General features: G+C 63.4%; 65 protein-coding genes, 5 pseudogenes and 1 riboswitch (1 of these 71 running past the window's edge). Of the genes and pseudogenes, 46 read left to right on the top strand and 24 right to left on the bottom strand.

Translation table 11 applies throughout. The features are described 5' to 3' along the window. Both J7302_RS20770 and gntR read right to left on the bottom strand, forming a co-directional pair. Positions 1–319, bottom strand: a pseudogene (locus J7302_RS20770) (phosphogluconate dehydratase); the annotation flags it as partial. 169 nt (positions 320–488) lie between these two features. Further along, entirely contained in the window at positions 489–1,520 is a 1,032-nt protein-coding gene (gene gntR, locus J7302_RS20765) for an HTH-type transcriptional regulator GntR (RefSeq protein WP_215378988.1), read from the bottom strand. A gap of 203 nt (positions 1,521–1,723) precedes the next feature. Between gntR and J7302_RS20760 the strand changes: the two genes are divergently transcribed. Together J7302_RS20760 and J7302_RS20755 are read left to right on the top strand one after the other, a co-directional pair. Next, positions 1,724–2,245, top strand: coding sequence for a gluconokinase (locus J7302_RS20760; protein WP_215378986.1), 522 nt, complete (start codon positions 1,724–1,726; stop codon positions 2,243–2,245). A 77-nt stretch (positions 2,246–2,322) separates the two neighbouring features. Further along, positions 2,323–3,675: a GntP family permease gene (locus J7302_RS20755; RefSeq protein ID WP_215378984.1), complete on the top strand. Its 1,353-nt coding sequence runs from the start codon at positions 2,323–2,325 to the stop codon at positions 3,673–3,675. Positions 3,676–3,810: 135 nt separating this feature from the next. On the opposite strand, the gene arsJ is transcribed toward J7302_RS20755, so the two are convergent. The 5 genes and pseudogenes from arsJ to J7302_RS20735 all read right to left on the bottom strand — a co-directional run bounded on the left by arsJ (position 3,811) and on the right by J7302_RS20735 (position 6,863). Continuing rightward, positions 3,811–5,043 (bottom strand): organoarsenical effux MFS transporter ArsJ, encoded by a 1,233-nt coding sequence (arsJ, locus tag J7302_RS20750; protein WP_215378981.1) that lies wholly within the window; start codon positions 5,041–5,043, stop codon positions 3,811–3,813. 18 nt (positions 5,044–5,061) lie between these two features. Continuing rightward, positions 5,062–6,066, bottom strand: coding sequence for an ArsJ-associated glyceraldehyde-3-phosphate dehydrogenase (locus tag J7302_RS20745; RefSeq protein WP_215378978.1), 1,005 nt, complete (start codon positions 6,064–6,066; stop codon positions 5,062–5,064). Between the two features lie 27 nt (positions 6,067–6,093). Beyond that, entirely contained in the window at positions 6,094–6,378 is a 285-nt protein-coding gene (locus tag J7302_RS26655) for an NADPH-dependent FMN reductase (protein WP_349814468.1), read from the bottom strand. After that, positions 6,364–6,462, bottom strand: a pseudogene (locus tag J7302_RS26885) (arsenate reductase/protein-tyrosine-phosphatase family protein); the annotation flags it as partial. The pseudogene J7302_RS26885 and the gene J7302_RS26655, both read right to left, overlap by 15 nt. 44 nt (positions 6,463–6,506) lie before the next feature. Beyond that, entirely contained in the window at positions 6,507–6,863 is a 357-nt protein-coding gene (locus J7302_RS20735; RefSeq protein WP_215378972.1) for a metalloregulator ArsR/SmtB family transcription factor, read from the bottom strand. 345 nt (positions 6,864–7,208) lie between these two features. Here J7302_RS20735 and J7302_RS20730 point away from each other — a divergent pair, with 345 nt between their 5' ends. Further along, on the top strand, positions 7,209–9,248 hold the full coding sequence (locus J7302_RS20730; RefSeq protein ID WP_215378970.1) for an NAD(+) synthase: 2,040 nt from the start codon (positions 7,209–7,211) through the stop codon (positions 9,246–9,248). Between the two features lie 173 nt (positions 9,249–9,421). Then, a complete protein-coding gene (gene pncA / locus J7302_RS20725) occupies positions 9,422–10,042 on the top strand; it encodes a bifunctional nicotinamidase/pyrazinamidase (protein ID WP_215378968.1) in 621 nt (206 codons plus the stop codon). A gap of 165 nt (positions 10,043–10,207) precedes the next feature. On the opposite strand, the gene J7302_RS20720 is transcribed toward pncA, so the two are convergent. The 4 genes from J7302_RS20720 to rfaH all read right to left on the bottom strand — a co-directional run bounded on the left by J7302_RS20720 (position 10,208) and on the right by rfaH (position 15,038). Then, on the bottom strand, positions 10,208–11,587 hold the full coding sequence (locus J7302_RS20720) for a nicotinate phosphoribosyltransferase (protein ID WP_215378967.1): 1,380 nt from the start codon (positions 11,585–11,587) through the stop codon (positions 10,208–10,210). 334 nt (positions 11,588–11,921) lie between these two features. After that, on the bottom strand, positions 11,922–13,493 hold the full coding sequence (locus tag J7302_RS20715) for an esterase/lipase family protein (RefSeq protein WP_215378966.1): 1,572 nt from the start codon (positions 13,491–13,493) through the stop codon (positions 11,922–11,924). Between the two features lie 30 nt (positions 13,494–13,523). After that, positions 13,524–14,456 (bottom strand): peptidoglycan-binding protein, encoded by a 933-nt coding sequence (locus J7302_RS20710; protein ID WP_215378963.1) that lies wholly within the window; start codon positions 14,454–14,456, stop codon positions 13,524–13,526. Between the two features lie 78 nt (positions 14,457–14,534). Beyond that, complete coding sequence (rfaH, locus tag J7302_RS20705) at positions 14,535–15,038, bottom strand: transcription/translation regulatory transformer protein RfaH (RefSeq protein WP_215378961.1); 504 nt, start codon at positions 15,036–15,038, stop codon at positions 14,535–14,537. Positions 15,039–15,830: 792 nt separating this feature from the next. Between rfaH and J7302_RS20700 the strand changes: the two genes are divergently transcribed. The 23 genes from J7302_RS20700 (at position 15,831) to J7302_RS20590 (ending at position 49,319) form a co-directional block, all read left to right on the top strand. After that, positions 15,831–17,717 (top strand): phage tail sheath C-terminal domain-containing protein, encoded by a 1,887-nt coding sequence (locus J7302_RS20700; RefSeq protein ID WP_215378959.1) that lies wholly within the window; start codon positions 15,831–15,833, stop codon positions 17,715–17,717. Between the two features lie 12 nt (positions 17,718–17,729). Further along, positions 17,730–18,251: a phage tail protein gene (locus J7302_RS20695; RefSeq protein WP_215378957.1), complete on the top strand. Its 522-nt coding sequence runs from the start codon at positions 17,730–17,732 to the stop codon at positions 18,249–18,251. Positions 18,252–18,257: 6 nt separating this feature from the next. Beyond that, positions 18,258–18,992, top strand: coding sequence for a hypothetical protein (locus tag J7302_RS20690; protein WP_215378955.1), 735 nt, complete (start codon positions 18,258–18,260; stop codon positions 18,990–18,992). After that, positions 18,989–19,843: a hypothetical protein gene (locus J7302_RS20685; protein WP_215378954.1), complete on the top strand. Its 855-nt coding sequence runs from the start codon at positions 18,989–18,991 to the stop codon at positions 19,841–19,843. The genes J7302_RS20690 and J7302_RS20685 overlap by 4 nt, the downstream gene beginning before the upstream one ends. 2 nt (positions 19,844–19,845) lie before the next feature. Further along, a complete protein-coding gene (locus J7302_RS20680; RefSeq protein ID WP_215378953.1) occupies positions 19,846–21,015 on the top strand; it encodes a Pvc16 family protein in 1,170 nt (389 codons plus the stop codon). After that, complete coding sequence (locus J7302_RS20675) at positions 21,012–23,165, top strand: ATP-binding protein (protein WP_215378952.1); 2,154 nt, start codon at positions 21,012–21,014, stop codon at positions 23,163–23,165. Before J7302_RS20680 ends, J7302_RS20675 begins: the two co-directional genes overlap by 4 nt. Further along, on the top strand, positions 23,162–23,431 hold the full coding sequence (locus J7302_RS20670; RefSeq protein ID WP_215378951.1) for a hypothetical protein: 270 nt from the start codon (positions 23,162–23,164) through the stop codon (positions 23,429–23,431). Before J7302_RS20675 ends, J7302_RS20670 begins: the two co-directional genes overlap by 4 nt. After that, positions 23,428–24,096, top strand: a complete 669-nt coding sequence (locus J7302_RS20665) for a hypothetical protein (RefSeq protein ID WP_215378950.1) — start codon at positions 23,428–23,430, stop codon at positions 24,094–24,096. The genes J7302_RS20670 and J7302_RS20665 overlap by 4 nt, the downstream gene beginning before the upstream one ends. Positions 24,097–24,124: 28 nt before the next feature. Further along, complete coding sequence (locus tag J7302_RS20660) at positions 24,125–24,397, top strand: hypothetical protein (protein ID WP_215378949.1); 273 nt, start codon at positions 24,125–24,127, stop codon at positions 24,395–24,397. 63 nt (positions 24,398–24,460) lie between these two features. After that, positions 24,461–25,606 carry a hypothetical protein gene (locus J7302_RS20655; protein WP_215378948.1) on the top strand — a complete coding sequence of 382 codons (1,146 nt, stop codon included), beginning with the start codon at positions 24,461–24,463 and terminating at the stop codon, positions 25,604–25,606. Then, a complete protein-coding gene (locus J7302_RS20650) occupies positions 25,606–26,190 on the top strand; it encodes a phage baseplate assembly protein V (protein WP_215378947.1) in 585 nt (194 codons plus the stop codon). The genes J7302_RS20655 and J7302_RS20650 overlap by 1 nt, the downstream gene beginning before the upstream one ends. Further along, positions 26,187–26,513, top strand: a complete 327-nt coding sequence (locus J7302_RS20645; RefSeq protein WP_215378946.1) for a hypothetical protein — start codon at positions 26,187–26,189, stop codon at positions 26,511–26,513. Before J7302_RS20650 ends, J7302_RS20645 begins: the two co-directional genes overlap by 4 nt. 2 nt (positions 26,514–26,515) lie before the next feature. Continuing rightward, complete coding sequence (locus tag J7302_RS20640; protein ID WP_215378945.1) at positions 26,516–26,902, top strand: GPW/gp25 family protein; 387 nt, start codon at positions 26,516–26,518, stop codon at positions 26,900–26,902. 12 nt (positions 26,903–26,914) lie between these two features. Further along, on the top strand, positions 26,915–29,476 hold the full coding sequence (locus J7302_RS20635) for a baseplate J/gp47 family protein (protein ID WP_215378943.1): 2,562 nt from the start codon (positions 26,915–26,917) through the stop codon (positions 29,474–29,476). Continuing rightward, on the top strand, positions 29,476–32,139 hold the full coding sequence (locus tag J7302_RS20630) for a baseplate J/gp47 family protein (RefSeq protein WP_215378941.1): 2,664 nt from the start codon (positions 29,476–29,478) through the stop codon (positions 32,137–32,139). The genes J7302_RS20635 and J7302_RS20630 overlap by 1 nt, the downstream gene beginning before the upstream one ends. After that, complete coding sequence (locus tag J7302_RS20625) at positions 32,136–34,499, top strand: phage tail protein (protein ID WP_215378940.1); 2,364 nt, start codon at positions 32,136–32,138, stop codon at positions 34,497–34,499. The genes J7302_RS20630 and J7302_RS20625 overlap by 4 nt, the downstream gene beginning before the upstream one ends. A gap of 13 nt (positions 34,500–34,512) precedes the next feature. Then, on the top strand, positions 34,513–39,240 hold the full coding sequence (locus J7302_RS20620; protein ID WP_215378939.1) for a hypothetical protein: 4,728 nt from the start codon (positions 34,513–34,515) through the stop codon (positions 39,238–39,240). 122 nt (positions 39,241–39,362) lie between these two features. Then, positions 39,363–40,130, top strand: a complete 768-nt coding sequence (locus J7302_RS20615; RefSeq protein WP_215378938.1) for a M35 family metallopeptidase — start codon at positions 39,363–39,365, stop codon at positions 40,128–40,130. 329 nt (positions 40,131–40,459) lie between these two features. After that, on the top strand, positions 40,460–41,542 hold the full coding sequence (locus tag J7302_RS20610) for an eCIS core domain-containing protein (RefSeq protein ID WP_215378937.1): 1,083 nt from the start codon (positions 40,460–40,462) through the stop codon (positions 41,540–41,542). A 779-nt stretch (positions 41,543–42,321) separates the two neighbouring features. Then, positions 42,322–44,502: an ornithine decarboxylase SpeF gene (gene speF, locus J7302_RS20605; RefSeq protein ID WP_215378936.1), complete on the top strand. Its 2,181-nt coding sequence runs from the start codon at positions 42,322–42,324 to the stop codon at positions 44,500–44,502. A gap of 144 nt (positions 44,503–44,646) precedes the next feature. Beyond that, positions 44,647–46,947: an Orn/Lys/Arg family decarboxylase gene (locus J7302_RS20600; RefSeq protein WP_215378934.1), complete on the top strand. Its 2,301-nt coding sequence runs from the start codon at positions 44,647–44,649 to the stop codon at positions 46,945–46,947. Positions 46,948–47,025: 78 nt separating this feature from the next. Then, positions 47,026–48,366 carry a putrescine-ornithine antiporter gene (gene potE, locus J7302_RS20595; RefSeq protein ID WP_215378931.1) on the top strand — a complete coding sequence of 447 codons (1,341 nt, stop codon included), beginning with the start codon at positions 47,026–47,028 and terminating at the stop codon, positions 48,364–48,366. Positions 48,367–48,413: 47 nt separating this feature from the next. Continuing rightward, complete coding sequence (locus J7302_RS20590) at positions 48,414–49,319, top strand: amino acid ABC transporter substrate-binding protein (protein ID WP_215378929.1); 906 nt, start codon at positions 48,414–48,416, stop codon at positions 49,317–49,319. Positions 49,320–49,415: 96 nt separating this feature from the next. On the opposite strand, the pseudogene J7302_RS26645 reads toward J7302_RS20590, so the two are convergent. Further along, positions 49,416–49,662 (bottom strand): annotated as a pseudogene (locus J7302_RS26645) (short-chain dehydrogenase/reductase); the annotation flags it as partial. Between the two features lie 2 nt (positions 49,663–49,664). On the opposite strand from J7302_RS26645, the pseudogene J7302_RS20585 reads away from it, so the two are divergent. The 3 genes and pseudogenes from J7302_RS20585 to J7302_RS20575 form a co-directional block, all read left to right on the top strand. Beyond that, positions 49,665–50,210 (top strand): annotated as a pseudogene (locus tag J7302_RS20585) (LysR substrate-binding domain-containing protein); the annotation flags it as partial. Between the two features lie 183 nt (positions 50,211–50,393). Continuing rightward, the gene (locus tag J7302_RS20580) at positions 50,394–51,491 is read left to right on the top strand and encodes an efflux RND transporter periplasmic adaptor subunit (RefSeq protein WP_215378927.1); all 1,098 of its coding nucleotides are present in this window, start codon (positions 50,394–50,396) and stop codon (positions 51,489–51,491) included. A 1-nt stretch (position 51,492) separates the two neighbouring features. Further along, the gene (locus tag J7302_RS20575; protein WP_251702180.1) at positions 51,493–54,609 is read left to right on the top strand and encodes an efflux RND transporter permease subunit; all 3,117 of its coding nucleotides are present in this window, start codon (positions 51,493–51,495) and stop codon (positions 54,607–54,609) included. A 90-nt stretch (positions 54,610–54,699) separates the two neighbouring features. Here the strand turns inward: J7302_RS20575 and J7302_RS20570 are convergent, their stop codons facing one another. Then, positions 54,700–55,362: a VIT1/CCC1 transporter family protein gene (locus tag J7302_RS20570; RefSeq protein WP_215378925.1), complete on the bottom strand. Its 663-nt coding sequence runs from the start codon at positions 55,360–55,362 to the stop codon at positions 54,700–54,702. Between the two features lie 321 nt (positions 55,363–55,683). On the opposite strand from J7302_RS20570, the gene J7302_RS20565 reads away from it, so the two are divergent. From J7302_RS20565 to J7302_RS20550, 4 genes are all read left to right on the top strand, one after another. Next, positions 55,684–56,112: a MarR family winged helix-turn-helix transcriptional regulator gene (locus tag J7302_RS20565; RefSeq protein ID WP_215378923.1), complete on the top strand. Its 429-nt coding sequence runs from the start codon at positions 55,684–55,686 to the stop codon at positions 56,110–56,112. A 22-nt stretch (positions 56,113–56,134) separates the two neighbouring features. Further along, the gene (locus tag J7302_RS20560; protein WP_349814467.1) at positions 56,135–57,208 is read left to right on the top strand and encodes an HlyD family secretion protein; all 1,074 of its coding nucleotides are present in this window, start codon (positions 56,135–56,137) and stop codon (positions 57,206–57,208) included. Between the two features lie 12 nt (positions 57,209–57,220). Further along, a complete protein-coding gene (locus J7302_RS20555; protein ID WP_215378921.1) occupies positions 57,221–58,762 on the top strand; it encodes a DHA2 family efflux MFS transporter permease subunit in 1,542 nt (513 codons plus the stop codon). Positions 58,763–59,240: 478 nt separating this feature from the next. Next, positions 59,241–59,846: a hypothetical protein gene (locus J7302_RS20550; RefSeq protein WP_215378919.1), complete on the top strand. Its 606-nt coding sequence runs from the start codon at positions 59,241–59,243 to the stop codon at positions 59,844–59,846. A 46-nt stretch (positions 59,847–59,892) separates the two neighbouring features. Here J7302_RS20550 and J7302_RS20545 read toward each other — a convergent pair whose 3' ends face one another. The 7 genes from J7302_RS20545 to J7302_RS20515 form a co-directional block, all read right to left on the bottom strand. After that, positions 59,893–60,132, bottom strand: coding sequence for a hypothetical protein (locus J7302_RS20545; protein WP_215378916.1), 240 nt, complete (start codon positions 60,130–60,132; stop codon positions 59,893–59,895). Beyond that, entirely contained in the window at positions 60,129–62,576 is a 2,448-nt protein-coding gene (locus J7302_RS20540; RefSeq protein ID WP_215378914.1) for a heavy metal translocating P-type ATPase, read from the bottom strand. The genes J7302_RS20545 and J7302_RS20540 overlap by 4 nt, the downstream gene beginning before the upstream one ends. Positions 62,577–62,587: 11 nt before the next feature. Continuing rightward, the gene (locus tag J7302_RS20535; RefSeq protein ID WP_215378912.1) at positions 62,588–62,860 is read right to left on the bottom strand and encodes a DUF5676 family membrane protein; all 273 of its coding nucleotides are present in this window, start codon (positions 62,858–62,860) and stop codon (positions 62,588–62,590) included. Then, complete coding sequence (locus J7302_RS20530; RefSeq protein WP_215378910.1) at positions 62,857–63,528, bottom strand: methyltransferase family protein; 672 nt, start codon at positions 63,526–63,528, stop codon at positions 62,857–62,859. Before J7302_RS20530 ends, J7302_RS20535 begins: the two co-directional genes overlap by 4 nt. Next, positions 63,525–63,761: a DUF2933 domain-containing protein gene (locus J7302_RS20525; RefSeq protein WP_349814466.1), complete on the bottom strand. Its 237-nt coding sequence runs from the start codon at positions 63,759–63,761 to the stop codon at positions 63,525–63,527. The genes J7302_RS20530 and J7302_RS20525 overlap by 4 nt, the downstream gene beginning before the upstream one ends. A 941-nt stretch (positions 63,762–64,702) precedes the next feature. Continuing rightward, on the bottom strand, positions 64,703–65,335 hold the full coding sequence (locus J7302_RS20520) for a response regulator (protein ID WP_215378905.1): 633 nt from the start codon (positions 65,333–65,335) through the stop codon (positions 64,703–64,705). Between the two features lie 33 nt (positions 65,336–65,368). Continuing rightward, positions 65,369–66,715, bottom strand: a complete 1,347-nt coding sequence (locus J7302_RS20515; RefSeq protein WP_215378903.1) for a cache domain-containing protein — start codon at positions 66,713–66,715, stop codon at positions 65,369–65,371. A 248-nt stretch (positions 66,716–66,963) separates the two neighbouring features. Between J7302_RS20515 and J7302_RS20510 the strand changes: the two genes are divergently transcribed. Then, the gene (locus J7302_RS20510; protein WP_215378901.1) at positions 66,964–67,119 is read left to right on the top strand and encodes a hypothetical protein; all 156 of its coding nucleotides are present in this window, start codon (positions 66,964–66,966) and stop codon (positions 67,117–67,119) included. A gap of 26 nt (positions 67,120–67,145) precedes the next feature. Here J7302_RS20510 and J7302_RS20505 read toward each other — a convergent pair. The 3 genes and pseudogenes from J7302_RS20505 to J7302_RS20495 all read right to left on the bottom strand — a co-directional run. Continuing rightward, positions 67,146–67,255: pseudogene (locus J7302_RS20505) on the bottom strand (GTP-binding protein); the annotation flags it as partial. Positions 67,256–67,415: 160 nt separating this feature from the next. Continuing rightward, on the bottom strand, positions 67,416–67,619 hold the full coding sequence (locus J7302_RS20500) for a YbdD/YjiX family protein (RefSeq protein WP_215378899.1): 204 nt from the start codon (positions 67,617–67,619) through the stop codon (positions 67,416–67,418). A 13-nt stretch (positions 67,620–67,632) separates the two neighbouring features. Beyond that, on the bottom strand, positions 67,633–69,690 hold the full coding sequence (locus J7302_RS20495) for a carbon starvation CstA family protein (protein WP_215378897.1): 2,058 nt from the start codon (positions 69,688–69,690) through the stop codon (positions 67,633–67,635). A 346-nt stretch (positions 69,691–70,036) separates the two neighbouring features. Then, positions 70,037–70,135, top strand: a riboswitch (guanidine-I (ykkC/yxkD leader). A gap of 58 nt (positions 70,136–70,193) precedes the next feature. Between J7302_RS20495 and J7302_RS20490 the strand changes: the two genes are divergently transcribed. The 7 genes from J7302_RS20490 (at position 70,194) to atzF (ending at position 80,119) form a co-directional block, all read left to right on the top strand. Beyond that, a complete protein-coding gene (locus J7302_RS20490; RefSeq protein WP_215378894.1) occupies positions 70,194–71,258 on the top strand; it encodes a putative urea ABC transporter substrate-binding protein in 1,065 nt (354 codons plus the stop codon). Positions 71,259–71,334: 76 nt separating this feature from the next. Beyond that, on the top strand, positions 71,335–72,150 hold the full coding sequence (locus J7302_RS20485) for an ABC transporter permease (protein ID WP_215378892.1): 816 nt from the start codon (positions 71,335–71,337) through the stop codon (positions 72,148–72,150). Further along, positions 72,147–72,947: an ABC transporter ATP-binding protein gene (locus J7302_RS20480; protein WP_215378890.1), complete on the top strand. Its 801-nt coding sequence runs from the start codon at positions 72,147–72,149 to the stop codon at positions 72,945–72,947. The genes J7302_RS20485 and J7302_RS20480 overlap by 4 nt, the downstream gene beginning before the upstream one ends. 14 nt (positions 72,948–72,961) lie before the next feature. Continuing rightward, positions 72,962–73,690 (top strand): urea amidolyase associated protein UAAP1, encoded by a 729-nt coding sequence (locus tag J7302_RS20475; RefSeq protein ID WP_215378888.1) that lies wholly within the window; start codon positions 72,962–72,964, stop codon positions 73,688–73,690. 11 nt (positions 73,691–73,701) lie between these two features. Further along, on the top strand, positions 73,702–74,337 hold the full coding sequence (locus tag J7302_RS20470) for an urea amidolyase associated protein UAAP2 (RefSeq protein WP_215378886.1): 636 nt from the start codon (positions 73,702–73,704) through the stop codon (positions 74,335–74,337). Between the two features lie 165 nt (positions 74,338–74,502). Beyond that, a complete protein-coding gene (uca, locus tag J7302_RS20465; protein WP_215378884.1) occupies positions 74,503–78,129 on the top strand; it encodes an urea carboxylase in 3,627 nt (1,208 codons plus the stop codon). 181 nt (positions 78,130–78,310) lie between these two features. Further along, the gene (gene atzF / locus J7302_RS20460) at positions 78,311–80,119 is read left to right on the top strand and encodes an allophanate hydrolase (RefSeq protein WP_215378881.1); all 1,809 of its coding nucleotides are present in this window, start codon (positions 78,311–78,313) and stop codon (positions 80,117–80,119) included. Between the two features lie 105 nt (positions 80,120–80,224). Here atzF and norR read toward each other — a convergent pair whose 3' ends face one another. Beyond that, positions 80,225–81,781 carry a nitric oxide reductase transcriptional regulator NorR gene (gene norR, locus J7302_RS20455; protein ID WP_215378879.1) on the bottom strand — a complete coding sequence of 519 codons (1,557 nt, stop codon included), beginning with the start codon at positions 81,779–81,781 and terminating at the stop codon, positions 80,225–80,227. 148 nt (positions 81,782–81,929) lie between these two features. Between norR and J7302_RS20450 the strand changes: the two genes are divergently transcribed. The 4 genes in view from J7302_RS20450 to J7302_RS20435 are tightly spaced (at most 37 nt apart) and all read left to right on the top strand, a layout consistent with a single transcriptional unit that may run on beyond the window. After that, positions 81,930–82,277, top strand: coding sequence for a hypothetical protein (locus J7302_RS20450; protein WP_215378878.1), 348 nt, complete (start codon positions 81,930–81,932; stop codon positions 82,275–82,277). 22 nt (positions 82,278–82,299) lie between these two features. Further along, positions 82,300–83,475, top strand: a complete 1,176-nt coding sequence (hmpA, locus tag J7302_RS20445; RefSeq protein ID WP_215378877.1) for an NO-inducible flavohemoprotein — start codon at positions 82,300–82,302, stop codon at positions 83,473–83,475. 37 nt (positions 83,476–83,512) lie between these two features. Continuing rightward, positions 83,513–83,770 (top strand): transmembrane sensor/regulator PpyR, encoded by a 258-nt coding sequence (locus J7302_RS20440; protein WP_215378876.1) that lies wholly within the window; start codon positions 83,513–83,515, stop codon positions 83,768–83,770. Continuing rightward, a protein-coding gene (locus tag J7302_RS20435; protein ID WP_215378875.1) for an NnrS family protein crosses the window boundary here: on the top strand, positions 83,757–83,980 show its start. 964 nt of this gene lie beyond the right edge of the window; the window shows 224 of its 1,188 coding nt (coding positions 1–224); it begins with the start codon at positions 83,757–83,759; its stop codon lies off the right edge, out of view. The genes J7302_RS20440 and J7302_RS20435 overlap by 14 nt, the downstream gene beginning before the upstream one ends.

The raw sequence follows: 83,980 nt of genomic DNA, 5'->3' as shown, positions 1-83,980 counted from the left end.
CACCCGCCACCTGGCCCACCGAGCCGATATCGCGCAGCGCCTGCCTGATCCGTTCCGGGTAGTGCTCGTAGGGCTGGTGCGCCGAGAGCATGTCGTTGTAGGCGGTGACAATGGCCACGTTGGCCGCATCCATCAGGCGCAGGCGCTGCTTGTCGCCCCCACCGCAACCGGCCACGCCGTGGGCGAAGTTGGCGCATTGCAGCTTGCCGCGTTGCGGCCCCTCGCTGGCCGCCTGATGGATCATCGCCAGATAGCGCTCGCGGGTCGCGCGACTGCGCTCGATCAAGCGCTCGGTTACCTCAAGGACGCGGGGATGCATGGTTCGACTCCAGGCACTGAACGGGTTTGGCGTCAAACACAACATTCCTGTCGCGATTGAGGCCGTAGGAGAAAAAACAATCTGGATTGCTGTACGGGGTGCCCGCGTCAAAGGCGGCCAAAGGTGCGCCGCCAGCGAGCTGAAGTCCTGAACGGATAGCTGCAGTCAGTCAGCTGCTCTCTCGAATCACCAACTCGAAGCCCATGTCCTGAACTGGCTCCTCGACCACCTTGCCGGCGATCAAGGTGAGCATCTGCTCGGCCGCCCGGCGACCGATGGCCTCACGCGGAGTGCGAATACTGCTGAGGCGCGGCACCATAAAGGCCGAGCTGGGCAGGTCGTTGAAACCAAGTACCGCGACCTGCTCGGGAATCTTCACACCACGACGCATGGCCTCCAGCAAGGCGCCTTGGGCCAGGTCGTCGTTACAGAAGAAGATGCCGTCGATCTGCGGGTGACTGGTCAGCAACTGAGTGAACAACTCCCCACCCAAACCAACGGAAGACGGCCGCGGCGTCAGTACTTCCAGACCCGGATCATAGAGCCCGGCCTTCTGCAGGGCGCGACGGAACCCTTCACCGCGCAGCAGGGTGCGCTGATCGAGCTGCGCGCCGACAAATGCCAGACGGCGCCTCCCGCGCGACATCAAATGTTCGGCGGCTGTCGCACCGGCCTGCAACTGCGAGAAACCCACGCAGTTCAGCCCGGAGCCTGAGTCCAGGTCCATCATGTAGACGCATGGCACACCGCTGGCCTCAATCATCCTGCGCGCGCTTTCGGTTCGTTCGAAACCCGTGAGCAACAGACCGCGCGGCTGGTAAGCGAGGTAATTGCGAATCAGGTCTTCCTCTTCGTCGCGCGAGTAGTGGAAGTTGCCGATCAGCACTTCCAGCCCCTTGGGTCGCAATACCGCATGGATAGCCTCAAGGGTATCGACGAACAGTTGGTTCGCCAGCGAGGGAACCAGCACCACCACGGCCTGGCTCTGGGCTGACGCCAGGGCACGTGCCGCGGGGTTGACCACATAGCCCAACTCGCGGGCGGCCTCCCGGACTTTCTGCGCCAGATCCTCCGCAACAGTGGTGATGCCGCGCAACGCCCTGGAGGCGGTAATCGGACTGACGCCAGCACGCCGCGCCACTTCGTTGAGGGTCGGGCGTCCCGTGGTACGGGTATTCTTGTCGCTGTTGGCAGAAGTCATGGGCCTGCTTGTCAAACAAAAACTTCGGCATTAAGGTAGCGCTGTCTCGACGGTTCGGCAATTGCCTGAACACATTTCCTGACCCGGCCTGCTCGAGATTGCCCCAGCGGCCATCCACAAAAATGACAAAATGCGGCGCCAGAGCCTGATTTTCGTGTGATTCAAGTCGAAAAGACAGCGCTGTCTCCGTGCTGAGGTGTCACATGGTTCAACCTATCAATGCGCTCGTGATCATGGGCGTTTGCGGCTGCGGCAAGTCCAGCGTCAGCCAGGCGTTATGCCAGCGCAGCGGCGCCGTCCCCATCGAGGGCGACGCATTCCACCCCCCGGAAAACATCCGCAAGATGAGCGAAGGAGTCCCCCTCTCCGACGACGACCGGGATGGCTGGCTGAACCTGCTATGCGACGAGTTGCGTCGCGCCTTCGAGGCTGGACAGCGCCCGGTGCTGACGTGCTCCGCCCTGAAGCTGCGCTATCGGGAGCGCCTGCGCAACGCCGTCCCCGGCGTCGGCTTCGTGTTCCTTGAGCTGACGCCTGAGGTCGCCACCCGACGTGTAGCCCACCGTCCTGGCCACTTCATGCCGGCAACATTGATCGATAGCCAGTTCGAAGCCCTGGAGCCGCCTTTGGACGAGCCTTTGACCCTGGTTCTCGACGCCACCCAGGACGTCGAGCAACTGGCCGAGGCCACCCATACTTGGTGGCTTGAGCATCCAGCGAGCTGACCGATTGAGTTCTGCCCGACAAAGACAGCGCTATCTCACATGCTCCTGTCCACAACAATGACAATAGAGACATACCTATGCTTGCCATTTCCCATGACACCTTCCTGCTCCTGGATGCAGTGGTCACCATCATTGGCCTGATCGTCCTGATTACCCGCTTCAAGTTTCACCCGTTCATTGCCCTGATCATCGCCGCGATCTTCCTTGGCCTGACGTCTGGAATGCCGGTGGAGAAGATCGTCAAATCCTTCCAGGAAGGTTTCGGCGGCGTCCTCGGCTTCGTCGGCGTGATCCTAGCCCTGGGCACCATGCTCGGCAAATTGATGGCCGAGTCCGGCGGCGCCGACCAGATCGCCCGCACGCTGATCCAGGCGTTCGGAAAAGAGCGCGTCCAGTGGTCGATGATGCTCGCAGCCTTCCTGGTCGGCATTCCGTTGTTTTTCGAGATAGGCTTCGTCCTGCTGATTCCCCTGGTGTTCATAGTCGCGCGGCGCACCGGGGTATCGCTGATCAAGATCGGCATCCCACTCCTCGCCGGCCTCTCGGTGGTCCATGGCCTGGTTCCGCCCCACCCCGGCCCCCTGCTGGCGATCGGCGTATTTGGTGCGGATATCGGCAAGACCATCCTCTATGGACTGATCGTTGCACTCCCGACCGCGGTGATTGCCGGTCCACTGTTCGGTAGCTTCATTGCTCGTCGCATCCCTGGAAGCCCATCACCGGAACTGGTCGAGCAACTCGCCCACGAACCTGAGGCCAGCGATCTGCCCAGCTTCGGCGTGACCTTGGTCACCGTCCTGATGCCGGTATTCCTGATGCTGCTGAAAACCTTCGCTGATGTAGTCCTGCCCGACGGGCATATGATTCGCGCCTGGCTGGACATGATCGGTCACCCCATCAGCGCCCTGCTCCTGGCCTTGCTGCTGGCGCTCTATACCTTCGGTCATGCGCGTGGATTCAACTCGAAGCGAATCCTCAAACTGCTGGATGAAAGTCTCGCCCCTACCGCAGCGATCGTCCTGATCATCGGCGCAGGCGGTGGTTTCAAGCAAATGCTGGTTTCCAGTGGCGTGGGCGACGTGATCGGCCACCTGGCGGTGAACGCTCAGATCTCGCCGATTCTGCTCGCCTGGCTGGTGGCAGCGGTAATTCGTATCGCCACCGGTTCGGCGACGGTGGCCACCATTACAGGCGCAGGCATCGTGGTGCCGGTGATCGAACTGATTCCCGGGGTCAACCGGGAACTGCTGGTGCTCGCGACCGGTGCAGGCTCGCTGATTCTCTCGCACGTCAATGACGCCGGCTTCTGGCTCGTGAAGCAGTACTTCAACATGAGCGTCAGCGAGACCTTCAAGACCTGGACCGCCATGGAGACGATCCTCTCTGTCGTTGGCCTGGTGTTCATCCTGCTGCTCTCGTTGGTGGTCTGACGGAGCGGTTGCAAGACAGCACGCCGATCCAGCCCATAAGGGCTGGATCGGCGCGGAGTGCCGTTACCAAGCAGAGTCCTTAGGCGGCTTGCAGGCGCAAGGCCTGAGCATGCCAGGTAGATTGAAGGCACCCTGTCAGATGGACGGACTCGTTGCCTCGGCGTGCCTGGGCAGGCCAATAGAAATCAAGGCGGCCGACAGCACGAAAGCCGTAGACACCCAGAGGCAAGCTTGCAGCCCATAAGCCTGGAATATCCATCCGGACAGGAGTGTGCCGATCAGGCGCCCCAAAGCGTTGGACATGTAGTAGAAGCCCACATCCAATGACACGCCGTCCTCCTTGGCATAGGAGACGATCAGGTAGCTGTGCAGCGAGGAGTTCACCGCGAACAGCGCTCCGAACAGCATCAGACCACCCAGCAGTACAACCTGGGCCGACCAACCTGCCGAAAGGCCAAGTGCGATGCCTGCCGGCCAAACCGCCAACATGCTGGCCCAGACGAACGCCGCGCGACCATCCGGAACATGCCCGCGGCGCTTGCCCGTGATCGCGGGCGCGAAGGACTGGACGATACCGTAGCCGATAATCCAGGTCGCAAGAAAACCACCCACTAGCCAGAAATCCCAGCCGAAGACGGTGCTCAGATAGACCGGCAAGGCCACCACGAACCAGACGTCGCGTGCGCCAAACAGGAACAGCCGCGCCGCAGAGAGAATGTTGATCGCTCGACTCTTGGAGAGAATGTCGCGAAATTTCGGCTTCGCTTTGGCTTTGCCCAGATCCCTCTTCAACGTCAGCAAGCTGCCTAGCCAGATCAGAGCCAGCACAGAAGCCATGGCCAGCACGGCCCCCTTGAAGCCCAGCAGGGCCAGCAAGGCGCCGCCAAGAAAGAAGCCTACGCCCTTGAGCGCATTCTTCGAGCCGGTGAGGATGGCCACCCATTTGTAGAGCGTGCCCTGCTGGCTGTCGGGCACCAGGAGCTTGATCGAGCTCTTGGCGCTCATCTTGTTCAAGTCCTTGGCGATGCCGGACAGCGCCTGCGCGCCCATCACCCAGGGGATGGTCAGCCAGGCGGCGGGCACCGTGAGCATCAGCAAGGCCAGCACCTGCATGCCGAGGCCGATGTTCATGGTGCGGTTCAGACCCAGGCGAGCGCCCAGGTAGCCCCCGACAAGGTTGGTGATGACGCCGAAGATCTCGTAGAACAGGAACAGCGCAGCGATCTCTAGCGGCGTATAGCCCAGGGTGTGGAAGTGCAGCACCACCAGCATGCGCAGTGCGCCATCGGTGAGCGTGAAGGCCCAGTAGTTGCCGGTCACCAGCAGATACTGGCGCACTTCCGGGGCGAGGGCTGACAACGCATTCATGATCGCTTCCTGCCCCTATCAGCCGGCCAGACCAACCAGCTTCGCCAGTTCCACGGTGCGATTGGCGTAACCCCACTCGTTGTCATACCAGGCGTAAAGCTTCACTTGGGTACCGTTGACGACCATGGTCGACAAGGCATCGATGATCGACGAGCGCGGGTCGGTGCGGTAGTCGATGGACACCAGCGGCCGCTCCTCGTAGCCGAGGATGCCTTTGAGTTCGTTCGCGGCGGCAGCCTTGAGCAGCGCATTGACTTCCTCCACCGTGGTGGCGCGCTCCACCTCGAACACGCAGTCGGTCAGCGAGGCGTTCGCCAGCGGCACGCGCACGGCATGGCCGTTCAGGCGGCCACGCAACTCGGGGAAGATCTCCGCAATGGCCGTTGCCGAGCCGGTGGTCGTGGGGATCAGGCTCATGCCTGAAGCACGAGCTCGACGCAGATCCTTGTGCGGCTGGTCAAGGATGCTCTGGGTGTTGGTCAGGTCATGGATGGTGGTAATCGAGCCGTGGCGGATGCCCAGATTCTCGTGGATCACCTTGACCACCGGGGCCAGGCAATTGGTGGTGCAGGACGCAGCGGTAACGATGCGGTGCTCAACGGCATTGAACAGGTGCTGGTTGACGCCCATGACTACGTTCAGTGCGCCCTCCTCCTTGACCGGCGCGCTGACCACTACGCGCTTCACGCCCTGATCCAGGTAAGCCTGGAGCATAGCGACCGTCTTCATCTTGCCGCTGGCCTCGATCACCAGATCGCAATCCGACCAGTCCGTGTCAGCAATGGCCTTGTTGGCAGTGACGCGGATGCGCTTGCCGCCGATCAACACGTCATCGCCTTCACTTGAGACCTCGTGGTGCCAGCGTCCATGCACCGAGTCGAAGTTGATCAGGTGGGCATGGGTGGCGGCGTCACCCGCCGGGTCATTGATCTGCACGAACTCGAACTCTGGCCATTCCCAGGCGGCGCGCAGCGCCAGACGACCGATACGACCGAATCCGTTGATACCGACTTTGATTGTCATACTCGTGCTCTCGAATGAATGCGTGGGTCAGTGGGCAGCGTCGAACTGGTTGATCCAGTTGACGTGCGCCGGGTGATGAATGGCTTTGGGACGCAGGGCCTGTACCTTGGGATGGCTGTCCGACGCGTCACCTGGAAGCGGCAGCCCGGATGGATCGAAGATGCGCGTCTCAGCGCCGAAGCGCTCAATCAGCCGCACGGTTTCCTCCGTCAGCAAGCGACTGAATGAGCGCATGCGGGTCGATCCGCAAAGCAGCAGGATGCGCGGCTTGTGCGTGGCCGACAGCAGGCTGCCGGCGCTATAAGCCTTCATTCCAGGGGGAGCCAGGTGGTTGAACATGGCTTCATAAAGGATGCTGCGGCAGCTGTTAGCGGTGCAGAGAAACAAGACTTTCATCGGACTATCCATTTTCGATAGAGCGGAAACCCGAGTGGTCTACCTCAACAGCAGGCAGCAACGCGTTCAGGACGGTCGCCCATGCCTTCCAGGCGCTTCGAGTCAGGGGTGAGCCAATACTTGTTGGCTTCCAGAACAGTCGTCAGCACGTTGTGCACCCAACCAGGCAGATTGGGGTGCAGACTGTAGTAGACCCACTGGCCCTGACGGCGATCGGCCAGCAGACCGCAGGTCCGCAATTGCGCCAGGTGGCGGGAAATTTTCGGCTGGCTCTCATCCAATGCACAGGTGAGTTCGCAGACGCACAGCTCCTCTTCGCGGGTGATGAGCAGCATCAGGCGAACGCGGGTTTCGTCCGCCAGGCATTTGAAGACGGTGGTAGGAGTCAGAGGGTCGGCCATAGCGGTCTCAGCGTAATGTTGCGCCTGTTTATATGTGGAGAATCGAATATACGTATGGGCATATATTCTGTAAACCAAATATCCTGCTTTCCCATCAAAGAAGATCTGAATATTCAACTATCCAGATCCGCTATCACACTTTAATCACGGTCGACCGGCGCCTCCAAGGGCCAACAGCCGGCAGAACCTTGCATTGAAAAACGGCAGAGGCGCGCAAGGACCGCCCTGCCTGGTGGCCCCGGTGGCGCCTCTCGATTCCCCCATGTGTCGTCCCCAGTCACCAGAATCTACACTCAGCCAGGGTGTGTCCCGGCGAATGGTCGAGCCCCCAGGGAGAGCCGTCTGATGCCGTCGATCCAGTCCCCGTACACTCATGGTTTCTTTCGAGTCGCTGCGTGTACCCCGCGCGTGGAGCTGGCCGACCCGCGCGCAAACCTGGCGGCGACGCAGGAGCTCGCCCAGCAGGCAGACCTGCGGCAGGTCGGGTTGGCGGTATTTCCTGAGTTGGGATTGTCCGCCTATGCCATCGACGACCTGCTGTTGCAGGATGCGCTCCTGGATGAGGTCCAGGAGGTGCTGGCCGAGCTGTGCTGCACCACTCGGGATTTGAGCCCGATCCTGGTGGTCGGCGCTCCCTTGAAGGCTGAGGGCGCCCTGTTCAATTGCGCTTTGGCGATCCATCGCGGGCGCATCCTCTGCGCCGTGCCCAAGACCTACCTGCCGAACTACCGGGAGTTCTACGAAAAACGCCACTTCGTCTCTGCCCGCGACGCACTGTGCACGAATCTGAACATCGCCGGACAGGAAGCCCCGTTCGGCACCGATGTGCTCCTTGAGGTTACGCAGGTACCCGGATTGGCGATTCACCTGGAGATCTGCGAGGACCTGTGGGTGCCGCTACCGCCCAGCAGCTACGCAGCGCTGGCCGGAGCCACGGTGCTGGTTAACCTGTCAGCCAGCAATGCCACCATCGGCAAGGCCGAGTACCGCCGATTGCTTGGCGCCATGCAGTCCGGCCGCTGCATAGCGGCATACGTTTACAGCGCGGCCGGCTACGGCGAGTCGACCACCGACCTGGCGTGGGACGGGCACGCGATGATCCACGAGAATGGAGAGCTGCTCGCCGAGAGCCAGCGCTTCACCACCGCTGGGGGCATGATCCTGGCCGATATCGACCTGGACCGGCTGCGTCAGGACCGCCAGCGCACCACCAGCTTCACCGATTGCGCCAGCCTGCACCGCGACCGGCTGGACCACTTCCGTCGGGTCGCCGTGGCATTCCAACCACCCGAGGGCGACCTGCCATTGCAGCGCAAGGTGGAGCGGTTCCCCTTCGTGCCTTCCGACCCACTCAGCCTCGACCAACGCTGTGCTGAGGTTTATGCGATCCAGCAACAGGGTCTGGCCAGGCGTCTACAGGCATGCGGTCTGGAACACGCGGTGATTGGCATTTCCGGTGGCGTCGACTCCGCCCAGGCCGCGCTGATCACCGCAGGAGCCTTCGACCTGCTCGGACTGCCCCGCTGCCAGATATTCGGCTATAGCCTCCCTGGCCTTGCCACCGGCAAACACACTCGCAGCAATGCGATGGCACTGATGAAGCAGTTAGGCTTCAGTGCGAGCGAGATCGACATACGACCCGCCTGCCTACAGATGCTGCGCGACATCGGGCACCCCTATGCACGCGGTGAGCCGCTTTACGACATCACGTTCGAGAACGTCCAGGCCGGAGAACGCACCTCACACCTGTTCCGCCTGGCCAACTTCCATCGGGGCCTGGTCGTCGGCACCGGAGACCTGTCCGAACTAGCGCTTGGCTACACCACCTACGGTGTCGGCGACCAGATGTCCCACTACGGGGTCAACGCCTCCCTGCCCAAGACGCTGATTCGCCACCTGCTGCATTGGCAGCTCGAGCGCCAGCCTGCGCCTGTCCGCCAGGTCCTGCGCAAGATTCTCGCCACCGCCAGCTCCCCGGAACTGGTTCCCACAGGAGACGAAACCCAGCTACAGCGTGCAGAGGACACGGTGGGCCCCTACGCCTTGCAGGACTTCTTCCTCTATTACATCAGTCGATTCGGCTATCGGCCGGCGAAGGTCGCCTACCTGGCCGAACAGGCATGGGGGGATGCCGCCCGCGGCAACTGGCCAAGCAACCTGCCCGATTCCGAGCGCGTCGCCTATTCGGAGGAAGTTATCCGCCACTGGCTCGCGGTATTCCTCCAACGCTTCTTCGCCGGCAGCCAGTTCAAGCGTTCGGCACTGCCGAACGGGCCCAAGGTCGGTTCGGGCGGTTCGCTCTCACCGCGGAGCGACTGGCGTGCACCCAGTGATTCGCACGCAACGGTCTGGCTGGATGCACTGAACCGTCCGAGGCGCCGGTGAATGGCCACGCCGAGGTGATTGCGCGACTGAAGACGAGATCCGCTGAGTTTCAGTGGTGCAGCCGGTGCCACGCACATAGGTGCGGCCCAGTGCTTGATCAGTCCTTGCCCCTTCGCTTCTGCGGCAGCACGATTGACCGAGGAACACGACCTCAAACAGAGGCATAGACCACCATGAACGCAGCGCTGGTTTCACTGGAGCATGACGTGCTGCTGGTCGTCGATGTGCAGAACGACTTCTGCAGCAGCGGGGCCTTGGCGGTCCCTCAGGGTGAGGCTGTCGTGCCACTGGTCAACCAACTGGCACAGCGCTTCGCTCACGTGGTGCTTACCCAGGATTGGCATCCGCCGAGGCACATGAGTTTTGCCAGCAGCCATCCGGGACGTCAGCCATTCGACAGCGTGGAAATGCCGTACGGCACGCAGACACTTTGGCCCGACCACTGCATCCAGGACAGTTGGGGTGCGGCATTTCACCCGGATCTCCAGATACCCCACGCCGAGCTGATCCTGCGCAAGGGTTACCGCCGTCAGATCGATTCCTACTCGGTCTTCTACGAGAACGACCGAAGCACGCCAACCGGTCTGGGCGGCTACTTGCGGGAGCGCAGTTTCAGACGGCTATTCCTGGCGGGGCTCGCCACGGACTATTGCGTACTGTATTCGGCACTGGATGCCCGCCGGGAAGGCTTCGAAGTGGTGGTGGTGCAGGAGGCCTGCCGCGCGATCGACCTCGACGGCTCGCTGGCGTCCGCGCTGGCGGCCATGCACGCGGCTGGCGTGGAGTTCGCATAGCTTCCGTACGAAAAATGCGGATGCACGATGTAGGTTGGCGCCGAGCCTGCGAGGCCCAACATGTGGCCCGAAGGGCCACCCAACGCTGCTTTGGGCGAGGCAAGCGCCGCCTTGTTGGGCCTGGCGGTGTTCCGCTTCACTCCTCTCAGCGCCAATCTACAGAACCTAGGGCGCCGCTTCCTGCGAGCCCAGTCCGACCAGACGGTCGGCCTCCCTGGCGAGCGCCTCGAGGGCAGGTGCCACCTGCACCGGATAGGCAGTGCCAGCCAGCACACCGCGCAGCGTGACGGGCAATGTCGCGAGTTGGGCTCGCGTCCGCGCCCTCACCTCCTCCAACGTCGGCGACGGCTGCAGACGCTTGCCCTGGCGCATGACTGGCATGATCAGCGGCGTCCCGCCAGCGTTATCGCCTTCCAAGGTCAAGGTGTCGCCGCAACACAGGCCTTGCGCATCGAAGCGCCGAAACACCTGCTTGCGCCCTGGCCAGGTCGCCTTGCCTTCAGAGTGCTTTCGCCGGGGTTTGCCGGCATATTCCTGCAGCTTGTAGGCGCAATCCAGGGCTGGCGCATCAGCCGAAGTATCCAGGTGCGTACCCACCCCATAGCCATCGATCGGCGCGCCCTCCTCGACCAGCCGGGCGATCAGGTACTCGTCGACATTGCCACTGGCGAAGATGGTGGCATCGCCCAACCCGCCATCGTCGAGGATCTTGCGCACCTTGCGCGCGTGGGCGCCGAGGTCGCCGCTGTCCAAGCGTACGCCACGTATCCGGATGCCACTGGCGGCCAGCCGCGGGGCCAGGGCCACCACCTTGTGCGCTGCCACTTCCGTGTCGTAGGTGTCGATCAGCAATACAACCGAGCCGGGCAGGCTATGGGCGAAGTGTTCGAACGCCTTGTCTTCGCTGTCATGTGCCTGGATGAATGAGTGAGCCATCGTTCCGTACAGGGGAACACCGAACTGGGCACCCGTCAGCACCGTGGCCGTGCCATCGAAACCGGCCAGGTAGGCGGCACGACCGGCATAGACGCCAGCTTCGGCGCCGTGTGAGCGGCGCAGTCCGAAATCCACCAGCAACCGCCCAGCCGCGACCAGCACGACACGCGCTGCCTTGCTGGCAATCAAGCTCTGGAAGTGCAGCAGGTTGATCAACCGCGACTCCACCAGTTGCGCCTCCGGCAGAGGAGCAGTAACCCGGAGGATCGGCTCGTCGGCAAAGAACGGAGTGCCTTCGGCCATGGCGTGGACCTCGCCGGTGAATCGCAGCCCGGCCAGGTAGTCGATGAATGGCGCCTTGAACTGCCCCTGGCCCCTCAGCCATTCCAGCTCGGCCTGGGAGAATCTCAGGCCTTCCAGGAAATCCAGGGCCATCTCCAAGCCCGCCGCCAGATAGAAATTGCGGCAAGGTGGCAGCTTGCGGGCAAAAAACTCGAACACTGCCATATCGAACATCCCTCGCTCGAAATAGCCTTGCAGCATGGTCAGCTGGTAGAGATCGGTCAGCAACGTGCCGGGCGGGTCGATCCGGAGCGGATGAGTGGCCATAAGGCGTTCTCCTGAACCACGCGTATTACCATGATGCTCGCCTCCCGGATGTCGACGTAGCGCTAACGGAGCCGATCGAAGCGAAACCCAACGCATTTCGAGCATCTGCCCAAATTTGACCGCCAATCACCTTTTTCACCTTGAGCCTCGGCGGCCGGATTTTCTTGATCCATATCAAGCAGGTTGCGCATCGCCAGCCTCCCCGCCGCCGAAGGTATCCAAATGCCACGGCACTCTTTGCCCTTAACACCTCAGGCTTTGTTTGAGTGAGGGCGCAGGCCACCCGCACCAGACGTACGGAAGCCTGGGTGACGGGATACCCCAAGGGCCATTGTCAACTCCAGGGCCGCGCCTCTATGCGCAAGGCCCCTTTCACACCTGGACGCACCTTCTGTTCGATGGGAATGCTGAAACACACACCAGGCCCATCGGCCAGGGGCTTGCTGTCAGCGACGATGCCCGGCTTGCCGGGGTTGGTTTCCTGAAAACCGTACTTCAGGCTCCAGCCACCGATCGCACTCGGGCCGGGAAAAGCCTCGACGATGATCTGCCGCTGCAGGATGTAACCACCTTCGTAGTGCCTGTCGAGGAACAGCAGCCCATCCACTTCATAGTCCGGAACCAGGATCCTCAACTCGAAGGCAAGGCTGACCGAGCCGGACGCCTTGACGCTCTTCGTCGGATCGAGAAACACCGAGAACAGATGCGGGCTCTGGCTGCGATCGGGCGCGCGCACCGTGCCATCGGCACCGGGGAAGAGTTGAGCATAGGTGCGAAAAATCGCCGAGTTCTCTCGCAATTCGCGGCGGGTGATCTGCCATTGGCAGGCACGAATACTCACTGCCACTTCGAACTGGTAGGACGCCCTCACGGTTTTGCCAGTATCCAGCGCCTTCTGCACCTCGATAGGCAGGCTGATGTCATCGATGTCGAGCACGCCATCCATGCGCAACTGGCCGAACAAAAAACGGGTGAGATTCTGGTATCCCTCCTCCGAGTTGACGATGCCGTAGTAGCCGGAGTGGCTTCGGTGCACGAAGGCGCGCGGCGAAGCGATGTTCGTGCCGCCAGGACCGGGTCCATGGGTGGTGGCATTGCTGATGCGCACCAGGCCATCGCTGGCTTCCCCCGCCGCCCAGGCCGAGGCTCCAGCCGCGACCCGGTAATCCTTGGGATTGGTGCCGACCAGGTTGAATATTCGCTGCGGCGCAAAGCCCTGGACGATCGACACGTCATCGCCTTTGGGCAGCGCCAGGTAAGCAGCCATGCGTTCGCGGTTGAAATTGTCAACGTCACCGAAGGTGAGCCAGCCCGGCACATTGCGCACGATGCGCATGTCGATGCCGTTGTGCGGAGTGGCATAGGTGAAGACCTTGTCCACGGCCGCGCGGGCTTCGCTCGATCCGAGCGCAGGGTTCTGCAGGAAGGCACGGCAAATCAGCCCGCCCATGGAGTGAGCGACCAGGTACACGCGAAAGTCGGCGGGCACCAGGTGGTTGGCTGGGTTCTCCAGGAGCTTTGCCTTGAGCTTGAGAATCAACTCGCTGAGGCGCTTGGCGAAATGCTCCATGGGCGGCGTATCGCCGGAGCCGAACACCTCGGAAGCTTCGTCGTAATAGCGGTAGACAACCACACAGCGATAGGGCAGCAGCGCGCCGGGAGTGTCGAGCTGGTCCTGCCCGTTGTCGAACAGATCGTTGTAGCCGTGCTCGCTCATCAATCGCACGAGTGGCGACTCGAAGAAGAAGCGATGGGTATCACCACCCCAGGCTTGGCGTGCCCGCGTCGAGCCGAGGTTGAAGCCCATGTAGGGATCGGAAACAGCGTCCTCGATCTCGATGGTAGTGGCGGCAAAACCGCGCACGTAGATGATCGGATGGTAAGGATGCAGGCTCGGGTTGGCCATGGCGTAAGCTCCTTGCATGTTCAGGCAGGACTACGCCACCAGCTGTGCGATCAGCGCTGCGTCCACGACGCCGGTCGCCGGCAGTCCGTGCGCCTGCTGGAAGTCCTTGATCCGCGCCGCACTGGTTTGCCCGTAAACACCGTCGGCCTTGATGTCGGAACCCGCAAGGGACAGGCCCAATTGCACCAGCCTCACATCCAGCCCACGCGCCAGCGGGGTTTGCAGTGTCAGCACACGGCTGCCTGGTTGCGGTCCGTCGTAGCAGCCCGGGGGCGTCCCGTTCAGGGTGGCCGTGGAAATCTCCAACCCGCGCACCACCAGCGGCAGATCAAGCCCCCAGTGGTTCTGTTCGATAAGGCGCCTGAAGGCCTCCATTCGGTAAACCGTAGGATGCAACGCCTCGTTATCGTGGTTGGCCAGCCAGGATTCGCGGGTCTCGATGTAAGCCTTGATCCACGCCTGCTCACCCAGCGTGTCGAAGCTCCCGGATTCGGCCTGGACGCGATCACGAATACGCTCCCAGGAGCCGTGCACGGTGCTGTCGTAGACCACCGCCATGCCTAGCGGTGTGGTGATGCCCAGCTCGCCGGCTGCGCGCTCGGCTTTCTGCCAATACACCTGGTCGAAGAAGGCATCCTGGGTTTCCCGCATCACCGGATCATCAGCGCTGGCGCGCAGGATGTTGTGAAGATGCCGGTCCTGGTCGAGCGCGACATCACGCGCTTTGCAGCGTCCGAGAAAAGGATTCAGCCGCGTGGCAAATCGAGCACCAGGATTCTGGCAGTAGCGCTGGAGCAACTCATGCAGGTTGCCGGACCCGAGCGTGGTCTGTGATCGGCCGAAGGTCAGGTGGCCTGTATCGCCTCTGATCAGAGTGACGTTGCCGTAGTCACCCAGCACGCTGCCGGTTTCGAAGATGTTGACGATCGCCTGGGCGGTCTTCTTTTGCGTAAGCGTAAGCATGATGGTTCTCCCACATTGCTGATGGGCTCGGTGCACGGTTCACTGCACCGTGCCATCCGGGCAACTGGACGCAGCTGCTCAAGCCACCAGGTGGGATAACGGCACTCGCACCTGCTGTTCCCGATTGAGAATATTCAGCAGCAACATCACCCGCTCCTCGCCGTCGATGGAGAGGAAGATCGCATCCATCTCGGCATAGGGGCCTACCTTGACGTGGACCTTGTCTCCGGGACTGAGCACCGCGGTTTCAGCCGCCGTGGCGCAACGCTGCATGAGGTGTCGGATGATCTCATCGGAAACACGGCAAGGTTGCCCGGCAAAACTGACGATCCTGCTCACACCTCGGGTGGAGCGCAGTGCCGTCCAGTTGTCCTGGGCATGCAGGTGGATAAAAAGGTAACCGGGGAACATCGGTTGACAGAGCCGCCTGAGCTTGCCCCGTTTGATCGTTTCTACGTCCATGGTCGGGCAAAAGCAGCCAAAGCCCTGGCGCAGGAGATGCTCGCGCGCCCGCTCATCCTGCCGTGTCTTGCACTGCACGAGGTACCATGCAAATTCCGGTATTTTCATTTTCGAGTTCATATGCCGTCCCTAGCGAGAGCCAACTTTGACCTGACGTTAGTTCTTCTCTGATCACACTGCAGGCGTGCAGCACCAGCCGGCCGACTAACGGTCAAACAGGCAGCAAGTTCGGCTCAATATACTTCCCAGGATGTCCGCTTGTCGGAAACTCCCTACTTCACCTGGCGGAAGAATTGTTGGTCTTCATAGCCGAACTATCCTGAAATTCACTTTCCCAGATGCCCATATATGAGGGCACTTTGCCATCAACTACAGCAGACGGAATTGTGTCAGTTTGGTGTGAACATGTTTCAGCTCGGAAAACCTGGCCGCCACCACGAATCGCGGCTGGCGGTAGCCTTGCCCTACTTCAGCTTTTCGCTAACTCCTTGAGAGAATGATGCTTTTCTGACCGCAGCGCGGATGCAGAAGATCGTCATGAGATTGCCTTGGCAATGCTCGCGAAGTGCCATTACTCCAAAAGATCAGCCATAAACAGCCCTCACCACTTTTATTGAGTGCGTTAATTTCTAGCTGGCCGCTTACTTCTAACCAGACTGGATTGAACTACGTCAAAAAAAGAACTTCAGAAACCCTGAAAACAAATTCACTCGATAACTTCAGGTGTAAGCGACATTAAAGTGTCGACTTACTTGCCTGGCCAACAGTGTTGCCGCTGAACAAAGAAACAACTGTACGCACTCATATGTCCGCCCTCGATCAAGTGAACTGATCTCTACACACAATCCACCAGGAAAGTCCCTGCCGGACAGTCCCTGGGTGGGTCCTCTGCACAGCACAGGAGTCGGCGCCATGGCCCAAGTCAGCTATCCCGGTGTCTACATTGTCGAAAAAGCCAGCGGGGTACGCACCATCACCGGTGTTGCGACCTCGATCGCAGCGTTCGTCGGCTATACGCGCAAGGGTGTGCCTGACAAAGCCGTGGCCATCACCAGCTTCGCCGATTTCGAGCGCAGTTACGGCGGGCTGGATCGCGACAGTCCGCTGTCCTACGCCGTACGCCAGTTCTTCATGAATGGCGGCACACAAGCCTTGATCGTGCGCGTGGCAATCAACCACGCGACCGCCTCCTGGGTGCTGGAAGATGGAACTCCGGACGACGTGCTCGACGTGACAGCGGCAAGCCCCGGCACTTGGGGCAACGGCCTGCGCCTCACGGTTCAGCATACGGGCGTGCGCAATCCCGATGCAGATTTCAACCTGGTCGTCTCGCAGTTGCAGCCAGATGGCACCACGCTCGTCCCGGTCGAGACGCACCGCAACCTGACCCTCGATCCGAACTCGCCGCAGTACGCTGAAGCGGTGATCAACAACGCCTCTGCGCTGGTCCGCGTGACGCGCCATGCCGGCCTGGTATTCGCCGAAGCCGGACTTGCTGTCAGTACCGCCATCGCGTTCCCGCTCGCACCGACCAACAACACCATTGGCGGCACGCTGGACGGCACGACTCCCTTCCTCCTGACCCTCGCCGACTCCCCCTGGAACAACATCGGCGAACTGGTCACCGCCGCCACGGATGCGATCACGGCAGCGGGTCTGGGCGCGCAGTTGCAAGCGTCCGAAACGGGTGCCGACGGTGGCGCCGGCAACGGGCACCTGACCCTCGAATCGCTGACCGCCGGTGAGTCATCGAGCGTGATGATTGCGGGCGGCTCCTTCGGCGGACTTAGCGCGACCATCCACATGGGGCTCGCCAACGGCGGGCGCGAATTCACCGGCGCCGCCGAGCACCGCCCCGACGTTGTGAGCAATGTAGTGCCCTCATCGCCCGGCGCCGATGGCACACGAGGCGGCGCGACCAATCTGGTCGGCAACGAACTGGCCAAGACCGGCATCTACGCCTTGCTGGATGTGGACCTGTTCAACATCCTGTCGATCCCGGAAACCTTCGACATGACCACTGGCCAGGTGGCTGGCGTGATTCCGCCTGCAACTGCGCTGTGTGAGTTGCGCCGGGCCTTTTACATCGTCGATGCCCCGGCCGGCCTTGCTTTGGCCACCATCGGCGGCTGGGCCAACGGCGCCTCGCAATCGCGCAATGCCGCGACGTACTTCCCACCTGTGCGCATCGTCGATCCTCTGGACGGGCTGCGGCCACGCGCCATGGCCCCCTCGGGCACCCTGGCCGGCATCTATGCGCGCACCGACGCCACACGCGGCGTCTGGAAGGCGCCTGCCGGCACCGACGCCACACTCAACGGCGTGCTGGACCTGGCCCTGCCGGTCAACGACCTCGAAAACGGTCAGATCAACCCGCTGGGCGTGAACGTGCTGCGCAGCTTCCCGGCCTATGGCCGCGTCGCCTGGGGCGCGCGCACGATGAAGGGCGCCGATGCGCAGGCCGACGAGTACAAGTACATCCCGATCCGCCGCCTGGCCCTGTTCATCGAAGAGAGTCTGTACCGCGGCACGCAGTGGGTCGTGTTCGAACCCAACGACGAACCGCTCTGGGCGCAGATCCGCCTCAATGTCGGCGCCTTCATGAATGGCCTGTTCCGGCAGGGCGCGTTCCAAGGCATCACGCCGCAGGAGGCCTTCTTCGTCAAGTGCGACAAGGAAACCACGACACAGGCCGACCGCAACCTCGGCATCGTCAACATCCAGGTTGGATTCGCGCCGCTGAAACCGGCGGAATTCGTTGTCATCACCATCCAGCAGATCGCTGGTGACCTGCAATAAGGGAGTCGGATCATGGCCCAGTTCGCCGTTAACACCCATCGGTTCGATCCCTACAAGAACTTCAAATTCCGTATCAAGTGGGACGGCCGCTACGTCGCTGGCGTCAGCAAGGTCGGGGCGCTCAAGCGCACCACCGAGGTGGTCGAGCACCGCGAAGGCGGCGACCCCTCCACCACGCGCAAGTCGCCCGGCCGCACCAAGTACGAAGCCATCACCCTGGAACGCGGTGTCACCCATGACCTCGAGTTCGAGGCCTGGGCCAACAAGGTCTGGCACGTGGGCACCGGCCTCGGCGCCGAAGTGAGCCTCAAGGACTTTCGCAAGGACGTGATCCTCGAGGTCTACAACGAAGCCGGCCAGGTCGTGCTGGCCTACAAGATCTACCGCTGCTGGGTCTCCGAGTTCCAGGCGATGCCCGACCTCGACGCCAACGCCAACGCCATCGCCATCCAGACGCTCAAGCTGGAAAACGAGGGCTGGGAGCGCGATCCAGAAGTGTCCGAACCCACGGAACCCTCGCTCGCGGGGGGATAGCGCACCATGGACCTGTCGCCATCGCCCGCTATGCTGCGCCCATTCGGCCAGATCACCGACCTCGACCTCGACTTCGGCGACGAAGACCGACCGGGCCTCGTGACCCGGCTGCTCGCGCAATGTGGCGGGCACCCTGACCCTACCTACTGGTGGGCGCTTCCCGTGAGCCTGCGCACTGCGGCCTTGCTGCGACTGGTCGCCATCACCGAGCGGGTCGATGCCCTGCCCTTCACGGCCCCCTGTAGTTGCGGTGAGACGTTCGAGTTCGAACTGCCACTGCAACCACTGGCCGCAAGCGCGGGCGAGATGGGGCCGATCCAGGTGGAACTGGACGGGCAGCGCTCGGTGACGCTGCGGCGCCCCACCGGCGGAGACCTGCGCCAGTGGCACGCGGCAATGCCGGCCTCACGAGCCGAAGCCGTGCGCATGATGCTCGATGCTCTGCTTCAGGACGGCCAGGTTCAGCCGGATGACGAGGTGCGACTGGCCGAGTTGGTCGCGGAGGCAGACCCACTGGTGGCGTTCACGGTGTCCTGCCAGTGCCCCGCCTGCGGCGCCGCGAATGAAGTACCGATTGACCTCGACGCAACGGCATTGACCCGGCTCCGTGCACGCCAGCGCGCGTTGCTGATCGAGGTCCACTGCCTGGCCTCGCATTACGGCTGGACCGAATCCGACGTGCTGGCGATTCCCCCGGCACGCCGGGCGCAGTACCTCGCACTGATCGAGAACCCATCATGAGCGACTACTTCGATTCCCTGATGCGCTCAAGCGGCCTGACGGTAGGCAGCAGCATGCCGACCCGCCAGGCACCTCCCGCCAGCCGTCCAAGCCTGGTCGCGATCGACATCCAGCACAGCGTGCCGGTCATCCAACCGCTGCCTGCATTATCGTCGCAACCCGCAACGCTGCCGCAAACCGCAGTAATAGCCAACGAAGCGCCTGCATCACAGCGTGAGTTCGATCCACCACCTGCTCGGCCGATGGCCGCGATCAGCCAAGCACGCGCATTGGCCGACGGACCATTAGCCTTCGACGGACACGCAGCCGGGGTGCATCTCCGCACGCAACAGGCGGAGCCGCCCATACCCTCCGTCGCCCCGGCTGCGCCCGTTCCGCCGCCACAGGCTCACGCACTGGTGCGCGCAGCTATGCAGTGGGTCGCGGCTGATCCGCAACAGGCGTCTCCCGAACCCCGGGCCAGCGCACCGCGCGAGCGGTTTGTAGCGCCAACCGAACCCGCAAGACCCCACGCGGTGATATCGACACCCGTTGCCAAGGCAGAAGCCGGGCCACAATCCGCGCAGCCCGCACAGGTTCAGCCGCTAGCGCACCCGCTGGCTCCTGGGGAAGATACGCCACGCCGTCCCGGCACCCCGGCAACACCGCTGGCGGCACCAGTCACAGCGTCGCCTTCGCCGCGTGATGAGCTGTTCGAGATCTCCATCGGCGCGATCCATCTACGCGTAGAGGCCCCGACGCCGCAGACCGTCGCCCGAGTGCCGCCACCGCCCAGCGCAGCGCAGCGCGCTGCCGGCCCATCCATCACGCCTCGCAGCGCCCTGTCACGGCGCGCCCTGCGGCGGATCTGACCATGGCACTCGCAGACTCCGGCAAGGCGATTGGCGCAGTGACGCGCCTGCTGCAGGACCACCTGATCCGCCGCGGCTTCGAGGTGTCGATCGGCAAGCCTGAAGACGCGGCCAACAGCGACACCACCGAAAAGCTCAATCTGTACCTCTATGAGACGAGCTTCGATCCGCAGCTGCGCAACTTCTCACTGCGCGACGGCGAGCCTCCACCTCTGTGGCTGATCCTGAAGTTCCTGCTGACGGCCTTCGACAACGGCGAAAGCAGTGACACCGCTGCCGCGCATGACCTGCTGGGCCGTGGCATGGCGGCGCTGCACGAACTCAGCTTCCTGCGCCTGGACCCACTGGTGGCGCTGGACGTGCGCCTTGCCCTGGAAAACAACCCGGAACCGCTGAAGCTGAGCTTCGACGAATCGAGCGTTGACCTGCAGTCCAAGACCATGCAAGGCACTGATGAACGCTACCGGCTCTCGGTGGCCTTCCAGGTTCGGCCGGTGATGATCGTGCCGGGCAATCTGCCGCGCAGTGCCCTGCTGGTGGGCGTCGACTACAGCACGACACCGGAAACCATCATCGGTGGCGAAGGCGTCCGAATCGAAGTGATTCCATCGATGGGCGCCCGGCTCGACCGGGTCGAGCCCGCCCGCTTCGAGGCCGGCGCGTTGCTGACGCTGTATGGCGAAGACCTGAACGCCAGCACCCTGGAAGCGCTGCTCGGCAACGTGCAGCTGGTGATCGTCGAGCGCCACGTCAACCGGCTGGTGGTCACCGCCGAAGGCAGCCCCGGCACCCCGATTGCTTCCGGCGCTACGCTCTCGGCCGGCGAGATGCCGCTGGTCGTTCGCCGCCGACTGTCGCCGACCCGCGCGCGGTCTAGCAACCTGCTGGCAGCACGGTTATTGCCAACCTTGACCAGCGCCGCGCTCGTCGGCGGCGACCTGGAACTGCAAGGCCTGCTGCTCGGCAACGACACAGACGACGTGATGGTGTTGTTCTACCGGGAGTCCGATGGGGTCACGGTGCACCTGTTCGACGTGGTGACCACCGCCCCCGACCAGCAGACCCTGACCATCCCCGGCGCCGCCGCTGCCGTGCCGGCCGGCAGTTACCGCGTCATCCTGCGAGTGAACAACCAGCAGGCCAAAGCCAGTCCAATCGTGGTGGTGCCATGACGACCGACCCGCTCGCCGCGTTCAAGCTCCCAGACCCCGTCGCATTCCTGCCCGGTGTTCGAGGCCAGGATGCGCTCGCGCAGTACTGGCTGAGCCAGGTCACCTTGCGGCTGCGGCGTGAAGTCTGCTGGCTGTGGCGCGAGCGCAGCCTCCAAGGCGTAATCGGTGAAGAGGGGGCGGCGCTACCGCCAAGCGTGGACCGGGCGCTGGATGCGCTCGACCTGCTGCGCTACGAACGCGAAAAGAGCCTGTTCTTCGCCCAGGACGTCACCGCGCGCTACCTCAGCGGTCGCATCGCCATGGCCGCCCCCCCTGGCGCGGGTGACGCCGTGCGCGGCTCCTTCGGCTGGGTTGCACAGCACCTGCGGCTCGCCCCGGTCGAGTGTTTTGTACTGGCTCTGGCTCTGCTGCCGAGCATCGACAGCGCCGCGGGACCCGTGATTTCAAGCTGCCAGAACGACTCCGTTCGCAACGGCCCCAGCCTGGCACTGGCACAGCGCCTGTGGGACGAGCCGGATGAGCTGCTGTGTTGCTTCGACCCTGCCCACGCATTGCTGCGCCATGGTCTGCTCACGCCGCTGCCCGGCACGGCGCTGTATGACTGGCAAGCCACCTTGTCGGTGCCCTCACTGGTCGCTCGCGAGCTGCTGTTTGCCGGCGCTGAACTGCCACCGGCGCTGGAGGCGATCATGCCTGCCTTGCTGCCACAGGATCTCGATGCAGCGACCGTCGCACGCGTCTGCGCCGTCGTGGCAAGCCTTGCCGGCGATGGACGGAGCGACAGCCTGCAGCTGGTTCCAGTGATCGGCCCACCCGGCGCACCCCTCGCCGAAGTGGCCGCTGCCTGTGCCGAACGCGCCGGCGTAGTTACCGTGCAACCAAGCCCCGCGCTACCGCGCGAGCACCTGGCCCAGGCAATGTGCGCCGCGTGGCTGCGTGGCTGTGCCCTGTACCTGCCGGCCGCCATCCTGGCCGACAGCGGGGCCCACGACGCCCGGCTGACGACTCCGCCGTTGCCGGGCCTCGCACTGACGATTTTCGTAGGCGCCCATGACCGCGCCGAGCTGCGCGGGCTGGGTCCCGCGCTGCCGACCATCCAGGTGCCGCCACTGAGCTATGCGCAACGGCTCGATTGCTGGCAGCAACAGCTGCCCGACGCCGCGCTCGCCCCGGTGCTTCCCGAGCTTGCCCGCCGCTTCCGCTACGAACAGGCGGCGATTGCCCGCGTGGGCGCCGAGCTGGCGACCCTGGGGCGGTCCCCAAGGCCAGCCGAACTGTTCACTGCTGCGCGCGCCGACCTCGACCTCGGCACCCTGGCCCAAGCCGTCATGCCACGCTTCGCGCTCAGCGAGCTCATGCTGCCTCCCGCACAGGCCCTGCAGGTCGACGAAATCATCGCCGCGATGCACAACCTGACCCGTGTGCATTACGACTGGGGCACAGCGCGGGCCTGGAACGAAGGCGGGCTGGCCGCGCTCTTCGCCGGTCCACCGGGCACCGGCAAGACCATGGCGGCCGAAGCCATCGCCGCCGAACTGGCCTTGCCGCTCTACCGCATCGACCTCTCCCAGGTCGTCAACAAGTACATCGGCGAGACGGAAAAGAACCTGCGCCGGCTGTTCGATGCCGCCGACTCCGCAGACGTGATCCTGTTTTTCGACGAGGCTGACGCCCTCTTCGGCAAGCGCACCGAAGTCAAGGATGCGCACGATCGCTACGCCAACCTGGAGATCAGCTACCTGCTGGAACGCATGGAGCGCTTCAAGGGCCTGGCTATCCTCGCCACCAATCGTCGCAAGGACCTGGACGAAGCCTTCCTGCGGCGCCTGCGCTTCGTCGTCGAGTTCCCACTGCCGGGCCCGGCAGAAAGGCTGCGCATCTGGCACAGCGTGATCCCCACCGGGGTCGATACGAGCGACGTCGACTTCGAGTTCCTCGCCCAGCGTTTTGCCCTGGCCGGTGGCCACATTCGCGGCATCGTCTTCCACGCATGCCTGCAGAGCGCGGCCGATGGCGCGCCGCGGCGCCTGGGGATGGCCGCCGTGGTCCAGGCCCTGCAGCGTGAATACGACAAGCTTGACCGCGCCAACAGCCTTGACCAGTTCGGCCCTTACGCCGAGTTGGTCGCTACCCGGAGGACCAAACGATGACCGCGCCCTCCTTGCCCCGTCGTCGCCTGCACATCAATGCGCTCGAACTCGACCTGCGTGGCATCCCGGCAGAAACCGCCGAAGCGGCAGCGCGGCTGCTCGGGCCGGCGCTCGCCCAGGCCCTGGCCGGACAGGACCCTCAAGCGCTGTCAGGCGAGCGCCTCGATGCAGGCCAGCTCGCCGGCCCGGCAGCGCCCAGTGCCCAGGCGCTTGCAGCCGGCATCGCCCAGCGCATCGCCAGCACCCTTCGGGGAGAGCAGCCATGACCCTGTTGCGCGGTGCGTTGATCGAGTACGGCACCGACCTGATCGGCCCCATCCCGAATGTGGTGATCTTCCAGTTCAACCCCGAGTCGCTGACGCGCACGCTGGAAATTCCCCCGCGTCCCACCGGCGCCACCCAGCGCGAGACGGCCCAGGCGGGCGAGAAGACCTTCGAGAAAATCAGCTTCAAGGCGCACTTCAGCGCTGCCAACATGCTCGATGAGGGCAAGGTCCTGGCCGAACTGTTCGGCATCGGCCCGCAACTCGCCGCGCTGGAAAAGATGGTCCTGCCAAGTGCGAAGATCGCCGGCCTGATCGGCGCCGCCATCGATGCGATCGGCGATGCGCTCGGCGGCGGCGGTGATGACGCCCCGGCCCAGCCGATACCACGTGAAAAGTACCCGCGCATCCTGTTCATCTGGGGCCTGACACGGGTCCTGCCGGTGACCATCGATTCGATGAGCATCTCCGAACTCGAGTACGACGCAATCCTCAACCCGACCCGTGCCGAGGTCGACATCCAGCTCAGCGTGATCGCCGTCGACGATTGCTCCGACGACGTACTGGCCAAGGGTGCGTTGGAGTATTCGACCATCGCCAAGGAAGCCCAGGCGATCGCCAACCTGGCCAACACCGCCGAACAGATCGTCGAACTGATTCCCCTGTAGCAGGCCACAGAACAGAGCAGGAGGCCGCATGTTTCTCCAGAACTCGCGCTACGCCAGGGTCGCCACGGTCCAAACCACCACCTCGTCTGGCGAAACCGTGGTGGCCTTGAAGCTGCGCTACCTGACACCCACGAGCGGCGATCCGCAGATGGTGCAATCCGGCGACCGCCTCGACCTGTTCGCCCAGGCACGCACAGGCGATGCAACGCAGTTCTGGCATATCGCTGACGCCAACACCGCCCTCGACGGCCGCACCCTCGTTGACGAGCCCGGCGACACCGTCGTCGTGCCGAAGCGCTGACATGAAGCCCCGCTGCGGTTCCTGCCTGCCGCTCCGTAGGGCGGCCGTCCGGGAGGAATGACCATGGCCGAGCAACGATTCCGCGTCTGGTTCGGCGACAACGCCGCAAGCGAGGAGCAACTGCGGCGCATCGAGGAGATCGAGGTCACCCAGGAAATGGACGCGTTCTGGGAAGCTCAGTTGCGCATGGTGCTATGCCTGGATGCCAACGGTGCCTGGCTGCATTGGCCGGGCGAAACCAGCGAGCCCTTCTCGCGCGTGCGGGTTGAACTGGACATCGGCAATGGCCGCTTTGCCGCGTTGATCGACGGGCCGCTGGTGAGCATCGACGCCGACCTCGACTCGCAGCCTGGCCGCAGCACGGCGACCCTGGTGGTGCGCGACGATAGCGCCTTTCTCAACCGTGACGAAGAGACCGAACCACCCTTCGAGCACCGCAAGGCCAGCGACATCGCCACCGAGCTGTTCGGCCGTTTCACCGAGATCGGCAATACCCGTATCGACGCCACCGAGTCCACGCCCGAGACCACCACCCGCCGCGGTACTGTGCTGCAGTTCCTGCGTGAGCTGGCAACGGCCAATGATCGCCATGCCTATGTGCTGCCGGGTGACCAGCCGGGCGCCAGCATCGGCTGCTTCCTGGCCGACCCGGTCGATGCTGCAGATCTGCCGCCGCTGGTGCTGATCGGCAACGGCCGCAACCTCGCCAATGCCACGGTCATGCAGGACCCAGAGGGCGGCGAGCGCACCCAGGCGCAGGTATTGCGCGTCGATGACCAGGGCGTCACCAGCTTCGAAACCAGCGCCGCGGACCTCGGCCTGATGCGCAACCTGCCGGCATTACCGGTCGACCTGACGCCACGACGGTTGTTGAACCCCGCGGAAAACACCCGTGAAGACCCGACCGCGGCCGCCACCGCACGGGCGCGACGCCGGGGCTATGTCTACAAGCTGACCAGCCAGGTCATCCCCGGTTGCTACGGCGGCCTGCTGATGCCCTACCAGAAAGTGCGTGTCGATGCCGGCGCCACGCCCTACAGCGGCGACTACCTGATCACCAAGGTGGTCCACCACATCACGCCATCGCTGTACACGCAGCAGCTGGAAGCCAAGACCGACTCGATGAGCGAAATCTCGGGTGCGGCGGTCGCGCAAGCGTTGGGCGGTGGCTTGCAACTGTCAGTTTCGGCGAGCGGAGGGATCTTCTGATGGATGACCTGATGGAGCGTACGGTCGAGCGGCTCGTCGAGCGGGTCGGCAGCAGCTACTACGGCAAGTACCGAGGCATCGTCACAGACGTCGACGACCCGAACAACCAGTGCCGCATCCGCGCCACCGTCCCCGCCGTGCTGGGCGAACACGCCTGTGGCTGGGCGCTGCCTGCTGCGCCCTTCGCCGGTGACGGCCACGGCATGGTCATGCTGCCCAAGGTCGGTTCCGGGGTATGGATCGAGTTCGAGGCCGGCCAGCTGGACAACCCGATCTGGTCCGGCGCCTGGTGGGCCAACGGCGAGCGTCCTGAGCCGCAAGGTGCGGGCGTGCGCGTCATTGTCTCCGAGAAAGGCCACAAGGTGATCCTCGACGACGAGGCGAACGAGGTGAAGGTCGTACACGGTGACGGGACCATCGCCAAGGTCATCACCCTCTCGTCCAACGAGGTCGTCATCACCTGCGGTGCCTGCGAAATCAAGATCACCAATGAAAACATCTCGCTGAACAACGGGCTGATCAAAGTCGGTCTGGCCGGTGTCAGCCTGGTCAACGGCGCCATGACCTTCGGGGTGCCGCCATGATCCCGATCCTCACCACCAGCAGCCTCGTGATGTGCCCGCACGGCGGCGTCGCACAACTGATCACCACGAACACCGAGGCCCTGGTGGACAGCGCACCGATGCTGCTGCAGACCGACGTCCACCCCGTCGTCGGATGCCCGTTCGCACCAGGCGCCTACTCGCCCTGCGTGTCCATCCGCTGGGTGACCGCCGCGACGCAGACCGCGCTGCACAACGTGCCGGTGCTGCTCCAGACCAGTGTTGGCCTGTGTCTCAACGCCGCGCAAGTGCCCCAAGGCACCGCCGTTGTCGTGCAAGTCCAACAAAAAGCCAAAGGGATATGAGCATGGCGCTTTCCAATGGACGGCATCTCGCGTTCCCCTTCCGCATCGGCAGCGACGGGCGCACCGTCGCCCCGACGAACGACGACGCGCACGTACGCGATGAGTTGCTGCAACTGCTGCTGACCAGCCCCGCCGAGCGGCTGTTCCTGCCCGAGTTCGGTGCGGGCGTACGCAAGCTGGTCTTCGAGCCGGCCTCGGAAGCCTTGCGCGGCGTGGTCAAGGCGCGCATCACCAACGGCTTGTCGCGCTGGCTGGGCCACCGCCTGACGGTTGAGCTGATCGACGTGGTCTGGGACGACGCCGCCGCAACGCTGGAGGTGACGGTGAAGTACCGACCCGCCGGCAGCCCGGATTCGCGTGTCATCAAGTTCCAGCGCAACTCTCGATAGGACCTGCCCGCCATGGCTGCCATTGCCTTTCCCGATCTGGTCGACGATCGCGCGGACGTGCTGCAGAGCCACGGCCTCGATGGCCTGAAGCTCGCATTGGTGTCGCTGCCGCCTGGGGCGCACCCCGACCATGCGGACATCGATCTGCATTTCTTCAACGGCCTGCACCTGGCGGCGATCCTCGCCGATATCGGCGGCGACCCGGCCCGCGCCCGTCAGGTATTTCGCCTGCGCGGCGGCTCGCGCATCGTCGCCGGCAATGCGTCCGGGCAGGTGCGGGTCACGGCCGTGGCCGCGCTGGACGCAACGCGCCTGGGCCTGCGCATCGAGCCGGTCGGCGACTACTCGACCTACCGCCTGGAACTGGTCTGGAACGCCAGTCTGATCGATCCGTTCTTCAGCGCCATCGGCTTCAAGTTTCGCCCCGGGTGCTTCACCAACGACTGCGCTCCACCGCAACCGGGCCGCCCGCCAACACCCAACCCGGCCATCGACTACCTGGCCAAGGACTACGACTCCTTCCGGCACACCTTGATGGTGGCCATGGCCGAGCGCGTGCCGGGCTGGACCAGTACCAGCGAAGCCGACCACGACCAGGTGCTGATCGATCTGTTCGCCGCGGCTGCCGATGAGCTCAGCGACTTCCAGGACCGCGTCATGGCGGAGGCCTACCTGGCCACCACGCGTAAGCGCGTTTCCCTGGCGCGCCACGCCCGGCTGGTCGATTACCACCTGCACGAGGGCAACCAGGCAAGCACCTGGCTGGCGGTTGACGTGGAGACCGGCCAGGCGCCGTTCACCCTCGATGATCAGGAACTGGTGGTCTGGACCGGTGACGACCCGCCCGCGGACGATGCCGTGTTCTTTTCCAGCCGCCAGAACCGGCTCGAAGCAGCGCACCGCCAACAGCTGGCCCCGCTGCTCAATCGCCTGCGCCTGCACACCTGGCGCAACGCACAGCCGGCGCTGGCGGCCGGCAGCACCAGTGCGGACCTGGCGCCACTGGCGGGCCTCGTCTCGCAACTGGAAGCCGACGCCCTTCGCGACCGGGTGCGCAACGGTCTGTGGCGGGAGATGCTGATCGCCGAAGTCCTCAACCCGCTGACCGGCGCCCCGGCCGGCAGCAACCGCGCCAAGCGGCAGCTGCTGCGCCTGCTGCCGGGTGACGACGTCGATCGCGGCGCTGCTGAATCGATCTTCGACCCGGTAACCGGTACCTGGATCGTCCGCGTGCACTGGCGTGAAGACGATGCGTTGCGCTTCGACTACAGCTTCACCACCTTCTGCGCAGGCCCACCGCCAACCGAAGTCGAAGACGTGTCGATCTTCTACGGCAACCTGCTGCCAGTGCACGAAGGCCGACCGCAGGAGGTGCACTTCTACGAGCGGGGTACGCTGCTGCCGAGCGAGACCGACACCGTCAAACATCGCCACTTCACACGCCTGGACCGCTATGGCAACGGCCGTGACTGGGTTTTTGCCGAACTGCCCGATGTCGGGCCCCTCGCCTACCTGCCACCCAGTCATGGTGGAGCGCCAACCGGCGAGGAGCCGGCGCTCTCGACGCTGTGGCTGCAGGTCGAACCGCCCGGCGCGGCCCGTGAGCAATGGGACGAGGTGGAGAGCCTCGTGCACAGCGACGACTCGGCAGAGAACGGCGACCACTACATGGTGGAGACCGACGAGCACCGGCAAAGCGTGCTGCGCTTCGGCAACGGCACCAATGGACGCCTGCTGCCCTCGGCTGCGGTGGTGCATGCTCAATATCAAGTGGGTGTCGGCCATGCGGGCAACATCGGCGCGGACCAGCTCATCAACCTCAAGCCCTTGACCGGCCTGCTGGACGGCGCGGTGGTCGCGGTGACCAACCCCTTCGACGTGACCGACGGCCGCGACCCGGAGTTGCCCGAACGCATCCGCCGCAACGCACCCGAAGCGTTCCGTGCACGCCAGCTGCGGGCCGTCACGCTGGCGGACTATGTCCGCCGCGCCGAGGAAGTCAGCGGCGTTTCGCGCGCGGTGGCGCGTTACGCCTGGACCGGCAGTTGGCGCACAGTGCGCATCGCCATCGACCCGGCCGGCTTCTACGCACTGGGTGACGAGCGCTCGGATGCGCTGTGGGACGAGTTGCGCCCGCGCATTGCCGAGCACCTGGAAGCGGTACGGCTGATCGGCGAGGACATCGAACTGCGCCCGCCGCGCTATGTGCCACTGGAAATCCACGTGGTCGTTTGCGCGGACCAAGCCTACTGGCGCGAGGACCTGCGTTTCGTGCTGGAGCAGGAATTCTCCGACGGCTGGACATCGGATGGCCGACCCGGTTTCTTCCACCCGGACCAATGGACCTTCGGCCAATCACTGCACCGCAGCATGATCGAAGGCCGCATCCACCGTATTGCCGGCATCACGCATGTGGTGAGCATCACCATGAAGCGCTTCTCGGCACCGCTGCCCGGCGTGCCTGGCGCGTCCGTGCTGGAGATCGGTTTCGACGAGACCGTGCTGCTGGCCAACGACCCGGACCACCTCGAACGCGGGCTGATCCGCTTCGATGTGCAGGGCGGGAGGCGATGATGGCGTGCAATCCACTGATCACCGACCCCTTCATCTTCCCGCGCCGTGCCGACAATCGCCCTGGCCTGCCGCGCATCGCTTACCGCATTGGCCGTTACGCCGACTTCCTGGAGGCCATGACGCGGGGAATCGACGCCGCACCGGAACTCGCTGCCTGGACCCACCGTGAGCCGGACGACCCCGCTATTGCCCTGCTGCAAGGCGCCGCCATCCTCGGCGACATCCTCAGCTTTTACCAGGAGCACTACGCGAACGAGGCCTACCTGCGGACAGCCGCCTGGCGCGAGAGCGTGGCCGAACTGGTGCGGCTCACGGGCTACCGCCTGGCGCCGGGCATCGGCGGACGCGCCACCCTCGCCTTCGAGGCACGCGGCGAACAGCCGTTAACGATCCATAAGGGCTTTGCGGTCAAGGTGGAGCTTGAGAACCTGGCGACACCCGCCGACTTCCAGACCGATGCCGAGCTTAGCGCCTGGCCGCACCTTGGACGCTTCAACCTGTACCGGCCACGGGCCTACGCGGCGACCCTGGCCGCTGGCAGCACCTCCCTCGAGCTGCACAGCGTCGCCAGCGCCACCGACACGGCCAGCCTCGCCGCCTTCGAGTTGAAGGTCGGCGACCGCCTGCTGCTGCAACCGCCAGAGCCGGGATGGACCAGCAGCGGCTCGACGCTCGCCACCCAGCAAGCGCCGCAGGTGGTCAAGGTCAAGCAGGTCACGCGCCTGCTCGGCCGCATCATCGTCGACATCGATGCGCCGCTACAGCACGCCTGGAACCAGCCCGTAACGGCCTATCGGGTCAACCGCACATTCCGCCACTTCGGCCACAATGCGCCGGTCAAGACGGTGACCAGCAAGAAGAGCGGTAGCGAGATCGTCGGTGCGCTGGAGTCGAATACCTACTTCGAGCGGCACATCTATGCCAACCACGACTGCTTCAATACCAGCTCGTCGATTGCATTGCCGTCCTCGCTGATCCCGTTGGACTCGGAAATCACCGACCTGAATCCCGGCACACACGTGATCGTGCAGTCGCGGGTCGGCAAGAGCGGCGTCAGCACACCGGTTGCACTGAGCGTCGTGCGCAGCATCGCCGCCGTGGAAACCCGCACGATCGGCTTCGGCAACCTCAACGGTGCCAGCACGCTGCTGACGCTCAACCAGCCGCTGATCAAGCATGTAATGTCCGGCTCGCCCTTCAGCGATGTGCGCGACTACCTGATTCACGAAGTGACGAGCCCGGCGCTCACGCTGAAGCCGGTATCCAAACCCACCGATAGCGCCTTCGCCAATGGCACCCATGCACTGCGCTTCTACGGCACCGGCCGGCAGGCGCAGGCGCTGGCCGGTCGGCGGCTGTACCTGACGCACCGGGACGGGCGCAGCGTCGAGCTGGTGTGCACCAGCAATGTCGCCAGTTTCACCCCGCCGACGCCGGATATCGCCAGGATGTGGCCGTTGAGCTTCGACCGCCCCCCCCTGCCCTTCATACCGGCGGATTTCGACGAGACCGAACCCAAGGTCACGGTCTTCGGCAACCTGGTCGACGCCTCCCAGGGCAAGACCGAGCATGAGGCCGTACTCGGCAATGGCGACCACCGGCAGACGTGGCAGACCTTCCCGCTTCCGAAATCACCGCTGACCTACTTCCTATCCGCAGGTGGCATCCCGCCGCAAACCCCTGAGCTCGAAGTCTGGGTCGATGGCCGCCTCTGGACGCGCGTTGACGCGTTCTACGGACGGGGGCCAGAAGAGCGCGTCTACATCGTTCGGGAAAGTGCCGAAGGCCAGAGCTTCGTGCAGTTTGGCGATGGCGAGACGGGGGCGCGCCTGCCGTCGGGATTGAAGAATGTCGTGGCCATTTACCGCAGCGGTGTTGGCGCGCACGGGCCAATCAAGCCCGGCGCCACGCCAACCGCCAGTGAGCGTCCGCCCGGCTTCGACAAGCTGTCGCTGGCCGGCATCGTTTCCGGTGGCACCGATCCGGAAGACGGCGGGAAAGCGCGCGAGGCCGCACCGGGCAAGGTGCAGAGCCTGGGACGGCTGGTCAGCATCCGCGATTACGAGACCGAAACCCTCGCTGTGCCCGGTGTAGTGACCGCCACCGCCGCGTGGGACCTGTATGCCGGCGTACCTGCGGTGATCCTGCGGGTGCTGCTGGAGGCCGGGCGCGAGGCCGAGTTCGCCGACGTCCAGGCGACGCTCGCCCACGCCCAGCGCTGCCGTGGTCCGGACCGCTTCTCACTGGTGGTGCAGCAGGCGCTGCTGCGCTACGCGTTCGTCGACCTCAGCTATGCCCGCGACCCGAGCTACCGGCAGGAGGATGTCGAGGGGGCCCTGCGTGCCACCCTCGGCCTCGCCGGCCAAACCCCGCACGAGCACAGCGGCCTGTTCGGGCTGCATGCACGACGTCTTGGCGAGCCGGAGTACGCCAGCCGTATCGAAGGGCGCCTGCAGAACGTCGCCGGGGTGTTGTGGTGCAAGGTCACCGCGCTCGGCCTGTTCGCAGCCGGGGCCAGCAACCCCGCCACATTGATGCTCCCGGCGGCGCCGCGGCCGGTGGTACAGGTCCTGCCGTGCAGTGGGCATGAGCTGCTGCAGCTCGCCGCACAGCACCTCACGCTGACCTCGGTCAGTGAACCATCCGCAGGGGAATGCGCATGAGCACCGTCCCGCTGTTCGAGCGTCTGCCGGAGATTTACCGCACCCGCGATGCCGAGGTCACGCCACCCAACCAGCTGCGCGCCTATCTCGCGGCGGTCGAAGGGCCCTTTGGTGCACTTCACGAGCACATCGCGCAGCTCTACGAAGACCTGTTCATCGACACCTGCGACGACTGGGTCATCCCCTACCTGGCGGATCTGCTCGGCACCACGCACCTGAAAGGCGACCCGCGCACCCTGCGCGCCGACGTGGCCGACACGATCGCCCTGCGGCGGCGCAAGGGCACCCTGGGGGCCATCGAACGCCTGGCCGTCAACCTCACCGGCTGGGCCTGCCGCAGCGTCGAACTGCGCGAGAATCTCGCCTGGTCGCAGCACTTGAATCACCAGCGGCCTGATGCGGGCGGCGAACCGTCTTACGGTGCCCCAACGCTGACGCGCTTCGACGTGCCCCGTGGCGGCACCGCGCCAATCCGCGACCCCGCCGCACTGGCCCTGCTCGGCACACCGTTCGATCCCTTCGCCTATACAGCCGACGTAAAGCCCGCACAGGGCGATGCACGCACCATCAACCTGCCGAACCTGGCGATCTTCCTGTGGCGGCTTGCGGCCTATCGCCTACCGCGGGTGCGACCGCTGGCCAAGGGTCTGATCGACCTCGGTGCCCAGCCTGCGGGCCTGGCTCGGTTCGCCTTGCGCTTCGATCTGCATCCACTGGACATCCCCGTGCGCCTGTTCAACACCAGCCGCCCCGGCTTCCTGCGCGCAGAAACCTCGGGAGGCATCGTCTCGCCACTGACCGAAGCCGATGCCGTGCCCGGCCCGATACTCGATGCGCGCCTCACCAGCCATACGCCTGCGGGCCATCCCGAGGCCTATGTGCAGGTCGATTTCTACAACGCCGGGGTGGCGCCGCCGACCGGTTTCGACCTGGGCGACGTCGGCCTGCAGCTGTTCATACCGCAAACGCTGGCAGCGCTCCTGGTGCCTCCGGCTCCATTCCCGCAATGGCACTGGCAGTTCCGCGGCGACAACCTCTGTGCCTGGGAAACTGGCCTGCGTCGGCCACTGCGGATCGGTGAGATCGTCATCGACCCCGACATCGGCCGTATCCTGGTCGGCATGGAAACAGCAGCTCAGGCCGCTGAACTGATGGTGCTGGATAACGGCACCCTGGTGTCGCGCCTGTTCACCAGTTTCACTTACGGCGCCGCCGGGCCGGTCGGCGCGCACCCGGTAACGCGGCACTTCCCGGCGCTCGACCCAATGGTGGAATTGCGCCGGGTCGGTGAGGTGTCGGGGGGCATGACGCTGCAAGCCGCGCTGGACGGCCTGGCCGACGCGACAGCGCCCGTGGTCATCGAGATTCATGACAGCCTGGTGCACCGCATCGACGTGTCCCTGCTCCCAGACACGGCCGTCGACGGTACGGTTTCGCTGCGGCTCGCACACTCACTGACCATTCGCGCAGCCGGCGAACACCGGCCCATCGTGCTGCTGGCACAACCCCTGTCGCTGCGCCCGGTCGTGGCCGGCGACGCCACGCCGTTCGTACCCCAGGTCCAGCTACAGGGCCTGTATATTGCACCGGACGAAGCCGCGCCCTTCCCCGCCGGCCAGGCGCTGATCGATCGCGCGGCGGTCGCGCGCCTGGAGATCATCGGCTGCACCCTCGCCCCCGGCGGCCACAGCCTGCGTAACGGCGACCGGGCGCCCATGCAACCTGCGCTACGCCTGGTCGATGGCTATGGCTTCAGCGCTCAGGCCGACATCGACGCCTTCGTCCCCACGCCCGATATCGTGATCCAACGTTCGATCACCGGTTCTCTCGCCGTTGACCCGCGCTACCGGCTCGACATCCAGGACAGCATTGTCGACGCGGGCCTGGGCTTCGATGACGCGCCGACCGGCCTGTTCGCCATCGCCGCCGCGACCGATCCGTCGAACAACTGGGCGGCCGCACTGGACTTCGCCGGCCTGACCTGCTTCGGCCCGGTGCGCGTCGCCGCGGTCGGCGGCTTGGGCGGCATCTTCACGCAACGCTTCGAGGTGCTGGACAACCAGCGCGGCTGCATCAAGTGGAGCGCATTCAGCAGCGATGCCGACCGCCTGCCGCCGAACCATTTCTGCGTGCATGCGCCGGATGCACGCATCGTCTTCACCTCGGAACGCTTCAACGACCCAGGCTACGCACAGCTCCAGCGCGAAAGCGACCGCCGAGTGCGCGAGCTTGGCCCGGACGACGACGCAATGGGCGCTTTCGGCTTTCTGCTGGAGGCGCACAAGTGGACCAATCTGCACGTGCGGCTACAGGAATTCATGCCGGTTGGCGTGAGGCCGCTGGTAGTACCCGTCTCCTGACGAAGGGGGAGCCATGCAAGGCGATTTCTCCGTACTGAACTTCGACCCTCATCAGCACGAGCACGGGGTCAACCCGCCGTCTCTGGGACCGTTGCGCAACCTTAGCGGTGTGCTGCACCAGCAGGGGCGCGTGAACACCGATGCCGATCTGACCGAGGGCGAACTGCTCGAACTCGGCTGGAACGGCCAGGCCGGGCGCGACATCATCGGCGCCGGCGTATGCGCAGTGCCCGCCTCGGAGCCGCAAGGCTTCAAGGTCGAGTCGGCGCAGGTCAATGATGGCCAGGTGCAGGTGATGCTGCGCCCCGGACGCGCCTGGGCCGATGGCATCCTCACCCGTCTGGCGGGCGAGACACCGGACCCATTGGCGTCGGTCGCGCGCCTCGCGACCTATTTCGGACCGCCACTGGCCACCCCTACGCCGACCCCGGATCAGATTGCCGATGGCACGCGCGATGCGGTGATTCTGGAAGTCTCGGAAGAGGCTTTGCACGGCTTCCAGTATCCGCACCGGTTGATCGAGCCGGCGCTGGGCGGGCCGGACACAGCCGAACGCGCCTTCGTCAACTTCCGCATCCGGCTGCTGCGCCTGGCGGAGGGAGAAGACTGCGCCACGATTATTGGAAAACTGCGCGACGATCCATCCGCCAAGGGCCGGCTCAGCGTATCGCTGGTACCCGTGGTGGCGCTCGTCGGCGACTGCCCGGTGGTCGGTGGCGGCGGCTACACCGGCTTCGAGCATTGCCTGTACCGCATCGAGATCGCCGACGTGCCAGCCGGTGCACCGGTGCGCTTCAAGTGGAGCCAGTTCAATGGTGGCCTGGTCGGCCGCGGGCGTTTTGACTCGACCACCGACCCAGACCGCGTGCTGATCGATGCGGGCCGCGCCGCCATCGTCAATTCGGGCCTGACCGAGTTCTACCTGGAGGCCCTGCAATACGACGAGCTTATCGGCGCCTGGACGGTGGTGTACGGCAGCGTAGCCACCCTCAATACCGACCACGACCTGGAACTCGCCTCGCCCGCCAGCTTCGGTGCGCTGCCCTCCACCACCGACTCGGTGTTCTTCCGCCTGTGGAACGGCATCGCCGATGTCGCGGACTTCCCCGATGTGGGCGCCCCCGCCCATTTGCGCGACGGCATCCAGCTCGCGTTCGACGCCGCGGGTGCCGGAAACTACCGACCGGGCGACTACTGGACTTTCAGCGTGCGTGCCGGCGAGATCACCAACCCCGAGGTGCTGATCGACAACGTGCCGCCCACCGGCATCGTCTATCACCGTGTGCCGCTGGCGGAGATCAACTGGACCGGCCGGCGCAATACCGAAATCGACGGCACCATCGAGGACTGCCGCAAGCGCTTCCGTCCGCTGACGAATCAGAAGCTCTGCTGCACCTTCCTGATCGGCGATGGCGTGTCGAGCTTCGGTGATTTCAACTCCCTCGAAGAAGCCGCCATGCACCTGCCGGCAGCCGGTGGCGAGCTGTGCCTGCTGCCCGGGCTGCACCGCGCCAACCTGCGCCTGGAGGGCCGTCGCAACGTGAAGATCCACGGCTGCCGCTGGCGTTCGATGGTGCTGCCGCGCACGGAAACGCGCAGCCAGCCGCTCTTGCACTTCGTCGACTGCGCGGGGATCGAAGTCTGCGATCTCGACCTGGTGAGCTACGACGCCATCGCCGTGCGCATCGATGGCAGCAGCGAAGATGGTTGCCGCGACCTGAGCCTGCACGACAACCGCATGATCGCGCGGACCAATACGATTCGAGCCACCCACGCTGCCGGGCTCAAGATCTCGGAGAATCGCTTGCACCTGCTGGACACCGTCGACGGCCGCGCAACGCTGTCGATTTCCGCCGACGACGTGTTGGTCGAACGCAACACCCTGGTGCTGCTGCCCTTCATCGACCAGACGCCCGAAGAGCCGGATGTACCCGACGATGACCCGACACGCGACCCTGCCGACCCCTGCGCCAGGCCGGATATCCTCTACCTGCACCCGCTGCTGGTGCTGAACTATGCATTCACGGTGTGGGCCGTGCTGATCGCGCAGTTGCTACCGCTGCAGCCCTACCGCGCCATTGGCGGCATCCACGTACGCGCCGGGTCCGAGCGGGTGCGCATCCTGGAGAACACCGTGGTCGGCGGTTCCGGTAACGGCATCACGCTGGGTGGCGACCTCGATCCGGTCGACGCCCCACCGTCGCCCGAGACTCCCACAATCCTCGCGGCTGCAAATGTAAATACTCCGCCACCGGCGAACGTCAACGTCACCTCCAATGGCCAGTTCCTAGCCCTGGTGCAGGACGAACAGGGCAAACCTCTGTCCGGCGTCGATGTCTACCTGGAAGACACCACGGTCGCCACCGACCGCAGCGATGCGCAAGGCATGGCCAGCATCAAGACCGCACCAGGCGTCTACACGCTTGACGTGTCACCGCAATACCGGGTGCTGCGCATCACCGAGGCACGGGACGAAGGCGTGTTGGTCAACGCCGTGACACTCGCCGCCCGCGCCACCTCGCAGGTACGGGGCTTCCTGCACCAGATCAGCATCGAAGCCAATGACATCTCGATGATGGGTTTGTCCGGTATCGGCTTCGCCCCCCGCAACGGCAGCGACCTGAAGGGCCAGACCCGGGCGATTCCTGGCAACGATCCGAAGGCGGCGTTGCTGGCCTACCTCGATGCCGCGTTGCTCAACCTCGCGCTGACACCGCTGCTGCGTGCCACCGATCCCGTACGCGACCTCGAGATCCGGAACAACCGCCTGCACCACAACCTGCGTAACCCCTTCACCGACGCGCTGCTGGCCAACGCGCAGTTCATCGGCCGTGGTGGTGTCTCGCTGGCCATCGTCGAAGCGGCACGGATCAGCGGTAACCACATCCATGAAAACGGCCCCCGCGCCGTCGACCCGGTGTGCGGCGTGTTCGTCGGCTACGGCGATAACCTGGAAGTCACCGACAACGTGCTCGCCGGCAACGGCGCGACCACCACCGGTTTCGAGGACAACCGCAATGCCGGTATCCGTGGCGGCATCTATGTCCGCTTCGCCGGGGCGCTCACCGCGCACCTATCGACGTCCAGTGGCCGCCATGCCGCCCTGCGCGTGCACGACAACCGCATCGACCAACCCGCTGGCCGCGCCCTGACCGCCTTCGCTTTTGGCCCGGTATCGGTGGCCAACAACCACTTCAACAGCGAGTTCAGCGGTCTGTTCGGCTTCCTCGACACGGCTGTGGGCGGGGTGCTGATCCTCAATCTCGGCGGCATCCATCGCTTGCTGGCACGCGTCTACGGCGCCTATCTGGCGTTCGAGCCAAAGGCGCTCAGCACCGGTCGTTTCAGCACCCTGGCCGAACGAGCGCTGCCCGGCGGTGAAACGCTGTTCGACGACAACTATGTGCGCCTGGGCCTAAGCAATCGCTCGATCACCTCGCAGTTGCTGCTGGCCGTGGACGATCTGGGCTACGCCTCGAACACCTCGGCGGTGTATCGCGCCGATCCGTTCTTCGCCAACGCGGTGCTGATGGCCGATACCGTGCGCGCCACGGCCTCACGGCTTCGTGAGGATGTTTCGCGGACGATCTCGCTGCTAACCACGGGCATGCGCATGAACATGACGGCGCTGAACCAGGCCGACCACTGCATCGTCGCCCGGCCAAGCGCAGGGGCGAGCCCCTTGCCAACGGTGGACCAGCCCAACCAGGTGCTGGACGCGGCGCTGTGCAGCCGGCTGTTCGCCAGTCCGTCCTCCATCGGGCAGTTCCTCGCCACTGTGCTGGCAGCCAATGCCGACCAGCTCGGAGGAACGCTCTCGAACAATGCCTTCACCTCGGCCGAACTGGCTACCCTGTCGCAGCAGACCACTGCGCGCGCAATCACCCATATCAACGCGACCCAGGTGGCAATCACCAAGGTCTACCAGGCCGAGGCCATGCGCATGACGACCAAGCATGGTGCCGAGTTCGCGGCCAGCGCCGCCCTCTCCACCCAGGGCCAGGCCGGCGCCGAAACCAGTCGCCTGCTGGCCACCAGCGCTGAAACACTGGCGGTCCACGTACCGGAGGTGCCGGAAAGTGGTTCGACGTTCAGTGGCCGTGTCATCAACGACCGGGGTCAGGGACTGGCCGATTATTCAGTCGTGCTGCTGCGCAGCAACGGCAGCCAGGTGGAAACCGTCGGCCGTACCGATGCCACAGGCGCCTTCAGCGCGTCCTACAACAGCACCCAAACCGTCCGGCTAGGCAAGGAAGGCGAACTGATCGCCTGCGTCACCGACCTCGCTGGCAAGGAGGTGCTGCGTGACAAGACCGCTCTGCGCTTCAGCGCTGGAGCCACGCTGCAAGCCACGTTGGTGGTGCCGGTGCGCGTGGTCCCGAAGTCGGTGCCCGTCAATGGCACGGTGATCTATGGCGCAGCCGCCGAGGCCACGCCTACGGCGCCAGCGCCAGCGCCAAAACCAGCGACCGAACCGGCACCGCAGCCCGCAATGCGCACGCCGCTCGATAAACTCGACCTCGACGATGTCACACGCAAACAGCTCGCTGCAGGCGGCATCCAGGATGTCGAGGGGATCGTTGAAACCAATCCGAAGACGCTGATCAGGATCGTCGGTAGCGCAGAGCAGGCGGAGAAACTCACCGAAATGGCGAAACAGGTGCTCGGTCAGAAGCCACCGCCGAAGCCAACCCGCACCACCCGCTTGACCACGAAGAAAGCCACGCCGAAGAAACAATAAGCCTGACTGCCTGCCGGGCGCCTCATCGGCTGGCCGGCCATATAACCAGGAGGACAGGACACGCCATGGTCATGACACTGCAGGAAGCCCTCCCCCAACGGGCGCGTCGAAAAGACGGGGCAATGCCGACTCCCACAGCCTCGGGGCCGCCGCAATCAGCCGTTACCCAAAGGCGATTTTCGCGCTCACCCTGCGCCTGCGGTGGCAGTTGCCCAACTTGCAGCGCTGAACAAAACCCACTGGGCGCACGCGCCGCGCGCGATGGCGATGTCGCACCTGTAGCCGATGAGGCCGCACCCGCTGCAGAACCCGCAGCGGCGCCTGCGTTCCGAGACTGCACGGAAGGCATCACCGGTATCACCGATGCGAACGAACGCCTGGAAACCGCCCGCCAACGCGCCCGCGAATTCGTCGGTGCGGCTCGGCGTGCCCTCGGCGCCGCGCCGGCTGCGGGCACCACCTATGCGACAGCGCTCGGCCGCCATTTCATTGCCCCTACCGATGCCAACCGCGCAACCATCGAGGACACTTATCGGCAGATCCTCGGCACGCTGGTACCGCGAAACTACATCTGCAACAGCCAGAACATCTGCGGGACCGAGCAGGCCTTCTGGATCGAGAGCGACGACCTGGTGCACGTTTGCCGGCCATTCTGGGAGCTGTCACCGACCTGCCGGGCAATCATCCTGATCCACGAAGGGGCGCATGACGTCGGCATCGGCGTGGCGGGGGCACACCCGCCAAACCGGGGCGATGCCCAGTACCCGGCCGGCAATGTGGCACCGCCGGCGGGTGAAACGACTGCAGGCCGGATGGACAACCCCGATGCATATGCGTTTTTTGGCGCGCACATCTGGCGCGATACCGACACCGGCCGAACCTGCTTCTGATCGGCCGGGCGGTCCTTCGCTCCACGCTCGGCCTTCTGACGGGGTAGCGGCACAACAGGCCAGGAGACAATGCAATGGGTCAGGCATTCCATCCCCCGGAACGATCGCACTCCCCATCGTCTGGGCGCACTTCGCATCATGCGCCGATGCTTATGAGGCAGCCGGCCCGATCGACGAACCAATCGTCCCTGCAACCCATGGCCGGCCGGTGCGCCTGCGGCGGCTCCTGCCCGCGCTGCCGTGAGCCTTCGCCGATACAGACGAAACTGGCGATCAGCGAGCCGGGAGACAGTTTCGAACGGGAAGCGGATCGAGTGGCCAACGAGGTGATGGCAACACCCTCAGCGCCTGCCGTCAGCAGCGTGTCATCTCGCATCCAGCGCTTCGCAGGCCACTCCACCGGACAATCCATTGCAGTGCCCGAGAGCGTCAACCACACGCTGGCGAGTTCCGGTCAGCCACTGGAGCCCGCATTACGGCAGGACATGGAGCCACGTTTCGGATACGACTTTTCCCATGTCCGGGTGCACCTGGGTAGCCAGGCGGAACGCTCGGCCCATGAGATCAACGCCGACGCTTACGCAGTAGGACGCGACGTTGTCTTTGGCTCCGGCAAGTACTCGCCCGAAACCTCGGCCGGCCAACACTTGATCGCCCATGAGCTGGCCCATGTGGTCCAACAAACCGGCTCCGCGGGTAAGGCATCCGCCGGCGCGGGCGTGAATCGCACACTGGCCCGGTACCGCAGCAAGGGCAAGGACACCATTGCCTTCGACGCAGCCAACGAAACGCTTACCGACCCCAAGAAGCAGCCCTGGGTCGACACCATCACCATTCACTTCGACAAGGCAGTGGTCGACGATGGGCACAAGGCCGCCGCCAAGGCCGCTGGCCAACTGGAACCACGCATGCCCACCGGGACCCTGACCGCCAAATACAGTACGAAATCGAGCAAGGTCCCGGCCGATGTCGTGCTGCCGATTGCCGGCGGCTCGACGATGCTCGGCATCGGCCTGACCGACCGTGTGAAGGCTTCCAAGGTCACACGGCTGGAAGGCCTCGGCTACACGGACTCCGAGAACGTCAGACTCGGCAACCTGACCGACCCGGTAGCCAAGTCCGGCAAGGGCGCGCGCTATTCCAAAAGCGGCGCCGGCACCATGAACTACGCGATCTTCTTCAAGGGCATCCAGGCCATTCACGAGGGCCTGCTCAACACCGGCTCACATGCCTGCGTGCACGTTGGCAACCAGACTTCGATTCGCGACCTCAACTTTCACTCGCGGATCGGTGTGACGACGGTGACGGTGACCTACGCCAATTCGGTGCTGGACGATCTGTGCTGTCATCGGAAGAAGACGGGTAACAGCAGCTGGAATACCAATCCTTGCGAGAAAACCAAGTGCCCCTAATCGTTGACCGACCAAGGGATGCGCATCTGGAGGACAAGCATCATGTTGGTGAAGGAACACCGCGCAACGCGAGGGGCGCGGCATGCGACGTTCCATTCAAGGTACCTCTTTCGCCTGGCTCCCGATCCGACAGGTTCTGGTTCCAGGGCGCGCCCGCCTACTGAACAATGGGCACCTATGCGGACTCCTGGATGAGTCACCGAGCTTCGTTGTACAAAACGCTTTGCCCTCCCCATGCGGGGCCTGATGACCTATGTCATCGACAGCCGGCTCCTCCAAACCCATCCCCTCACCGTTTGCGTCTCACGCCCCCGCAAGTTCCCGCCTGGTACCCGCCCGCTACAGCCTCCATGAACGTGCAGCCACCGACTTGTCGGGGCAGTGCCCCCGGCGACTCATGCGGCTGTGGCTGCGTTGAGTATTGCAAGTGGCGGCATTCCTTGTAGGAGCGAGCTTGCTCGCGAAAGGGTCCGGTTCGCGAGCAAGAACTCGGCGTCCCCCCGCTGCTACAAGGCTCTAAGCACGGCCATCGATTGCTAGCAACAGCTAACGTAGACAAAGCCATTCATGCTGCCGACCAGTTTGTTGCCCAGCAAAAAACTGTTCCGGATCAATCAGGACAAGCTCTCCTGCCACGTCGCCGCACTCCTCCGGCAAAAATGATCTATACCAATCTTTGATCAGGGACACTGGTAGCCGGGTCGAGCGTTCTGCTGAGTGTCTGTTGGTAGCTGCCACTAGAACAACTCGCCCATGTGCCGAGAAGGAGCTCCGTGTTCATGAATGTCCTGAAAATCGCAGCCAACGAAGGTGTGCGAAATTGCTTCAACACCACCCGTGAAGTTGTCTCCCTCAAGGAAACCGATTACACCGACGTCGCCGTGGCAGTGTTCTCGCCCGACGATATCCAGGCTGGAGCCTTGGACGCGATTCAACGCACGGGCTTCAACATTCCGATCTTTCTCGTCGCATCGCAGCAGGGGAATCGTGCCCTGGAGGCCTACGCGCTTCTGCGCGAAATGCTGCTACAGGTCACCGGCGTGTTCGATCCCGCCCGCAGTAATGCCGATTTCTACGGGCATCAGCTCGAGGCTGCAGCAAAGGGCTACGAAGACACACTGCTTCCGCCCTTCTTCGGCACCCTCAAGCGCTATACCGAAACCGCCAATGCCACCTTCGCCTGCCCCGGCCACCAGGGAGGTGAGTTCTTCCGCAAGCATCCGGCCGGCCGCCAGTTCTTCGAGTTCTTTGGCGAAACGCTGTTCCGTGCCGACATCTGCAATGCCGACGTCAAGCTGGGTGACCTGTTGATCCATGAAGGCCCGGCATTGGCGGCGCAGAAGCATGCGGCCAAGGTGTTCAACGCCGACAAGACCTACTTCGTGCTCAATGGCACCTCGGCCTCCAACAAGGTGGTCACCAACGCCCTGCTCACGCCTGGCGATCTGGTGCTGTTCGACCGCAACAACCACAAGTCCGTCCACCAGGGTGCGCTGCTCCAGGCGGGTGCCACCCCGGTCTACCTGGAGACCGCGCGCAACCCCTACGGCTTCATCGGCGGGATCGACTTCCATTGCTTCGAGGAAGACTACCTGCGCGAGCTGATCAACGAAGTCGCGCCAGACAAGGCCAAACTGCCGCGCCCGTTCCGCCTTGCAGTCATCCAACTCGGCACCTACGACGGCACCATCTACAACGCCCGGCAGGTGGTCGATCGTATCGGCAAGCTGTGTGATTACATTCTGTTCGATTCGGCCTGGGTCGGTTACGAGCAGTTCATCCCGATGATGAAGGATTGCTCACCCCTGCTGCTCGACCTCAACGAAAACGATCCGGGCATCTTCGTCACCCAGTCGGTGCACAAACAGCAGGCCGGTTTTTCCCAGGCCTCGCAGATCCACAAGAAGGACCGCCATATCAAGGGCCAGCCGCGCTACTGCAACCATGCCCGGCTGAACAATGCCTTCATGGCCCAGGCTTCCACCAGCCCGTTCTATCCGCTGTTCTCTTCTCTGGACGTCAACGCGGCGATCCACAGCGATCGCAGCGGCTTGAGGCTGTGGGGCGACTGCGTGAAGTTCGGCATCAACGCACGCAAGCTGGTCCTGGAAACCTGCACCTTGATCCGCCCGTTCGTGCCTCCCCAGATCGATGGTCGTAACTGGCAGGACTACCCCACCGATGAGATTGCCAACGACATCCGCTTCTTCAAGTTCCACCCACAGGACCGCTGGCACGCCTTCCCCGGTTACGCCGATAACCAGTACTTCATCGACCCCTGCAAGCTGCTGTTCACCACGCCCGGCATCGATCCGGTCGACGGCAGCTACACCGAATTCGGCATCCATGCCGGCATCCTCGCCAACTTCCTGCGGCAGAACGGCATAATCCCCGAGAAGTCCGACCTCAACTCCATCCTGTTCCTGCTCACTCCGGCGGAGGACTGGGCAAAGATGAGCCACCTGGTGGCCCAACTCGCCCGCTTCGAGCGTTTCGTCAGCGACGACGCCCCGATGAGCCGTGTCCTGCCGGCCATCTACGAGGCGTATCAGGACCGCTACCGCAACTACAGCATTCGTCAGCTTTGCCAGGACATGCACGACCTTTACCGCGGTCGCAACGTCAAGCAGCTACAGACGGACATGTTCCGCAAGGCGCACCTGCCGAAAGTGGCGATGCTGCCCCAGGCGGCGCAGATCGAGTTCGTGCGCGGCAACGCCGAATTGGTCCCTCTGTCCAAAGCGACCGGGCGCATCGCAGCTGAAGGCGCGCTGCCCTATCCACCCGGCCTCCTCTGCGTGGTACCGGGCGAAGTATGGGGTGGCCCGGTACTGGACTACTTCCTGGCCCTTGAAGAAGGCATCAACCGGCTGCCGGGCTTCACTCCGGAACTGCAGGGTGTCTACCTCAAGCACGAAGACGGTCGCACCCGCGCGTACGGCTACGTACTGAAAAGCTAGATACAGGCCCTTCGCCTGCGCCGATGCGGTGCGACTCGGCACGGCAGCAGGAGAAGGCGAAGCTCCGACGCAGAACGCTCCTGGCTGACGCGTGCAACGGGACGTTTCTTCGGTAAGCATCAAACAAGCTCGGCAGGGATACCCATGAGTCAATCAAAAACGCCGTTACCCGAGTCGATGAGAAAACGCTTTCCCGTCCTCATCGTCATCAATGCCAAGGCACATGAAGACAGCATCATCCTTCGCAACCTCGAAGCGATCGCCGATGCGCTGCATGAATATGATCTGGGGGTGGAGCTGGTCGACTCGCTGGAGGATGCCGAAATCGCCATGCGCGCAGCCCCCACCTACAGTTGCGTGATCCTGGGCTGGGGCCTGTGCGAACACGACAAGACCAAGGCCCTGCAGCTTATCCAGCTGATTCGTCGGCGCACCGCCCAGTTGCCGATCATCCTGGGCATGACCCAGGCCCACCAGAGCCAGGTGCCACTGGCCTTCGTCGAGAATATCGAGGGTTTCGTCTGGCAGCCCGAAGACAGTCCGGAGTTCATCGCCGGACGCATCCAGGCCGCCGCCTGCCGGTACCTCGACACCATACTGCCACCGTTCTTCGGCGCCCTGGTCAACTTCGCCGGTGCCCACGAGTACTCCTGGCACACCCCGGGCCATACCGGCGGTACCGCTTTCATGAAGACAGCGGTGGGACGCAGCTTCCTCGATTTCTATGGTGAGCAGATGCTGCGCTCCGACCTCAGCGTGTCGGTCGGTGAACTAGGCTCGTTGAACGACCATTCGGGGCCCTTGGCCGAGGCGGAAAAATACGCTGCCCGCGTGTTCGGTGCCGACTTCACCTTCTTCTCGGTCGGCGGCAGCTCGGCGAGTAACGAGATCATCCTGCATTCGGCGGTGACTGACGGCGATACCGTGCTGGTCGATCGCAACTGCCACAAGTCGCTGAACTATGCCTTGAACATGTCCGGCGCGGTGCCACTCTATCTGCGCCCACGGCGTAATGCGCGAGGCTTGATCGGCCCGGTGCCGCGGAGTGAGCTGACCCCCGCCGCCATCGCACAGAAAATCGCGGAAAGCCCACTGGCAAAAGACAAGCAGGCACAGCCTGTGCTCGCTGTACTGACCAACTCGACCTATGACGGCCTCTGCTACAACGTGCAGGTGACCACCCGTGAGCTCAGCCAGAGTGTGGACCGCATCCATTACGACGAAGCCTGGTTCGCCTATGCACGCTTCAACGCGTTGTACGAAGGGCGCTACGGGATGCACCGGGGGGAACGGCACGCCGATGACGCCACGGTGACCGTCACCCACTCCACGCACAAGCTGCTTGCTGCGCTGTCGCAGGCCTCAATGATCCACGTCCGCTCAGGCAAGGTCCCGGTCAAGCCGGCGCTGTTCAATGAATCTTTCATGATGCATACGTCGACTTCGCCGCAGTACAGCATCATCGCCTCCACCGACGTGTCGGCGAAGATGATGAACGATGCCGGCGACTACCTGACCGACGAATCGATCGATGAAGCCATCGCCTTCCGCCAGGCCATGGCGCGCCTCAGTTTCGAAGTGCGCAAGCGCAACGCCAAGGACTGGTGGTTCGGTGTCTGGCAACCAGATGTGGTCGACGGCGTACCGTTCGCCGATCTCGACCCACAGGCCCTGCACCGTAGCGATGCCTGGGTCCTCAAGCCTTCGGCCAGCTGGCATGGTTTCGGCGACCTGGGTAACGACTACTGCATGCTCGACCCGATCAAGGTCACGGTGCTGACGCCGGGGCAGACCCTGGAAGGCGCGATGGAGCCCAGCGGTATTCCGGCCCCCTTGGTGTCGTCCTTCCTTTCCAGCCGCGGCATCGTGGTAGAGAAGACGGAGCCGTACTCGATCCTGCTGCTGTTCAGCCTGGGTGTCACCAAGGGCAAGTGGGGTTCGCTGGTCGCCGGTCTGATGGAGTTCAAGCGGCACTACGACGCCAACTCCCCACTGGAGCAAGTGCTGCCCGGCCTGGTTGCCGATTACCCCGAGCGCTATGCCGGCATGGGCCTGAAGGACCTGGCCGAAGAGATGCACCAGGAAATGCTCGCCACGGACATGCTGCACAACATGGATGCGGCCTTCACCTTGCTGCCCGACCCGGTGTTCTCGCCACGCGCAACCTTCGCCAAGTTGGTCAAGGGCGAAATCGAGCAAATCGCCGTGCGCGACATGCTGGACCGCACCGTCGCGGTTCAGATCGTGCCCTACCCGCCTGGCATCCCCCTGATGATGCCCGGCGAGAAAGCCGGTGCCGACAAGCGAGCCATCGTCGATTACCTGCTGGCGATGGAAATGTTCGACGGACGCTTCCCCGGCTTCGTGCATGACAACCACGGCGTCGAGATCGAGCGAGACGACCAGGGGCGCCTCACGTACAGGATCTATGTAGTCAAACAGTAGGGTTTAGCTCCCCTCCCCTGCGGCAGGAAAACGCCGCCGGAGAGAGGCCAGTGCTTCGGACAAAGCAAGGAGTCTTCGATGGCTGAGTCAAGTAAGAAAATGAGCCTCATGGGGCTCACCACATTGGTCACGGTCAACATGATGGGTTCGGGCATCATCATGCTGCCAACGAACATGGCCCAGCTTGGCGCTGTCTCTTTGTTGTCATGGATCTTCACTGCAGTCGGCTCCATGGCGATCGCCTACTGCTTCGCCCAGTGCGGTGTCTTCTGTGCACGCTCAGGCGGGTTGTCGGCCTATACGGAAGAGGCGCACGCCAAGTCAGGGTTCTTCCTTTGCTCGTATCTCTACTTCCTGTCGCTGGCCATCGCCAACGTCGCGGTCGCCATCTCGGCAGTGGGCTACCTGACGTCGTTCATACCCTGGCTGGGCAGCGGCGCCATTCCACTGTGCATCGGCACAATTGCCCTGATCTGGTTGACCATCCTGGCCAACTTCGGTGGACCGAGCATCACCGGCCGACTCGGCACGATTACGGTATGGGGTGTGATCATCCCGGTAGCAGGGCTGAGCGTGATCGGCTGGTTCTGGTTCAAGACGGATGTATTCGCCGCGGCCTGGAACCCGAACAACATCGCGCTCTCCGAGGCCATCGGCAAGACCATTCCGCTAACTCTCTGGGCGTTCCTTGGGATGGAATCGGCGGCTCAGGCCAGCGATGCAGTTGAAGACCCCAAGCGCAACGTGCCCCTGGCGTGCCTGTTCGGGACCCTTGGCGCCGCCGTTGTGTACATCCTCTCGACAACGGTAATCCAGGGCATCGTGCCCAACGCTGAACTGGCCAACTCCTCAGCGCCGTTCGCCTTGGTCTATGCGCAAATTTTCCATCCCGCGATCGGTAACCTCGTGATGGCGTTGGCCGTGATGGCCTGTGTCGGTTCGCTGCTCGGCTGGCAGTTCACACTGGCGCAAACGGCCAAGATGACGGCCGACCAGGGCATGTTCATGAAACTCTTCAGCAAGGTCAGTGCCAAGAACGCACCGATCATCGGCATGATCGTCTGCGGCGTGTTGCAGACTCTGATGGCCCTCTCGACCATTTCGCCCAACGCCAGTGCCCAGTTCGGCAAGCTGGTCGGCCTGGCCGCGGTGACCAACCTGATCCCCTACGTGACGGCGCTGACCGGCCTGCTGGTCATCATGTACAAGGCCCAGGTCAGCCCAGCTGTATACGGCCGCAACACGGCGGTATTGCTGGTAGCGTGTATCTACTGTTTCTACGCCCTGTATGCATGCGGCAAGGACGCCGTCTTCGGTGGCACCATCGTCCTTGCGATCGGCTACCTGCTCTATGGCTTTATCGCCAAGCGCTTCGTCGATGAACCACCGTCATCGCTGGCCAGGGTCGACAAACCGTAGGCGTTGTCTTCAGAGCCGAAAAGACATCCGAACATGGGGAACAGGATATGAATGTGAAATTGCCCAAACCCGTAAGCATGATGCTCGCGTGCCTGCTCGCGCTGCTGCCGGTTCTGGCCAGCGCCAACACGCTGGAGCGCGTACGCAGCAACAACGCCATCACCCTCGGCTATGTGCGGGACTTCGCGCCCTTCAGCAACCAGGACGGTGACAAGGCCACCGGCTATGCCATCGAGCTTTGCCTGAAGGTCGTCGACAAGATCAAGAGCGAACTGAACCTGCCCGGCCTGCAGGTGCGGTACCAAGGCCTCACGGTCGCGGACGAGATCGGCGCCGTCAGCTCCGGAAAGGTCGACATCCTCTGCACACCCGCCCCGGAAACACTGGCAGACCGCAAGTCGGTGAGCTTCTCGATCCCCATCTACACCGCCGGACTTTCAGCCGTGGTGCGCAAGGATGCCCCCGAACCGCTGTTGCGGGTGCTCAATGGCCAAGTGGCGCATACCGGCCCGACCTGGCGCGCGACCATCAACCAGGGCTTGGCCAACCAGACCTTTGCAGCCATCAAGGACGGGCTCACCGAGGATTGGATTCGCGACAAGACGCGGATGCTTGGCGTGGTGACCACGCAAGTGACGGTCAAGGACAACATGGAAGGTGTGAATCTGGTCGCCGAAGGCAAAGCCAGCGCCTTTTTCTCCGAACGCATGCTGCTCAAGAATGTCGTGGAGAAAAGCAAGCACGCCGAGGACCTGATGGTAGTCCCTCGCCTTTTCGAATTCGTTCCCGTGTCGATGGTGCTCGAACGTGGCGATGAAGACTTCCGTCTGCTGGTAGATACGGTGATCAGCGAGATGTACCGCTCGGGTGAAATCGAGCAGGCATACGCCAAATACCTGGGTGGCGCTCGCGGCACGTCCAAGTTGCTGTTCGAGGTCTACACGCTGCCCTAGCGCTGAGGCCAGCCTGGAGAGCAGGCCGTCATGAAGCAGTTGGCCTTAGGAGCCGAACTGCTTCATGACGGCGGTCACAACCCTCGGGGCGCTGATTCAGGCTTGGAAATCCGTGGATAGGGCCAGATTCCTCCATGTTGCCAGTTCCTCTTCGACGAGGCGGTTCGTGGACTCAATCCTGGCGACGGCGTCACTGCCCAGTGGCAATCGTTGCGGGGGGGTTGGGCGCATCGACCAGCGCCATGATCGCCGTCGCCAATCTGTCCGCGTTACCGGGTTGGGCGTGATTGGCGCCGTGGGCGAAGCGGCGCATCGCGCCGACGGTGTCCTCGTAATCCGGAAGCGGCCTACCCGGATGTGAGTATCGAAGTCTCGGCCGATGACGCACTCGTGGATGTCGTGTCTGCCGGCTTCGACGCTGGCGTGCGTTTCGGCGAACGCCTGGAGGCGGACATGGTGTCCTTGCCCATCGGCCCCGCCTTGCGCTCCGTCGTCGTCGGGGCGCCTGCCCTGTTCCAGCGTTACCCCATGCCGAAGAACCCCCAGGACCTGCACGCCGTGCCCTGTATCCGCCACAGGTTTCCCAGCGGTTCGCTCTACCGTTGGGAGTTCGAACGCGATGGCCAGCAGCTGGAAATAGAAGTCGCCGGGCCCCTGACCCTGGGGGACGTTGGCCTGATGGTCGCACCGGCGTTGCAGGGCACCGGCCTGGCCTACGTCTTCGAAGACATGGTCAAAGGGCACATCGCCGATGGGAAGCTGGTCCAGGTGCTGGACGACTGGTGTCCCTATGACCCCGGGCTGCACCTCTATTACCCGAGCCGTCGCCAGGTTCCCGCCGTACTCAAGGCCTTCATCGAATTCACCCGCGCGGCGCGGCAGACTGGCTAGCGCTTCTCGGTCTTGGGCGTCCCAGGCATCCGGGTTCGGCTCATCGCAATCACGTCCATTGGCTCCGGCCTCCTTGGCGATCGATTAAATGATGAGCGGCATATATGCAGTCATTTAAATTACACTTATCATATTTGCAACTCGCCGCACTGCAGCCCCGCCGCCGAACAAGAGGATCGCCTCATGAACCGCCGTCACGTCGCTCTTCTCGCCTTGATTCCGATCGCCCTGCTGGGGCTCAGTGGCTGCGACAGCAAGGCCGACAGCGATGTCTCGGCACCCCAGCCGCGCGCCGTACTGGTCGCCCAGGTAGAAGCCGCCAACCAGCAGGGAGCGCTTTATACCGGCGTGGTGGCTGCCCGCACCGCCAGCGACCTGGGTTTTCGCGTCGGTGGCAAAGTGATCGCCCGCAAGATCGACCCTGGCACACGCGTATCGCGTGGCGACGTGCTGCTGGTGCTGGACAACACCGACTTCGAACTGGCCCTGCGCGCCGCGCGCAATCGAGTGACCGCTGCCGAAGCCGAACTGCGCCAGGCGCGCAATGACGAAGCCCGCTACCGCCGACTGGCCGGAACTGGCGCCGTCTCGCGACAGGTGTTCGACCAGGCCGCTACACGCCTGCGGGTGGCCCAGGCCGAGCAGGCCGCTGCCACGTCAGAGGCCGCCCAAGTGGAGAACCGCCGCGCGTACTCCACCTTGAAAGCTGACGCCGATGGCGTGATCACCGATGTGCGAGTGGATCGCGGCCAGGTGGTCGCCGAAGGTCAGGTGGTCGCCAGCCTGGCCCATGACGGCGCCCGCGAAGCAGTGATCGACATACCTGAGACCCAGCGCGCCCTCGCCAACCATTCGGCCCGCGCCTATCCCTACGGCGCCGCGGCCGAAGCCGTGCCCGCCACCTTGCGCGAACTCTCCGCCGCAGCGGACACAACCACCCGCACCTTCCGCGCCCGCTATACCCTGGGCGGTGAATCGGCATCCCTGGCCATCGGCTCCACCGTCACCCTGCGTCTGGATGGCACGGCCCAGCAGCAACTGGCGCGCGTGCCCCTCGGCGCCCTGCACGACAAGGGCCAGGGTACAGGTGTCTGGGTCATAGGCGTGGACAACAAGGTGGAACTGCGGCCAGTGCGCGTGGTGCGTCTTGAGCAGGAGCAGGCGTTACTTGAAGGCGGCGTCCAACCCGGCGAGCGCATCGTCGCTCTCGGTGCTCACCTGCTGAACGTCGGCGACAGCATCCGCGAACTGCCAGCGCCGTCGCTGGCCATGGAGCACTGAGATGAGCCGCTTCAACCTCTCAGCCTTCGCGGTGCACAACCGCGCCGTCACGCTTTTCCTGATCATCGCCACCTTGATCGCCGGAGCCATTGCTTTCGGCAAGCTTGGGCGCGCCGAGGACCCGTCCTTCACAGTCAAGACCATGACCGTTACTGCCGCCTGGCCCGGCGCCAACGCGCGAGAGATGCAGGAGCAGGTGGCCGACCGCCTGGAGAAGCGCCTGCAGGAACTGGACTCTTACGACCGGGTGGAAACCATCGCTCAACCCGGCTTCGTCTCGATGAAGATCCAGTTCCTCGACTCGACACGTCCGCAGGACATCCAGGAACTCTTCTACCAGACCCGCAAGAAGCTCTCCGACGAAGCCAAGCGCCTGCCCCAGGGTGTGATCGGACCCTTCTTCAATGACGAGTACTCCGACGTCTATTTTGCCCTCTACGCCCTCGAAGCCAAGCAACTTCCCCACCGCCAACTGGTGCAGATGGCCGAGGAGATTCGCCAGGGTCTCCTGAACCTGCCGGGCGTGAAGAAGGTCAACATCCTCGGCGAACAAGCCCAGCGCATCTTCGTCGAGTTCTCCTACGAGCGCCTGGCGACCTTGGGCCTCAAGCCCGAGCAGATCTTCGAAGCCCTGGCCAAGCAGAATGGTGTAGCCCCGGCCGGCTTCGTCGAAACTGCCGGTCCGCGCGCCTACATCCGCATCGACGGTGCCTTCGACAGCTTGAAACTGATCGAGAACGTGCCGATCAACGCCAACGGCAAACTGCTGCGAATCGCCGACGTCGCCGCCGTGCGACGTGGCTATGAAGACCCGCCCAGCTACCGAATCCGCCACCAGGGCGAGCCGGCGCTGATGCTCGGCGTGATCATGGACAAGCACTTCAACGGCCTGGAGCTGGACAAATCCCTGCAGGTCGAGGAAGACCGGATCCACGCCAACCTACCCCTCGGAGTGCGCCTGGACAAGGTCTCCGACCAGGCTGAGAAAATCCGCCTGGCGGTGGACGAGTTCATGCTGAAGTTCTTCGTCGCCCTGGGTGTCGTCATGCTCATCAGCCTGCTGGCCCTGGGCTTTCGCGTCGGCCTGGTGGTGGCAGCGGCGGTGCCGCTCACGCTGTCCATCGTCTTTGTCGTAATGCTGATGACAGGCCGCGAGTTCGACCGCATCACCCTGGGCGCGCTGATCCTTTCCCTGGGGCTTCTGGTGGACGACGCCATCATCGCCATCGAGATGATGGTGGTGAAACTGGAGGAAGGCCTGGATCGCGTCCAGGCCGCCACCTTTGCCTGGACTTCCACCGCAGCACCGATGCTCACCGGTACCCTGGTGACCGTGATCGGCTTCCTGCCGGTGGGCTTCGCCAAGTCTGGCGCGGGAGAATACGCCGGCAACATCTTCTGGATTGTTGGCTTCGCCCTGCTCGCCTCCTGGCTGGTGGCGGTGTTCTTCACGCCCTACCTGGGGGTGAAGATGTTGCCGAAGATCAAAGCCGTGCCCGGCGGCCATGAAGCGCTCTACTCCACCCGCTTCTATACCCGCCTGCGCGCCCTGGTGAGTGGGTGCGTTCGCCGGCGCGTGCTGGTCACCGCGCTGGTGGTACTGGCCTTCGTCCTCAGCGGGCTGGGCATGGGCGTGGTGAAGAAGCAGTTTTTCCCAAACTCCGACCGTTCCGAACTGCTGCTGGAGGTCTACATGCCGCCGGGCAGCGCCTTCAAGGCCACCGAGGCGGTTGTTGCCCAGGTGGAGAAGGCCCTGCTGGAGGAGCCCCAGACCAGACTGGTGGACGCCTATGTGGGTGGCGGTGCGCCGCGCTTCTTCCTCTCCTTGAACCCCGAGCTTCCGGACCCGGCCTTCGCCAAGATCGTCGTGCAGACCGCCAACTCCAAGGCCCGCGACGCCCTCCGCGAGCGCATGCAGGCACGCATCGCCGCCGGTGAATTCCCCTCGGCGCGGGTACGCGTGACCCAACTGGTGTTCGGCCCACCGGTGCCCTTCCCGGTCGTGTTCCGCGTCTCCGGCCCGAACCTGGAGCAACTGCGGCAGATCAGCGAAGAAGTGCGCCAGGTGGTGGCCGCCAACGCCATGACTCGCGACACCTTCGTCGATTGGGGCGAGCGCGCCAGCTCCTATCGCCTGGTGCTGGACCAGGACCGCCTGCGCCTGCTCGGCTTCACCCCCAATGAGGTGAAGAGCCAGCTCAACGCCCTGCTGACCGGCAACCCGGTGACAGAAGTGCGCGAAGGCACCCGCACCGTCGCGGTGATGGTGCGCGCGCGGAACGCCCAGCGGGAGAACCTCGGCGGCATCGAGGGTCTGACCATCACCAATGCGGCCGGCGTCTCGGTGCCGCTGGAGCAGGTGGGCCACTTTCAGGCGGTGATGGAGGAGCCGATCCTCAAGCGCCGCGACCGCGAACCCACTTTCGAAGTGCGCGCCGACATCATCAAGGGCACCCAGCCGCCGGATGTGGAGAAGGCTGTCTACGCCGAGCTGCAGCCGCTGATCGCCAAGCTGCCGGCGGGCTACAAGGTGACCATCGGCGGTCCGGTGGAGGAAAGCGCCAAGGCCAACAAGGCGCTGGCCGTGCTGTTCCCGGTAATGATCCTGCTGACCCTGGTGGTGATCATGTTCCAGGTGCGCTCCTTCAGCGTGATGTTCATGGTCTTCGCCACTGCGCCTTTGGGCGTGATCGGCGCGGTACCGGCACTGCTGCTGTTCGACCAGCCCTTCGGCTTCAATGCGATCCTGGCGTTGATCGGCATCGGCGGCATCCTGATGCGCAACACCCTCATTTTTACCGACCAGATCGAACAGGAACGGGCCCACGGGCGGGCCCTGCAGGACGCCATCATCGAAGCCACGGTGCGCCGCGCCCGTCCGGTATTGCTCACTGCCCTGGCAGCAGCGCTGGCGTTCATACCGCTGACCTTTTCGGTGTTCTGGTCGTCGCTGGCCTATGTGCTGATCGGCGGCGTATTGATCGGCACCACGCTGACCCTGCTGTTCCTGCCGGCACTGTGCGCCCTTGTGCTGAATGGCAAATCGGTCGAGGAACGAAGCAATGGCGCCCCCGTTATTGGGCCAATCAAGCCCAGGAGCGCACAGGGCTTGGTGTGAGTGGCTTCTGGATATCCTCAGCGAACAGGACTGCAGTGTTCCAGGCTTCTGAAGCACTGTGTCCGATCTGTTGCAGACGTTCGCACGCCCTCAACCGCCAAGCGCGATGATCGCTGCCACCAGCACGGTGCCGGTCACTGCCATCGCCAGCCCACCGTACCATCGGCTGGCCCCGGCGAAGCCCGCAAGGATCCAGCCAGCGAGGAACAGCATGACGACCCCGACCAGGTTGGACATGCGCACCGCAAGCATCGACTGGTCGAGCACTATGAAAGGCACAACGAGCGGGAATGTCGCGAACACCACCAGCAGGAATACCCCGAACGCGCCCTTGAAGTCATCCCACCCGAGGCGCGGCCGGATGGGTAGCCCCTGATGCTCGATCATGCGCCGGCGGAGCATCTCAAGCCCCTCGGGGCCAGCTGCAACCGCTATACGCTCCGGCAAGACCTCAGCGATCAGCGCCTGCCCGGTGGCCGCGTCAGCCCCGCCGTGCAGGCGTGCGAGCAGCGTTCGACCTCGCGTCCGCTCGGTCAGGGTGCGCACCAGGTACATCACCGCATCCGCCAGCCCCCAGGCGAGGTTGCAGCCGAGGGCGGCGATCATCATCGTGCGCTCCTCCTCGCCACCGGACGAGGCCACACTGAAAGTCCCGGTGAACGTCATCGCCATCAGCAGGCCAAAAATCACCTCCGAGACACGGTCGATCGGATTGAGCACGCGTGCCCGCTTTTCTTGCGTATTGCCTGGCATGACAGCACCTCCCCAGTTGCCCGGACAGTTCCCTTGAGCTCGAGCCCACGCGCCAGATACCGCGCCGCCCCTTCCGAGCGTGCTCCCCGACGGCACCGTCTCGCCTGAAAGCAGATTCAGCCGTGTTGGCAAAAGCACGAACACGTTGCAAATGTAGCCGGTCTGCGGAGCTATCACCCACATCCATCGCCATGAAGCTTCGCGTTGCGCTTCCGACAGGATTCGATGCCCCAGCCTGAAAACGAACAATCGGTGACGAACTGGACATGAGAACCCACGCCATCATAAAGTAAGCAATGCTTATTATAAGGAATGCATTCCATGTCCTCCCGTGACGAGAGCCTTGGCTTCCTGATCGCTGACGTCTCCAGGCTGATGAGGCGCACCTTCGAAGAGCATCTGGTAGACAGCGCCCTGACGTTGAGCCAGGCGCGGGCACTGGTGCACGTAGCGCGCAACGAAGGTTGCCGTCAGATCGAGTTGGCCGATCGGCTGGAGGTGAAGCCGATCACCTTGGCTCGGTTGATCGATCAACTGGAGCAGTTCGGCCTGGTCGAGCGCCGGCCTGATCCAGAAGACCGCCGGGCCTACCGGCTTTTTCTGCTTCCCAAGGCAAAACAGGAGCTCCGGGCAATCGAGAAGGTGTCTGCCATTACCCATGGCATCGCGCTGCACGATCTATCAGAGCAGGAAGCAGCAGCATTGACGTCCGCCCTGCGCAAGATGCGCTCGAACCTGTCCTCTCGTTGATCCACCAAGGAACAGCACTGCCGTGAACGCTGCCCTAGAGCCATCTGCCACTGTCGATGCACCCTCCCACCCGGCCTCGCGCATCAAGCGCCTTGTGCTGATGGGCGTCGTTCCTCTGCTGGTCATAGCCGGCTGTCTCGTGACTTACCTGCAAGGTGGACGATTCGTGGAAACGGATAACGCCTACGTCAAGGCTGACAAAGTCCCGGTTAGCGCTGACGTTTCTGGCACCATCCAGGAAGTCGTTGTCCAGGAGAACCAGCGTGTCGAAGCGGGAGATTTGTTGTTCCGGATCGACCCGGCCAGTTTCCGGATTGCCGTGAACAGGGCCGAAGCAAGGCTCGCCCAGGTACGTACCGACCTGACGGCCCTCAAGGCGAGCTATCAGGAGAAAAAGGCCGAACTGGCATTGGCCAGGACGCGTCAGACGTTCGCCGCCCGGGACCTGCAGCGCCAGACCAACCTGGCTAGCAAGGGCTATCTGTCCGTCGCGCGCCTGGATGAATCCCGGCAAGCAGAAGAGATTGCCGCACAGGAAATCTCCGCCCGCGAGCACGACCTCAAGCGCATTGCCGAAACCCTGGGCGGCAGCCCGGACATGCCCGTCGAGCAGCATCCCAGTTACCGTTCTGCCTTGGCCGAGCTCGATCAGACCCGGCTGGACCTGGCTCGCGTCGAGGTTCGCGCATCCTTGCCGGGCAGTGTGAGCAGAGTGCCGCAACCCGGCCAATACATCACGGCAGGCAATACGGCGATGACCTTGGTCGCCGACGGCAATTTGTGGGTCGAAGCCAACTTCCCTGAGAAGGCGTTGACCTATGTACGGCCCGGGCAGACAGTGAGCATCCGCTTCGATACCTACCCGGATCGCATCTGGCAAGGCGTCGTGGAAAGCCTGAGCCCAGCCACCGGTGCCGAGTTCTCCGTGATCCCGGCGCAGAACGCCACAGGCAATTGGGTCAAGGTGACCCAGCGTGTTCCCGTGCGCATCAGACTCGACGCCCACGCCGAGTTACCGAGCCTGCGGGCTGGCCTCAGTGCTGACGTCGAGGTCGACACGACACATCGTCGAAGCCTGGCCAGCTTGCTGCCCTGACGGACTCGAGCCATGGGGTCTACTACAACGACACGGGGTGGCACGCACAAAGGGCTGGTCACCCTGACCGTGATGCTCGCCACCATCATCCAGGCGCTGGACTCCACCATCGCCAACGTCGCACTGCCGCATATGCAAGGCAGCATGGGGACCACCCAGGACCAGATCAGCTGGGTGCTCACCTCCTATATCGTGGCCACGGCGATTTTCATGCCATTGACCGGATTCCTTGCGGCACGAGTTGGCCGCAAGCGACTGTTCATCTGGTCCATCGTCGGTTTCACCCTGGCTTCGATGCTCTGCGGCGCAGCGCAAAGCCTGGAACAGATCGTGCTCTTCCGCATTCTCCAGGGCATGTTCGGCGCCAGCCTGGTGCCACTGTCACAGGCGGTCCTGCTCGACACCTACCCCCAGGAGCAGCACGGTTCGGCGATGGCGATGTGGGGGGTGGGTGTCATGGTCGGCCCGATCCTGGGGCCGACACTGGGAGGCTGGCTTACCGAGTACTACAGCTGGCGCTGGGTCTTCTACATCAACCTGCCCTTCGGCCTGCTCGCCTGGTTCGGCCTGGCGGCCTTCGTCAAGGAAGCGCCGACCGATCGCACCCGTCATTTCGATCTGCTGGGCTTTGGCCTGCTGGCCCTGGCCATTGGTTCCCTGCAGTTGATGCTCGACCGCGGCGAATCCCAGAACTGGTTCGCCAGCCGCGAAATCCTCGTCGAGGCCTTGCTTGCCGGCTTGAGCCTTTACCTGTTCCTGGTGCATCTGCTGACCTGCAGGCAGCCCTTCATCGAGTCGGCGATGTTCAGGGATCGCAATCTCTGTCTCGGCCTGCTCCTGATCTTCATGGTCGGCATCATCCTGCTCGCCGCGATGGCCCTGCTGCCACCCTTCATGCAACACCTGATGGGCTACCCAATCCTCGATATCGGTTATCTGATGGCCCCAAGAGGCATTGGCACCATGGTGGCGATGATGGTGGTCGGCCGCTTGATCAACCGGGTCGACCCGCGCGGCATGATCAGCCTTGGCCTGCTGCTGACTGCGCTGTCTATGTGGGAAATGACCCTGTTCACCGCCGAAGTTTCCGCGACTGAGATCATTCGCACCGGCGTCGTCCAGGGGCTTGGGCTCGGGCTGATTTTCGTGCCGCTATCCACCCTCGCCTTCTCCACGCTGGCTCCCCACTACCGAAACGACGCCACTGCCCTTTTCAGCCTGATGCGCAATGTGGGCAGCGGCATCGGCATCTCGATTGTGATCAGTTACCTGGCGCACCGAACCCAGATCAATCATGCCGCCTTCAGTGACTTCATCACGCCATTCAACCAGGCGCTTGCCCAGGCGAACCAGGGCGGTGTCTTCGACCTCAGTACGCCCGCAGGGCTGGTGGCCATCAATGCCGAGGTGACCCGCCAGGCCTCGATCCTTGGCTATCTGCAGGACTTCCGGCTGATGATGTTCATCACTCTGGCATCGCTACCCCTGGTGCTCCTACTCAAGCCCATTCAGAAGGGCAACGACAAGGCCGAGCTGCACGCCGTGATGGATTGAGGCACAGTCGCGGGGACTCCCGATGCGAATGTCGGGTACTTACGGAGCAACCTGCGCCATGGAGCTTCAGCTGCTACCTGACTCAAACCGCGGCCAGGAGGTGGTTTGCCATATTCAACTGAACACGATTGCAGCCACACCCCGTAGCCGTTCATCGGGACTCGACGGAAACGGGCAGCTGTAACGCCTGATTCTTTTGACAATAATAATTACTTACAAATAACATCGGATCCCGTTGCGCCTGGCCCACGACTGCGAGGCACATCAGCGCACTTGTTCAGGCTGTTGCGGCGCCAGACCGGAAGTTGGGTGAACCAGGTCATCCCACATCGCTCAGGCCTCATGCCAGCCACCGCAGTCCCCATACCAGATGTATCGTCATCGCCCCCAGCGCGGTTGATGACCGGTTCCATAAAACAAGAGAGAGACCGTGGAATTTTTTCATCTAGTCGCTTCGCTCCTGCAGCACGAAGCAACCATGGAATTCTTGCGATTGGGCGTTGTTTACGCGCACCTGATCGCATGCTGTGTGGCCATCGGCCTTGTCCTGACAAGCGACTTCGCCATGGTCAAGCAGTTGCTGGAAGGCTCCGACTCCGCACACTGCAAGAAAGAACATCTGGATACGCTCAAGCGAACCATCACGCTCGCTCTGCAAGTGCTCTGGGTCTCAGGCGCGCTGATCGTCATGCTCGACTCCTACGTCAAGGGCGCAAGTTATTTCCTCAACCCCAAGCTACAAGCCAAGGTCCTCATCGTCTCCCTGCTCACCGTCAACGGTGCGTTATTGCACTCCGTGATCATGCCCGCCCTGGTCAAGGCCGGCACCTTGCTCAAGCTTGAACTGGGCATGCGGACACTTGCGATTTTCGCCGGCACGGTATCCGGGGTTTCCTGGTTCTACGCCGCGATGCTTGGGGTCGGTCGTCCACTTGCCTGGAAATACAGCCTGGGCGAATTGATGATCGCCTACCCGCTCCTTATCGTTGCAGGTTTCATTGCCGTAACCCTTCTGGTCGGCTGGGCGAGAAAGCGCAGGGAGACCCCCTCGGTATCGGCAATCGGCGAGCAGCAGGCGCCGTGAAACTCATGGCTTGACCACGCAACCGCAGTCGTGCACGCAGCAACGGTCACAGCTGGTTTCCTGGCTTCGATCGCGCGCGGCGCGTCAGTTCCTGGCGGGTTGCTGCTTCGATGTCGCGCTCGGTTTGCCGCGCCTGACTCAGGGTAAGCCAGACGACGAAAACCGGACAGGACAGCAGCAACAGCGCCACCAGAAGCGACAACGGTGAGATGCCGTAACGGAACAGCACCCACCCCGCCACCGCTATCGCCAGCAACGCGCAGAACCAGTGAGTCGCGCGTCTCATGGGGCCTCCGTTTTCGCCGCTGCGGCAAGCCGCACCCGCTTCAACAGCGCAGAGTTGACAATCACCGAGAGCGACGACAATGCCATGGCCGCCGCTGCCAGGATCGGATTGAGGAACCCCAAAGCCGCGACCGGGATGCCGATGCTGTTGTAGATGAACGCCCAGAACAGGTTCTGTTTGATCTTGCTCATGGTCGCACGCGACAACTGGATCGCCGCCACGACATCGCGCACATCATCGCGGATCAGAATGATACTGCCGGTTTCCTTGGCAACATCGGAGCCGGAGCCAATGGCAATGCCGATATCGGCGGCAGCCAGGGCCGGCGCATCGTTGACGCCATCGCCGACCATCGCCACCACCTGCCCCTCGCTCTGCAGTTGGCGAATGACCGCGACTTTGTCGTCCGGCAGAACTTCGGCAATTACCCGTTCGATGCCAACCTGCCGCGCCACCGCTTCAGCGGTTCGCCGGTTGTCGCCGCTCAACAGCACAACCTTGATTCCACTCGCCTTCAATGCCGTGACGGCTTCGGCTGCTTCCGGCTTGACGGTATCGGCAACGGCGATAACCCCGAGCAGGCGGCTGTCGACACCGACCAGCATCGCGGTCTTGCCATCGGCCTCCAGGGTGACGAGGCTCGCCTCGGCCGTCTCGATCGAAATCCGCTGGAGGGCGAACAAGCGCCGGTTGCCCAGCCAGATCTTGCGGCTATCGATGCTGCCTTCGATGCCATGACCGGCGATCCCGCTGATTCCGGTCGCTTTCGGCAGGCTGATGCCGCGATGCCGGGCGGCACGCACTATCGCTTCGCCGAGTGGATGTTCCGACCCTGACTCCACGGCGGCGGCGAGCATCAGTACCTCGCTTTCCGGAGTCGCGTCGAACGAGATCACGTTAGTCACGTTCGGCTCACCGCGAGTGATGGTGCCAGTCTTGTCGAAGACCACCGTGCTGAGTTTCTCGGCCCGTTCCAGCACTTCGCCTCCGCGGATCAGAATGCCGTTATCGGCGCCCTTGCCGACACCGACCATCAGTGCAGCAGGCGTGGCCACGCCCAGCGCACAGGGGCAGGAGATGATGAGCACTGCAATGAAGGCCAACAGCCCCTGCGGGAAACTCCCCGCGATCGTCCAGCCGACCAGCGCCAGGAATGCGACCGCCACCACCGCAGGCACAAAATAGCCAGTGACCTGGTCGGCCAACCGCTGGATCTGAGCCGTGCTGGCCTGTGCCTCCTCGACCATCCTGATGATCTGCGCTAGTGCCGTATCGGCGCCGATCCTGCTCGCTTTGAAGGTAAACACACCACTGCGATTGAGCGTACCGCCGATCACGGCACTGCCTGGTTTTTTGTCGACCGGCATGGACTCGCCGGTCAACATCGATTCATCGACCGTCGACGTACCCTCTGTCACTTCGCCATCGGTGGGAATCTTCTCGCCAGGTTTGACGATCAGGAACTCGCCAGCCATGACGCTTTCTGCTGGCAATTCGACTTCCTGGCCGTCACGCAGCACATGCGCAGTTGCCGGCTTGAGGTCCAGCAAGCGCCGCACCGCTGCCGAGGATTTCTTCTTGATGATTTCCTCCATGTACTTGCCGAGCAGGACGAACGCGATGATCACCGCTGACACCTCGAAATAGATGTCGCGCTCCTCCACTTTGACCGGCAAGACGTCCGGGGCAAACAGCACCGCTACGCTGTAGAAGTACGCGACCGAGGTGCCCAGGGCGATCAGGAAATCCATATTGATGTTGCGGGTGCGGATGGCATTCCATGCACCCTTGTAGAAGCTCCAACCGCCGATGAATTGCACTGGGGTTACCAGCAGGAACAGCCACATGCCCCAGGTAAACCAGGGCAGTGCCGGTATCGGCACCCAGGTCAACAGCGTGGCGCCGGCAGCCAGCGCGATGAAAGCACCGGCACGCAACATGGCCAAGGCCAGCACGCCGGTAAGGGCGATCGCCACGCGGGCTTTCATGGCCTTCAATTCACGCTCGGGCGACTCGAAGATGCGCACACAGCTGTCGCTGCAGAAGTAATAGGTACGTCCGCCGCGCTCTCGCGACAGGGCCGTAGCCTTGTCCACCATCATTCCGCAGACCGGGTCTTTCGCCAGTTGCCTGCTGCCGAGCGGTGCCGCGGCAGCAGGCGCCACAGTGGTGGCAGCATGCTGATGCCCAGGTGGGCAAGGTTGCGCGGCGGCAGCGCCTTTTGCGTATCGAGACGAATCGCGCAGGAACTCCTCACGGCAATGACTCGAGCAGAACCAATAGCGCTGGTCTTCGAATTCCGCGCTGCCGGCTGCTGTCGCCGGCACGACGGACATTCCGCACACAGGGTCGAGAACATGCCCTTGCTCGCCTGCCAAGGCGGGTGAATCTCCGGGCGCCGCCGCGGCGCGAGGGCCAGCGTGCTGCATGGGTGAATGGTCCATGAGGCACCTCCTCAGTGCGACTTTCCGTGGAACATGTCGTATAGCCAGGCAAACAAGGTTCCTACCATCAGCCCCCACAAGATCAGCACCAACAACGGGCCTACGAAGGTAGCGACGGTATAGGCTTGCGGCATCTCCAGACGACCGAAGTCCAGCCCGTGGAACAACGCATTGAGGAAGGCAATACCCTGCGCCGGCCACAGCGCATAGAGCAGTGCACACACGGTGTAGGAAATCGCCATGGTCAGGGCCAGGGCGAGACCGGTTTTCCAGGGAGCGATCATGATTTTCTCCTTGCATCCGCGGCGCTGGAGCGACGAGCGTTGAACCAGGGCACGAACGCCGGGGTGCGTTCGCGATAGGAGAAGTAGTCAGCACCGAACTGCTCGAGCAGCTCCTGCTCCTCGGCCCTGGCCAACCTGGCGTACATCGCCAGCAGGATCGGGAACATCACCAGAGTGATCAGCGTCGGCCACTGCAACAGGAAACCGAACATGATCAGCACGAAGCCAACGTACTGCGGGTGGCGGACCCGCGCGTAGGGGCCGTCCTGCGCCAGCGTGCCGCTGCTCTGGGCCCGATAGAGCACGCGCCAAGCTGCCGCCAGCAGCCAGAAACCGCCCAGGATCAGCAAGTTGCTGAGCAGGTGGAACGGCCCCCAGTGCGGGTTGACCCTCCAGCCGAATAGCATTTCGAGCAGGTGCCCGGCGTCGTGCGACAGGAAATCAATGCCGGGGAAAAGACGACTGAGCCAAGGCAGCAACAGATAGAGCGTCAGCGGGAAGCCGTACATCTCGGTGAACAGAGCCACCAGAAAGGCGGAGAACATGCCGAAGGAGCGCCAGTCACGGTTCGTCCGGGGTCGGGCGAAGCTGAACGCGAACAGGATGAAGACCAGCGAGTTGATGATAACCAGCGACCACAGGCCGTACGCCGATTCGGTATGGCTCATGGTTTGTCCTCCTCCCCGGCTCGGCCTGGTTGCTGCTCGTGCCTGTGACGATGACCGCCATGACCGTGATGCATGAACAGGTGCATCAGCGGGCAGGCTGCCAGTAGCAGATAAGGCAGGATCCCAAACACGTGTGCACGGTGCTCGCTCAGCAGAAAGAAGCCAGCGATAGCGACAAAGCCCCAGAACACCCACAGGTGCCTGGAGTTGCTCCCTTGTGGTAGGTGGATCATGTGCACCTCCATCGCGGCAGGGGAACCATTACCGTATGCTCAGTCCACTTCGAGTGGACCGCCATCCCGACTGTCCGGCATGCCAGGCTATGAGCTGGCAACCGCGTCGGCCGAGCGACGGGCTTACGCCGTCAAAGCCATGATCGGAGCGCTGGCCAAATTGACGGACAAAGCCCAATTCGATTGCTTTTGCATATTCAACTCCTGGTGATGAGGGATAAGCAGCCACTTCCGGGTCGCGCTGGGTGGGCGCAAAAGAACAGGACGGCAGCTGTTCAGTCGTCCTGAAATACGGATTAATCGTTGAAGCGAACGAAGATCAGGCGGGCTGGAGGTCTAGACGGTACGGGGCGCCTCAGCACAAGGGCGGGCAAGGCTGATGCTTCAGAGGGGATGAACAGCACCAGAGCAGGGAGCAGCAACAAGCTGGCCCAACTGAGGGCATCCAGTCCCAGAGTGTGCGGTATCGAGCTGATTGCGGTAACCGTATTGGCACCGCTGTGCTGACAGCTGGTGGTGTGTTGAGCATGCTGTGTTGCGACGGGCGAGTTGTTTGGAGTGGCGAGGTTCCGCTCCGGCTCCAGCAAGCAGCCCTGAAAAGCCGTCACTACCAGCGCCACTACCCACGCTGCCAGGGTAAGGCACAAGAGATTGTGGTGGCGCTGACGTAACCAGTACATAAATCGCTCACTGGACCTGTGGGGCCCTTCAGAGTCAGTGTAGCCAGATATGCATTGCCTTGACGGACGCGGCCTACAAGTGGGCAGAGGTCGAGGCATTCAGCCTGCTGCTGACCACCGGAGGATGCCGTTCCTTATGGGCGCTGTTCGACTGGATGCGCCAACTTCGGAGGTGCCCCGGATCACCTGCGCAGCAGCTACTTCGGTGTGCAAGGCCTCGGGCGCTCTCGCGGCCCAGCGATCCCAGGCCTACATGAAAACCTAGATCGAGATGAGCCCGTGCTCCAATGCGTACTTCATCAGGGCGGCGGGTTTATCGATGTTGAGCTTGCGCCTGATGCTCAGCCTGTAGGTTTCGACGGTCCTGACGCTGATATCCAGTTCGCGCGCCATCTCCTTGTTGTTGAGACCTTTGGCGATCATCGACAGAACCTGAATCTCACGTGGTGTCAGCTCATCGTCCTTGCGGGTATTGCTCGCCAGCTTTCTTGCCACCTCGGGGCTGTAGAAGCTCCCGCCGGCAACGATAGCCTCGATTGCCGCGATCAGCTCTTGAGAGGGAGCGTTCTTGAGGACATAGCCAAAAGCGCCGGCACTGATGGAGGTGCGCACGTATTCCTGGTTGTCGTACATGCTCAGGATCAGGATCTTGATTCCCGGATAGAGGGCGCAGAGCTTTCTCGTCAGTTCAAGCCCGTTCATATCCTTCAGGCCGATATCGATGAGCAGCAGGTCGATTTCCGTCGCCTGGAGCAGTTCAAGCGCTTCGGCACCGGACTCGGCTTGTGCCACCACCTCGAAATGCGGAATCGCGGAAAGCAGGGCCTTCACGCCATCGCGGACCAGGGCATGGTCATCGATCAGCGCAATTCTTATAGGCTTGGCATCGCTCATACAGGCCTCTTATTGTTATTTGTATCAAGCGTATCAAGCTCTTTGGATTGGAATCTCAACGATTATTTCCGTACTGCCAGGTGAAGATGAAACCGTGAATGAGCCAAGATGATGGTCCACTCGCTCCCTGATATTCCGCAGGCCTATCCCCTGACTCTTGTCCATCAGGCCAGGGTCGAAGCCTACGCCATTATCTTCAATGCGAAGAGCAATTGCGCCCTTTGCATCGAGCAACGAAATTATAACGATACTCGCTCTTGAGTGGCGCTCGATGTTGGCCAGAGCTTCCTGAATTACTCTGAAAAGCGTGACGGATATGTTCTTGTCACCTAGGGGCTCACCAATGCTGCGTTCATAGTGCGTTAATATTCCTGTGCGCTGCTCGAACTCGGCAACAAGTTGATCGATGGCCGGAGAGAGGCCGAGAGTATCCAGGAGCGACGGACGCAAGTCGTGGGAGATACGCCGGATTTCGCCGATGGCGTCGCCCAGGCGGGCGGTACCTGATCGCAGGTTCTCAAGGCCATTGCCCTGGCCGTTCTGGAGTTCCAGGCAAGCCAGTTCGAACTGGAACTTGATGGAGACCAGTTGCTGGCTGATGCCATCGTGCAACTCTCGGGAAACACGGGATCGCTCCTCCTCCTGAAGATTCACGATGCGCTGGTTGAGGGCACAAAGCTTGCGGTCCGCCAGGCGATGTTCGGTGAAGTTGAGCATCAGCCCTCCGGCGAACACCACCAGCACGGCTATGAGAGCGAAGGACGAAATCGCGAGCACAGTGGTCAGCACGCCGGAAGCGACCTCCTCCCGTGATTTCTTCGTCGCCACTTCCACGTCGTCAATGTAGATGCCGGTACCTAGCATCCAGCCCCATTGATCGAGCATCACGACGTAGGAGAGTTTCTCGGTCACTTGCCCCGTCGAAGGTTTTTCCCAGGCATAGCGCTGGAATCCGTCGCCATGCTGTGCACTTTCCAGCAGGGCCCGGATGACCGGAAAACCATTCTTGTCAGTCATCCCCAGGAGGTCTTTTCCCACCAGGCTGGACTGTCTTGGATGCATGAGATTTTTCCCTTCGCGGGTATACACGAAGAAATAACCGTCCACCCCGAAGTTGGCGCGTGCCAGAATATCGAGCGCCTGGTTCTTTGTCGCCTCGTCGTTCTTTCCACTGTCATACAAAGGAGCGATCAGGCTCGAAGCCAATTCAATATAATTTTTCAGCTCAGCCTGTTTTGCCGCCAGAATACTGCTTTCAATCAATTTCGCCTGCTCTTCCTCCAGTTTTTGACTTTGCGCAAAAACCAGGACACAGATGAACAACACCGAAACTATGAGCGGCAGCACACTCAGCGTCACTATCTTGTATTTAAGTTGCATATTTCTCACTTGACGCCTACCACCAGAACAACATGCACGGAAAGATCAGGCGCAAGCAAACTGCGTAGCTCCATGCAGCGTGGGTAGCTAGTAAAGCGCATGTCAATAGGACTCTCACGCGTGAATAGTTGTCAGGTTATGGCATCGGGCGAAATCCGCCTTGGCAGATGGCAACCGGGAACAGGAAGTTTCACTTCACCCGCCATGGCTGCACCAGCGAATCTTTCAAAATAAAAAGAGATAAGAACATGCACCATAATGCTCGACTCTGCTCCTCCGTCTTCCTGCTCGCAAGTCGCGCCATGGGCGCCGCTATCCCTGCCCAGGCCGAGTTCATCACGGCCAGCAAGACCAGCCTGGATGAAAACTGCCTGATCGTCAGCTCCGTGCTGCCGCTCTGGTAGACACCCCACGAAGAAGTCCGTCATCCGGCGATCTTCAGACCGTATTCGGCCTTGGGATATGCCGCAGCAGCGTGGTCTTGCCGGCACCGAGAAAGCCGCTGAGCGCGGTCACCGGGATGGGGAGATGGGCAGGCATTAGAGCAATCCTTGAAATCGGGTTTCAACCGTAGGAGCGAGCTTGCTCGCGAATCGCTTTGCTCGGGGTTTTCGCGAGCAAGGCCCAGGGATTCCCCCTAGATCCTACAAATGAAAAGCGCCACGACAAAGCGTGGCGCTCAGGTTACCGCAACGGGAACTCAACAGCAGCGGACGGGTCGGCCCTTGCCACCACCGTAGCGGGCCTCCTGCCGCTCGCGGAAGAACTCCTCATAGGCCATCACCGGCTTGTCCGGGTGCTTGCCGCGCATATGCTCGACGTAGGTATCGTAGTCGGGCATGCCCACCAGCATGCGGGCAGCCTGGCCCAGGTACTTACCCATGCGGCTCAGGTCATTGAACATGCGCAGCGCCTCCTCAGGCGTCCGGAATTGGCTGGAATGGCGATTCCTTGTCGCTGCGCTCGGATTTCATCCAGGCGCTGCGTCCTACCTTGATCGCGTAGAACAGGATGCTCATGACCACGAAGAGGAACAACACGGTCAGGGTCGCGTTGGTGTAGGCGTTGAAGATCACATGCTGCATCTGGCCGATGTCCTTGGCCGGGGCCAGGACCTGGCCGGCCTCCAACGCATCGCTGTACTTCTTGGCCAGGGCCAGGAAGCCGACGGCCGGATTTGGGTCGAGCAGCTTGATCAGGCTCGCGGTGGTGGTGCAGATCAGCAGCCAGGTGGCCGGAATCAGCGTCACCCACACGTAGCGCTGGCGCTTCATCTTGATCAGCACCACACAGCCCAGCATCAGGGCGATGCCCGCCAGCATCTGGTTGGAGATGCCGAACAGCGGCCAGAGGGTATTGATGCCACCCAGCGGATCGATCACGCCCTGATAGAGCAGGAAGCCCCACATGGCGACGCAACCGGCGGTCGCGATCACGTTGGCGGTCCAGGACTCGGTGCGTTTCAGTGCCGGCACGAAGTTACCCAGCAGGTCCTGCAGCATGAAGCGACCGGCACGGGTGCCCGCGTCCACCGCAGTGAGGATGAACAGTGCCTCGAAGAGGATCGCGAAGTGGTACCAGAAGGCCATGGTGTTCTCGCCCGGCAATACCTGATGGAGGATCTGTGCGATGCCCACGGCCAGAGTCGGCGCACCGCCGGCGCGTGCCAGGATGCTGTGCTCACCGATGTCGTTGGCGGTCTGCTGGAGCATTTCCGGGCTGATGGCAAAGCCCCAGCTGCTGACGGTCGCCGCCACGGTGTTGACGTCCGAACCCACCAGTGCCGCTGGGCTGTTCATGGCGAAGTACACGCCCGGCTCGATCACCGAGGCCGCCACCATGGCCATGATGGCGACGAAGGACTCCATCAACATGCCGCCGTAGCCGATGTAACGGGCATGCGACTCATTGGCCAGTAACTTGGGCGTGGTGCCGGAAGAAATCAACGCATGGAAACCGGACACTGCACCGCAGGCGATGGTGATGAACAGGAAGGGGAACAGCGCGCCCTTCCACACCGGCCCTGTGCCATCGACGAACTGCGTCAGCGCCGGCATCTTCAGGTCAGGCGCGATGATCAGGATGCCAATGGCCAGGCCGAGGATGGTGCCGATCTTGAGGAAGGTCGACAGGTAATCCCGCGGCGCCAGCACCAGCCACACTGGCAGGACGGCGGCGACGAAACCATAGCCGATCAGCATCCAGGTGATCTGGATACCGGTGAAGGTGAAGGCCGGGCCCCAGACTGGATCAGCGGCGACCTGCCCACCCGCCCAGATGGAAGCCAGCAGCAAGACTACGCCCACCGCCGAAATCTCGCCGATGCGGCCTGGGCGGATGTAGCGCATGTAGACGCCCATGAACATCGCGATCGGGATGGTCGCCATCACCGTGAACATGCCCCAGGGGCTCTCGGCCAGGGCCTTGACCACGATGAGTGAGAGCACTGCGAGGATGATGATCATGATCAGGAAGGCGCCGAACAGCGCGATGGTGCCGGGAATCTGGCCCATCTCCTCGCGCACCAGCTCGCCCAGGGAGCGGCCGTTACGCCGGCTGGAAATGAACAGCACCATGAAATCCTGCACCGCACCGGCCAGGACCACACCCGCAATCAGCCAGAGCGTGCCCGGCAGATAGCCCATCTGTGCGGCGAGCACCGGGCCCACCAGGGGGCCGGCACCGGCGATGGCAGCGAAGTGGTGGCCGAAGAGTATGTGCTTGTTGGTCGGCACGTAGTCCAGACCATCGTTGTTGAGCACGGCGGGGGTGGCACGGGTCGGGTCGAGCTGCATCACCTTGGTGGCGATGAACAGGCTGTAATAGCGGTAGGCAATGAGGTAGATCGCGGTTGCAGCAGTAACGATCCAGAGGGCGTTGATGGCTTCGCCACGACGTAACGCCACGGTACCAAGCGCAAATGCGCCCAGTACGGCAACGGCGAACCAGGCAATTCGGGTAGCCAGTTGGGTCATCGAAAGTCTCCTGCCGCTGGCGGTTACCTGCGGCGGCTTTTGTTGTTGTTTAGCCCTGGATAAGGGCCCGGCCACTATCTGCGCCAAGCAGCGCCGGAGACATTCGCACAACTACCAAGCGAGCCTACGTAGAACTACGCAATCAATCGACCCCTGTCCCTGAACACGGCGCGCACCAGGATGCAGCAGCAGCGCCCCACTCGTGTGCATCCGCTGCATGGACAGACAGCGCGCGAAGCATCCAAACGGCTCTGCAATGGGCAATCCGCCAAACTGGCACGCCATTCGCTTTAGCTAAAGCGTGCAGGAGTCGCCGGATTGACCGGCAAGCGGCACCACAATTCGAAAAATGGACGGCTAGGGTTCCGGCTTGCGAAGCAAGTGACTGGTCCGAGAGCTGTCGACCTCCAGCGAGGTTACACGGCGGGATAAAAGCCCGGGAGAAAAGAGCACCATGCGTCGCTCGGCTCCTGCCCGCCCGACAACCGAACCGGAGGTTCCCCATGCGCAAGCCGCGTCTGTTCACCCTGTTGGCCACCAGCCTCGCCGCCTTCGCCCTTTCCACGGGCGCCATGGCCAAGGACAGCTTCAACATCTGCTGGACCATTTACGCCGGCTGGATGCCCTGGGAGTACGGGGCCACCCAAGGCATAGTCGACAAGTGGGCGAAGAAGTACGGCATCGACATCCAGGTCACCCAGCTCAATGACTACGTCGAGTCCATCAACCAGTACACAGCAGGTGGGTTCGACGGCTGCACCATGACCAACATGGACGCCCTGACCATTCCTGCCGCTGGCGGCGTGGACAGCACGGCGCTGATCGTCGGCGACTTCTCCAACGGCAACGACGGCCTCGTGCTCAAGGGCGAAGGCAAGGCCTTGTCCGACCTCAAGGGTATGCCGATCAACCTGGTGGAGCTTTCCGTCTCCCATTACCTGCTCGCTCGTGCCCTGGAGCGCGCCGATCTCAGCGAGAAAGACGTGCAGGTGGTCAACACCTCCGACGCCGACATCGCCGCAGCCTTCGACACCGCCGAAGTACAGGCAGTGACCACCTGGAACCCGATGCTCGCCGATATCAAGGGCAAACCGGGCACCTCCCTGGTGTTCGACTCCAGCAAGATCCCCGGAGAAATCATGGACATGCTGGTGGTCAACACCGGGACCCTCAATGCCAACCCTGCCCTAGGCAAAGCCCTGACCGGGGCCTGGTTCGAGATCGTCGCGCTGATGAACACGGGCGACGCGCAAAGCCAGGCCGCCCTTGAACACATGGCGAAGGCTTCCGGCACTGACCTGGCCGGCTATCAGGCGCAACTGGCTGCCACCAAGCTCTTCTACACCCCGGCCGACGCCCTGGCCTTCGTCACCAGCCCCAAGCTGCCAGCCACCATGGACAAGGTTGCCAGCTTCAGCTTCAGCCATGGCTTGCTCGGTGAGGGCGCGAAGGATGCCAACGCCGTCGGCATGAGCTTCGCCAAGGGCGTGGTCACCGGCGACAAGGGCAACGTCAAGCTGCGCTTCGACCCGACCTACACGCAGATGGCTGCCGAAGGAAAGCTTTGACCCCGGGTAGGCATCGAGCCTGAAGTCCGGGCTACCGCCAGGGGCACCGCCCAGTTCACCGAACCGAGTAAACGCCATGCGCCTGATAAACCGCCAGCCTGACCGTGCAGGACGCCTGGTCCTGGTCCTGCTGCCCTTTGCCCTGCTGCTGTTCGCCTACTTCACCGGCTCAGCCGCACGGCTCACGGAAAACCCCAACGACAAGCTGCTGCCCAGCGCGGTGCAGATGCGTGACGCAGTAGAGCGCCTGGCGTTCACCGAGGACAAGCGCTCCGGGGACTACCTGTTCTGGCAGGACACGGCCTCCAGCCTCCAGCGCCTTGGCCTCGGCCTTGGCATCGCCGCCCTGCTGGGCCTGACCCTCGGGATCGCCGCCGGTGTACTGCCGCTGTTCGGTGCGCCGCTGTCGCCGCTGCTCACCGTGCTGTCGATGGTTCCACCGCTGGCAATACTGCCGATCCTGTTCATCGTCTTCGGCCTGGGTGAACTGTCCAAGGTGATGCTGATCGTCATTGGCATCGCCCCCTGCATCGCCCGCGACCTTGAGCAACGCGCCCGGGAAATCCCCCGCGAGTTGCTGATCAAGGCGCAGACCCTGGGTGCCAACACCTGGACCCTGATCCTGCGCGTGGTGCTTGCGCAGTTGTTGCCACGCCTGCTGATCTCCCTGCGCCTGGTACTAGGCTCGGCCTGGCTGTTTCTGATCGCCGCCGAAGCCATCGCCTCCACTGATGGCCTGGGCTACCGCATCTTCCTGGTCCGCCGCTACCTGGCCATGGACGTGATCCTGCCTTACGTGGTGTGGATCACCCTCCTCGCCTGGCTGATGGACCTGGGCCTGCGCCAGCTCACCCGACTGGCCTTCCCCTGGTACGAAGGAGCCAAGGCATGAGCGCCTTCATCGAAGTGAAGAACGTCTGGCAGGAGTATGGCGACCAGGTCGTCCTGGAAAATCTCAGCCTGAGCGTCAACGAAGGCGAATTCTGCACGCTGGTCGGTGCCTCAGGCTGTGGCAAGTCCACCTTCCTGCGCATGCTGCTGGGGCAGGAAGCGCCCAGTCGCGGCAGCATCCAGCTTGAAGGCAGGCCACTGGCCGCAGAGCCTGACGCCAGCCGTGGCGTGGTGTTCCAGCGCTACTCGGTATTCCCGCACCTGAGCGTGCTGGACAACGTCGTGCTGGGACTGGAACTACCCCGCTCGCCCTTGCTCGGGCGTCTGCTCGGCGGCGCCAAGCGCGCCGCCCGTGAAGAGGCCGCCGCCATGCTGGCCAAGGTCGGTCTGGGCCATGCCCTGGACAAGTACCCCAACCAGCTCTCCGGCGGTATGCAGCAACGCCTGGCCATCGCCCAGGCGCTGATCATGAAGCCGCGTGTGCTGCTGCTCGATGAGCCCTTCGGCGCCCTGGACCCGGGCATCCGCAAGGACATGCACGAACTGCTGCTCAACCTGTGGCACGAGACCCGACTCACCGTGTTCATGGTCACCCATGACCTCTCCGAGGGCTTCAGCCTTGGCACGCGCCTGATGGTTTTCGACAAGGTGCGCCTCGATCCGCAGGCTCCCAATGCCTATGGTGCGCGCATCACCTACGACATCCCCCTCAACACCGACCGCCGCACCGTCCGCGCTGCAGTCGAGGCACTGCCGGAACGCGTCACCGCCGCCCTGCAGCCCGCCACCGTACATTGACAAGGAGCCTGCCCATGACCGTTTCCCTGGCCCTGCGCCCTACCCTTTATGAAGAAACCGTCCCCGGCGGCGGCCATACCTCCTTCGTACTCAAGCGCGGGCAGTCGCTACGCATCACCGACCTTGAAGGCAGCGCTAACGTTAGCCTGTTGCTGCTCAATGCGGCCGAAAAGAGCGAGCGCCTGAACCTGCCCGACAGCCTCAAGTGCCAGCACACCGCCAAGCTCACCGCTGGACACTGCCTCTACTCCGACATGGGCCGGGTGCTGGCCGCCATTACTGCGGACACCTGCGGCTGGCATGACAGCTTCGGCGGCGTGCTCTCGGCCTCCGAAGTGCAAGAGAAATACGGTGCCGGCCGCTACCAGGAGCTGCGCAACAGCTTCCACCGCAACGGCGTGGACAACCTGCTTGTGGAGATGGGCAAGTGGGACCTGGGCCTGGCCGATCTCTTGATGTGCCTGAACCTGTTCAGCAAGGTCACCGTGGACAGCGACGGTTGCTTCCACTTCCAGCCCGGCAACTCCAAGGCGGGTGACTACATCGAGCTCTACGCCCCTATGGATACGCTGGTGGTGCTCACCGCCCTGCAACACCCGATGGACCCAAATCCCACCTACGCGCCGAAACCCGTGCAGCTCACTTGGCACCAGGCGCAGAGCGACGGCATCAGCCTGCTCTGCCGCACCTCGCGTCCGGAGAACGGACGCGGCTTCCACAACACCGAACGCCTGTACATCTGAGGGCTGCCGAAATGCACCTGACCCTGAGCGAAAAACATCCTGAAGCCGCCGTGTCTCGCACCGTGATCGCCGCAGGCGAACCCTTCATCTGCGAAGTGAAGGCTGGCCAGACCGTGCGCCTGCTTGACCTGGAAGGCAACCAGGCGGTCGACACCCTCTTCTACAGCGCCGCCAACCCGCGTGAGCGCTATGACGTGCAACGCACCCTGCGCCGGCAGAACCGCGTGTACCTCACCACGGGCAGCGTCCTCTACTCCAACCTCGGCAACCCCATGCTGACCATCAGCGCCGACACCTGCGGCCACCACGACACCCTCGGCGGCGCCTGTGCCCAGGAAAGCAATACCGTGCGTTATGCCCTGGACAAGCGTTACATGCACAGCTGCCGCGACAACTTCCTGCGCGCCAGCCTGCACGACGGCCGCCTGACCAAGCGTGACATCAGCGCCAACATCAACTTCTTCATGAACGTGCCGGTCACCCCCGAAGGCGGTTTGACCTTCGAGGACGGCATCTCCGCCGCGGGCAAGTACGTCGAACTCAAGGCGCATATGGACATCATCGTGCTGATCTCCAACTGCCCGCAGCTGAACAACCCCTGCAATGCCTACAACCCGACGCCGGCGGAGGTCCTGGTATGGGACTGAGCAGCCTGCGCGCCTGGCTCTTCCAACTCTGCCAGAGCCGTGCAGGGCAGTGCCTGAATACCTCCCCTCTCCCTGAGGGAGAGCGAGCCAATGCTTCCAGTCACGGACGACCGTGGCGCAGACCAAAGACCGGCGGGACGGCCCGCCACCCATGAGGAAAGCCTCATGTTCGAGACACTCCTGATTGCCAACCGCGGCGCCATCGCCTGCCGCATCCTGCGTACCCTGCGCCAGCTCGACGTGCGCGGTGTGGCCGTGTATTCCGAAGCGGACGCCGCCAGCCTGCACATCCAGCAGGCGGACCAGGCTATCAGCCTGGGCGAGGGCCCCGCCGTCAGCACCTACCTGGTGGTGGAGAAAATCCTCCAGGCCGCTCGCGACAGCGGCGCCGAGGCCATCCACCCCGGCTATGGCTTCCTCTCGGAAAACGCCGCCTTCGCCGAAGCCTGCGAAGCCGCTGGTATTGCCTTCGTCGGCCCGACACCCGAGCAGCTGCGCGTCTTCGGCCTCAAGCACACCGCACGCGCCCTGGCCAAGGCCCACGGCGTGCCGATGCTGGAAGGCACCGAGCTGCTGGAAAGCCTCGACGCCGCCCTGGCTGCCGGTGAGCAGGTGGGATACCCGATAATGCTGAAGAGCACCGCAGGCGGTGGCGGCATCGGCATGCGCGTGTGCCACTCGGCAACCGAGCTCAGTGACGCCTTCGAAGCCGTAAAACGCCTGGGCCAGAACAACTTCAGCGATGCCGGCGTGTTCATCGAGAAGTACATCCAGCGTGCCCGCCACCTGGAGGTACAGGTATTCGGTGACGGTCAGGGCGAAGTGCTGGCCCTGGGTGTGCGCGACTGCTCAGTGCAGCGGCGTAACCAGAAGGTGCTGGAAGAAACACCGGCCCCGAACCTCCCAGCAGGAATGGCCGAGGCGCTTTGCGCTGCCGCCATCAAGCTGGCCAAGGCCGTGCACTACCGCAGCGCCGGCACCGTGGAATTCGTCTACGACAGCGAGGCAGAACAGTTCTACTTCCTCGAAGTGAACACCCGCCTGCAGGTGGAGCACGGCGTTACCGAACAAGTCTGGGGCGTCGACCTGGTGCGCTGGATGATCGAACTGGCCGCGGGCACCCTGGCACCACTCGCCGAGTTGGCCAGGGGTCTCGAGCCCAGCGGCCATGCCATCCAGGCGCGGCTCTATGCTGAAGACCCGGGTCGCGCCTTCCAGCCCTGCCCCGGCCTGCTCACCGCCGTGGACTTCCCTGAAACTGACGGCAAGGCCCTGCGCATCGACACCTGGGTAGAGGCTGGCTGTGAAATCCCGCCTTACTTCGACCCGATGATCGCCAAGCTCATCGCCTGGGCGCCGACCCGCTCTGATGCCAGCGTCGCCCTCGACCGCGCGCTGGAAGGCACCCTCCTCTACGGCGTGGAATGCAACCGCGACTACCTGCGGCAGATCCTCAAGGATGTGCCCTTCGCCAGCGGCGCGCCCTGGACCCGCTGCCTGGAGGGCCTGCAGTACCAGGCCAGCACCTTCGAAGTGCTGGCCGCCGGCACCCAGACCACAGTGCAGGATTACCCCGGCCGCCTTGGCTACTGGGCCGTGGGCGTACCGCCTTCGGGGCCGATGGACAGCCGCGCGTTGCGCTTCGGCAATCGCCTGCTGGGCAACCCCGAGGGCGCTGCCGGCCTGGAAATCACCATGAGCGGCCCCACGCTGCGCTTCAACTGCGACGCCGTGGTCGCCGTCACCGGTGCGCCCATCCCGCTCAGCCTGGACGGCGAACCGCAACCCATGGATACCGCCTTGCTGATTCCGGCAGGCGCCAGCCTGACTCTCGGCACCATCGCCGGTAGAGGTGCACGCAGCTATCTCTGCCTGCGCGGTAGCGTGCAGTTGCCGGATTACCTCGGCAGCAAGAGCACCTTCACCCTCGGGCAGTTCGGTGGCCACGGCGGCCGTGCCCTGCGCGCCGGCGACGTGCTGCACCTGGTACCAGTGGCCGACCGTAGCGCCGGGCAGACCCTGCCTCAGGCACATCGCACTGAACTGACGGAAGTGCGCACGCTGCGTGTCATCTACGGCCCCCATGGCGCGCCGGAATACTTTACCCCGGCCTATATCCAGACTTTCTTTGCCACCGACTGGGAAGTGCATTTCAACTCCAGCCGCACCGGCGTGCGCCTGATCGGGCCGAAGCCGGAATGGGTACGCGAAAGCGGCGGCGAAGCCGGGCTACACCCCTCCAACATCCACGACAACCCCTACGCCATCGGCGCTGTGGACTTCACCGGCGACATGCCGGTGATCCTCGGGCCGGACGGGCCGAGCCTGGGCGGCTTCGTCTGCCCAGTTACCATTATCGAAGCCGACCTGTGGCAGCTGGGACAACTCAAGGCCGGGGACAAGGTGCGATTCGTGCCGGTGAGCATCCGCGAGGCTCGGACACTGGCCATAACCCAGGACCAGGAGTACCAGGCCCTTCGTAGGAGCGAGCTTGCTCGCGAAACTCCCACCCCGGAATTCGCGAGCAAGCCCGCTCCTACACGCTCACCGATCGTGCTCGACTTGGGCAACGCCGACAAACGCCTCGTCGCCCGCCTTTCCGGCGACACCCACTTGTTGCTGGAAATTGGTGCCCCGGAGTTGGATCTGGTGCTGCGCTTCCGCGCCCATGCCCTGATGCAAGCGCTGGAAGCCAAGGCGCTGGACGGTGTCATCGACCTCACCCCCGGCATCCGCTCGCTGCAGGTGCATTACCAGCCTGAAACCCTGCCGCTGGAGCAGCTGCTGGAAACCGTCGCAGGCCTCTGGGACAACGTTTGCGCCGCGGGCGACCTCAAAGTGCCTTCCCGCATCGTGCATCTGCCGCTGTCCTGGGACGACCCGGCCTGCCAACTGGCCATCGAGAAGTACATGACCACGGTGCGCAAGGACGCCCCCTGGTGCCCGAGCAACCTGGAGTTCATTCGTCGCATCAATGACATGCCCAACCTGCGTGAGGTGCAACGCACCGTATTCGACGCCAGCTACCTGGTGATGGGGCTGGGTGACGTCTACCTGGGCGCTCCGGTGGCCACTCCGCTGGACCCGCGCCACCGGCTGGTGACCACAAAATACAACCCGGCACGCACCTGGACCGCCGAGAACTCTGTGGGCATTGGCGGCGCCTACATGTGCGTGTACGGCATGGAAGGTCCCGGCGGCTACCAGTTCGTTGGCCGCACCCTGCAGATGTGGAATCGCTACCGCGATGTGGACGCCTTCGGCGGCAAGCCCTGGCTGCTACGCTTCTTCGACCAGATTCGCTTTTATCCCGTGTCGGCGGATGAATTGCTGCGTATCCGCCGCGACTTCCCCTTGGGACGCTACCCGCTGCGCATCGAGGAAAGCGAGCTCTGCCTGGCCGACTACCAGGCCTTCCTCACACGTGAGGCCGAGGGCATCGCGGCCTTCCGCAGCCAGCAACAGGCCGCCTTCAACGCCGAGCGGGAGCGCTGGATCGACACCGGCCAAGCCCATTTCGACAGCGAAGAAGTGACCGCCGACCTGGGAGAAGACACGCCACTCGGCGCTGGCCAGCACGCAATCGAAAGCCATATCGCCGGCAACCTCTGGCAGGTTCAGGTCGAAGAAGGCGCCAACGTGAAGGCCGGTGACATCCTGGTGATCCTCGAATCCATGAAGATGGAAATCCCGCTCACCGCGCCGCGCGACGGCGTGGTTCGCGAAGTGCGCGTGCAACCTGGCTCGCCGGTGCGTGCCGGACAGCGAGTCCTGGTGCTGGACGAGGCCTGAGTGTGAGTCTGCCAAGAGCACCTCTCCCTAACGCTCTCCCGCCAGCGGGAGAGAGGAATTTTCGGAGCAGGGGACTCAGCCACGAACGAATTCCGAGACTTCACGCCGGGGCGCTCTTCCCCCTCGCCCTTCAGGGAGAGGGCCGGGGAGCGGCTGACCGGCAGTACATAGGACCGAACGAATGAGCCACAACTTCGACCTCCGCCTGGATACCCTGCGCACGGCCTACCACGATGACCGCATCACCCCGCGTGAGCTGATCACCGAGCTGCGTGACAAGGCTGCAGCACTGAACCCCGATTACCACCTGTTCATCCACCTGCTCAGCCTGGAAGAACTGGAACCCTACCTCGCCGCACTGGATGGAAAGTCCCCGGATGAGCTGCCGCTTTACGGCATCCCCTTCGCCATCAAGGACAATATCGACCTGGCCGGAATCCCGACCACTGCCGCATGCCCGGCCTTTGCCTATACCCCGGCGGAATCGGCATCCGTGGTCCGGCGGTTGGTCGCCCTCGGCGCCGTGCCGCTGGGCAAGACCAACCTCGACCAGTTCGCCACCGGCCTCAACGGCACCCGCTCGCCTTACGGCGAATGCCGCAACAGCGTGCTGCCCGAATATCCTTCCGGCGGGTCCAGTGCTGGCTCGTCGCTGGCTGTGGCCCTCGGCATCGCCACTTTCGCCCTGGGCACCGATACCGCAGGATCGGGACGAGTGCCAGCGGCGCTGAACAACCTGGTCGGGCTGAAGCCTTCCAAGGGGCTGCTGTCCACTCACGGCCTGGTGCCGGCGTGCCGCACGCTGGACTGCATCACCTACTTCACCGCCACCGCCTGTGAAGCCAGCGAACTGCTCGCCCTCACCGCACAGATCGATCCGCTGGACGCCTACAGCCGGGCCAACCCGCAGTGGAATGACGGCGGTGCCTTTGGCACACCGCGACCATTTCGCTTCGGCGTACCACAGGCGCACCACCTGCAGTTCTTCGGCTGTGATGAAGGCCCCGAGCTGTTCGCCAATGCCATCGAGCAACTACGCGCGATCGGCGGTGAGCCGGTGGAGCTGGACTTCTCTCCCTTCCTCGAGGCCGCGCGCCTGCTTTATGAAGGCCCCTGGGTGGCCGAGCGTTACAGCGTCATGGGCGAGTTGATGGAACGCGACCCCGAGGCCATATTGCCGGTGATCCGCGCCGTCCTGGCGAAGGCGCCAAGTGCCACCGCTGTGGAAGCCTTCCGCGCGCAATACCGCCTCCAGGAATTGAAGGCACTGAGCGATGCACTTCTGAGCACCGTCGACTGCGTGCTGACCCCCACCATCGGCCGCCCCGTGACGCTCGCCGAACTGCATGCCGAACCGGTGCTGCGCAACTCCGAGTTGGGCTACTACACCAATTTCATGAACCTGCTGGACTACGCCGCTGTCGCCATGCCCAGTGCGCTGATGGACAACGGGCTGCCTTGGGGCGTGACACTCTTTGGTCGCGCGTTCACCGACCAGTACCTGCTGAGTCTCGCTGATGCGCTGCAGCGCCGCACTGCTCTTCCACTGACCGGCGGGTTGGCCGCGAAACTGCCCGTGCCCGCTTCGGCGGCCAGCCACGATAAGGCACGGCTGGTGGTCTGCGGTGCTCATCTCGATGGCCTCGCCCTGAACTGGCAACTGCGCCAGCGCGGCGCAACCTTGCAATGCAAGACCCGCAGCGCCCCGGCCTATCGCCTGCATGCCTTGGCCGGCGGCCCGCCGCTGCGTCCCGGCATGGTGCGCGTGGCCGAAAACGGTGTGGCGATCGAAGTAGAAGTCTGGGAGCTGCCCAGCGCAGAACTCGGGTCTTTTCTCACCCGCATTCCAGCGCCGCTTGGCCTGGGCAAGGTAGAGCTGGCGGACGGCAGCTGGGAAACCGGCTTCATCTGCGACGCCTGGGGCCTGGAAGGTGCCGAGGACATCAGTCGATTCGGTGGCTGGCGCACCTGGCTGGCCAGTCGGGAATAAGCAGTTCCGCAGGGTCTGAAACAGCAGGTTGGCGCCGAGGAACGCGAAGCCCGGCAACGACGTCGAAGGCGGTCTTTCGGTGTCAGCCCAACCTGCTCACCCGAATCACCTCAATCCCAGGCGCTTGGCGAGACGGCTCAGGTTGGCACGATCCACGTTCAGCTCCCGCGCTACGTCCGCCCATTTACCCTGGTGACGCGCCAACGCCTGTTCGATCAGTCGACGCTGGAAGATGTCGATGGCCTGGCGAAGATCCTGGCCGGCTGGAAGTTCAGTTGGCAGCGGTACATCCTCGTGCCCCACCTCGAGCGGCGTCGAGACCGGCAGGTCCAGCGCGTCGGCCTCGATGGTGAGTATGCGCGGCCGCTCCGCATGCTGCGAAAGCGCCTTGAGCGCGGCACGGCCGATCAGGTGCTCCAACTCGCGAACGTTCCCCGGCCAGTCGTAGGCCAGCAGCGAACGCTGCGCATCCGCGCCGAGACGCAAGCTGCGTAACCCCATCCGCGCGCGATTCTCTTCGAGGAAGTAGCCCGCCAATAGCAGAACATCACGCCCGCGCTCGCGGAGCGGCGGCACCGGCAGTGGGTAGACGCTGAGCCGGTGATAGAGATCGGCGCGGAAGCGCCCTGCCCTGACCTCATCGGCCAGGTCACGATTGGTTGCGGCAATGACCCGCACATCCACATGGTGCTCTCGGTCCGAGCCCACTCGCTGCAATTGCCCGCTCTGCAGCACCCGCAGCAGCTTGGCCTGGACAGCGAGTGGGAGTTCGCCCACCTCATCCAGAAACAGCGTGCCACCATCGGCCAGCTCGAACTTGCCACTGCGTTCGTTGACCGCACCGGAAAACGCACCGCGGACGTGGCCGAAAAGCTCGCTTTCCACCAGGGTATCCGGCAATGCGGCGCAGTTGAGGCTGATGAAAGGCCTTGCCGCACGTGGCGACTCGGCATGGATGGTCTCGGCCACCAGATCCTTGCCGACGCCGGTTTCGCCAGTGATGAGCACCGTCAGCTGACTGTCGCCAACCAGCTTGACTTCATTCAGCAGCTTCTTGTGCACGGCACTCTGGCCAATCAGTTCACGCGCTCGCGAGCGATTTGCCGCTTGCTTGTAGACCTCCATCAATTGGTGCTCGTCGGCTATACGCCGGGTCAAGCCATTGATGCGTTCGCTGGCCTTTACCGTTGCGGCGGCCAGGCTGGCGAATGCGCCCAATGCGCCGAGGTCGACCTGTCCAAAGCTTGCAGGGTCGAGCGCGTCCAGCGTCAAGAGCCCCCAGAGTTGATCGTCGAGATACAGGGGGCAGCCAAAGCAATCGTGCACTTCCAGGTGGCCACGATGCCCCTCCACCAGACCGTCATAGGGATCGGGCAAGCCGCAGTCGGCTGCGAACCTGAGCGGTCCGCGATTCTCCAGCAGCGCCTGCAGGCGGGGATGTTCGGTAACCCTGAATCGGCGCCCCAGGGTATCTGCACTCAGCCCCTCGACAGCCACGGGCACCAGAACGTCTTCAGCCAGCCGCAACAAGGCAACGGCGTCACAGGGAAACAGCTCCCGCAAGGCCGCCAGCAAGCGACGATAGCGTTCCTCATTGCTCAGATCCCTGGACAGATCCGCCACCAGGGGGATCAGGGTTTGCAGCAGCGCACTTGCGGTCATTTCGACTACCAATTGGTCTTTATGACAACAATAACATGCTGTCAAAAAGACCATAAATTATGTAAGTCACTGTTTTTGCGTGCATATTTTACTGGCACGGTTCCTGATACAGCTACGACTGACAACGCTAACACGTAAAGGAAACGCCATGAAGACGTTAGTGATCTGCACCCTGGCAGCCAGCTTGAGCCTGGCTGGCGCAGCTCATGCGGCGGAAGTCGAAAAGGCCGTGGACGATAACCGCACCGGCCAGGTTTTCGGCGGCCTGACGGGTGTTCTGCTGGGAGGCTTCGCAGGTCCAGTTGGCGCCCTGGTGGGCGGCCTCTCCGGCGCCTGGCTGGGCGGAGTGGGTCAGAGCGCCGCTGGCCTCAGCCAACAGGCCTACGAAGTCCGCACCAGTGGCGGCGAAGTCAGAACGATCCGTGCACCTCATCAGACTTTTTCACCCGGCGATCAGGTCACCCTGAACGACGGACGCATCCAAGCCAATCCCTGAATAGTCACCACCGGAGATACCCATGCTGTCGAGCCAACACATCGCGATCATCAAAGCTACCGTCCCGCTCCTGGAAAGTGGCGGCGAAACCCTCACCCGCCATTTCTACAAGGTGATGCTGGGCGAGTACCCCGAAGTGCGCGTTCTGTTCAATCAGGCGCACCAGGCCAACGGTGACCAGCCACGTGCCCTGGCCAATGGCGTCCTGATGTACGCGCGGCATATCGACCAGCTCCAGGCACTGGGCCCGCTGGTTAACCAGATCGTCCACAAGCACGTGTCGCTGCAGATTCTGCCGGAGCATTACCCCATCGTCGGCAGCTGCCTGCTGCGCGCAATTCGCGAGGTCCTGGGCGAGGAAATCGCCACGGACGAAGTGATCGAAGCCTGGGCAGCGGCCTATGGGCAGCTGGCCGATATCCTGATCGGTGCCGAGGAGCAGGTCTACGCCGCCAACGCCGAGGCCGTGGGCGGCTGGCGCGGCGGCCGGCAGTTCCGCGTGGATCAGAAAGTGGAAGAAAGCGAGGAAATCACTTCCTTCCACCTGGTGCCGGAAGACGGTGGCGAGCTGGTCGCTCATGCCCCCGGTCAGTACATCGGCATGCGCCTGGTCATCGATGGCGAAGAGGTACGTCGCAACTATTCGCTGTCTGCCAGCAGCAATGGCCGTGAGTACCGCATCAGCGTCAAGCGTGAGCCTGAAGGCAAGGTGTCCAACTACCTGCACGACCGGGTTCAGGTCGGTTCGACGCTGGAGCTGTTCCCGCCGGCCGGTGAGTTCGTCCTGCGTGAATCGGACAAGCCCCTGGCGCTGATCACTGCTGGCGTCGGCATCACCCCCGCGTTGGCTATGCTGGAGAGCGCAAAGCAGAGTGGCCGTCCGATCCACTTCATCCATTGCGCGCGCCACGGCGGTGTGCATGCCTTCCGCGAGTGGATCGAGGCCCAGGCCGAGAAGCATCCGCAGATCCGCCACTTCTTCTGCTACAGCGAGCCGCGCGAGGGTGATGACGCCCATGCCGAAGGTTTCCTGAGCCACGAGCTACTGGCCCGCTGGTTACCGACCGAGCGCGATCTGGATGCCTATTTCCTTGGGCCTAAACCGTTCATGGCCCAGGTGAAGAAGCTCCTGCGCGAGTTGGGCGTACCCGAGCAGCAGTCGCACTACGAGTTCTTCGGTCCAGCCGCCGAGCTGTAAACCGTCCTCAAAACGATGAACCCCAGGAGTTGTTGCCATGATCTCCTTCGTCAGCGATCCACGGAACCTTCTAAGGCTGTCACGCAATCTGCTCTGGACCGGACTGTTCCTGCTGTTGGCCGGCGTCTACGCGGCCTATGGCCTGGACCAGCAGCTAGCCATAGCTCAGCTGGTGCTCGCTCACACGCTGGTGATCGTCGGGCCAACGCTGCTGAAGGTGGGCTACGTCATGCGCCTGGTGGCGCTGCGTGGCCTGCAGGGGCGGAACTGGGAGGCCAGCCGTGCAGGTGCTTGATCGCAGCAAGGCGCTGGCCATTCCACCGATCTGGCGCCTGGGGTTTCGTCCGTTCTTTCTGTCCGGGGCTGCATTCGCCATCTTGGCGATCGGCCTCTGGGCAGCCTTCTTGTATGGTCTGCTGCCTGGCTGGCATCCCCTTGGCGGCAGCTTGGCCTGGCATCGACACGAGATGCCCTTTGGCTTCGCGACCGCGATCATCGCTGGTTT

Origin of the sequence: Metapseudomonas boanensis (assembly GCF_018704125.1) — a bacterium.
Lineage (GTDB): Bacteria > Pseudomonadota > Gammaproteobacteria > Pseudomonadales > Pseudomonadaceae > Metapseudomonas > Metapseudomonas boanensis.
This window is presented reverse-complemented; position numbering and strand designations above follow the sequence as displayed.

Excerpts from the sequence above, each read along its gene's own strand:
- gntR (WP_215378988.1), bottom strand. The coding sequence starts at position 1,520 with ATGACTTCTGCCAACAGCGACAAGAATACCCGTACCACGGGACGCCCG.
- J7302_RS20760 (WP_215378986.1), top strand. The coding sequence starts at position 1,724 with ATGGTTCAACCTATCAATGCGCTCGTGATCATGGGCGTTTGCGGCTGC.
- J7302_RS20755 (WP_215378984.1), top strand. The coding sequence starts at position 2,323 with ATGCTTGCCATTTCCCATGACACCTTCCTGCTCCTGGATGCAGTGGTC.
- arsJ (WP_215378981.1), bottom strand. The coding sequence starts at position 5,043 with ATGAATGCGTTGTCAGCCCTCGCCCCGGAAGTGCGCCAGTATCTGCTG.
- J7302_RS20745 (WP_215378978.1), bottom strand. The coding sequence starts at position 6,066 with ATGACAATCAAAGTCGGTATCAACGGATTCGGTCGTATCGGTCGTCTG.
- J7302_RS26655 (WP_349814468.1), bottom strand. The coding sequence starts at position 6,378 with ATGAAGGCTTATAGCGCCGGCAGCCTGCTGTCGGCCACGCACAAGCCG.
- J7302_RS20735 (WP_215378972.1), bottom strand. The coding sequence starts at position 6,863 with ATGGCCGACCCTCTGACTCCTACCACCGTCTTCAAATGCCTGGCGGAC.
- J7302_RS20730 (WP_215378970.1), top strand. The coding sequence starts at position 7,209 with ATGCCGTCGATCCAGTCCCCGTACACTCATGGTTTCTTTCGAGTCGCT.
- pncA (WP_215378968.1), top strand. The coding sequence starts at position 9,422 with ATGAACGCAGCGCTGGTTTCACTGGAGCATGACGTGCTGCTGGTCGTC.
- J7302_RS20720 (WP_215378967.1), bottom strand. The coding sequence starts at position 11,587 with ATGGCCACTCATCCGCTCCGGATCGACCCGCCCGGCACGTTGCTGACC.
- J7302_RS20715 (WP_215378966.1), bottom strand. The coding sequence starts at position 13,493 with ATGGCCAACCCGAGCCTGCATCCTTACCATCCGATCATCTACGTGCGC.
- J7302_RS20710 (WP_215378963.1), bottom strand. The coding sequence starts at position 14,456 with ATGCTTACGCTTACGCAAAAGAAGACCGCCCAGGCGATCGTCAACATC.
- rfaH (WP_215378961.1), bottom strand. The coding sequence starts at position 15,038 with ATGAACTCGAAAATGAAAATACCGGAATTTGCATGGTACCTCGTGCAG.
- J7302_RS20700 (WP_215378959.1), top strand. The coding sequence starts at position 15,831 with ATGGCCCAAGTCAGCTATCCCGGTGTCTACATTGTCGAAAAAGCCAGC.
- J7302_RS20695 (WP_215378957.1), top strand. The coding sequence starts at position 17,730 with ATGGCCCAGTTCGCCGTTAACACCCATCGGTTCGATCCCTACAAGAAC.
- J7302_RS20690 (WP_215378955.1), top strand. The coding sequence starts at position 18,258 with ATGGACCTGTCGCCATCGCCCGCTATGCTGCGCCCATTCGGCCAGATC.
- J7302_RS20685 (WP_215378954.1), top strand. The coding sequence starts at position 18,989 with ATGAGCGACTACTTCGATTCCCTGATGCGCTCAAGCGGCCTGACGGTA.
- J7302_RS20680 (WP_215378953.1), top strand. The coding sequence starts at position 19,846 with ATGGCACTCGCAGACTCCGGCAAGGCGATTGGCGCAGTGACGCGCCTG.
- J7302_RS20675 (WP_215378952.1), top strand. The coding sequence starts at position 21,012 with ATGACGACCGACCCGCTCGCCGCGTTCAAGCTCCCAGACCCCGTCGCA.
- J7302_RS20670 (WP_215378951.1), top strand. The coding sequence starts at position 23,162 with ATGACCGCGCCCTCCTTGCCCCGTCGTCGCCTGCACATCAATGCGCTC.
- J7302_RS20665 (WP_215378950.1), top strand. The coding sequence starts at position 23,428 with ATGACCCTGTTGCGCGGTGCGTTGATCGAGTACGGCACCGACCTGATC.
- J7302_RS20660 (WP_215378949.1), top strand. The coding sequence starts at position 24,125 with ATGTTTCTCCAGAACTCGCGCTACGCCAGGGTCGCCACGGTCCAAACC.
- J7302_RS20655 (WP_215378948.1), top strand. The coding sequence starts at position 24,461 with ATGGCCGAGCAACGATTCCGCGTCTGGTTCGGCGACAACGCCGCAAGC.
- J7302_RS20650 (WP_215378947.1), top strand. The coding sequence starts at position 25,606 with ATGGATGACCTGATGGAGCGTACGGTCGAGCGGCTCGTCGAGCGGGTC.
- J7302_RS20645 (WP_215378946.1), top strand. The coding sequence starts at position 26,187 with ATGATCCCGATCCTCACCACCAGCAGCCTCGTGATGTGCCCGCACGGC.
- J7302_RS20640 (WP_215378945.1), top strand. The coding sequence starts at position 26,516 with ATGGCGCTTTCCAATGGACGGCATCTCGCGTTCCCCTTCCGCATCGGC.
- J7302_RS20635 (WP_215378943.1), top strand. The coding sequence starts at position 26,915 with ATGGCTGCCATTGCCTTTCCCGATCTGGTCGACGATCGCGCGGACGTG.
- J7302_RS20630 (WP_215378941.1), top strand. The coding sequence starts at position 29,476 with ATGGCGTGCAATCCACTGATCACCGACCCCTTCATCTTCCCGCGCCGT.
- J7302_RS20625 (WP_215378940.1), top strand. The coding sequence starts at position 32,136 with ATGAGCACCGTCCCGCTGTTCGAGCGTCTGCCGGAGATTTACCGCACC.
- J7302_RS20620 (WP_215378939.1), top strand. The coding sequence starts at position 34,513 with ATGCAAGGCGATTTCTCCGTACTGAACTTCGACCCTCATCAGCACGAG.
- J7302_RS20615 (WP_215378938.1), top strand. The coding sequence starts at position 39,363 with ATGCCGACTCCCACAGCCTCGGGGCCGCCGCAATCAGCCGTTACCCAA.
- J7302_RS20610 (WP_215378937.1), top strand. The coding sequence starts at position 40,460 with ATGGCAACACCCTCAGCGCCTGCCGTCAGCAGCGTGTCATCTCGCATC.
- speF (WP_215378936.1), top strand. The coding sequence starts at position 42,322 with ATGAATGTCCTGAAAATCGCAGCCAACGAAGGTGTGCGAAATTGCTTC.
- J7302_RS20600 (WP_215378934.1), top strand. The coding sequence starts at position 44,647 with ATGAGTCAATCAAAAACGCCGTTACCCGAGTCGATGAGAAAACGCTTT.
- potE (WP_215378931.1), top strand. The coding sequence starts at position 47,026 with ATGGCTGAGTCAAGTAAGAAAATGAGCCTCATGGGGCTCACCACATTG.
- J7302_RS20590 (WP_215378929.1), top strand. The coding sequence starts at position 48,414 with ATGAATGTGAAATTGCCCAAACCCGTAAGCATGATGCTCGCGTGCCTG.
- J7302_RS20580 (WP_215378927.1), top strand. The coding sequence starts at position 50,394 with ATGAACCGCCGTCACGTCGCTCTTCTCGCCTTGATTCCGATCGCCCTG.
- J7302_RS20575 (WP_251702180.1), top strand. The coding sequence starts at position 51,493 with ATGAGCCGCTTCAACCTCTCAGCCTTCGCGGTGCACAACCGCGCCGTC.
- J7302_RS20570 (WP_215378925.1), bottom strand. The coding sequence starts at position 55,362 with ATGCCAGGCAATACGCAAGAAAAGCGGGCACGCGTGCTCAATCCGATC.
- J7302_RS20565 (WP_215378923.1), top strand. The coding sequence starts at position 55,684 with ATGTCCTCCCGTGACGAGAGCCTTGGCTTCCTGATCGCTGACGTCTCC.
- J7302_RS20555 (WP_215378921.1), top strand. The coding sequence starts at position 57,221 with ATGGGGTCTACTACAACGACACGGGGTGGCACGCACAAAGGGCTGGTC.
- J7302_RS20550 (WP_215378919.1), top strand. The coding sequence starts at position 59,241 with ATGGAATTCTTGCGATTGGGCGTTGTTTACGCGCACCTGATCGCATGC.
- J7302_RS20545 (WP_215378916.1), bottom strand. The coding sequence starts at position 60,132 with ATGAGACGCGCGACTCACTGGTTCTGCGCGTTGCTGGCGATAGCGGTG.
- J7302_RS20540 (WP_215378914.1), bottom strand. The coding sequence starts at position 62,576 with ATGGACCATTCACCCATGCAGCACGCTGGCCCTCGCGCCGCGGCGGCG.
- J7302_RS20535 (WP_215378912.1), bottom strand. The coding sequence starts at position 62,860 with ATGATCGCTCCCTGGAAAACCGGTCTCGCCCTGGCCCTGACCATGGCG.
- J7302_RS20530 (WP_215378910.1), bottom strand. The coding sequence starts at position 63,528 with ATGAGCCATACCGAATCGGCGTACGGCCTGTGGTCGCTGGTTATCATC.
- J7302_RS20525 (WP_349814466.1), bottom strand. The coding sequence starts at position 63,761 with ATGATCCACCTACCACAAGGGAGCAACTCCAGGCACCTGTGGGTGTTC.
- J7302_RS20520 (WP_215378905.1), bottom strand. The coding sequence starts at position 65,335 with ATGAGCGATGCCAAGCCTATAAGAATTGCGCTGATCGATGACCATGCC.
- J7302_RS20515 (WP_215378903.1), bottom strand. The coding sequence starts at position 66,715 with ATGCAACTTAAATACAAGATAGTGACGCTGAGTGTGCTGCCGCTCATA.
- J7302_RS20510 (WP_215378901.1), top strand. The coding sequence starts at position 66,964 with ATGCACCATAATGCTCGACTCTGCTCCTCCGTCTTCCTGCTCGCAAGT.
- J7302_RS20500 (WP_215378899.1), bottom strand. The coding sequence starts at position 67,619 with ATGTTCAATGACCTGAGCCGCATGGGTAAGTACCTGGGCCAGGCTGCC.
- J7302_RS20495 (WP_215378897.1), bottom strand. The coding sequence starts at position 69,690 with ATGACCCAACTGGCTACCCGAATTGCCTGGTTCGCCGTTGCCGTACTG.
- J7302_RS20490 (WP_215378894.1), top strand. The coding sequence starts at position 70,194 with ATGCGCAAGCCGCGTCTGTTCACCCTGTTGGCCACCAGCCTCGCCGCC.
- J7302_RS20485 (WP_215378892.1), top strand. The coding sequence starts at position 71,335 with ATGCGCCTGATAAACCGCCAGCCTGACCGTGCAGGACGCCTGGTCCTG.
- J7302_RS20480 (WP_215378890.1), top strand. The coding sequence starts at position 72,147 with ATGAGCGCCTTCATCGAAGTGAAGAACGTCTGGCAGGAGTATGGCGAC.
- J7302_RS20475 (WP_215378888.1), top strand. The coding sequence starts at position 72,962 with ATGACCGTTTCCCTGGCCCTGCGCCCTACCCTTTATGAAGAAACCGTC.
- J7302_RS20470 (WP_215378886.1), top strand. The coding sequence starts at position 73,702 with ATGCACCTGACCCTGAGCGAAAAACATCCTGAAGCCGCCGTGTCTCGC.
- uca (WP_215378884.1), top strand. The coding sequence starts at position 74,503 with ATGTTCGAGACACTCCTGATTGCCAACCGCGGCGCCATCGCCTGCCGC.
- atzF (WP_215378881.1), top strand. The coding sequence starts at position 78,311 with ATGAGCCACAACTTCGACCTCCGCCTGGATACCCTGCGCACGGCCTAC.
- norR (WP_215378879.1), bottom strand. The coding sequence starts at position 81,781 with ATGACCGCAAGTGCGCTGCTGCAAACCCTGATCCCCCTGGTGGCGGAT.
- J7302_RS20450 (WP_215378878.1), top strand. The coding sequence starts at position 81,930 with ATGAAGACGTTAGTGATCTGCACCCTGGCAGCCAGCTTGAGCCTGGCT.
- hmpA (WP_215378877.1), top strand. The coding sequence starts at position 82,300 with ATGCTGTCGAGCCAACACATCGCGATCATCAAAGCTACCGTCCCGCTC.
- J7302_RS20440 (WP_215378876.1), top strand. The coding sequence starts at position 83,513 with ATGATCTCCTTCGTCAGCGATCCACGGAACCTTCTAAGGCTGTCACGC.